The organism is Streptomyces sp. NBC_00887, assembly GCF_045207585.1.
Genome location: NZ_CP108788.1, coordinates 5,372,303 through 5,486,436 on the forward strand (window position 1 = coordinate 5,372,303; position 114,134 = coordinate 5,486,436).

Genomic DNA, 114,134 nt, shown 5'->3' on the forward strand with positions numbered 1-114,134 from the left:
CGGCCCCCGCCCACAGGGCCCGCCCGTCGAACCTGCCGCCGCCGTGGATGCGCAGCGGGAAGGGCTCGGTCCGGTGCGCGGCACGCTCCAGCCGGATGTACAGCTCCGGCAGCAGCTCCTCGTCCACATGGCCGAGGAAGGCGAGGGTGTAGTGCCATCCCTCCACAGCCGTCCAGCGCAGGTTCACGGCGCCGGGCAGGGCGTGCAGCGGGACCACTGCCCTGTGGAGTTCCTCGACGGCCGGGGCGGGCGGCAGGACGGCAGCGAACAGTCTCATGCGCGGAGTCTGGCAGCTACCGGCGTGTCCTGGTCGCCGTGCGTATCGTTGTACGCGGCTGCCCGCACGCCCGTGCGACGGGGTGGATCATCAAGCAGCTGCGCGTCAGGCCATGGCGGAGGGCGCCCAGCCGGACGCCAAGGGCCGCTGCCGCTACCAGGACATCGAGTTCGTGGCCGAGGTGATCTCGAAGGACACGGCAGCCAACGACTACGGCCCCAAGAAGGCCACGTACGCAATCGCCGGCGTGCCCGTCTACGTCATCGCCGACCCGTACAAGGGCAAGTGGCATCTCCACACGCTCCCGAAGGACGACGCGTACCGCAGTGTGCTGAGCCTCGGATTCGGCGATCCGCTCGACCTCACCGGAACCGTCGTCGGCCTCACGCTGGAGACCGGCGACTTCCCCCGCGACTGAACGAAGAACGCTGCCCTCCCCCGTCGGGGAAGGGCAGCGTGCGCGGGACGGCTCAGGCCGCCGTGGCCAACTGCTCGCGGGGGACGAACCGCACGTGCGGGTGTCCCGGGCGCAGGTCGACCTTCAGGCGCAGACCGCCGACGCGGGCCAGCATGATGCCGACGCCGATCGCGGCCGTCATCGAGAGTGCTCCGCCGGCCATCATGCCGGTCCTGACGCCGTGCGCGTCGCTGATCCAGCCGACGATCGGGGCGCCCACCGGCGTACCACCGACGAAGACCATCATGTAGAGGCTCATCACCCGGCCCCGCATCTCCGGGTCGGCGGCCATCTGCACGCTGGTGTTGGCGATGATGTTGGTCGTCAGACCGATCATGCCGATCGGGACCAGCAGCAGGGCGAACAGCCAGACGGACGGCGAGAGCGCTGCCGCGATCTCCAGGAGGCCGAACGCCGTGCCCGCGGCGACCAGCATCCGCAGCCGCGACGAGCGGCGGCGGGCGGCGAGCAGCGCTCCGGCCAGGGAGCCGGCCGCCATCAGGATGTTGAAGAACGAGTACATCCCGGCACCGCCGTGGAAGATGTCGTCCGCGAAGGCGGTCAGGAAGATCGGGAAGTTGAAACCGAACGTTCCGACGAACCCGACCAGGACGATGGGCCAGATCAGGTCGGGGCGGCCCGAGACGTAGCGCAGGCCCTCGCGCAGCTGGCCCTTGGCACGCTTCACGGTCACCGACGCGTGCATCTCGCTCGTCCGCATCATCAGCAGGCCGATGAGCGGGGCGAGGAACGACAGTCCGTTGAACATGAAGGCCCAGCCGCTGCCGACCGTGGTGATCAGGACACCGGCGACGGCGGGGCCGATCAGCCGGGCGGACTGGAAGTTCGCCGAGTTCAGGCTGACCGCGTTGCGCAGCTGCGCGGGGCCGACCATCTCGGAGACGAACGACTGGCGCGCCGGGTTGTCGACGACGGTCACCATGCCGAGCAGGAACGCGATCAGGTAGACGTGCCAGACGTGGACGACGCCGGAGAGGGTCAGCACGGCGAGTGCGACACCGCACAGCCCGAGCGCGGCCTGGCTGATGAGGAGCAGACGCCGCTTCGGGAGCCGGTCGGCGATGACGCCGCCGTACAGGCCGAAGAGCAGCATCGGGAGGAACTGGAGGGCCGTGGTGATACCGACGGCGGCGGCGGACCCGGTGAGGCTCAGGACGAGCCAGTCCTGCGTGATGCGGGACATCCAGGTACCGGTGTTGGAGATCACGGCGCCCGTGGCGAACAGACGGTAGTTACGGATCTTCAGCGACGAGAAGGTCCCGCCGGTCTTGCTCTCGTGGGTGGAAGTCGGTGCGGGGGCGGAGTCTGCTCCGGATCCCGTACTCAAAAGGGTTCGCCTCCTCGGGCGTATACGACGTACGGACTGACGGGGACGTGACAGCGGGCGCGCGGGACTGCCGGGCCTGCGCGCCCGATCGGGGTCAGAGGTGGGCGAGCTTCTCCAGCACGGGCGCGGCGGCCCGCAGCTTCTCCCACTCGTCCTCGTCCAGGCCTTCGGCGAGGTCGGCCAGCCAGGCGTTCCGCTTGGAGCGGCTCTCCGCGAGCATGGCTTCCGCCTGCTCGGTCCGGCTGACCATCTTCTGCCGACGGTCATCGGGGTGCGGTTCCAGTCTGACCAGTCCCTTCGCTTCCAGCAGCGCGACGATGCGGGTCATCGACGGCGGCTGCACGTGCTCCTTGCGGGCCAGCTCACCGGGGGTGGCCGAACCGCAACGGGCGAGAGTGCCGAGCACCGACATCTCGGTGGGGCTCAGCGACTCGTCGACACGCTGGTGCTTGAGCCGCCGGCCCAGCAGCATCACGGCGGAGCGAATGGAGCTCACGGCGGCGGCACTGTCGCCGTCGTGGATCAGGTCAGGCATGTTTATTAGCCTAACTCATTAGCTACACTAAAGACCACTCGGTGGTACGCGCGCGAGGAATTGATCACCCAAACGAGTGAGTATGGGGTGGAAAGCACCTCGAAAAGGCCACACGTGCCGCGACCCTGCTTGGCATGGGATCGACAGTGCTCAGCCTGCGCATAGACGGTGAGCTGCACGACCGGCTCCGCCAGCACGCCGCCAGACGCGGAATGAGCGTCCAGGACTACGTGGTCCAGACGCTCATCCGCAACGATTTCGACGAGCGCTTCAACGCGGCCGTCGACGAGACGCAAAAATTCTACGGGGCGGACCCCCGTCACGCGGACCCGGCCGACCGGGTCACATGACGGAGATCCGCCCCGTAGGGGGTGGACGCGCCCGCAGGGGGCTACGTGAGGCCGAGCGCCGGCATGGCGTAGTAGAAGACGAAGACCGCCGAGACCACGTACATGGCCACCGGGACCTCGCGGCCGCGGCCGGCCACCAGGCGCAGCACGCAGAACGTGATGAAGCCGATGCCGATGCCGTTGGTGATCGAGTAGGTGAGCGGCATCATCAGCATCGCGAGGAAGGCCGGGATCGCGAGCGTGTAGTCGTTCCAGTCGATGTCCCGGACCGAGCCCGCGAGGATCAGGAACCCGACCGCGACCAGTGCCGGGGTGGCGGCCTGCGAGGGGACCATCGTCGCCAGGGGCGTGAGGAACAGCGCCACCGTGAAGAGCAGACCGCTCACCACGCTCGCGAGTCCGGTGCGGGCTCCCTCACCGACGCCCGCCGTGGACTCCACGAAGCAGGTCGATGCGGAGGAGGAGCTCACACCGCCCGCGGCGACGGCGACGCCGTCGATGAACAGCACCTTGTTGATGCCCGGGAAGTGGCCGTCCTTGTCCATCAGCTTCGCCTCGTCGCCGACGCCGAGGATGGTGCCCATCGCGTCGAAGAAGCAGGACAGCAGCACGGTGAAGACGAAGAGGATGCCGGTCAGGTAGCCGACCTTCTCGAAGCCGCCGAACAGGCTGACCTCACCGATCAGCCCGAAGTCCGGGGAGGCCACCGGATTGCCCGGCCACTCCGGGACGGTCAGACCCCACGCTCCGGCCGGGAGATCGGCCACGGCGTCGATGAACAGCGCGACGAGGGTCATGGCGACGATGGAGATCAGGATCGCGCCCGGCACCTTGCGGACGATCAGCGCGAGGGTCAGCAGCGTGCCGAGGATGAAGACCAGGACCGGCCAGCCGTTGAGGTGGCCGTCGTTGCCGAGCTGGAGCGGCACGGTGGTGTGCGCGGCGTCCGGGATGCGGGAGACGAAGCCCGAGTCGACCAGACCGATCAGCAGGATGAACAGGCCGATGCCGATCGCGATGCCCTTGCGGAGCGACTTCGGCACGGCGTTCATCACGCGTTCGCGCAGACCGGTCGCGACGAGCAGCATCACGACGATGCCCGCGAGGACGACCATGCCCATCGCGTCCGCCCAGCTCATCCGGGGGGCGAGCTGGAGGGCGACGACGGTGTTGACACCGAGACCGGCCGCGAGCGCGATCGGCACGTTGCCGATGACGCCCATCAGGAGCGTGGAGAACGCGGCGGTGAGCACGGTGGCGGTGACGAGCTGACCGCCGTCGAGCTGGTGCCCGTACATGTCCTTCGCGCTGCCGAGGATGATCGGGTTGAGCACGATGATGTACGCCATCGCGAAGAACGTGGCGAATCCGCCACGGATCTCGCGCGCGACCGACGACCCCCGCTCGGAGATCTTGAAATAGCGGTCCAGGCCGCCGTGCGGCTGCTGCGGAGCCGGAGGCTGCTCGGGGTCGACCTGAGCGGTGGCCGAGGGGGACATGTATGACCTTCAGTCGTGCATCGGGGGTGGGAACCAGGGGGGTGAAATCAGTCAGTCTTGGATGTTCACACGAATAATTCGAGACATCCGTAAGCAGATTCAGTATGAATACATCAACGGAATATCGCTATCTCCGCGCGTAGACCCCTGGGCCGGCTGCCCGGCCGACCGCTCCGACCGGGTACGGACGGAAGGGCCCTAGACTGTGGCCATGGCGAAGTGGACACCGAAGCACGAGGCACCCGAACCCCTTGAGGGGCCCGTCGTCGCCACCGTCACCGGGGGCACGATCCTCTGGTTCGTCCTCTTCGTCGTGCAGCTCCCCTTCTACGGGTGGTTCGACGACCGCGGAAGTGCCTGGTGGGTGTGGACCTGCCTCGCCGGGGCCGGTCTCGGGCTCATCGGCATCTGGTACGTCCGGGGACGGGACGCCGCGATCAAGCGGGCCGCGGCGGAGGCGTCCTCGCCGGCCGCCCGGGACACCCCGGACAGCGGCGTTCAGGGCTGACGCACTCCGGCGTTCGGCGCCGGCGTACTACCGGGGGACCATCCGTCTGGTACCCCGGTCGGATCTTCCCGCCTCCGGGGGGTGAATCACTCCTTCCGCCCGTACGGTCGGAACCATGACTCAGCGGGCACTCGAACCCTCCGGGGAGCAGCCGGAAACCGGCCTCGTACAGCCTCTGCGCGCCGGCGGACTGAGCACCGCCGAGGTCGCCGAACGCGTCGCGCGCGGCGAGGTCAACGACGTGCCGGTGCGCTCGTCCCGCTCCGTCACCGAAATCGTCCGGGCCAACGTCCTCACCCGGTTCAACCTGATCATCGGCGTGCTCTGGGTGATCATGCTGCTCGTCGCGCCGATCCAGGACAGCCTCTTCGGCTTCGTGATCATCGCCAACACCGGTATCGGCATCGTCCAGGAATGGCGCGCCAAGAAGACCCTGGACAGCCTCGCCGTCATCGGCGAGGCGAAACCCACGGTGCGGCGGGACGGAGTCGCCGCCGAGGTCTCCGTCTCCGAGATCGTCCTCGGCGACCTGGTCGAGCTGGGGCCGGGGGACAAGGCCGTCGTGGACGGCGTGGTCGCCGAGGCCGACAGCATGGAGATCGACGAGTCGCTCCTGACCGGCGAGGCCGACCCCGTCGTGAAGCGCCCCGGCGACCCCGTGATGTCCGGCAGCTTCGTCGTCGCGGGCGGCGGGGCCTTCACCGCCACCAAGGTCGGCCGCGAGGCGTACGCCTCGCAGCTCGCCGAGGAGGCGTCCCGCTTCACCCTCGTCCAGTCCGAGCTCCGCAGCGGCATCAGCACCATCCTCAAGTACGTGACCTGGATGATGGTGCCGACCGCGATCGGGCTGATCATCAGCCAGCTCGTCGTCAAGGACAACAACTTCAAGGACTCCGTCGCCCGGACCGTCGGCGGAATCGTCCCGATGATCCCCGAGGGCCTCGTCCTGCTCACGTCGGTGGCCTTCGCCATCGGCGTCATCCGGCTCGGCCGCAAGCAGTGCCTCGTGCAGGAGCTCCCCGCCATCGAAGGGCTGGCCCGCGTCGACATCGTCTGCCTCGACAAGACCGGAACCCTCACCGAGGGCGGCATGGACGTCACCGGGGTGCGGCCGCTGAACGGCTCCGACGAGGCGTACGTCCACCGCGTCCTCGGCGCCCTCGGCGCCTCGGATCCACGGCCCAACGCCAGCCTCCAGGCGATCATCGACGCGTACCCGGACGGCGAGGGCTGGAAGGTCACCCAGGCGATGCCGTTCTCCTCGGCCCGCAAGTACAGCGGCGCCTCGTTCGCCGAAGGCAACGGGGACGCCTCCGCCTGGCTCCTCGGCGCCCCCGACGTGCTGCTCCCCGCCGACGACCCCGCGCTCACCGAGACGGGGCACCTCAACGAACAGGGCCTGCGCGTCCTGCTCCTGGCCCGGGTGCCCGGCGAGCTGGACGCACCCGACGCGGCCGCCGGGGCCGTACCCACCGCGCTGGTCGTCCTCGAACAGCGGCTGCGGCCCGACGCCGGGGAGACCCTCGCCTACTTCGCCGACCAGAACGTCGCGGCGAAGGTCATCTCCGGTGACAACGCCGTGTCCGTCGGCGCGGTCGCGAAGAAGCTGGGCCTCCCGGGCGCCGAGCACACCCTGGACGCCCGCCGGCTGCCCGCCGACCGGGACGACATGGCCACCGCCATCGAGCAGAACGCGGTCTTCGGCCGGGTCACCCCGCAGCAGAAGCGGGACATGGTCGCGGCCCTCCAGTCGCGCGGCCACACGGTCGCGATGACCGGTGACGGCGTGAACGACGTCCTCGCGCTGAAGGACGCCGACATCGGGGTCGCCATGGGCTCGGGCTCGGAAGCGACCCGCGCCGTGGCCCAGATCGTGCTGCTCGACAACAGCTTCGCGACCCTGCCGTCCGTGGTGGCCGAGGGCCGCAGGGTCATCGGCAACATCACCCGGGTCGCCACGCTGTTCCTGACGAAGACCGTCTACTCGGTGCTGCTGGCGGTCCTGGTGGTCTGCTTCCAGGTGGAGTACCCGTTCCTGCCGCGCCACCTCACGCTGCTCTCCACGCTGACGATCGGCGTCCCGGCGTTCTTCCTGGCGCTCGCGCCCAACAAGGAGCGGGCCCGGCCCCACTTCGTACGCCGTGTCATGCGGTACGCGATTCCGTCCGGGACCATCGCCGCGGCGGCCACCTTCACCACGTACCTGGTGGCCCGGCACGCGTACACCGGCGAGGACGCGCTGGACGCCGAGACGAGCGCGGCGACGCTCACGCTGTTCCTGGTCTCGATGTGGGTCCTGGTGATCATCGCCCGCCCCTACACCTGGTGGCGGGTCGCCCTGGTCGCGACGATGGGGCTCTGCTTCCTGATCGTGCTGGTGGTCCCGTGGCTCCAGCACTTCTTCGCGCTGAAGCTGGTGGGGGCGTCGATGCCGTGGACGGCGGTCGCGATCGCGGCGGTGGCGGCGGCCGCCCTGGAACTGGCCTGGAGGCTGGTCGGCCGCCGCTTCCCCGCGTAGATCCGCGAGGGTGTCGCCCCTCGACTACTTCACGTCGACGAAGTCACCCGCGGCCGTGACGGTCGGGGTGGTGGACGTACCGGCGAAGCTGTAACGCCAGTAGCCGTCCACGGACGCCTTGACGGTGGTCTTCAGCTCACCGGTGCTGCTCGAGTTGATGGTCTTGACCGTGGTGTAGGTGGTGCTGGTCTTCTTGCGGAACTGCAGCTTGACGGCCTGGCCGGCGTAGCCCTTGTACGTACCGGTCTCCCAGTTGGCACGCGACAGCTTGCCGGTGACCGTGATGGTGTAGCCCTTCCTGACGGGCTCCGGGGCGGCGTTGACGGTCACCTTCGAGAAACGCTGGAGATTCGTCTTGCCGAAGGCGTCGTCCTGGACGACCTGGCCGTCGTTGCTGAGCACCGCGGCGCCGACCTTCCAGCTGGTCGCGTCGGAGTTGATCAGCCATGCCGGGTCGACCGTGACCGTGAGCGTGCAGGTGGACGTCGTGGCGCTGGCCGCCGTGCACTTGGCGGCCTCCTCGTTCTGCGAGAAGCCGAAGCTGTCCTCGGACTCCAGGTCGTCGCCGATCCACAGGATCGTGCCGGCGTCCGCGATGCCCGAGTCGTCCGTGGCCGTGATGGCGACGGTGACCTTCTTCGGTGTGGTGGTGCCCACGATGATGGGCTTGCCGCCGTTGACGACCGCCTTGGTGATCCTGAGGTCGTCGTCGGCGGTGACCGCACGGGCGGCCATGCGCTCGGAGGGCCGCTCCGGGGCGGAGAGTCCGAAGTCGGGCGTCCAGGAGCGGCCGTCGTCGGCCGTCGCGGCCGGGAGGCCGAGAGCGGACAGAGCCAGGGCGCCGGAGGCAACGGCAACAGTGGCACGAATACGCATGTGTTCCCCAGTGGAGAAGGGGGGCCGTGGCACGTCGTGAGGCCGACGGTCCCCATGTGGTCTGCGAGTCTGGTGACTCAGCAGACCAGACGGGGTCCGCATGTGAATGGTTGTACGACAAAACGACTTTCTGGTGAAGATCACATGGTTCAGTCGAACCAGCGGTCCCGGGCCAGCTCCTCCGTGCGGGACGGGTCCTCGATCAGCGCGGCCACCTCGAAACGGCGCGGCCACTGTCCGGCCGCCCAGGCGAGACCGGCCGCCACGCCCTCCAGAGTGGAAGCGTGGACCACCCCGTCCGGAGTGCGGCGCCAGTCCAGCTCGACGCCGCCCGCACGCAGTTCGCCGTGCTCGACGTACGTGTCCGGGGTCCCCGCACCGAGCAGGATCCGCACCGACTCGGGCACCTGGTGCTCCTCGCCCTCCGTCGTCACCTCCGCATCGATGCTCTCGCCGAGCCGCCGTACCTGCAGCAGCTCCGCCAGCTCGGCCGCACGGGCCGGAGCGACCGGCAGCAGCGGGAGCCCCTCGGTCAGCGGCAGCACATCGGGCGCGTCGGCGATCACGGCGTCCGCCGCGTCGACCACCCGCACCGCGTCGTCGACGACGGCCCTCAACTCGTCGGGCAGCGTCACCTGTTCGGGGTCCAGCTCGGCCAGGGCCGTGTAGAGCGAGTGCAGCTGTACGGGACCGACGGGACGCTCCTCCTCCGCGAGCCGGCCCAGCAGCTCGGCCGCACCGCCCGGCTCGTCCAGGAGCGCGGCCACCGAGGTCCGTACGCCCAGCGCGCGCAGCACCTGCGCGTCGTCGAAGCCCGTCGCGTCGACGGCGTCGTACAGGCCCGCGAGGCGCGGGTCGCCGCCCGCCGCGCGCAGACCCGCCGGGCGGCGGCCGTCGAGCACGGGGTGGTCGCGCAGCCACCAGGCGGTGTAGGGACGCACGGACTGCGTCGTACCGTCCGGGAGCAGGATGCGCACCGGCTGGGTCAACGCGTCCCGCAACGGCGGGCGGGCGAGCATCGCGAGCGCCTGCGGCCAGGCGTCGTCGTCCACGAGGTCCAGATCGCGTACGGCGACGAGTTCGGTGGCGACGGGCGGCACCGGGGTGTCGGGCAGCTGGTCCAGGACGTCCTCGCACCACACGTCGACGGCGTCGAGGAGTCCGGCGTCGTCCGGCTCCGCGAAGTCGCTGTCGCGGGGCTCGAGTTCGTCGGGGTCCAGGACGACGTCGGCGGCCCGTACGAGGGCGAACGTGGCCAGCACCCCGCAGGCGGTGAGGGGCTGTTCGCCCCAGCGTTCGGCCAGTTCCCCGTCGCACAGGGCCAGCTCACCCTCGCGCATGACCTGGGCGAACGGGCTGCCGGGCAGCACGAGCTCGCCGGCGGGCGCGGTCTCGCCGTCCTCGTCGGGCAGGGCGAGAGCCCCCAGCCACGGCTCGTCGCCGGGTTCGAGGTCCGCGTCGCGCACGAGCGTGAGGACGGTCTCGGCGAGCTCGTCGCCGTCCAGGGCGTCCTCGTCCCAGATCTCGCCCGCGTCCAGCGAGCCGGCCACGGCGGCCCGCACCTGCGGGGTCGTCAGGACGGCTCGGGGGGTGGCGGGCAGGGCGCCCAGCTTCTCCAGCAGCGGATGGGCGGCGTCCGGGTGGGCGACCTTCAGCCCGAGCCTGGCCAGCCGGGCGAGGACGGGAGCGGTCAGCGCGTCGGGGAGCGGAAGGAGGACCTGGCGGGGGCCGATGGTCGTGCGGGGCACGTCGTCGGTCGAGCCCTCCCCGGCGAGCGGTACGGGAAGGCCGGAGAGCCGGTCGGGGTCGACCCCGGCCAGACTGTCGTACAGCCGCCGCCACCAGTCCGGGGCGCGTTCCAGACCGGCCAGGCGGTCGATGGCCTCGGTCAACGGGACGCGGGCGACGCCGAGCGTACGGAGCTCGACGCGGCGCTCGAGCCCGGCGGGCAGCAGACAGGGCAGCACCTCGGCGAGCACCTTCACGGTCTCGGCACCGACCCCTTCGACCACCTCGGCCTCGATGGGCCGCAGCGCGGTCGTCGCCCTGCCGGGCGCATCCGTGCCGACGGCCTCCCAGTCCGCCCACCGGTCGGGCTCGGCGGCCGGGTCCCGGGGCGCGGCGGGCTCCAGGAACGCGATCCGGGGCAGCCGCTCCAGAATCGCGGCCCGCAGCGCACCGTCCAGCTGCCCCTTGCCGAGCGGGCCGGGCACGAGGGCGATCGTGGTGACCGAAACGGGCTCCCAGGCGGCGAGCAGTTCCGCGTACGCGTCGGCCGCGCGCTGCACCAGGAAGTCCGTCAGCGGACCCGGCGCGGGGTGCCTGCGGGTGGTGTCGAGCGGCAACGAGGCGATGAGCAGCGCGGGCACGCCGAGGGGCTCGTCCGTGGGCGTGGGCGCGTGCACGACGGGGACGGTACGGGGGTTCTCGGGCGCCCCGTCCGCACCGACCGGCACCGCCCAGGTGACCGACCAGTGCGGGCGCAGCCGCTCCTCGACGGGGCGGTCGGCGAGCAGGGCGGGCTCGACCGGGCCGTGGTGGGCGACGGTGCGCCAGCGGTGGGTGCCGTGCGTGGAGTCCTCGACGTGGGTGTACGGGCCGTGCTGCGAGCGGCGCAACGTCCGTACGCCGTCCGGGACTTCGATGACGATCTCCTCGAGTCCGGGGAGGGTCAGCAGGAGCGCGTCGTCGACGCCGGTGAGCAGCCGTGCGACGAGGTCCTCGGCGACGCCGTCGCGCAGCGGCAGGACGACGACGGTGTCGTACCCGTCGGGCGCCGCACCCTCGGCCGGCAGCGGCAGCCGGAGCAGCGGTACGTGGCCGTCGCGGCGGCGCAGCTCGTCCCCGAGGCCGGGGCTGCCCACGGCGGCCTGCCGTGCGAGGTCGCGGGCCTCGGCGAGGGACCAGCGGACGCCGCCGTGCCGGCCGATGACCGCGGGCTCGTCACTGACGGCGAGCACGGCCGCGAACCCCACACCGAACCGCCCGACGGACGATTCGTGGCCCTCGCGCTTGGCGGAGGCCCGCAGCGTGCTCAGGGACTCGACGCCGGTCGCGTCCAGTGGCGCGCCGGTGTTGGCGGCGGCCAGGACGGCCGGGGTGTCACCCACCTCGTGCAGGGTGAGACGGAGCCGGCCGGGCACGCCCGCGCGGGCGGCGGCGTCGGCGGCGTTCTGGGCCAGCTCGATGACGAGGCGGTCGCGGTAGCCGCCGAGGACGAGGTCCTCCTCGGCGTTGGCGTCCTCCCGGAAGCGTGCGGGGCCCGCCCCCCAGGCGTCGAGCACGCCGCGCCGCAGCCGTGCCGTCCCGAACGGATCGGCCCCCTCGGTCGCATTCATGCCCACGCTCGTAACTCCGCTCTTCCGGTGACCCGTGACGCCCAGTGTGCGCCCGAAGGTACCGCGAGCGGAGCCGCCTCCACGGGCAGGGCTTCCGTCCTCAGCGCCGGACCGACCGGGTTTGCCCATGTGAGCGCACCAGCCGCTCGGCCCCGTCCCGGAGCAGGGGTTCCGTCCTCAATCGCCGGACGGGCTGAAACACGCAGCCCAGGACGTCGTTTTCAAGCCGAAAATCCGCGTGCCCCGGATCCGCCCGACCACCGCAGACCCGGACCGGCCGACCACATCCAGCCCGTCCGGCGCTTGAGGACAAAGCCCTCACCCGCACACCCCGAACCGCGCGACGCCCGACCACCGCAAACCCGGACCCCCGAGCGGCCAGGAGCGTCAGGAGTGGCCCAGATCCTCCGTGGGGCCGTCCGCCTGGGCCGGGACCGAGCCGGTGTCGTCGGCGGGGCGCAACGGATAGTCGTCCACCTGCAACGTGTCCAGCGCGTGCGGCGCCGGCTTCGGCGGCTTCGGCATCACCGCGGCCTCGGAGTGGCCTCCGCAGCCGTACGACAGCGAGACGACCCGGCCGTCGGCCGGAGCGAACTCGTTGGCGCACACGCCGAAGGCCTGCCGCAGCGAGCCGGTCATCGGAACGAGGAACGCACACGTGACACAGGACGCCGGCGCGGCCTGCGCCATCGGTGTCTTCGCGCCGAACTCCTCGTCCCACCGGTCGGCCGCCATCCGCAGCCCGTACCGGGAGAGCACCCGCGCCCGCCGCGTGCCGAGCTCCTCCGCGACCGAGGCGATCGAGCCGCGGCTCGTCCCCCCGGGACGCGTCATCAGCTCCGCGTCCTCCGCGTCGACGAGGGCCGCCAGCTCCTGGGACACGTCGGAGACCGGGGAGTTCGGCAGCGGCTCGTCCTCGCCGGTGTAACCCGGCTCCAGGCGCGGGTCCTCCGCCTCGGTCGGCAGCAGGTCGCCGGGGCCCATGTCGCCGGGCCGCAGCCGCTCGCTCCACGGCACCCACTCGGGGGCCAGCAGCGCGTCGGAGCCCGGCAGCAGCACCGTTTCGTCAAGGGTGACGTTCTTCGCCCGGGAGGCCCTGGCGACCGTCACCGCCCAACGCCAGCCCCGGTAGCCGGGTTCCTTGCACTCGAAATAGTGGGTGACGACCCGGTCCCCTTCGGAGACCAGGGCAAGGTGTTCACCGACCACTCCGGGCGCGGCGGCCTCCTCGGCCGCGGTGCGGGCGAGGTCTACCGCCTCGGCGCACAAACGGTCAGGGGCGGGGGTACGGGCCGTACGGCTTCGCGTCGTCGCAGCACTCACAGGTCTCGCTTCTCTCCATACGCCGTCTCGAGCGCGCCAGCAGCTCCATCGATGTCCGATTTCGGCCATGACAGTTGTGGGCGGAGCGGACCTGGGGGCCGCGTCGACGTCCACACCCGTTGTGCCTGCCTCGGGCGCGCCTTCTGCCACCCATTCTGCGGGATCGCGGACAGGCGCGCGGCCAAGAACAACCGCCGGTGGCGCGTTACGCACGCTACCCTCTCCGCCGCCCCGAGCCCACCTGCCCACCCCAAACAGCACCGGATCCACAGCTGAGCAGGGGCGGAGAGGGACAGAACCCGTGCGAATCCGGCACGGATCGACCGCGACTCCCGGCCAGAATTTCCCTCGGGGGCACCCCACGGACCACTCACCCGACAGGGCGTCCCGCGCCGCGCCCCGCCCGATCATGGTGAGCAACGCCGGGGCGTGGGGCACTATGGCCAGGTGGCTGCCGCCAGGTCGTCCGACGGGTCCGGTCCGCTCCGCAAGGCGGGCCGGGCGATGGGTCATGCCCTGCACGCCCCGTTCACCGGCACCGCCAAGGGGATCCGGAAGGCGACGCACGCGCACGGAGCCGGGGAGTCCGGTCTCGGCAAGCTGATCGAGCTGCACGCGGTCAACGGCGCGGGCGACGTGATGATCACCATCGCGCTCGCCTCCACGGTGTTCTTCTCCGTTCCCACGGACGAGGCACGCGGCCGTGTCGCTCTCTACCTCGCCGTCACGATGCTTCCGTTCACCCTGCTCGCCCCGGTGATCGGTCCGCTCCTGGACCGGCTGCCGCACGGCCGCCGCGCGGCGATGGCCGGCGCGATGTTCGCGAGGGCGGTGCTCGCGCTGACGATGTCCGGCGCCGTCGCGACGGGCGGCCTGGAGCTCTATCCCGCCGCGCTGGGCGTCCTGGTCTGCTCGAAGGCGTACGGAGTCGTGCGCAGCGCCGTCGTGCCCCGGCTGCTGCCACCCCGCTTCTCGCTGGTGAAGGCCAATTCCCGGGTCACCCTCGCCGGCCTGCTGGCCACGGGCGTGGCGGCCCCGATCGGAGCGGGACTCCAGAGCATCGGGTCGGCGTGGCCGCTCTACGGCGCCTGCACGATCTTCATCGGCGGGACCGTCCTCGCCTTCACCCTCCCGCACAAGGTCGACTCGGCGAAGGGCGAGCGCAAGGCCCGCCTCGTCGTCCCGCACGGCGAGGAGCTCCCGGCCGACCCGCGCCCGGGGGGAAGCACCAGGAAGAACGGCAGCACGAAGAGCGGCGCCAAGAAGGACAAGAAGGAGAAGCCCCCGGGGCTGCGGTCCGTCGGCCCGTCCGTCCTGCACGGCCTCCAGGCGAACGCCTCGCACCGCGCGCTCTCCGGCTTCCTGATCTTCTTCCTGGCGTTCCTGCTGCGCGAGCACCCGCTCGCCGGGCAGAGCGCCGCCGTGTCGCTCGGCATCGTCGGCGTGGCGGCCGGGACCGGCAACGCCTGCGGCACGGCGGTGGGCTCCTGGCTCAAGGCACGCGGCCCCGAGGTGATCGTCGCGACCGTGCTGGGGCTGGCCCTCGGAGTCGCCGTGCTCGCCGCAGTGTTCTTCAGCACCCTGATGGTCGCCGCGCTCGGAGCGGTCGCCGGATTCACCCAGGCGCTGTCGAAGCTGTCGCTGGACGCCATGATCCAGCGTGACGTTCCGGAGGAGGTGCGCACGTCGGCCTTCGCCCGGTCCGAGACCCTGCTCCAGATGGCCTGGGTGGTCGGTGGCGCCATCGGCATCGCGCTGCCCCTCAACGGAGTACTCGGCATGTCCGTCGCGGCCGGCATCCTCGCCCTCGGCGCCGGCGCCTCCGTACGGGGTCTCCTGGGTGCCGCGCGGCGCGGCTCGCCGCACCCCCGCGTGGCGTGAGCCGGGGCGACCGATAGCCTTCGGCCCATGACCGTTGCGTTCTTCTCAGGTAAGGGCCGTCGAATCGGCGTCGCTCTTGGTGCCGTGTCCGCGGGACTCCTTGTCCTGTCCGCCTGCGACAAGCCGACGCCGCTCGCCACCGTGACGGTCGGCGACAACTCGGTGAGCACCGAGGCGGCCTGCTACAACGACGGCAAGCCCCTCAAGGAGTCCGAGATCCAGGGCTGCCTCAACAAGAAGGCGGAGAAGTCCGTCAAGGTCGCGATGGACGACAAGGTCCGCTTCGGCGTCGACCCCGAGATCGCGGACGTCGGCTGGACCCTGTTCATCAACGGCCAGCAGGCCGAGCAGGAGCCGTACGAGAAGACCTACCGGTCCATCCCGGGCAGCGCGTTCTTCGCCAGCCAGACGGGCGAGACGCCGTCGGACAAGACGCAGATCAGCATCGTGGAGGCGGAGGGTCAGAAGCTCACGGGCGTCTGGCACTTCCAGCTCGAGAAGACGTCCTGACCCCCTGAACCCCCCTGGATCTCCGAGGACCACCGCTGTGCGGGTGCTTGTCGTGACCGCTGTCCCTGCCGAACGGGACGCGGTCACGCGCGCGTTCGGGGGGCAGGCACAGGTACGTGACGTGTCGGGCGCCGAGGTGCACCGCGCCGGTCCTTTCGACGTCCTGGCGGGCGGTGTCGGTCCGGCCGCCGCGGCAGCCGCCGCGGCCTTCGCCCTGGCCGCCGCGCCCGAGCCGTACTCCCTCGTCGTCTCGGCGGGCATCGGCGGCGGCTTCGCTCCCGCCGCCCCCGTGGGCTCCCTCGTCGTGGCGACCGGCATCGTCGCCGCTGATCTGGGCGCCGAGACCCCGGACGGCTTCGTGCCCGTCACCGGTCTCGGCTTCGGCAGGGACGTCCTCCTGCCGCCCGACACCCTCGTACGGGAGGTGGCGGCCGCCACCGGTGCCGTCCCCGGTCCCGTGCTCACCGTCTCGACCGTGACCGGCAGCGCGGCCCGTACCGCCGCGCTGCTGGCCGCACATCCCGGAGCCGTCGCCGAGGCCATGGAGGGCTTCGGTGTCGCGGAAGCGGCCGACAGGATCGGCGTACCGGTGCTCGAACTCCGGGCCGTCTCGAACACCGTGGGACCGCGTGACCGGGACACCTGGCGCATCGGTGAGGCCCTGGCCGCGCTCACCGGGGCGTTCGGGAAGCTCGCACCCGTAGTGGAAGGTTGGACCCACCATGACCGACGTGACCGAAACCGTGACTGACCCCGCCGGTGAGGCACAGCCCTCGAAGCTGCGCATCGCCTTCTCGCCGTGCCCGAACGACACCTTCGTCTTCGACGCCTGGGCGCACGGAAGGGTCCCCGACGCGCCCGCCCTCGAGGTCACCTTCGCCGACATCGACCTCACCAACGGCATGGCCGAGCGCGGCGAACTGGACGTCCTGAAGGTCTCGTACGCCGTCCTGCCATGGGTGCTCGACGAGTACGCGCTGCTGCCGTGCGGCGGTGCGCTGGGGCGCGGCTGCGGGCCGCTCGTCCTCACGAAGGAGCCGGGTACCGACCTGACCGGGAGGACCGTCGCCGTCCCGAGCGAGCGCTCCACCGCGTACCTGCTGTTCAGGCTCTGGGCGGCGGAGGTGGTGCCGGGCGGCGTGGGCGAGATCGTCGTGCTGCCGTTCGACGAGATCATGCCCGCGGTGCGCGACGGCCGGGTGGACGCCGGGCTCGTGATCCACGAGGCGCGTTTCACGTACCGGAACTACGGCCTCCACAGCCTGGCCGACATGGGCGAGCACTGGGAGTCGACCACCGGTCTGCCGATCCCGCTCGGCGCGATCATCGCCAAGCGGTCCCTGGGGGAGCGTGCGCTCCAGGAGCTGGCGGACGCGATCCGCACGTCGGTGCGGATGGCCTGGGACGACCCGGAGCAGTCGCGTCCCTACGTCCTGGAGCACGCCCAGGAGATGGACCCGGCCGTGGCCGACCAGCACATCGGGCTCTACGTCAACGAGTTCACCGCCGACCTCGGCGAGAACGGCTACGCAGCGATCCGCGGCCTGCTGACCCGGGCGGCGGCGGAGGGTCTCGTACCGCCGCTGGCCCCGGACGCACTGGCGTTCGCCGCCCGTTGACGACAACGGGCGGCGCGACTCGTCCGTCCGTGCCCGCTCAGACGTCGAGCTGGTCGGCAACCGCCCGCAGGAGGCCCGCGATCTGCGCGCCCGCGGCCTTGTCCGGGTAGCGGCCCCGCTCGAGACTCGGCGTGATGTTCTCCAGCAGGGTCGTCAGATCCTGCACGATCGACGCCAGCTCGTCCGGCTTGCGCCGCTGTGCGGCCGCGACGGACGGGGTGGGGTCAAGGATCACGACGGAGAGCGCCTGGTCACCGCGCTGGCCGGCGACCACGCCGAACTCGACGCGCTGTCCCGGCTTGAGGGCATCGACGCCGTCCGGGAGTACTGACGAGTGGACGAAGACGTCGTCGCCGTCGTCGCGCGAAAGAAAGCCGAAGCCCTTTTCCGAATTGAACCATTTGACCTTACCCGTGGGCACGTCTGTCCTCGTCCTCGTACTCGTCGGTGCGCGGGAGAGCCGTGAAACGGCTCCGGATAGCAGTACAGCGGGTCTCCATGACCCGCCGGGTCCAAGGCTAATGGCCCAGGAGCCGGAGACAAGACGTCGCCGAATGGTTCCGCCGAGCTGGGAACTACCCTGGCCGGGTGAGTACTACTCCTTCCGGCGCAGGCGACCGGCTCGTACAGGTCGGCGCGATCGTCTTCTTCATCGGCGCACTGGCCACGCTGGTCACCGTGGCCCCACTGTTCCTGGGTACCGATCCGTTCCCCTCTGTCGCTTATGCCGTGTGCATGCTGATGGGGCTGGGCTTCCTGATCGCCGCGGCGGGGGTGGTCCGGTCGGCGTGGAAGAACTCGCCGAAGCGCGCCGCCGCCCGCTAACGGGGCCTGTCAGGCGCCTTCCGCGTAGGTCCGCAGCCAGGCCGGGAACGCGGTGAGATTTGGCAGGATCACGTCGGCGCCCGCCCTGCGCAGCTCCTCCGCGTCGCACGGACCGGTGGTGACGCCGACCGCCAGGGCGTTCGCGGCGCGCGCCCCGCGCACGTCTCCGGTGTGGTCGCCGACGTAGATGTGCGCCCCGTGTTCCACCAGCGCCTCCGCCTTGGCCTCGGCCCAGAGCCTGCCGATCACCGCGTCCGGCTCGATCCCCAGGTGCGCGAGGTGCAGCTTGGCGCTCGGCTCGTACTTGGCGGTGACGACGACCGCCCGTCCGCCGAGAGCCCGCACCGCCTCGATGGCCTCCCGCGCGCCGGGCATGGCGAACGTCGGCGTGATCGCGTGCTGCGGATAGATCTCGCGGTACCGGTCGGCCGTCGCCGCGACCGCGTCGGCCGGGAACCAGTTCGCCAGTTCGTCCTCGACGGGCGGTCCGAGCCGGCTCACCACCAGATCGGCGTCTATGGGGACGCCGGTCTCGGCCGAGAGGGCCAGATAGTTGGCCTTGATGCCGGGGCGGGAGTCGATGAGCGTCATGTCGAGGTCGAAGCCGACCGTCGGGGCGTGTGAGGGCATGAGGCCATTGTGCCGACGGGTGCGGGGGACCCGCGCCGCACCTCAGCCCGACAGCCTCCGGGACCGCCACACCAGGTACAGCGCGGAGGCCACCGCCGCCGTACGGACGACCACCGGCCACACGTCCGACATCGCGTCCTTCATCGCACCCTCCGCGATGGGCTGCCCCCAGCGCCCTTCCATGCGCCCCCACAGCCAGACGAGGGCCCCGGCCGCCACCGCACCCGGCAGCCCCATCGCGACCCACTTCGCCTCCGTGCGCGAGAGCTTGCGCGAGCTGTACGCGAGCAGCCAGCCGCCCGCGAGGGCCACCCAGGACCCCAGTACGGCACCGGCGACCAGCAGCGCGGCGGACAACAGCAGGAACGGATGCGCGAAGCGGGGCGTCCTCGCCGCGACGACGGGCTCCGGGGCGGCGGGAGCGGGCGCGGCCACCGTGCGGCGGCGGAGCCGAAGGCGCCTCGTACGGGGTACGACGGTGGCCTCCTCGGCCACCTTCCCGGGTGCTTCGGCCGCCTCGTCGGCCCCGGGCCTCTCCTCCTCCGGCCGCGGGGGCCGCAGCAGTTCCGGGCGCTCCAGTCCACCCACGAACCCCGGCACCGACGTGCCCTCGCCGAACGGTCCCGGTTCGATCCGCCACCAGTCGGGTTCACCGCCCAGGGGACCCGCCTCGGCCAGCCCCGTCATGTGCGGCGCGGACGCCGAGGGCCAGCCGGGCACCGGCCCCGTGTCCCCGGTCTCCTCCTGCGCCTCGCGCCCGTCCGACGCGCCCTTGCGCAACGCGTCTTTCCGGAGCGGCCCCCGCCGTGGCCTGGGAACCCCGCGCGGCTCCGCCGCGGCCGGCTCCGACCCCGCCCGCGGTGAGGGCAGGGACACCGCCCCGTCGCCCGACTCGGCTGCCGCGGCGACCAGTTCGGCCGGTGTGCCGAGTCTGCCGATGATGCGCCGCACCACCGCCGGAGAGTCCGATCCGTCCGTGCCGCGCTGCCGGTCGATCTCGCCCCGCAGTGTCGAGACGAGCCTCATCCGGGCGCCCGATGACAGCTGTTGCTGCTGAGCCAGGTCACCGACCCGGCTCAGATAGTCGTAGACAAGCTGGTCGCTCTCGATCCCCACGCGATCGTTCTCCCTCTACCGCCCTGCCCCGACGGTAGCGTTCCAGGGGCTACCGTGGGACGGATGGGGACGACCACACCACCGCGCACGCTCGCCGAAGCTCTGCGCGCCCGGGGCGACGAATCGCTGGCGGGGCTGCTGCGTGCCCGCCCCGACCTGCTCAGCCCCGTGCCGAACGACATCACCCAGCTGGCGACACGGGCCGGCACGCGCGCCTCCGTCGTGCGCGCGCTGGAACACCTCGACCGGTTCGCCCTGCAGACCGCGGAAGCCCTGGCCGTGGCGCCGGACCCGGCGCCGTACGGCACCCTGCTCGCACTCCTCACGGGTGACGGCGAGGGGGACGGCGCAGGGCGCGACGACTCCGGGGCCGCGATCACCGCGGCGCTGCCGGGCGCCCTCGCGAACCTGCGCGAACAGGCCCTCGTCTGGGGCGAGGAGGAGCGGCTGCACCTCGTGCGCACCGCACGCGAGCTGCTCGCCCCGTCACCGCAGCACGCCTCGCCCACCGGTCTCGGCCCGACCGTCTCCGAGGCGACGGCCGGCATGTCGCCGGGCAGGCTGCAGGAGATCCTGACCGCCGCCGGGCTGCCCGCCACCCACGACCCGGTCTCCGCCGTCGCCTCGCTGACGGGCCTCTTCACGGACCGGACCAGGATGGCCGACCTCCTGGACACCGCCCCCGTCGAGGCGCTGTCCGTGCTGGACCGGCTGGTGTGGGGCCCGCCCTACGGTGAAGTGACGCCGAACCCCACCCCGCCCGTGCAGTGGCTGCGCGACCGGGGGCTGTTGCTGCCCGTGTCGACGCGCACCGTCGTACTGCCGCGCGAGGCCGCGCTGCACCTGCGGGCCGGGCGCGCCCACCGGGTACCGGAACCCGTGCCCCCGGCCCTCGCCCCCGCCGCCGAGCGCGATCCCCAGGCTGTGGACAGAGCCGCGGCCGGCCAGGCACACACGGCCCTGTCCACGATCGAGGAGCTGCTGAAGCTCTGGAACAACGGCGGTCCGGCGATCCTCCGGGCGGGCGGCCTGAGCGTGCGCGAGCTGAAGCGGGTCGCGAGCGCACTCGACGTCTCCGAGGCGATCGCCGCCTTCTGGGTCGAACTCGCGTACGCCGCGGGGCTGCTGGCCCCGGACGGGGAGACCGACGAGCGGTACGCGGCGACACCCGCGTACGACGACTGGATCGAACTCCCCGCGCAGGACCGCTGGACCCACCTCGCCGCCGCCTGGCTCGCCGCCACCCGCACCGCGGGACTGGTCGGCGGCCAGGACGCCAAGGGCCGGGCACTCTCCGCACTAGGCCCCGAGCTGGACCGCTCGGCGGCGCCCCAGGTACGCCACCGGGTGCTGGCCCTGTTCTCCTCGCTCCCCCCGGGCACCGCCCCCGACCCGCAGACCCTGCTCGCCCGGCTCCGCTGGGAACGGCCGCTCCGTTCGGGCGCGTCCGGCGCGGCACCGGCCCCCGGGGACACCTCCGACCTGCGCTCCCGGATCGCCCTGTGGACGGTCAACGAGGCGGAGCTGCTCGGCATCACCGGCCGCGGGGCGCTCTCCTCCCAGGCACGGGCGCTGCTCGAACAGGGCCCGGACGAGGCCGCCGCCCGTCTCGCGCCGCTCATCCCCGAGCCCCTCGACCACGTACTGCTCCAGGCCGACCTGACGGCCGTGGCCCCCGGCCCTCTGGAGCGCCCGCTCGCCGAGATGCTCTCGGTGCTCGCGGACATCGAGTCGAAGGGCGGTGCGACGGTCTACCGCTTCACGCCCGGTTCCGTACGCCGCGCCCTGGACGCCGGCCAGGCCGCGTCCGACCTGCACGCCTTCCTCGCCACGCACAGCCGCACCCCGGTGCCGCAGCCGCTGAGCTACCTCATCGACGACGTGGCCCGCCGCCACGGCCATCTGCGGATCGGCGCCGCCTCCGCGTACGTGCGCTGCGACGACGAGGCCGTGCTGAACGAGATCCTGGCCGACAAGCGCTCGGCCACCCTGCGGCTGCGCCGCCTCGCGCCGACGGTCCTGGCCGCGCAGACCGATCCGGGCTCGCTGCTGGAGGGACTGCGCGAGATGGGGTACGCCCCGGCCGCCGAATCCGCCGAGGGCGACGTCCTGATCACCCGTGCGGGCGCCCGCCGCACCCCGCCCCGCACGGCACCCGCCCCCGTCCCCGAGGGGCCGCCGGTGCCGGACGCGACCCTGCTGACCGCGGCGGTACGGGCCATCAGGGCCGGTGACTCCGCGGCGAGGGCCGTCCACAAGGACTCCGAGGACACGGCCGCGGCCGGTTCCCTCCCCCGCACCACCTCCGCCGAGACCCTCGCCACGGTGCAGGCCGCGGCGATGACCGGGTCCGCGGTCTGGGTCGGTTACGTCAACGCGGACGGCGCGGCCAGCCAGCGCGTGATCGCGCCGGTCAAGGTCGAGGGCGGCTTCGTCACGGCGTACGACCACACGGCCGACGAGGTCCGCACGTACCCGCTGCACCGCATCACGGGCGTCGCGGAACTGGCCGACGACGCGACACCGTAGCCACCGGGCCCTCCGCGCCGGGCCCGGCGCGGAGGTCTCCCGACTGATCGGTCACACGACTCACCCGCTCACGCCCCCGATGCGGCACACTGGACGTTTGGCCGTTCGCGGCCGCCCCGCGGCAGATTCCAGCAGCAGGGCAGAAGCAGAACAGAAAGGGCCGACGCGCGTGACCGGACCCCTCATCGTCCAGAGCGACAAGACGCTGCTCCTCGAAGTCGACCACGACCAGTCCGACGCCTGCCGTCGTGCGATCGCCCCGTTCGCGGAGCTGGAGCGTGCACCCGAGCACATCCACACCTACCGGCTCACCCCGCTCGGCCTGTGGAACGCCCGCGCCGCCGGGCACGACGCCGAGCAGGTCGTCGACGCCCTCGTGGAGTACTCGCGCTACCCCGTGCCGCACGCACTCCTCGTCGACATCGCCGAGACGATGGCGCGGTACGGCCGCCTCACCCTCTCCAAGCACCCGGTCCACGGGCTGGTGCTGACCTCCAACGACCGGCCGGTCCTGGAGGAGATCCTCCGCTCGAAGAAGGTCCAGCCGCTGGTCGGGGCGCGCCTCGACCCGGACACCGTGGCCGTGCACCCCTCCGAGCGCGGGCAGATCAAGCAGACGCTGCTGAAGCTGGGCTGGCCGGCCGAGGACCTCGCCGGGTACGTCGACGGCGAGGCGCACCCGATCGAACTCGACCAGAACGGCTGGGCGCTCCGTCCGTACCAGAGGCAGGCCGTCGAAGGGTTCTGGCACGGCGGCTCCGGTGTCGTCGTCCTGCCCTGCGGCGCCGGGAAGACGCTGGTCGGAGCCGGTGCGATGGCGGAGGCCAAGGCGACCACGCTGATCCTCGTCACGAACACCGTCTCGGCCAGGCAGTGGAAGCACGAGCTGGTGAAGCGGACCTCGCTGACCGAGGACGAGATCGGCGAGTACAGCGGTACGCGCAAGGAGATCCGGCCGGTCACCATCGCCACGTACCAGGTGCTGACGACCCGCCGTAAGGGCGTCTACCCGCATCTGGAGCTGTTCGACTCCCGCGACTGGGGTCTGGTCATCTACGACGAGGTGCACCTCCTGCCCGCCCCCGTCTTCAAGTTCACGGCCGACCTCCAGGCCCGGCGGCGCCTCGGGCTGACCGCGACGCTGGTGCGCGAGGACGGCCGCGAGTCGGACGTCTTCTCGCTCATCGGGCCCAAGCGGTTCGACGCGCCGTGGAAGGAGATCGAGGCGCAGGGCTACATCGCGCCCGCCGACTGTGTCGAGGTCCGCGTCAATCTGACGGACACGGAGCGTCTCGCGTACGCGACGGCCGAGACCGAGGAGAAGTACCGGTTCTGCGCGACGACCGCGACGAAGCGCAAGGTCACCGAGGCTCTCGTGCGGAAGCACCAGGGCGAGCAGACCCTCGTCATCGGGCAGTACATCGACCAGCTCGACGAGCTCGGTGAGCACCTGAACGCCCCGGTGATCAAGGGCGAGACCAGTAACGCGCAGCGCGAGAAGCTGTTCGGCGCGTTCCGCGAGGGCGAGATCAGCGTGCTGGTCGTGTCGAAGGTCGCGAACTTCTCGATCGACCTGCCGGAGGCGACGGTCGCCATCCAGGTGTCGGGAACGTTCGGCTCGCGCCAGGAGGAGGCGCAGCGGCTCGGCCGGGTGCTGCGGCCGAAGGCGGACGGGCACGAGGCCCGGTTCTACTCGGTCGTCGCCCGCGACACGATCGACCAGGACTTCGCGGCGCACCGCCAGCGGTTCCTGGCCGAGCAGGGGTACGCGTACCGGATCGTCGACGCCGACGAGCTGCTGGCGGGCAACTGACTCAGCGGTGGCGGCGGACGATGCCCGCCTCCTCGGCGTACTCGCCGAGGACGACCACCCCGAACGCGGTGCGCGCGAAGACGGAGACGGCACGCACCGCGTCGCCGAAGCGGTGCCGGGTGTGACCGGTGGCCGCGGTCGCGCCGTGCGCGGGCCCGGTCCTGCGCGGGTTCAGATATACGGTGCTCATGTCTTCCATGGTGCTCCGCCCCCGCCCGCGGCGGCATCGGCCTGCGGACGGAAGCGCGCGGGGGCACGGGTCGCCCGCAGGTCGCATGCCGTCCCCCACGGGACGTACGGACGCCGCTCTTAATCGTTCGACGGTGCGGACGGCGGTCGCTACAATCGCCGGTCTGCCCGCCTCCCGCACCGTGGTACCGGTCCGCCTCCCCGAGCGGCCGGCAGCCGGGGGAGCGCCGCCGACCGGACGGAAACCGGCCGACAACAGCCGCACGCATCCTCTGCGTGCGCACCTGTGAACGTCCTTGAGCGGACCCGGCCTCCGAGCCCGGTCCGCCGTCCTGCGTCGAAAAGCCGGAGGCAACACCGTGCCCGCGCACGAAGAGACAAGCGAAGACACCAGCGAAGCCACCAGCAGCCCACTGGACGGGGAACGCGCCCACCTGGCCGGTTCCCGCGCCGCACTGCGCGCCATGCGCGAGGACGTACAGGCCCTCGACATCCGCGACGTCACGGCGAACTGGGTCAACGCCGCCGTCCTGCAGGCCCAGATCGACGACCGCATCAAGGCGCTCGCCGACCTCTCCCACACCCCGCTCTTCTTCGGCCGCCTCGACTACCGCCACCCGGTCGGCGCCCAGGAGGCGGAGGGCGCCGAGGGCGAGCAGTTCTACATCGGGCGCCGCCACGTCCACGACGCCCAGGGCGACCCGATGGTCATCGACTGGCGTGCCCCGGTCTCCCAGCCGTTCTACCAGGCGTCCAGGAACAACCCGCTGGACGTCGACCGCCGGCGCCGCTTCGGCTACACCGGCGGCGAGCTGACCGCGTACGAGGACGAGCACCTCACCGACCCGGCGGAGACCGAGCAGACCAGCAAGCTCCTCCAGGCGGAGATCGAGCGGCCCCGTGTCGGCCCGATGCGCGACATCGTGGCGACGATCCAGCCGGAGCAGGACGAGATCGTCCGCAGCGGGCTCGGCGGGACGGTCTGCGTGCAGGGAGGCCCCGGTACCGGAAAGACGGCCGTCGGTCTGCACCGAGTCGCCTACCTCCTGTACGCGCACCGCGAGCGGCTCGCCCGCACGGGCACCCTCGTGATCGGCCCGAACCGGTCGTTCCTGCACTACATCGAGCAGGTGCTGCCCGCTCTGGGCGAGCTGGAGGTGAAGCAGGCGACGGTCGAGGACCTCGTGACGGCGCAGGTGGAGGTGCGCGGCACGGACGAGGCCGCCGCCGCCGTGATCAAGGGCGACGCCCGGATGGCGGAGGTCCTGCGGCGCGCGCTCCGCTCGCACGTCACCCTGCCGACGGAGGGCGTCGTGGTGGTGCGCGGCTCACGTCGCTGGCGGGTGCCCGCGTACGAGATCGAGGAGATGGTGGGCGAGCTGCTGGCCCGCGACATGCGCTACGGCGCCGCCCACGAGGCGCTCCCGCAGCGCATCGCGCACGCCGTCCTCGTACGGATGGAGGAGGCGGGCGAGGCGCCGGACGACCGGGTGCAGAACGCGGTGGCGCGGACGCCCGCGGTGAAGGCTGCCGTGAAGGCGATCTGGCCGGCGGTGGAGCCGTCGAAGCTGGTGCTGCGGCTCCTGACGGACCCCGAGTTCCTGGCCGCGCACGCGGAGGGGATCCTCACCGGGGACGAGCAGAAGCAGATCCTCATGGCCAGGCCCGCGCGCAGCGTGAAGTCGGCGAAGTGGTCGGCGGCGGACGCGGTCCTCATCGACGAGGCGGGCGACCTGGTGGCCCGTACGCACTCGCTGGGCCATGTCGTCATCGACGAGGCCCAGGACCTGTCCCCGATGCAGTACCGGGCGGTGGGACGCCGCTGCTCGACCGGTTCGGCGACGGTGCTCGGCGACCTGGCGCAGGGGACGACTCCGTGGTCGACGGAGAGCTGGGCGCAGGCGCTGTTCCACCTCGGCAAGGCGGACGCGGTGGTGGAGGAGCTGACCGCCGGCTTCCGTGTGCCGCGCGAGGTGATCGCGTACGCCTCCCGGCTGCTCCCCGCGATCTCGCCCGGCCTGGCCGCCGTGGAGTCGGTGCGTGAGTCGCCCGGCTCGCTGGCCGTACGGGAGGTGGCCGCGGACGTCCTGGCCGCGGCGGTGGTCGCGGCCTGCGAGGAGTCGCTGGTCCACGAGGGCTCGATCGGCCTGATCGCCGCCGACGCCCGCATCCCCGCCCTGGCCGACGCCCTCACGGCGGCCGGCCACGCGTACCTCTCCCCCGGCGAGGAGACGACGGCCGCCTCCCGCCTGACCCTGGTACCGGCATCGCTGGCCAAGGGCCTGGAGTACGACTACGTGGTGCTGGACGAACCGGCCGCGGTGGTCGACGGCGAACCCGACGAACGCACGGGCCTGCGGCGGCTGTACGTGGCGCTGACCCGTGCGGTGTCGGGTCTGATCGTGCTGCACGCCGCGAAGCTGCCGGAGCAGCTGCTGTAGAGCCGCGCTCCGGATCAGCCGATGACGGTCACCGTCGTCGCCACGGTGACCGCCACCATCGCCGCCTGCATGGTGCGGATCGCGGTCCGGACGCTCTCGCCCGCCCACTGGCCTTCCGCGACCTCTTCCATCCGCGGCGACACCTTGCCCTTCGGCAGGTCGGGGAAGGCCAGACGGTGCAGCTTCGCGGCGTGGATCAGCGCGATCAGCCCGGCGGAGCGGTCGTCGGGCTCCTCCCCGTACAGCACCACTCGGGAGAGCCGGTCGCGCAGCTCGCGCTCGACCGCGCCGTCCGCCTCGGGGAAGCGGCGCACGGGGAAGACACCGAGCACCTTGTGCTGCTCCTCGCCCACCAGCCCGCGTTCGCGCAGGCTCTCGATCGTGGCGCGGACGGCCTTGCTCTGATCCCTCGTCAGCCAATCGGTGACCTTGGGAGGCTTGCTCCGCTTGGCTGCCCAGACCGCGATCAGCCTCAGCTGTTCGTCGAGCAGCGCGGTGCCGGTGGAGTCCGTACCGGTCACGGCGATCCGCCCGCCGTCCACCGAGACGCGCCCGGCCATGACGAGCTCGAGCAGGGTCCCGCCCGCGACGGCCCAGCCGGCGGACTGCCGCTCCTTCGCCACTCCGGACTCGTCGTCCAGCGACAGCAGCATGACTTCTTCGCCCAACGTGACCGACATCAGCCGGTTCCCCCTTCGGTCGCCTACCCGTAGGGACGCCCGGAGCGGATGGTGCGTTCCCGGTCGGGGCCTTTCACCCGGTCACCCGGTGCCGGTTCCTTCCGCCTCCACCTTCGGAAGGATCCGGTCCAGCCAGCGCGGCGACCACCAGGCGGCACGGCCCAGCAGGGTCATCACGGCGGGCACCAGGAGCAGCCGGACGACGGTGGCGTCGATGAGCACGCTCGCCGCGAGTCCGAGGCCCAGCATCTTCACGACGATGTTGTCGCTGATCAGGAACGCCGCGAAGACGCTGACCATGATCAGGGCCGCGCAGGTGATGACCCGGGCGGTGATCTCCAGGGCGTGCGCCACGCTGGCCTTGGGGTCCTGGGTGCGCAGCCAGGACTCGTGGATCCGGGACAGCAGGAAGATCTCGTAGTCCATGCTCAGCCCGAACACGATGGCGAACATCATCATCGGCACGTAGCTCTCGATCGGGACATCGCCCGACACCCCCAGTGCGGGCCCGCCCCAGCCCCACTGGAAGACGGCCACCACGACGCCGTACGAGGCCGCGATCGACAGCACGTTGAGGACGGCCGCCTTGACCGCGACGAGCAGCCCCCGGAACACGGCCAGGATCACGAGGAAGGCGAGGCCGACCACCACCACGATGATCAGGGGCAGTCTGCTGGAGACGATGTCCAGGAAGTCGACCTGGGCGGCGGTCGTGCCGGTGACGTACGTGTTCGCAGCGGTGCCGGAGACCGCGTCGGGCAGGACGTCGTCCGTCAGCCTGTTGGTCAGTTCCGTGGTTCTCTCGTCCTGCGGCGCGGCCACGGAGTACGCGGTGGCCGTGAGGACGTCCCCGTCCGACGTGGGGGTGAGCGGGGTGATGAGGGCGGCGTCCGGCACCTTCGTCAGGGCCTGCTGGGCCTGGGACTCCAGCGCGGACCTGTCGTCCTGTGCGACCGCGCTCTGGTCGATCACGAGCGTCAGCGGACCGTTCGAACCCGGCCCGAACGCCGAGGTCATCAGGTCGTAGGCGCGCCGGTCGGTGAAGGACTTGGGGTCGGCGCCGTCCCCGATGTGGCCGAGCTGGATGAAGAAGAGCGGAAGGGCGAGGACGGCCAGCACCACGACACCGCCGGTCAGGAACCACCACGGCCTGCGCTCGACGCGTTGTGCGTAGCGGTGCCAGGTACCGCCGCTGCCGTGAGCCTCCTTCCCGGCGTCCACCCCCGTCCCGGCAGCCGTCTCCGGGTCCGCCTCCGTCTCCGCCACCGGTTTGCGTACGTGGATCCGGTCGATGTGCCGCCCGATCAGTCCGAGCATGGCCGGCACCAGGGTGAGGGCGCCGAGGACGGCCGTGACCACGGTGACGGCCGCGGCCAGGCCGAGCTTGCCGATGAACGAGATCCCGGAGACCCACAGTCCGCAGAGGGCGATGATCACCGTGCACCCGGAGAGGAGTACGGCCCGCCCGCTGGTGGCGGTGGCCATCCCGGCGGCGGTCACCGGATACCTGCCGTCCATGAGGTTCTGGCGGTGCCGGGTGACGAGGAACAGCGCGTAGTCGATCCCGACCCCGAGCCCGATCATCGTGGCCAGCGTCGGTGAGACGGTGGCGAAGGTCATCGCGGCGGCCAGGAGCCCCAGCAGGGCCAGCCCGAAGACGACGCAGACGAGGGCGGTCACCAGGGGCAGCAGTGCGGCCAGGAGGCTGCCGAAGCCGATCAGCAGCACCAGGACGGCCACCGCGAACCCGATGGCCTCGCTCGTCCGGTCGTTCGCCGCGGGCCGGTCCAGCTCGCCCAGCGGACCGCCGTACTCCACTTCGACGCCCTCGGCACGCAGCGGCTGGACGGCCGCGTCCACCCCGTCGAGATAGCCGTCGCCCAGGGTCGAGGGCTGCACGCTGAAGCGGACGGTGATGTACGCCGTCTTCCCGTCGGTGGAGAGCGGCCCGACGTTCGGCGTGGTCGTGGGGGTGTCCGACGAGAGGGGGTTCTGGACCGACAGCACGTCCGGCAGCTTCTGGAGACCGGCCACGACGGTCGAGACCTCGCTGCTGACGGCGCTGAGCGGCCCGCCCGGATCGTGCACCACCACCTGGCTGCTGTAGCCGCCCGCCGAGGGAGCGTGCGCCTCCAGGACGTCCAGTCCGTCCTGCGACTGGGTTCCGGGGATCGAGAAGTCGTCGGAGTAGTCGCCCCCGTACACGTGCTGCAGAGCCTGGGCCCCGGCGAGCGCGGCCAGCCACAGGACGATGACGATCACGAAGTGGCGCGCGCACCATTCCCCGGTCCGGCGCAGCACGCCCGCGCGGCTCGACCGCGCACCACGGCCGTCGACGGACTGGGACAGTGGCATGGGGACTCCGGGGGGTGGAGCGGCGCACCAGGGACACTCAGCATTCAAGTTCCGATACGGCGCCCCGGCACTCCCGGAGTGACGGAACGGGTGACGACGGGTGACGCGCCCGGCGCCTGCCGGAGTCGCCGGACAGGACGCCCGGCGCCTGCCGGAGGTGCACGTACAGGACGCCGGGCGCCCGCACCTCACCCGTCGAGCACGGCGCGCCACTCCCGTACGGCCGCCACGTCGACGGGCTCCGACCAGCCGCCCGGCCGTGCCGCCCCGCCGATGTGGAAGGCGTCGATGCCCGCGGCGAGCAGCCGCGGCAGGTGTTCCAGGCGCAGTCCGCCGCCCACCAGGATCCGCGGTTCGTAACCGGGCAGGCCCGAGGCCGTGCGAGCCGCTTCGGCCAGCAGTGTCGGAATGCCCTCGTCGACTCCGTCCGCCGAGCCCGCCGTCAGGTACGTGTCCAGGCCGGGCAGTTCCGCGAGGTGCTTGCGCAGGGCGTCCCGGTCCACGGCCCTGTCGATCGCACGGTGGAAGGTCCAGCGGCAGCCGTTCAGCTCGGCGACGAGGCGCTCGACGGCGACGAGGTCGACGTGGCCGTCCCGGTCGAGGAAGCCGAGCACGAACTCCTCGGCGCCTTCGGCCCGCATCTCGCGTGCCTTCTCCACGAGGACGTCGATGTCGCCCACCGCGAACCCGTCGGCGACCCGGAGCATCACACGCAGCGGGATGTCCACGGCGGACCGGATCTCCGCGACGGTCTTCGGGGACGGTGTCAGGCCGTCCGCGGCCATGTCGGTGACCACTTCGAGGCGGTCCGCACCACCGGCCTGAGCTGCGACCGCGTCCTCCGCGTCGAGAGCGATCACCTCCAGGACTGCACGGTTGCTCATGGGGTTCCATTCCTTCGGAGCGGCTGCAGGTCTAGTCCAATGACCAGCCTACGGGGCGGTCGCCCGAGGGCGCAGCTCCCCATGAGAACGCATGGCTCCTGAACATAACGCGCGACGGTGACGGTTCCCCGGCGCTACGCCCGCACGAACCTCACGCGCGTCCCCGGAACCGCCTGCGCGGCCCCCGCCAGGGCCGACTCGGCGACCACACCGACGACCGGGTAGCCGCCCGTCGTCGGATGGTCGTTGAGGAACACCACGGGCCGCCCGTCCGGCGGCACCTGGACGGCGCCGAGCACCATGCCCTCGCTCGGCAGTTCCCCGTCGCGTGCGCGTTCCAGGGCGGGCCCTTCCGTACGCAACCCGATGCGGTTGCTCTGCGCCGAGACCCGGTACGCGGCGGTCGTCAGCGTGCGGAGCGCGGCCCCGGTGAACCACGCCTGGCGGGGGCCGGGGTACAGCGGGAGGATCAGCTCGCCGGGCGCGCCCGGCCACGGCACGGCGTCGACGGGCGGGCAGCCGGGCCCCTGCCCAAGGGGCAGTACGTCACCGTCGCGCAGGACCGGAGGGCCGAGCCCCGAGAGCAGGTCGGCCGACCGGCTGCCGAGCACCGGTTCGGGCACCAGGCCGCCGCCGAACGCCAGATAGCTGCGCAGGCCGTGCACCGCGGGCCCGGCCTCCAGTACGGCACCTTCCGGTACGCGCACGGGCGCACCCCACGCCACCGGCCGCCCGTCCACCGTCACCCGGCAGCCCGCGCCGCCGACGACGGCGGTCACGGACCGGGCACCGGACAGGCGGACCGCGCAGCCCGTGAGCGTGGTCTCCAGGACGGCCGCGTCCGGTGTGTTGCCGACGAGCCGGTTGGCCAGCCGCCGGGCGGGCCCGTCCAGCGCCCCCGCCCGGGGCACCCCGAGGTGTGCCCAGCCGGTCCGTCCCTCGTCCTGCACCGTCGTCAGTGACCCGGCCCGGACCACATGGAGCGCGGGGCTCATCCGGGTACCCCTGCCGCCACGAAGCGCACGCGTGCCCCCGGGCCGAGCAGCGCAGCCGGTTCGCGGGCGGGGTCCCACAGGGCGCCCGGTTCCGGCATCCGGCCGACGATCTGCCAGCCGCCGGGCGAGGGGCGCGGGTACACCCCGGTGTACGGCCCCGCGAGGGCCAGCGCACCGGCGGGCACCCGGGTCCGCGGAGTGGCGCGGCGCGGTACGTGCAGATGCTCGGGCAGCCCCGTGAGGTACCCGAACCCGGGTGCGAATCCGCAGAACGCCACCCGGAACTCCGTACCGGCGTGGATGAGCGGTACGTCGGCGACGGCGACGCCCCAGGCCTCGGCCACGTCGCCGAGATCCGGGCCGTCGTAGACGACGGGGATCTCGACGGCCTCCCCGGCGCCCCGGTGCAGCGGCGGTATCTCCCAGGCCGGCAGCCGATCGGCCAGCGAGCGGTCCTCCACCCCGTCCAGCAGTACCGTCCGGGCCCCGGGGACGATCTCGCGCACCGCCGGCAGGGAGCCGTCCGCCCGACGGCGCAGCAGCTCCGCGTGGAAGGCCTCCGCGTCCTCCGGGGAGGCGAGCTCCACCAGGAGGGCACCGGGGCCGGCGGAAAGCACCCGTATCGCGCTCATGCGAACGCCCGCACGGACACGCCCGCGTCCTCCAGCGCCGCACGGACCCGTCCGGCGATCGCCGCCGCCCCGGGGGTGTCCCCGTGGACGCACAGGGAGCGCGCGCCGACCCGTATGCGGCTGCCGTCCGCGGCCGTCACGGCCCGCTCGACGGCCATGCCGACACTGCGGCGTACGACCTCGTCCGCGTCGTGCAGCACCGCGCCCTCCTCGCCGCGCGGCACGAGCGTGCCCTGCGGGGTGTACGCACGGTCGGCGAAGGCCTCCTCGACGGCCGTCAGGCCGGCCGCCCCCGCACGGTCGAGCAACCGCGATCCGGGCAGCCCCAGGACTGCCGGACGGCCGCCCGCGAGCAGCACGCCCTCGATGACGGCCGCCGCCTGCTCGTCGTCCCGGACGGTGCGGTTGTACAGGGCTCCGTGCGGTTTGACGTACGAGACCGTGGAGCCCGCCGCCTCGGCGAAGACCCGGAGCGCGCCTATCTGGTACGCGATCTCGGCGGTGAGTTCGGCGGACGGCACGTCCATGGCCCGGCGTCCGAACCCGGCGAGGTCGCGGTAGGAGACCTGCGCCCCGATCCGCACCCCCCGGGCAGCCGCCGTGTCGCAGACCCGCCGCATCACGGAGGCGTCGCCCGCGTGGAAGCCGCAGGCCACGTTCGCGCTGGTGACACAGGTCAGGAGCGCCTCGTCCTCGGTGAGGGTCCATCGCCCGAACCCCTCGCCGAGGTCCGCGTTGAGATCCATCAGGATGTGCGTGGGGTCCACCGGTTCCTTCACGGCCGCACGCTAACGACAGTTCGGCGAACCGACAAGATCCGGCAGTTCTAAGGTCGTCCCATGACCGACACCGCCGACACCCTCCGCAGCCGCTGGCAGGACGCCCTCGTCGCCGCGCGGGGCGGAGCCCCCGGCCCCGACCCGCTGCCGTACGCCGACAACCTCCTGGCCCGCTGGGCCGAACCGCAGCGGCGCTACCACACCACCGCCCACCTGACCCAGGTCCTGGACCGCGTCGACACCCTCGCCTGCCATGCCGCCGACCCGGACCTGGTGCGCCTCGCCGTCTGGTTCCACGACGCCGTCTACCGCCCCGACCGCACCGAGAACGAGGAACGCAGCGCGGCCCTCGCCGAGCGCGCCCTCGCCGAGGCGGGCGTCCCCGGAGCGGCCACGGCCGAGGTCGCCCGGCTGGTCCGGCTGACCGTCACCCACGACCCGGCGGACGGCGACACCAACGGCGAGGTGCTGTGCGACGCGGACCTGGCGATCCTGGCGGCGGCCCCGAAGGAGTACGCGACGTACGCGGCACAGGTGCGCGAGGAGTACGGCTTCGTGCCGGACGACGCGTTCCGTGACGGCCGGGCCGCCGTCCTGCGGCAGCTGCTGGGCCTGCCCCGGCTGTTCCGTACGCCCCACGGGGTCGCCGCCTGGGAACCGCGGGCCCGGCAGAACCTCACGACGGAGCTGGACCTGCTCACCCACTGATACGCGGGAATTCCGAGGTCGGGGGCACTGTTGGTGACTGTCATGCCCGACTCCGCTTCCAGCCGTCCCCGTATGCCACTGGCCGTGTACATCCTGGGCCTCTCGGTCTTCGCTCTCGGTACCAGCGAGTTCATGCTGTCGGGGCTGCTGCCCCCCATCGCCGACGACATGGACGTGTCGATTCCGCAGGCCGGACTCCTCATATCCGCGTTCGCCATCGGCATGGTGGTCGGCGCCCCGCTGTTGGCCGTGGCCACGCTCCGGCTGCCACGCCGCACGACACTCATCGCCCTCATCTCGGTCTTCGGCCTGGGCCAGATCGCGGGCGCGCTGGCTCCGACGTACGAGGTGCTCTTCGTCTCCCGGGTGGTGAGCGCCTTCGCCTGCGCGGGCTTCTGGGCGGTCGGGGCTGCGGTCGCCATCGCGATGGTGCCGATGAACGCGCGGGCCAGGGCGATGGCCGTCATGATCGGCGGGCTGTCGATCGCGAATGTGCTGGGTGTGCCGCTGGGGGCGTTCCTCGGGGAGCACCTCGGCTGGCGTTCGGCGTTCTGGGCGGTGGGCGCCGCGTCCGCCGTGGCCCTGGTCGGGGTCGCCACCCGGATTCCGCGTATACCGCTGCCGGACGAGAAGCCGCAGCTCAAGCGCGAGGTCGCCATCTACCGGGACCGCCAGGTGTGGCTGTCGATCGTGATCACCGCGCTCGCGGCGGGCGGTGTCTTCTGCGCGTTCAGCTACCTCGCGCCGCTGCTGACGGACGTCGCCGGGCTGAGCTCGGGCTGGGTGCCGTGGGTACTGGCGCTGTTCGGGGTCGGTGCGGTGGTCGGTACGACGATCGGCGGCCGGGTCGCGGACGCGCACCTCTTCGGGGTGCTGCTGAGCGGCATCACGGCGTCGACGGTCTTCCTGGTGGCGCTGGCCCTCTTCGCGTCGAATCCGGTCGCGGTGGTCGTCCTCGCGTTCCTGCTCGGCCTGTCCGCGTTCTACACGGCCCCGGCGCTCAACGCCCGGATGTTCAACGTCGCGGGCGTCGCCCCGACGCTGGCCGGTGCGACGACGACGGCCGCGTTCAACCTCGGCAACACGAGCGGCCCGTGGCTGGGCGGCACGGTCATCGACGCGGACTTCGGTTTCCCGGCCACGGCCTGGGCGGGCGCCGGGATGATGGTGCTCGGCCTGGCGGCCGTGGTGGTCTCGATGCGGCTCGGCGGCAGCGGCAGGCCGTCGCGGCGGGTCGCGGGCGGGAAGGACACGGGCGCGCGTGCGGGTGCGGCGGTGCCCGCGCAGGTCACTGCGGAGCGGACGGCACAGGGCGCCCCTTCGGCCGCCGCAGTCCCGCGGCGGTGATGCGGCGCACGATCTCCTTCGAGCCGACCTCCTTCGCCCCGGCGCGCACCGCGTCCTCGTAATGCGCCTCGGGCACGTCGTAGTGGTCGCGCTCGAACGCACGCGGCGGGCAGCCGATCGCGGCGGCGAAGGCGTGCAGCTCCTCGAAGGACACGTCACTGACCAGGTGCGACCACATACGTCCGTGCCCCGGCCAGGTCGGCGGGTCGATATAGACGGTCACCGGCCCAGCACTCCGGCGAGCGCCCCCACGGGCGCCACGGACACGGTCGCCTTCGTGCAGACCCAGTGCGGATCGGGTCCGAGCTCCGGCTCCACGTCGAGCGCGTGCGGCCCGTCCTCCGTGCACACCGGGCACAGCGGCCAGCGGCCGTAGCGCTTCAGCAGCGCGTCCTGGACGTCCTGCGCTATCAGGCCGGTGACGAAGGACACGCCCTCGGGCCACTGCTCGACCCACCACCGCCGGTGGACCACCGCGTCCTCGACCAGCGAGACGATCTCGGCCTGGGCGACGTCGCCCGCGACGAGGTCGGCCATGACCAGCGCACGCGCCGTGTGCAGCTCCTGCTCCAGGGTGTTCAACTCCATGACCCCATTGTCACCCGGGCGCCGCGGGCGTCGGCCTTGATCCTTCACAGGTAGGGACCAAAGGGGGTTGACGGCCTTCCGTCGTGAAAATATCTTTCACATGTGACCAATGACGTGAAGGAAAGTTTCAGCGCCGATTCCCCGCCCGCGCCGGCGGCCCTCGCGGCCAAGGTGCGGACCCTCGCCCCGTCCATGACCCGCTCCATGCAGCGGGTCGCCGAAGCCGTCGCGGGTGACCCCGCCGGGTGCGCCGCCCTCACCGTCACCGGTCTCGCCGAACTCACCGGCACCAGCGAGGCCACCGTGGTCCGCACCGCCCGACTCCTCGGCTACCCCGGCTACCGGGACCTGCGCCTGGCCCTCGCGGGCCTCGCCGCCCACCAGCTGTCCGGCCGCGCACCGGCCGTCACCGCCGACATCGCGGTCGACGACCCGATCGCCGACGTCGTGACCAAGCTCGCCTACGACGAGCAGCAGACGCTCGCCGACACCGCCGCCGGTCTGGACACCGTGCAGCTCGGCGCCGCCGTCGCCGCAGCCGCGACCGCCCGCCGCATCGACATCTACGGCGTCGGCGCCTCCTCGCTCGTCGGCCAGGACCTGGCGCAGAAGCTGCTCCGCATCGGGCTGATCGCCCATGCCCACATGGACCCGCACCTCGCCGTGACCAACGCCGTGCAGCTCCGCTCCGGCGATGTGGCCATCGCGATCACGCACTCGGGTTCGACCGGTGACGTCATCGAGCCGCTCCGGGTCGCCTTCGACCGCGGCGCGACGACCATCGCGATCACCGGCCGCCCGGACGGACCGGTCTCGCAGTACGCCGACCACGTCCTGACCACGTCCACCGCCCGCGAGAGCGAGCTGCGGCCGGCCGCCATGTCGAGCCGTACGAGCCAGCTCCTCGTCGTCGACTGCCTGTTCATAGGCGTCGCCCAGCGCACGTACGAGACGGCCGCCCCGGCACTGGCCGCGTCGTACGAGGCGCTCGCCCACCGCCGTACCCCTCGCACCCGCTGATCCACGCCCGCACCCGCTGAACCGCACATGAACGAGAAAGCAGAGCCGCTGTCCATGACCTCCACCGCCGACACCGACGCCACGACCGCCGACTCCGCCGACGGCTACGGCGAGCTGCGCGCCCAGCTCGCCACGCTCACCACGGAGGCGTTCCGCCCCGAGCTCGCCGATATCGACCAGCTCCCCACGCAGGACATAGCGCGGATCATGAACGGCGAGGACGGCACGGTCCCCGCAGCCGTCGCCGACAAGCTGCCGCAGATCTCCGCCGCGATCGACGCCACCGCCGAGCGCATGGCGCGCGGCGGTCGGCTGATCTACGCGGGTGCCGGCACCGCGGGCCGCCTCGGCGTCCTCGATGCCAGCGAGTGCCCGCCCACCTTCAACACCGACCCGTCCGAGGTCGTCGGGCTGATCGCGGGCGGCCCCTCCGCCATGGTCAAGGCCGTCGAAGGCGCGGAGGACAGCAAGGAGCTGGCCGCCGCGGACCTGGACGAGCTGGGCCTCACCGCCGACGACACGGTGGTCGGCATCTCCGCCTCCGGCCGTACGCCGTACGCCATCGGGGCCGTCGAGCACGCCCGTGCCAAGGGCGCACTCACCATCGGCCTCTCCTGCAACGCGGACTCCGGGCTCGCCGCGGCCGCCGAACACGGCCTGGAGATCGTCGTCGGCCCGGAGCTGCTCACGGGCTCGACCCGCCTCAAGGCGGGCACCGCCCAGAAGCTCGTCCTCAACATGCTCTCGACGATCACGATGATCCGGCTCGGCAAGACGTACGGGAATCTGATGGTCGACGTGCGCGCTTCCAACGAGAAGCTGCGCGCCCGCTCCCGCCGGATCGTCTCCCTGGCGACCGGCGCCTCCGACCAGGAGATCGAGGCGGCGCTCGCCGCCACCGACGGCGAGGTCAAGAACGCCATCCTCACCATCCTGGGCGAGGTCGACGGCCCCACCGCCGCCACGCTCCTGGCCGACTCCCACGGCCACCTCCGTGCCGCCCTCGCGGCCGTCCGCACCACCTGACCCCCCGCTGCACCACTCCCGCACCCCCGCACAGCAAGGCACCACGCACCATGGCTACTGAAGACAAGAACCGCGCCACCGCCGCCGCGATCCTTCCGCTCGTCGGTGGCGCAGCGAACGTCAGCACGATCGCCCACTGCATGACCCGGCTCCGGCTGGGCCTGCACGACCGCTCGCTCGTCGACGACGACGCCCTCAAGGCCCTCCCGGCCGTCATGGGCGTGGTCGACGACGACACGTACCAGATCGTCCTCGGTCCGGGCACCGTCGCCCGGGTGACCCCGGAATTCGAGCAACTGGTCGAGGAGGAGCGCGCCTCGGCCGCCCCCGTCGTCCACACCTCCGAGGAGCTGGCGGCGCAGGGTGCGGCCATCAAGGCGCAGCAGAAGGCGAAGAACGCCACCCCGTTCAAGCTGTTCCTGCGCAAGATCGCGAACATCTTCGTCCCGCTGATCCCGGCCCTCATCGGCTGCGGCATCATCGCCGGCCTCAACGGACTGCTGGTGAACCTCGGCCGGCTGACCTCGGTCACGCCCGCCCTGGCGGCGATGGCCTCCGGTTTCATGGCCCTGATCGCGGTCTTCGTCGGCTACAACACGGCGAAGGAGTTCGGCGGTACGCCGATCCTGGGCGGTGCGGTCGCGGCGATCATCGTCTTCCCCGGCGTCGCGAACATCGACGCCTTCGGCCAGACCCTCTCCCCCGGCCAGGGCGGCGTCCTCGGCGCGCTCGGTGCCGCGGTCCTCGCGGTGTACGTGGAGAAGTGGTGCCGCCGCTGGGTGCCCGAGGCCCTGGACGTCCTGGTCACCCCGACCCTGACGGTCCTGATCTCCGGCCTGGTCACGATCTTCGGCCTGATGTACGTGGCCGGCGAGGTCTCCTCCGCCATCGGTACGTTCGCCGACTGGCTTCTCTCCACGGGCGGCGCGGGCGCGGGCTTCCTGCTCGGCGGCTTCTTCCTCCCGCTGGTGATGCTGGGCCTGCACCAGGCCCTGATCCCGATCCACACCACGCTCATCGAGCAGCAGGGCTTCACCGTCCTGCTCCCGATCCTCGCCATGGCCGGCGCCGGCCAGGTCGGCGCGGCGGCTGCGGTCTACCGGCGCCTGCCGCGTAACGAGTCGATCCGCAGGACCATCAAGTCCGCCCTCCCCGCAGGCATCCTGGGTGTCGGCGAGCCCCTGATCTACGGCGTCTCGCTCCCCCTCGGCCGCCCGTTCATCACGGCCTGTGTCGGCGGTGCCTTCGGCGGCGGCTTCGTGGGCCTGTTCAACCAGCTCGGCGACTCGGTCGGCTCCACGGCCATCGGCCCGTCCGGCTGGGCCCTGTTCCCGCTCCTGGACGGCAACCACGGTCTCGGCTCGACGATCGCGATCTACGCGGGCGGTCTGGCGGTCGGCTACGTCGCCGGGTTCGTCGCCACGTACTTCTTCGGCTTCAGCCAGGCCCTGCTGACGGAGTTCAACGTCTCCCAGGAACCGGTCCCGTCGACGGTCGCCGCCACGGGCGGCCACCCCGTCACGGACCCGGGCACCGCCCCCGGCGCCCCGGCGAAGGAATCCGCCGGGGTCTGATCGACCCACGCACACCCGCCTGAGCCGTCGGCGGTACCCGGTCCACGACGACCGGGTACCGCCGACGCGCGTTCTCAGGACGGCCGTACGTCGTCCGGGCGCGGCTCGGCAGTGGCACCCGGGGTCGCTTCGGATGTCGCGGAGAGGACATCGCGGGCCTGTTCCGCGGCGCGGGTGATGCTCTCGTTGACGAAGTCGAGGAAGCGGGCGATGTTCTCGAGGCGGACGCCGGCCGGGGTGTCGTGGCCGAGGACGCCCACACCCTCCCGTGCGGTCTCGACGAGCTGGGCGGTGGACCGGGCGCTGGCCATCATCGACTGGTACCAGACGTCGTTGTCGACGATGTAGCGCTCGCGGCGGCGATCGTCGCGTTCCCGGCGGACGAGGCCCTGGCCCTCGAGGAACGCGACCGACTTGGAGATGGACGCCGGGCTGACCTGGAGGCGCTCCACGAGCTCCGACGCGGTGAGGCTGCCCGCGTCGGTCGTGTAGAGACAGCCCAGCACCCGGGCCATCATCTTGTTGGACAGGCCCGTCTGCATGATGACGTCGGTGAACGTCTCCTCGTACTCGCGCACCGCTTCGGCATCGCGTCCGTAGGGCTGCGGGGACGCCTTCTGGTCCCGGGGCGCGGCCGGCCTGCGCTGGTGGGTGCGGCGTTCGGTGGCGCGGTGCGCCAGGTCGGCGCGGTAGGCGGCGGGGCCGCCGTTGCGCATCACCTCACGCGTGATCGTCGAGGTCGGACGGTCGAGCCCTCTGGCGATCTCCGCGTAGGCGAGTCCGTCGGCCAGCCCCAGCGCGATCTGCTGGCGTTCCTGCTGAGTGAGCCTGCCTCCCGGCATCGCGATCTCCTTCGTTCTCCCTTGGTGCCGTCAGCATAGCGTTCACGCTCATCCTATTGCAACGAACGAGCTGACCCTTGTTGCATTAGAAGGCAGACCATTGCAACGATTTCTCGACTCTGACCAGCATTGATGGCGAATTCGCGCAACGAGTGCGTTGCCAGATCTTCGAACGCAACGTAGCGTTTCACTCATCAGAAACACGGAGCCGAAGGAGAGAACGATGCAGAAGTTCGACACCCCCGACCAGGTCTCGACCGTCCTCGACATCCCCGCGGGGCGCATCCGGTTCATCGCCGCCGACCGGGCCGACACCACGGTCGAGGTCCTGCCCGCCGACGCCTCGAACAGCCGCGACATCAAGGCGGCGGAGCGCATCACCGTCGAATACGCCGACGGCGTCCTGCGGATCGGGGCCGCGCCGGCGAAGAACCGGATCCTCGGCAGCTCCGGATCCGTCGAGATCACCATCCAGCTGCCCGCCGGTTCCCACATCGAGGCGAAGGCCGCCGACTCCGAGCTCCGGGGCGTCGGACGGCTCGGCGACGTCGCCTTCGAGGGCGCGCAGGGCTCGGTCAAGCTCGACGAGGCCGCGAGCGCCCGCCTCACCCTCCTCGCCGGCGACGTCTCGGTCGGCCGCCTGGGCGGCCCCGCGGAGATCAGCACCCAGAAGGGCGACCTCCGCATCGCCGAGGCCATGGGCGGCACGGTCACACTGCGCACCGAGTCCGGCGGCATCTCGGTCGGCGCCGCCCGCGGAGTCTCCGCCTCGCTGGACGCCGGTACCGCCTACGGCCGGATCGACAACGCGCTCAAGAACACCGACGGCGCCGCCGCTCTGAACATCCACGCAACCACGTCCTACGGCGACATCACCGCCCGCAGCCTCTGAGGAGCACGCATCATGACCAACCTGGCCATCGCGGCGAACGAGCTGCGCAAGTCCTACGGCGACAAGCTCGTAATCGACGGCGTCGACCTGACCGTCCCCGAAGGAACGGTCTTCGCCCTGCTCGGCCCGAACGGCGCCGGCAAGACCACCGCCGTCAAGATCCTCTCCACCCTCATCAGCCCCGACCCCGCCTCCGGCGAGATCCGCGTCGGCGGCCACGACCTCGCCGCCGATCCGCAGGCGGTGCGTGCCGCGATCGGTGTCACGGGGCAGTTCTCCGCCGTGGACGGGCTGATCACCGGCGAGGAGAACATGCTCCTCATGGCGGATCTGCACCACCTGTCCAAGCAGGAGGGGCGGCGGGTCGCCGCCGAACTTCTGGAGCGCTTCGACCTCGTCGAGGCGGCGAAGAAGCCCGCCTCCACCTACTCCGGCGGCATGAAGCGCCGCCTCGACATCGCGATGACCCTGGTCGGGAACCCGCGGATCATCTTCCTCGACGAACCGACCACCGGCCTCGACCCGCGCTCCCGCCACAACATGTGGAAGATCATCCGCGAGCTCGTCGCCGACGGCGTCACCGTCTTCCTCACCACCCAGTACCTGGAGGAGGCCGACGAACTCGCCGACCGCATCGCGGTCCTGAACGACGGAAAGATCGCCGCCGAAGGCAGCGCCGACGAGCTGAAGCGGATCGTCCCCGGCGGGCACGTCCGCCTCCGCTTCACCGACCCGGCCGCCTACCGGTCCGCCGCCTCCGCCCTGCGTGAGGTGACCCGCGACGACGAGGCACTGTCCCTGCACATCCCCAGCGACGGCAGCCAGCGCGAACTGCGCACCATCCTCGACCGGCTGGACTCGGCCGGCATCGAGGCCGACGAACTCACCGTCCACACCCCCGACCTCGACGACGTCTTCTTCGCCCTGACCGACGCAAGCGTGCCCACCCAGTCCAGCCGGCCCAAGGAGGCTGTCCGATGAGCTCCTTCTCCCTTGCCGTCCGCGACTCATCCACGATGCTCCGCCGCAACCTCCTGCACGCCCGCCGCTATCCGTCCCTCACCCTGAACCTGCTGCTCACCCCGATCATGCTGCTGCTGCTCTTCGTCTACATCTTCGGCGACACCATGAGCGCCGGCATCGGCGGCGGGGACCGCTCCGCGTACATCGCCTACATCGTCCCCGGCATCCTGCTGATGACGATCGGCTCCACCGTGGTCGGCACCGCGGTGTCCGTCTCGGGCGACATGACCGAGGGCATCATCGCCCGCTTCCGCACCATGGCCATCCACCGCGGGTCGGTGCTCTTCGGACACGTCGCCGGCAGTGTGCTGCAGGCGATCATCAGTGTCGTCCTCGTCGGGGCCGTCGGCGTGGCCATGGGCTTCCGCTCCACGGATGCCACCTTCCTGGAGTGGATCGCGGCATTCGGGCTGCTGGCACTGGTCTCCCTGGCGTTCACCTGGATCGCGGTCGGGATGGGCATGGGCAGCCCCAACGCGGAGGCGGCCAGCAACAACGCCATGCCGCTGATCCTCCTGCCGCTCATCTCCAGCGCCTTCACCCCCGTCGACTCGATGCCCGGCTGGTTCCAGCCGATCGCCGAGTACCAGCCCTTCACCCCCGCCATCGAAACCCTGCGCGGACTCCTCCTCGGCACCGAGATCGGCAACAACGGATGGATCACCATCGCCTGGTGCCTGGGCCTCACCGTCCTCGGCCACCGCTGGTCGAAGGCGCAGTTCGACCGCGACCCCAAGTAGGCGCCATGTCACGCGGGCCGCGACCCGCCCACCCCGACAAGGCCCGTGGCCGCCATCCCCCGATGGCGGCCACGGGCCTTTCGCCCGCACCACCGTGGGCCGTCCCGTGACGGCTCCGAGAAGAATTCATGGATGATCCGGGTGTAAGCAATTACTTCAAGGGCACCAGAAGCCTTGGAGGTTGATAACAATGGTTCCCCTTATCCTCGTTCTTCTGCTCGCCCTGATTCTCTTCGGTGCCGGATTCGCTCTCAAGGCGCTGTGGTGGATTGCCATTATCGTCCTGGCTGTGTGGCTGATCGGCTTTGTCGTCCGCCCGACGGCGAGCGGCGGCCGACGCGGCCGGTGGTACCGCTGGTAGAAGGCCTTCACCAGCACATGACGATGCGGGTGGGCCCGGACTCCGATTCCGGGCCCACCCGCATTCTTCATTCCCGTCGAACGGCATGCGTGCGTTCCCGAAATGGGGGCACACGAGTCAGCGAACACGAAAGACCGTCGCGAAAGGAGCCAATGATGAACAGCAATCTGTGGGGTTACCAGCCGACAAGCGGTCACACCTCCGGCGCCGACCTGACCGGTTACTCGGTCGAGGCGACGGACGGAAGCGTAGGAAAGGTCGACAAGCATTCCGACGAGGCGGGCTCGGCCTACCTCGTCGTCGACACCGGAGTCTGGATCTTCGGTAAGGACGTCCTGCTGCCCGCCGGCACGGTCAAGGGCATCGACACCGAACACCAGAAGATCTTCGTCGACCTGACCAAGGACCAGATCAAGGACTCCCCGGAGTTCGACCGGCACAAGCACACGACCGACCCGGGCTACCACGCCCAGCTCGACAGCTATTACACGAGCTACCGCCTCATGTAGGACCACACGACGCCGCTTGAGAGGCGGGGGTCGGCCCGGACACACGGGCGGACCCCCGCCGTTCAGCTGTCCGGGCAGTGCCTGCCAACTCCCCAACGCCGACGGCACATCGACAGGTGGCTCCGTCGAGCGTTCACTGAGCACGACGGCGCAAGGCTGTGGTGCTCCGGAACCTCCGGACAAAGCCTTCATTTTCGCTTCGCCCTGACCCCGCGGAACGCAGGACATGTCCCTGCGACCGTCTGGAGGCAGCAATGCTGCTCTGGGTTCTGCGGCCGAGGCCTCCCCGTCACGGCAGCCGCCCCTCCCGGTTGATCTCCGTCACCCGGGCCCGCAGCACCAGCCCCGGCGGGGCCGGCCGAACGGCTTCGGGCGGACAGTCCCACTCCGCACCGCCACCCGGCGGACGCAGCTGTACGTACGGTCCGACGCGTCCCATCACCCGGCCCACCCGCCCGTCGCGGCCGTCCACCGCGAACGATCCGGGCTCCGGCAGGCACGGTTCAAGTCCTTCAACTGTCATGAGCCGCCGCCGTTTCCCGCTTCTTCTCCGCCAGCGCGGCACTCAGCCGCAGCGCCGTGTCGATCGTGCAGCGACCGAGGTCGACCAGTGGCACCGGCTCGTTGCCCGCACACGACACCGGGTCGATCCGCAGGGACGGGAGCTTCACACCGACCCCCGCCAGCCCGGCCCGCAGGCGCGCCACCGCGTCCTCGGCCGCCCGCACTCTGCCCGCTGCCTCTTTGCGCCGTTCTGTAGCCGTCATCATGATCTTCCCCATTTCCACGCTGAGTAGTTGCCATGCCTACTCAGCGTGTCCAATTCCTCGCTACCGTGAAAGAGGTGCAGTTCCAACACCCGCACGTGTGTCACAGGGAGTCGCCATGCCCGGGCCGAAGAAGCTCGACCCCTCGTCCTCACCCCGCGCCCTCCTGGGCGCCGAACTCCGCCACAGACGGGAGACCGCGGGCCTCTCCCAGGACGAGCTGGGCACACCCCTGTTCGTCAGCGGCTCCTTCATCGGCCAGCTGGAGGCCGGGACGCGACGAATGCAGGCGGACCAGGCGCAGAAGCTGGACGAGGTGCTGAAAGCAGGCGGGTTCTTCGCGCGGAACTGCGTCGCGCTGAAGCAGTCGAAGTACCCGGACCACTTCGCGGAGGCGGCGGAGGCGGAGCGACTTGCGAGCACCATCAAGGAGTACGCGCCCCTACTCATGCCGGGGCTGCTGCAGACGGAGAGGTACGCACGGGCAGTGTTCCGCGCCTACCGGCCGACGGCCACGGAGGCTGTGATCGATGACCTGGTTGCAGCACGGTTGGAGCGGGCTCAGCTCCTCGCCGATCCAACAACACCCATGTTGTGGGCGGTTCTGGATGAGGCTGTGTTACGCAGGAAATCGGGTGGGGCCGCGGTGATGGCGGGCGCACTGCAGCACGTGGCTGCGCTGGCCCACCAGCATCGGGTGATTGTCCAGGTGCTGCCCTTCTCGGCAGGCGCGCACATGGCCCTCGAAGGCCAGCTGAAGCTGATGTCGTTCCCCGACGCCCCTCCGCTCGCCTACCTCCAGGGCCTGGGCACCGGCCACTTGCAGGACGATCCGGCAACCGTCAGGCACTACGAACTGACCTACGATCTCGTTGCGGCCAGCGCATTGTCACCGGAAGCGTCCCTGGCCCTGATCGAGTCGGTTGCGGAGGATTACGCCCATGAAGATCAGCAGCTCTGACTACGACCTGTCCACGGCGACCTGGCACAAGTCCTCGTACAGCGGGGGAAGCGGCGGTGACTGCCTGGAGGTCGCAGACGGTCACCCCGACATCGTTCCCGTCCGGGACTCCAAGGTGGCCGACGGCCCGGCGCTCGTGTTCCGGACCGCCGCGTGGGCGGCCTTCGTCACCGGCCTCAAGCACCCTTAGGCGGATCGGCGAGCACCGGTCAGCGGACGACGTCGAAGACGTTCTTCTGCAGGCCGTTGGGGTACGCCTCGTGCTCGACGAGCCGCAGCTTCTGGGTGTCCTTGTCCGTGTCGCTGAACAGGCGCTTGCCCGCGCCGAGCAGGAGCGGGAAGACGAGCAGGTGGTAGCGGTCGATCAGGCCGGCGTCCGAGAGGCTCCGGTTGAGGGCGGCGCTGCCGTGGACGATGATCGGGCCGCCCTCGGTCTCCTTCAGCGCGGCGACCTCGTCGAGCGAGCGCAGGATCGTGGTCGAGCCCCAGTCCGAGACCAGCGCGTCCTCGGAGAGCGTGGTGGAGACGACGTACTTCGGCATGACCTTGTAGTCGGCGAAGTCCTCCATGCCCGGCCAGACCGGGCTGAACGCCTCGTAGCTGGCCCGGCCCAGCAGCATCGCGGCGGCTTCCTTCTGCTCCCGGCCCTTGATTTCGAACGCTTCGGGGAGGAACTCCACGTCCTTGAAGGTCCAGCCCGAGTTCCGGTAGCCGGGCTCGCCGCCCGGGGCCTCCACGACGCCGTCGAGTGAGATGAAGGCGGTGGTGATCAGGGTGCGCATCGAAGGTCTCCAGAAGTCTCGGTGTGCTCTTGTATCGATTCTCAACAGGGTTGACTGCGGATCGTGCAGAAACTCATCGATCATCACCGGACCGGGGCTCAAGCGGCGAGTTCCGAGCGCTCTTTCAGCGGAATGGGTGGAGGGATTGTTTCCCACCCGCCCTCCCTGCCTGGCGGGTTGACTTTTCGTGACCGACTTGCAACGGACGGTGGCGACGCTCTAGCGTTCCGAATGACAAGCGACCCCCGCCCGGTGCGGGAACACCTGACAGGGGTCTGACCACCTCGATCGAAAGCGCGATCCGATGGCTGCGAGCCAGTTTAGTGCTGCCCCCTCCACCCCGTACGAGCCCCCGCACCCGATGGCCAATCCCGGCTACGGCAAGCGCTCGGCTCCGGACCAACGACCCTGCAGTGAGCGCGATTTCGCGCAGCTGCCGCCCCGTGAGGCGGCCGTCGCCGCGTACATCGACCGGCTGCCCGACGGCGCCGACATCTCCGTGAAGACGCTGGCCAAGTGGCTCCCGTACGGGCAGTGCGCCCTGCGTACCGCCCTCAACCGGATCCAGGCGGCCGGGCATCTGCGCCGGGGCAGTGAGTGCGTCGCGACCGACGAGGTGCTGCTCTGGGTCACCCGGACGTTCTTCTCCCGGACCGCTCGCGACGACGACTGGTGGGCGGCCTTCACCCGGGGCGACGTACCGCAGGAAACCCAACGCCCCACGCGCTCGCGGGCGTTCGTCCTGCTGGCCGCCCTGGGCCGTACCGCACCCTCGCTGAGCCTGTCGGCGGCGGACTGCGTGAGCCTGGAGCCGCAGGTCAGCGAGTGGTTCGAGCGGGGCGCCACCGAGGCGGAAACAATGCGTGCCCTGACCGAAGGGCTCCCGGCCGTCGTCCACCACCCCGCGTCCCTCGTCCGGCGCCGCCTCATCGACAAGCTGCCGCCCGAGCGGACCCACCCGGGCCCCCGGACCGTCCTGCGCACCCTGGAGTGCAGCGTGTGCCGTGCACCCGGCAGCCCCGAGGCGCTGCGCGGCGGCCGGTGCGGTCCGTGCCGGGAAGAGCCGCTGGACACCCCCGCCGGTCCCCCGGGAGCCGTGCCCACCAGCGGGGTGCGCGAGCGGATGACGGCGGTCCGGGCGGGCCTCGTGCCACGGCAGGACAGGACCGTCAGGGCCAAGGAGTCCATGGCCCGCACCCGGCGCTGAACACTCGCCTCAACCGCCTTCCCCCCGGTCCGTCATCGGCAGAGCGCGTTGTCGACGAGGGTGCGCAGTGCGTCCTCCTGCCGGGCCGCCACCACCGGGTCCGCGGAGCGGCTGTGCGCCGAGACGGTGACCGTGCGGCGGCCGTCGGCGGTGGCTGCGGCCCGGACGACGTAGCCGAAGCCGCTCCCGCCGTGTCCGAGGTACTCGCCGCCGCAGGACAGCGGGGTCAGGAACAGTCCCAGGCCGTCCCGGGTGCCCTCCGGGTGGCCCGCCCCCGGCGGCACCGGAACGGTCGTGCGCATCTCGGCGCGTTCCGCGGGCCTCAGCAGCCGTCCGGAGGCCAGGGCTCCGTAGAACCGGTTGAGGTCGCGGGCCGTACCGGTCATCGATCCGTCGGCGCCGCTGTCGAAGGGGCGGTAGGGGATCGTGGTGTCGGTCATCGGGCCGTCCTGGGCGAACTGCTGGTAGTTGGCTGTGTGCGGGTACGGGAGATGGGGCGAGGTGCCGGGCGTGTCCGTGTGGCGCATGCCGAGGGGGCGCAGGATGCGGTCGTGGACCTGCTGCTCCCAGGACCGACCGGTGACCGCCTCGACGATCATTCCGGCGAGGACGTAATTGGTGTTGGAGTAGGCCCAGCGGGTGCCCGCCGGGAAGTCCGGCTCGTGCCGCATCGCCAGGGCGACCAGTTGCTCGGGCCGGTAGGCACGCCACCGTTCGGCGTAATAGGTCCGCACGCCGGGGTCGGGGAGGACGTCGCCGATGTAGTCGTGCAGGCCGCTGGTGTGCCGCAGCAGGTCGCGGACCGTGATCGTCCGGCCGTCGTTGCCCGCCCCGGACACGGTGCCGGGCAGGAGCTCCTCCACCGTCCGGTCGAGGGACAACCGCTTCTCACCCACCAGTTGCAGGACGACGGTGGCGACGAAGGTCTTGGTGGTGCTGCCCAGCCGCAGATGACCGCCGTCGACGACCGGGCCACGGCCGACCAGGTCCTGGACGCCCGATACGGCCGTGACCGCTCCGCCCGGAGCGTCCAGGCGGACGGACACCCCTGTCACGCCGGTATCGCGCAGCGCGTCGGCGTCGCGCTGCAGGGTCGGACCCGCAGGTCCGGTACGCGGGGCTGCGGAAGCGGCGGTGGGTGGGAGGGCGCACAGCGCCAGTGTCAGAGCGGCAGTTGACAGCCATAAGCGACGGAAGACCATGATCCGAGGCTAGGAACGGCCGGTGCTGCCCGGCCATCCGGCGCACACCCCTACGGAACGGGTGACAGCCGGATGGACAGCCGCGTGGCACCCGGGCGCGGTGTCCGCCGGGAGGCGGGCCGCACCCGGGCACGATCGCGGGCGGGGATCAGCCCGAGCTGCAGGAACGGCCGTTCAGCTTGAACGTGCTGGGGGCGGCCGCCGCACCGGAAGCCCTGGTGTTGAACCCGAAGTCGACCGTGGCACCCGGCGCGATCACCCGGTTCCAGGACAGCGGCCGGGCGCTGAGCGTCCTGCCGTGCTGGTCGAACTCGGCGCTCCAGGTGTGGCTGACCGCCTGCTCACCGGGCAGGAGCCAGGTCAGCTGCCACGGCGAAACGGGCTCCGAGCCGGTGTTCTTGAGCTTCACCGTGACCGTCGAGCCGCTGTTCCAGGGGTGCGAGGTGTAGGAGACCGCGCACGTGCGCGACGCGTTCGCCCGTCCGTCGCCCGCGTCGTCCAGATACGAGGCGATGAAGGCGAGCGGCGCGTTCCAGTTGATGGTCACCTCGTTGGTCGCCCAGGAGCCGATGTCGTCGAGGTAGCACATCGCGGGTGCGCAGCCGCCCAGCTTCTCCGCGGCAACCGGGTCACCGGCGGCGACGGCCGTGAGGTTCGGTCCGCCCGCGATCGAGCCGGCCGGCGGATGGGGAAGGTCCGGGTCGTTCTGGTGCGCCCAGAAGCGGTGGTGCTGGTTACGGGAGTCCCGCTCGCCATAACCGGTGACGTACGACCGGTTGAGGGGATTGCGGCCGAGGAGGTAGTCCGCACCGCTCAGCACCGCGTCCTGGTACACGGCTTCGCCGGTCAGGTCGTGGGCCGTGGCCAGCACGACCATGTTGTTGAGGACCTGGCTGTTGGAACCCCAGACGTAGTCCTGGTCCTTGGGGGCGTACGGGAGCCCGTACACCTGCGCACGGGACTGCGCGGCGTAGCGGTCGGCGGCCGTGGTGACGACGGAGCGGACCTCACCGAGCTGTGCCGTGCTCAGGCCGTTCGGCACGGTGGCCAGCGTGAGCACGCCCAGTCCGCCGGTGGAGGCCCACGAGATTCCGCCGCCTGCCGGGAAGACCGCGTCGGTGTCACCGTGCAGGGCGGAGGAGAGCACGGCCTGACGGAACGCGTCCTCACCCGTCGTGGTGAACAGCTCCGCGGCGGCCCAGTAGAACTCGTCCGAGACATCGCCGTCGCTGTAGGTGCCACCACCCGTGCCGTCGTTCGGGTCGGCGAGGACGTCCGGGTGCGCCTCGGCCGCGGCCCAGGCGGAACGGGCGGCCTTCAGGCAGCGGCCCGCGAAGGCCGCGTCGAACGGGGCGTAGAGCCGGGCACACTGGGCGGCCGCGGCGGCCAGGTTGAGCGTGGCGGCCGTCGAGGGCGGGTGCAGCTCACGCTGCTGGGGGTCGAGGTGCGGGGCCAGCGGCAGACCGGTCCATGCGGCATCGTGCATCTTGTGGTGGGCCATGCCGGCCAGCGGCTCACCGGCCGGGACCTGCATCCGCATCAGGAACTCCAGCTCCCAGCGCGCCTCGTCGAGGATGTCCGGTACGGCGTTACCCCGCTCCGGCACCCGCAGCGCGCCGTCCCCGAACTCCGCGGACTCGGCATCGGCGGCGGTCAGGGTGCGCTCGTACGTGGCCATGAGCTGGGCCACCGAGATCCCTCCGTTGACCACGTACTTCCCGTGGTCGCCCGCGTCGTACCAGCCGCCCGACACGTCCAGCCGGTAGTCACAGACTCCGGGCTGGCACGGGACGTCCGTGTCCCCCTTGTTGGGCGCCACACCGATGTGTCCGGCCGGTCGCGCGTAGGCGTCGCCGACGAGGTCCGCGTCGATGGGGATGCCGCTGCGGTTGTGGTAGAAGTACGCCAGCGCGTCGGAGCGCAGGCTGTCGTACAGGTCGGCGCGCAGCGAGAACGGCTCACTGACCTGGCCGTCGATCTCGACGGTGTACCCGTCGCCCGCGGTGGTCAGGCTGCTGAAGTCGAAGGTGTGGACCCGCAGCCGTGAGCTCGGGTCCTCTCCCTGCGGGACGGTCGTGCCGGTGGCGGCCGTCGTTCCGTCGGCGCCCTTCACGGACCAGGGAAGCGGTGCGTCGGCGTCGGTGACCACTGTGCCCTTCTTGGGGCCGTGGGGCAGATATCCGACCTGGTTGACGCGGACCGGCGACCCCGTGTCCGGCTCGTACACGGGCGGCTCGGCTCCGCCGCGCAGCGACACGTCGTCGAGGCAGAAGGTGGTGGCGCTGTCGCCGCCCCCGATCTGAAGGGCGACCTGGGCGCCCGCACGGTCGGCCGAGGCGGTGAAGACGTGGGTGACCGTCACGACGTCCGGTCCGACGGGGTCGGCGGTGGCGAGCTCCGTGGCGTACGGCGCGGTGGCCTCCTGGACGCGGGTCTGGACGGTGAGGGGTTCGGTCGACGTGGCCGTGTAGCTGAGCGCGTAGCTCTCGCCCGCCACGATCGGGATGTCGTTCTGGCCGATGATGACGTCCCACGGGTTGACCGTGCCGGCCGGGACCGCGGCGCAGAGCCGGCCATCGGTCACCGCGCCGGACGTGTTGGCCGTCCACCACCAGGGGGCGGTACCGGCGGCGAAGTCGCCGTTGGCTATCTGTTCGGGGCCGGGATCGGCCTCCTGGGCACCGGCCGTACCGGGCACCGCCAGCGCCGCTGCGAACAGTAAGGCGGCGGCTGACATTCCGAACACGCGCCGCCCCCGCCGGGGGCGGGCGGGTGCGGGCCGCGCGGAGAGTGGTGAGGCATTCACCGGGAGGACCTTTCGTCGACGGGGTGGGGCCGGGAACACAGAAATGGGAGCGCTCCCACAGCATTGTGGGGGCGGATCGGCTGTTCCGCCAGGGTCATGACAGAGAATGCGGCGACGGTCCGGGCAGGCCTTGCCGTGCGGCAGGAATTCACCGCTTCGATACACATACAGAGCCTTCGTCGCCATTGGGTGCTTATATCGCTCAGGGAGCGGTCGCCGTGCCCACATCGACAGGTCAGCGAGGTATCCAGGTGCAATCCGCCGATCGCGGAGGGGAAGCCGGGCAGCAGACGGAGGAGCCCGATCTGGACCAGCTGATGCTCTGGACCGCCGAAGGGGACCGGGAGGCCTTCACCGGTGTCTACGACAGGGCCGCCGGGCCCGTGATGGGCCTCGTTCACCGGGTGCTGCGGGATCCGGCGCAGTCGGAGGAGGTGGTCCAGGACGTGCTGCTCGAAGTGTGGCGTACGTCCGGCCGGTTCAAGCCCGACCGCGGCAGTGCGATGACCTGGATCATGACCCTGGCGCACCGCCGGGCGGTGGACCGCGTACGGGCGGCACAGGCCGGCGCGGACCGCGAGCGCAAGGCAGCGTTGATGAACTCCGGGACGCCTTTCGACGAGGTGACCGAGCGGGTGGAGACCCATCTGGAGTGGCAGCAGGTGCGCCGCTGCGTACGCGCCCTCACCGACATCCAGCGCGAGTCCGTGACGCTCGCCTACTACGGCGGCCTCACCTGCAAGGAAGTGGCGCAGTCGCTGTCCGTACCGCTGGGGACGGTCAAGACCCGCTTGCGGGACGGGCTGATCCGGCTGCGCGACTGCCTGGGAGCGAAACCGTGAGCCACGTGGACCCGCACGAGTCCTCCGGCGCCTATGCCCTGCACGCACTCACCGAGGACGAACGCCTGGACTTCGAGCGGCATCTGGAGTGGTGCGAGTCCTGCAGCCGGGAGGTCGCCGAGCTGCAGGCCACGGTCGCACTGCTGGGGCGAGCGACGGCGGTGACGCCGCCCGCCGCCCTGCGGGAGGAGGTCCTCCGCAAGGTGGCCGACACGCCGCAGGAGACGCGGGAGACACCCGGCCCGCACGAGGTACCCGGGCCGCAGGAGGTGCCCTTGCCGCAGGCCGACGGTACGGCCCGCAGCCAGGCGCGGCAGTTGCCGCGCCTGGCGCTCGCGGCCTCCGTGGTGGCCGTCCTGGCAGCCGTCGGCGTCGCCACGTGGCAGTACCGGGAAGCGGAGGACGCCAGGGCGGCGACCCAGCGGGCACAGGAGCGGCAGGACAGCGTGGCGCGGGTGCTCACGGCTCCCGACGTACAGGTCGAGACGCAGGAGCTGCGCGGCGGCGGCACAGCCACGGTCGCCGTGTCACGCAGTGAGGACGCGGCCACGCTCGCCGTGTCCGGCCTGCCGCAGCTTCCTGCGGACAAGGTCTACGAGGCCTGGTTCGTCGAGGACGGAACGCCCGTGCCTGCCGGGCTGCTCAGCCGGAATCCGGGGCGTCAACTGTCCCTGCTGGAAGGGTCGGTGGACGATGCCACCGCGGTGGCCCTGTCCGTCGAACCGGCCGGAGGGTCCCCGCAGCCCACCACCGTCCCGTTCGGCTCGGTCGACCTCCCTGCCTGAGGCGGGCGACTGAATATTTTTCGCGATCCACCCCAAACCTTCTCCACGGTGCCTCCGAATCCCTTGTGTAGAGCCACCCACGGCCTCGGTGCCGTATCCGACAAGACCGGGACCCGAGTTCCCGGACCGAATGCGGGAGTACACCGCTGACGCGGGTGGCCGACCAGTGAGAGGAAGGTGAGTCCGATGACTGTTTCCGTCCGAGTCCGCCGCCTGGTGGCCGGAGCCGCGACAGCCGGCCTGCTGGCCGGTGGTGCCGCCCTGGGCGCCGCCGGGACAGCGACCGCTGCCCCCGCCCCCACGGCCGCGACCTCGTCCGTCACCGGCGACCACGACCACAACGACCGCTGCACCTGGAAGAAGGGGCACTGGGAGAAGAAGTGGGTCAAGGGCCACTGGGAGAAGAAGTGGCACAAGGAGTACCGCTCGGACCACAAGAGCTGGCACCCCGCCTACAAGGACCACCACGGCAAGTCCCACGCGGGCTACTGGCAGCACGACGGCAAGCTGCACAAGGGCCACTGGAAGAACGTCTACGTCCCCGGCCACTGGGACACGCACTGGGTCAAGGGCCACTGGAACTGCCACCACAGGTGAGCGATCCGTATCCCCTCCGCTCAGAACGGGGTTCCCGGGCCGAGGCCCGGGAGCCCCCTCGTTCACTCCGGCACCACTCCGTCCGGCGTCCCGCAAGGACGCCGCGTCCTCATCGGGACACCGTCATGACCACAACGACCGCACCCCCACCCGTCACACCCGGCCGACCGGGCACGCAGACCGTCCCCCTGCCGACCGGCCCGGAAGCCCCCTCGCATGCACGCCGGGCAGCCGTCGCCTTCCTCCACCGGATCTGGCCCTCGCTCGACCCGGGCCGCCGTGACGACGTCCTGCTGATCGTGTCCGAGCTGGTCACCAACGCGGTCCGGTACGCCCCCGGGCCCAGCACCCTGACCCTGACCACCGCCGCAGGCACCCTGGACATCGCGGTGACCGACTGCTCCTGCGTCCCACCGGCCCCCCGGGCCCCGGATCTGACCGACGGAACCGGTGGCATGGGCCTGCACATCGCGGAGGACCTGGGAGCCCGGGTGTTCACCGAGCCGCTCACGGACGGCAAGTGCGTGCACGCGGCCTTCGACGACGCCTGACGGCCCCCGGCGACCCGCGGCGACGCCGGATCACGCCGGATCACGCCGGAGAGCCGAGCGAACCGGATGCCCGGACGCATCAGGCTGCGCTCGGCTCAGGCGATGACGACGCGGGCACCGTTGAGATGGAAGCGCTCTCAGTGCGCTGACCGGCCCCGGCGCTAGGCTGTAGACCATTCGGCGGTGCCATGTTCTGCCCGTGCCGCCGCCCAGCAACGAGGAGCGCCCGCCTTGGCCGAGCAGCATCCCGGGTCCCGGCCCACTCTGGAAGCCGTCGCGGCGCTCGCGGGTGTCTCCCGGGCCACCGCGTCCCGGGTCGTCAACGGGGGCGAGGGGGTCCGCAAACCGCTGGTCGACAAGGTGCTCCAGGCCGTCGACGAGCTCGGGTACATCCCCAACCACGCCGCCCGCACGCTCGTCACCCGGCGGACCGGGGCGGTGGCCGTGGTCATCGCGGAGCCGGAGATCCGGATCTTCTCGGACCCGTTCTTCTCCCAGCAGCTCCGCGGCATCAGCAAGGAGCTGGCCGCCCACGACACCCAGCTGGTGCTGCTGATCGTGGAAGGTCCCGCGGACTTCGAACGGATCGCCCGCTACCTGTCCGGCGGCCATGTCGACGGGGCCCTCGCGTTCTCGTTGCACACCGACGACCCGCTGCCCGCGATCACCCGGCAGGCCGGGATTCCGACGGTGTACGGCGGCCGGCCGAGCTGGACCGCGGCCCCGGGCGACCAGGCCGTGCCGTACGTGGACGCCGACAACCGGGGCGGGGCGCGGGTGGCCGTGCAGTACCTGCGGGGTCTGGGGCGGGAGCGGATCGCGTACATCGGGGGTCCGCCCGACCAGACCTCGGCGATGGACCGCCTCGACGGCTACCGGGACATCCTGCTGGAGACGGACCCGACGCTCGTCGCCGAGGGGGCGTTCACGGTGGAGAGCGGGGCGCGGGCGATGGCGGAACTGCTGGAGCGGCGGCCCGATCTGGACGCGGTGTTCGCGGCCAACGACCTGATGGCCACGGGCGCGCTGCGGGTACTGCGCGAGCACGGGATCACGGTGCCCGAGCAGGTCGCACTCGTCGGATTCGACGACATGGACTCGGTGGCCGAGGTCTCCGACCCGCCGCTGACCACCGTTCGGCAGGACATCGAGGGCATGGGCCGGCTGATGGCCCGGCTGCTGCTGCGCGGTCTGCACAAGGACCGTGCGGGCATGGGGGCCCCCGACTCGGTGATCACACCGACCACACTCGTACGGCGGGCCTCGGCCTGAGGGGCCGGGACCCGCCGCACGGGGTCACTCTCAGACGTACGGGATCTTCACGACCGCCGCGTCCGTACCGGTCTGCACCTGGGACGTGCCGTTGCCCAGCGCGTTCCAGATCTCCAGGCGGACCGTTCCGCCACTGAGGTTGCCCAGGCTTCCGGTCACCGCCGCGGTGCCCACCGCCTGGGTGTACTCCTCCCACCCCGTGACCGGGTCGGTCGCGAAGTAGCGGAAGGTCTCGACCCGGTCGAACGTGCCGTCACCGGTGAGGTCGTAACTGATCCTGACCTGCGGGGCGAGCCCGACCTTCGTACCCGCGTCGACCCGGAGGCGGAACGCGGTGGACGCACCCGCCGCGAGGGTCCCGTCGACCTTCTTGATCTCGTAGACCGTCGGCTTGTACGGCGTACCGTCCCGGTTGACGCCGTCCGCCGAGGCCAGCGTGTCGGCTCCCGCCGCGCCGTCCGTGGCGGTGGTGAGGATGCCGCCGGACTTCAGCCGGAAGGTGTTGCCGGTGGACGGGCCCGGCTCCTCGGGATCCGGGTCGCCGCCGCCGGCGCCCGTGCCGGTGGCCGTGGAGCGGGCCGGGACGGAGAGCGTCTTGCCGTCGGAGAAGGTGACGGTGCGGGCGGTGGAGTCGTAGTTGTGAGCGGCGTAGGTGCGGACGCCGTTCTTGGAGAAGACGGCGGACGTCGGGATGTTCCCGCTGACCGTCATGTCGGGTGCGCCCACGGTGTCGAGCGTGGTGATCCAGTGGTACGTGTGCGCCTTGGACTCACCCTGCTCCGGGCCGTAGCCCCCGTTGCCCGCGTCCCACTTGGCCTTCGCCAGGGCCGGATCGGCCAGCGACTCGAACTGCCACAGCAGGTCGCGCCACTCGACGGCCGGTCCGCCGTTCTCGCGCTCCATCTCGGCGATGTTGCGCTTGATGGCGGCCTTCTCGCGGGCCAGGTGCAGCGAACCGCCGGTGACGGGGAGGACGTTGATGCCGTGGATCTCCTCCGGGTTCGCGGTCCACCAGGTGGAGTACGCGCCGCCGCTGCCCCAGACCATGCCGACCGTGTCGTGGCCGAAGGAGCCGGGGAAGACCTGCTGGTCGGCGTCGAACCAGTACTGCGTGATCGCTTCCGACTCGGTGGTCAGCAGGTAGCTGCCGAGGTCCCGCAGCCCGGTGTCACCCGTCGCCGCACCCCACAGGACGAGGCCCGCGCTGAGGTTGATGGACTCCGACGAGGACTCCTGGTTGTTGCCCGCCGCGAAGCCCTGGTGGCCGGAGGCCCAGCTGTGGCCCGCGTAGACGTCGAAGCCGCGCAGGAACGGGTACGCGGTGTCCGTGCGGCTGGGGTTGGCGGTGTCGCGGACCAGGGTCTTGACCATGGTGCCCCAAGCGGAGTCGGCGGCCCATGCCTGGTCGTACTGGGCGACGATCGCCGCCGCGTACACGTAGTAGCTGTAGTGGAAGTGGTGGTCGTTGAGCTCGGTGTCGCTGCCGTACGAGGCCGGGTAGCCGGTGAGCGTCTTCCAGTCCTTGTCGTAGCTGAACTCGCTCGCCCCGCCTGCCGTGAACCACTCCTGGAGTCGGCCCTTCATCAGGCCGAGGAGCTTGTCCCGGATGCCCGTCTGGCCGATCTGGTCGGCGACCGGCACCAGCTGGGCGAGGCGGCCGAGCGCCTTGCCGGTCCAGTACGTGTCACTGGCCCCGGAGAACGGGTCGGAGGCGTTCGCCACCTCGTTCAGGTATCCGGTCAACCGGGCCTTGTCGACCCCGCTCGATGCCGGCAGGGCGGGCAGCACGCCCTGGTTCTTCTGGCTGGTGGTGAAGGAGGCGGACTCGCGCACCTTCATGGTGCCGCGCGGGGAGACGTACGTGTACGGCGTGAGCGCGTCGGAGGTGTGCAGCCACTGGTGACGGTACAGCGCCTGGATCGTGCCGCGTTCGGTGCCCTCCTTGGCCTCCGTGGTCAGGCTGTAGGTGGCCTTGACCGTGCCGCCGGTGGACTCCCAGGCCACCTTGGATCCGGTGACGAAGCTGAAGGCGTACTTCCGGTAGGTCGCGAGCGCGTCCGTGGACGGCAGCACGGCGAGCGAGAAGTAGTCCTTGCCGCCGAGCCCGGCGGTGATCGCCGTGCCGGAGACGTTCCAGTCGCTGCCGGTCGGGGCGAACAGCGCGTAGTGGTGGCCGGCGACCGTGATGCCGAGGACGTTGCCGTTGTCCGCGAAGACCGTGGGGGTGCCGGCCGTGGTGATCCGGGCGTCGCCGCCGGAGCCCTTGGCGTACACGAAGGGCATGCCGTGCCCGATGGTCGTGCGCAGGGTGCGGGTGCCGTCCGACCAGTAGGGGGTGACGGTCCAGTCGGACCAGTCGTCGGCCTTGGTGTCCGGGGAGTTGAGGCCGTTGAGTCCGACGGTGAGGTCGGCCTTGTGGGCGTACTCGTACTGGCGGCCGTCGCCGACGACCGCGGGCGCGGTCGGGTAGCCGACCTCCAGGCCGCCCGAAGTGGCCTGGTAGGTGAGCGGGTGGCCGTACATCGGGGTGGAGTACGGGTTGTCGCCGTAGCGCTGGTAGGCGAGGGAGGACCACCAGTCGTTGGTGGGGACCGGCTTGCTCCTCGCCGCCGCGGTGAGCTTGGGCGTGACGGGGGCGCCGGTGTTGGTGGTGGGTCCGGAGGTACCGGCAGGGCGGCTGTCGGTGTAACTGCCGGAGCCGGCGGGGATGGTGGCGGCTGCCGCCGGGGAAGCGGCGGGACCCAGAGCCACGGCGGCCAGGGCGAGGGTCAGAACCGTCGCCGCAGCAGATCTGGAGAGGTTGGCTTGCATGGGCAGCACCTCGGAGTCATGGGGGGGCGGGAGCGTTCTCGAGAGCGCTCTCAAGTGCCAAGGAACGTAAAACTTCTGAAACGTAAGTGTCAAGAGAACTCACACAGGCGGTAGTTGGGCGTAACGCGTAGCCGTTATGCGTTCGAGTCTTGACGGCGGGAGAACCCTGAGAGACGCTCCAGGCGCAGGTTTTGAGAGCGCTCTCAAGCGCTCGGTTCATCCCGAAGCCAAGGGAGGCTTCCCATGCCCATCGCCCGAGCCGCCAAGAGAGCCACCGTCCGCCTCGGCGCGGTCGTCCTCGCCGGAACGCTCCTCGCCGCCTGTGGATCCGGTACCTCGGACTCCTCCGACAGCGCGAACGGCAAGGTCACGCTGACCGTCGACCTCTTCGGATCGTTCGGCTACAAGGAAGCCGGGCTGTACGCGGAGTACGAGAAGCTCAACCCCGGCGTGACCATCAAGCAGAGCGACACCCAGGACGAGGCCGACTACTGGAAGTCGCTGCAGACCCGGCTGGCCGGCGGCGGCGGGCTCGCCGACGTGCAGGGCGTCGAGGTGGGCCGGATCGCGTCGGTCACCCAGCAGCAGTCCGACAAGTTCGTGGACCTCAAGGAGTTCGGCGCCGACAAGCTCAAGGACCAGTTCGCCGAAGCCAAGTGGTCGGCTGCGACCACCAAGGACGGCAAGATCCTCGGCCTCGGCACCGACGTCGGGCCGGAGGCGATGTGCTACCGCACCGACCTGTTCAAGCAGGCCGGGCTGCCCACCGACCGTGCGGAACTCGCCCAGAAGTGGTCCACCTGGGACGGCTACCTGGAGCTCGGCAAGCAGTACAAGAAGAAGGCCCCCGCCAAGAGCGCCTGGCTGGACAGCATCGGCAGCCTCTACGGGATCATGATCGGCCAGGAGAAGGAGCGGTACTACGACGCCTCCGGTGAGCTGATCTACGAGAAGAACCCGGCCGTCAAGCAGGCCTGGGACACCTCGGTCAAGGCCTCCGACGCCGGGCTGAGCGCCAAGCTCGACCAGTGGTCGCCGCAGTGGAACCAGGCGTTCGCCGCCGGATCCTTCGCCACCATCCCGTGCCCCGCCTGGATGCTCGGCTACATCAAGGGCCAGGCCGGAGACTCGGGCAAGGGCAAGTGGGACATCGCCAAGCTGCCCGGCGGCGCGGGCAACTGGGGCGGCTCCTACCTCTCGGTCCCGCGTGCGGCCGAGCACAAGAAGGAGGCGTACGAGCTGATCAAGTGGCTCACCGCCCCCGAGCAGCAGGCCAAGCTCTTCCAGAAGCAGGGCAACTTCCCGTCCTCGACGGGCGCGATCGAGAAGGTCGCCGACGCCAAGGACCCGTACTTCACCGACGCGCCGATCGGCCAGATCTTCGGTGACGCGGCGAAGGCGTCCCCGGTCCAGGTCCTGGGTGTGCACGACCAGAACGTGGCCCAGCAGCTGACCAACGCGCTGAGCGAGGTGGAGCGCAAGGGCACCTCGTCGGCCAAGGCGTGGGAGACCGCGAAGAAGGGCGTGGCGAACGTGATCGGCTGACACCCCTTCACCGCGTCACGAGGGCTGCGACACCCCGTCACCGCCCCGCCGGGGCCGGTCCGCCTCCGCACGACGGCGGACCGGCCCCCGCCCCCGTGGCGCCCCGGCTCCCGCACCGCCCCCGACTCCCCGCCCGCAACTCCCCGAAGGGCCGCACCGTGACCCTCACCGCCACCGCGAAGGCCGCGCCCCGGGCGCCCGGACCCGGACCCGGCGACGGCCGGACCGCCTCCTTCCGGCGCACCTGGCAGAAGCTCTCGCCGTACGCCTTCATCGCCCCCTTCCTCACCCTGTTCGCCGCCTTCGGCCTCTTCCCGCTGCTCTACACGGCGTTCGTCTCGCTCTACCGAGTCGAACTCCAGACGAGCGGCGACATGGAGTGGCGCGGCATCGCCAACTACACGGCGCTGTTCACCGACGAGTACTTCTGGACCTCACTGCGCAACACGTTCACCATCGGCGTGCTGTCCACCGTCCCGCAGCTCGCGATGGCCCTGGGACTCGCGCACCTGCTCAACTACAAGCTGCGCGGGCGCACCTTCATCCGGACCGCGATCCTGCTGCCGTACGCCACCTCGGTTGCCGCCGCGACGCTGGTGTTCGCCCAGCTCTTCGGCCGTGACTTCGGGCTGATCAACTACGCGCTGGGGCTGGTGGGGATCAGCCCCGTGGACTGGCAGACCGGCACGGTCGCCTCGCAGATCGCCGTCTCCACCATCGTCGTCTGGCGCTGGACCGGATACAACGCGCTGATCTACCTGGCGGGCATGCAGTCCATCCCGGGCGAGCTGTACGAGGCCGCGGAGATGGACGGGGCATCGCGCTGGCGGCAGTTCATCCATGTCACGCTGCCCGGTCTGCGGCCCACGATCGTCTTCACGGTGATCGTGTCGACGATCGGCGCCACCCAGCTGTTCGGGGAGCCGCTGCTCTTCGAAGGGTCCATCTCCGGCGGCATCGCGCACCAGTACCAGACCCTCGGCCTGTACATGTACGAGCAGGGCTGGGGCTTCTTCCACCTGGGCCGGGCCGCCGCCATCGCCTGGGTGATGTTCGTCCTGATCGTGGTGCTCGTCGGGGCCAACGCCCTCGTCGTGCACCGCCGTGCCCGTAAGGAGGCCGGCCGATGACCACCCTCGCCGCACAGCCGACCGCGCCCGAGACCGTACCGCCCACGACTCCGCCCGGTCGGCGGAAGCCGCGGGGACCACGGGGCATGCAGGGCGGCTGGCTCTCCTACCTGATCCTCGGCTTCGCGCTGCTGATCTCGGCGTTCCCCTTCTACTGGACGATCGTCGCGGCCAGCCGCTCCAACGCGGACCTCGCGAAGGTCCCGCCGAGCCTGCTGCCCGGCCCGAACCTCATCAAGAACTTCGACGCGGTGCTCGAGGAGGCCGCGATCGGCAAGGCGCTGCTGAACTCGTTCATCGTGTCCGGCTCCATCACGGTCGGCACCGTGCTCTGCTGCACCCTGGCCGGATTCGCCTTCGCCAAGCTGCGCTTCAAGGGCCGCGGCGCACTGCTCACCCTGACCATCGGCACGATGATGATCCCGCCGCAGCTCGGCGTCATCCCGCTGTTCATGCTGATCGCGGAACTCCAGTGGGTGAACCAGCTCCAGGCCGTGATCCTGCCCGGACTGGTGTCGGCCTTCGGGGTGTTCTTCATGCGCCAGTACCTGGTGCAGTCGCTGCCCGACGAACTGATCGAGGCGGCCCGCGTCGACGGCGCGTCGACCGCGCGCGTCTTCTGGTCGATCGTCATCCCGGTCGCCCGGCCCGGCATGGCGGTACTCGGCATGCTCACCTTCATGACCGCGTGGAACGACTTCTTCTGGCCGATCATCGCCCTGTCCTCGCAGGAGCCGACCGTGCAGGTCGCCCTGCGGCAGCTCGGCGGCGGCTACGTCCACGACCAGTCGGTGATCATGGCCGGCACCCTGCTCGGCACTCTCCCCGTGCTGCTGGTCTTCGGCCTGCTCGGGCGGCAGATCGTCGGCGGGATCATGCAGGGAGCCGTCAAGGGCTGAGCCCTCCCCCCACCACCCCACCTCACCTCTGGAGTGCCTGTCTCATGACCGCTGTCGATGCCCGCCCCACCACCGCGGCGGGGCTGCGGTTCCCCACCGGATTCCGCTGGGGGACGGCCACCGCCGCCTATCAGATCGAGGGAGCGGCCACCGAGGACGGCCGCACCGAGTCCATCTGGGACACCTTCAGCAGAACCCCCGGCAAGGTCCGCAACGGCGACACCGGTGACATCGCCGCCGACCACCTCCACCGGATGCCGGACGACGTGGCGCTGATGAAGGAACTCGGCGTCACCGACTACCGCTTCTCGGTGTCCTGGCCCCGGGTCCAGCCGACCGGCCGCGGCCCCGCCGTCGAGCGCGGACTCGACTTCTACCGGCGGCTCGTCGACGAACTGCTTGGCGCCGGCATCCGGCCCGTCGCGACGCTCTACCACTGGGACCTGCCGCAGGAACTGGAGGACGCGGGCGGCTGGCCGGAGCGCGACACGGCACACCGGTTCACCGAGTACGCCGCGCTCATGGCGCGCGCGCTCGGCGACCGGGTGGCCACCTGGACGACGCTCAACGAGCCCTGGTGCGCCGCGTTCCTCGGGTACGGGAACGGGGTCCACGCCCCCGGTCGTACGAGCGACCTCGCAGCCCTGCGCGCGGCCCACCACCTCAACCTGGCCCACGGCAGCGCGACCGGCGTCCTGCGGAACCTGCTGCCGTCCTCCGCCGAGGTGTCGCTGACCCTGAACCTGCACGCCCTGCGGCCGCTGACGGACACCCCGGCGGACCACGAGGCCGTGCGCCGGATCGACGCCGTCGCCAACCGGATCTTCCTGGACCCGGTCTTCCACGGGCGGCTGCCGCAGGACCTGGTGCAGGACACGGCGGCGGTCACCGACTGGTCCTTCGTCCACGACGGGGACCTGGAGGTCATCTCCGCACCCCTGGACTCCCTCGGCATCAACTACTACTCCCCCAGCGTCGTTTCCGCCGGTGCGTCGGAGTCCCCGTCCCCGTGGGCGGGCGCCGAGAAGCATGTGGCGTTCACCCCCGCGGACGGGCCCCGCACCGCGATGGACTGGCCGGTGGACGCGAACGGACTGCACGAACTCCTCACCCGGCTCGGCGGGGAACTGCCCGGCCTGCCGCTCATGATCACCGAGAACGGGGCCGCGTACGACGACTACGCCGACCCCTCGGGTCAGGTCCACGACCCGGAGCGGGTGGCGTACCTGGACGCGCATCTGTCGGCCGTGCACCGGGCGATCGAGGACGGCATCGACGTGCGCGGGTACTTCCTGTGGTCGCTCCTGGACAACTTCGAGTGGGCGTACGGCTACAGCAAGCGGTTCGGCATCGTCCACGTCGACTTCGCGAGCCAGCGCCGCACGGTGAAGGACAGCGCCCGCTGGTACGCGGACGTCATCGCACGCGGCGGTCTCGACCGCCCCTGACCACCGGCCCCACGCCTTGCGCCGCCGTCGGATCCGACGGCGGCGCGACGTCAGTGGCGCGAAGCGGTCACCAGGTGCCCGGCGCGGGCGGTGCCACGACCGGCGGGCGGTCGTCGCAGGTGATCGTGTTCGGCAGGAGCCACGGCGCGAGCCAGTCGCCCGTGGTGCCGCCGCCGTCGTTGCCACCGAGGTCGGTCAGGGTGAACTCGGAGCCGGCCGGGGTGAAGTTGAAGGACCCGCAGTTGTTGACGCCGACCGCGCCCACGTTGCGCGCGTCCACGTTCTCGAAGGTCGCCGAGCCCGCCGCGCGGGCGCTGACCACCGACGTACCCGTGCCGTCGACCCTGATGTCCTTGAAGTGGACGCCGCGGATCCTGTACGTGTCCTTCACCGGCCAGTCCGTGACCAGCATGATCGCGTTGTAGGTGCTGTCGAGGTAGTTGTTCCCCGTGACCCGGATGTCGGCGTCGATGTCCCGGTCCAGGGCGTAGAACCAGATGGCCCCGAGCCCGATGTTCCAGTTCAGTTCGTACGTACCGGCGCGGACCGTCGTGTTGTCGGTGAGATCCAGCCGGCCCTCGAACGCCTCCGCCCCGAAGCGTGCGCCGACGTGCAGGGCGCTGCCCTCGCGCACGGGGTCGGCGACGAGGTTGCCGGACACCGTGTTGTCCGTACCGCCGTAGATCGCGATGCCGTTGGCGAGGACCGGGCTCTGGACGGTGTTGCGGGTGAAGGTGTTGCCGGTGTTGGCGTTCTTCTCCGACCACATCGCGAGGCCGTCGTCGCCGGAGTTGCGTACGAAGGTGTGGGCGACCGTCGAACCCGTCACCCCGCCGTGGAAGTTGATGGCGTCGGCGATCTGGTCGACGATGACGTTGTCCGTGATCCTCAGGTTCGACATCGGGCCGTCGAACCACATGCCGACCTTGGTGTGGCGGATGTGCAGCCCGTCGATGGTGGAGTCGCTCATCGCACCGCCGATGCCGTTCACCTGGTCGGTGTCGATGCGCTCGCGCACGTCGCCCTCGATGGCGAAGCCGGACAGATGGACGTTGCGGCTGCCGCCCTCGGCCGCGTCCTTGCCGTAGAAGCCGACGCCCGTGTGGACGGAGCCGTCCGCGGCCGGGGTGTCGAGGGCGATCTCGCGTCCCTTGATCTTCGTGTACCAGTTGCCGGCCCCCTTGATCGTGACGTCGTCGACGATGATGTGGCGGTTGACCTGGTACGTGCCCGGCGGGATGTACACGGGGAGGTTCTTGCGCTTGGCGTGGGCGATGGCCCGGTCGATGGCTCCCGCGGAGTCCCGCCGCCCGGACGGATCGGCCCCGAAGGCCAGCACGTTCGCGGCCCGGAGCTCGATGTGCGGGAGGCCCACGAGCTCGGAGTCGAGTACGTCGATGACGGTCCACGCGGCACGGCTGCCGGCCGGGACCGTGAGCCGTACGGTGTCCCCCGCGCCGTACTTCCTGCCCAGCAGCAGGCGCTGCTCGTCGTAGAAGTGGTTCGGGCGGAACGGCTTGGTGATCGTCGGAGCGGGTGTCGTCCCGCTGGGGACACAGGCGCATTCGGTGATCCACCAGTCCGGATGGAGCAGCCCGGCATCGGGGTCGTTGGTGAACGGGTACTGGTTGTAGAGCCAGGCGTACTGCGAGGACAGCGTCATCGTGGAGCGCTTCTTGCCGTTCACGGCGACATCGAGCGGTGCGGTGATGCCGCCGCCGCCCGGCGCGTCCGGAATGCTGTAGCGCACGGTGATCGCGTCGGCGGCGCCCGGCAGCGTGAACTCAACGTGCTCGCCCGGGGTCAGCCTGACCGCCTTACGGCCGGAGGCCTCGGCGGGCAGCGTGTACGCGGTGCGGTCGGGGCCGATGACCGTTCCGTTCGTGGCGGCGTTCTCCGCCTCCTGCTCGGCGAAGGGGACCTCGGCGCCGCGGCCGGCGACCAGCGCCGGATCGAGGGCGGCACGCGTCACCGCGGGCGCGGGGGCCCGTTCTCCCTCCGCGCCCATGGCCGCGGGGGCGCCGCTCAGGGCGCCCAGTCCGACAACGGCGGCGGTCAACGCGGCGACCGTGATGTTCCGTGACATCGCAAGCCCGTTTCTCTCGGAAGGTGGGGCGACAGTAGGGCGCGCCACGGCACCACCACAAGAGCTCTGCCAGAACCTTTCTGACTGATGATGAGTACGTGCAAAGTCGCATCATGTTTTTGCGTTGACTGTTCGTGCGCAGAGCAGCCGGTCCGCGCTCGGCCCCCCGGTGGAGCTCAGGCCCCCACGGTGCCGTCGACGCCCTCCCTCAGGAGGTCCGCGTGCCCGTTGTGGCGGCCGTATTCCAGGAGCACGTGCACCATGACCATCCGCAGGGACACCTCCTTCTCCCAGCGCGGCTGGAGGCCCAGCACGTCCAGGGACCCGGCCTCCCTCTCGATCCGGCGCGAGTTCTCCACCTCGGCCTCCCAGGCGCCGAGGGCCTCCTTCCTGGTCGAGGCGCTCGCGTCGTACGCCGCCTGGAAGTCGATCCGGTCGGACCAGACCATGGGCGCCCTGTTGTCCTCGAACACACGGCGGAACCAGGCCCGTTCCACCTCGGCCATGTGCCGCACCAGTCCGAGCAGCGAGAGGGTGGACGGGGGCATCGACTGCCGCCGCAGCTCCTCGTCGCCCAGCCCCTCGCACTTCATGGCCAGGGTGGCTCGGTGGTAGTCGAGAAAGGCGCGCAGGGTCTCGCGCTCGTCGCCGGAACTCGGCGGCCCGGTACGGGGGTCGGTGGTCATCCTTGTGCGCTCCTCGTGGACGGCTGCAGGGGCCGTCAGTATCCGGTACCGGCCCGGGGACACGACGACGCCGGCCCCCGGGAGAAATCCCGGGGGCCGGCGTCGTACAGGTACTGCGTGGAGCTGCTGATCCCAGGGGATCAGAAGTCCATGTCACCGCCCGGCATGCCGCCCGGAGCAGCCGCAGAGGCCTTCTCCGGCTTGTCGGCGATGACGGCCTCGGTGGTGAGGAAGAGCGCGGCGATGGACGCGGCGTTCTGCAGGGCGGAGCGCGTGACCTTCGCCGGGTCGATGATGCCCTCGGCGATCATGTCGACGTACTCGCCGGTCGCGGCGTTGAGGCCGTGACCGATCGGCAGGTTGCGCACCTTCTCGACGATGACGCCACCCTCGAGACCACCGTTGACGGCGATCTGCTTGAGCGGGGCCTCCAGCGCGAGCTTGACGGCGTTGGCACCGGTGGCCTCGTCACCCGTCAGGTCGAGCTTCTCGAAGACGGCCGTGGCCTGCAGCAGCGCGACGCCACCACCGGCGACGATGCCCTCCTCGACGGCGGCCTTGGCGTTGCGCACCGCGTCCTCGATGCGGTGCTTGCGCTCCTTGAGCTCCACCTCGGTCGCGGCGCCGGCCTTGATGACGGCCACGCCGCCGGCCAGCTTCGCGAGGCGCTCCTGGAGCTTCTCGCGGTCGTAGTCCGAGTCGGAGTTCTCGATCTCGGCACGGATCTGCTTGACGCGGCCCTGGACCTGGTCGCTGTCACCCGCTCCGTCGACGATCGTGGTCTCGTCCTTGGTGATGACGACCTTGCGGGCCTTGCCGAGCAGGTCGACGCCGGCGCTCTCGAGCTTGAGACCGACCTCCTCGGAGATGACGGTGCCACCGGTGAGGATGGCGATGTCGCCGAGCATGGCCTTGCGGCGGTCACCGAAGCCCGGAGCCTTGACGGCGACGGACTTGAAGGTGCCACGGATCTTGTTGACGACCAGGGTCGACAGGGCCTCGCCCTCGACGTCCTCCGCGATGATCAGCAGCGGCTTACCCGACTGCATGACCTTCTCGAGCAGCGGAAGGAGGTCCTTCACGTTGCTGATCTTGGAGTTGACGATCAGGATGTACGGGTCGTCGAACGACGTCTCCATACGCTCCATGTCGGTCGCGAAGTACGCCGAGATGTAGCCCTTGTCGAAGCGCATACCCTCCGTGAGCTCGAGCTCCAGACCGAAGGTCTGGGACTCCTCGACGGTGATGACGCCTTCCTTGCCGACCTTGTCCATCGCCTCGGCGATCTTGGCGCCGATCTCGGTGTCGGCAGCGGAGATGGAGGCCGTCGAAGCGATCTGCTCCTTGGTCTCCACGTCCTTCGCCTGCTCCAGCAGAGCGGCGGAGACGGCCTCGACGGCCTTCTCGATGCCACGCTTGAGAGCCATCGGGTTGGCACCCGCGGCGACGTTGCGCAGGCCCTCGCGGACGAGCGCCTGGGCGAGAACGGTTGCGGTGGTCGTACCGTCGCCGGCGACGTCGTCCGTCTTCTTGGCGACCTCCTTGACCAGCTCCGCACCGATCTTCTCGTACGGGTCCTCGAGCTCGATCTCCTTGGCGATGGAAACACCATCGTTGGTGATCGTGGGCGCGCCCCACTTCTTCTCGAGGACGACGTTTCGGCCCTTGGGGCCGAGGGTGACCTTGACGGCGTCGGCGAGCTGGTTCATCCCGCGCTCGAGACCGCGCCGTGCCTCCTCGTCGAACGCGATGATCTTGGCCATGTGAAGTGGTCCTCCCGGACAGGGGTGGATTTCTCCGGACCGAGAGGCGCCCGCGACGGACGGCCAGCGTGCTCAGCGGTTCCTTGCCCCGTGAGCCTGCGGGCCTCACCGGCCCGGTCCAAGTTTCTGTCACTCTCACCTGGAGAGTGCTAACGCCAATGATTAGCACTCGACCCCTGCGAGTGCAAGCGTCCCCCTCCAGATGTGGACAACCGCCGGGGGGCGCGCGGTACGCACGCAGGGCCCGTACCCTCTTCCGGGTACGGGCCCTGCGTGTGTGAGTAGTGTCGTTGGCCGACCGCGCCGAGCTCAGCCGACGGCGAGCTTGACCATGTCCGCCTGCGGCCCCTTCTGGCCCTGCGAGATTTCGAATTCAACTCGCTGACCCTCTTCGAGGGTGCGGTACCCGTCCATCTGGATCGCGCTGTAGTGGACGAAAACATCCGCACCACCGTCGACCGCGATGAAGCCGTACCCCTTCTCCGCGTTGAACCACTTGACGGTGCCCTGAGCCATGCCTAACTCCCCTATTACTGGCCCTTGCACAGGACCGCACTTCGCGGGCCCTGGGTCAGAACTCACCCTCCGACAGGAGAGGGTGGCGTGCGCCGGAACGCGTCGACCGCGGCCGAATGTATCTGCCCAACTGCCCTCTGCAACAGGGCAATCGGACGAGAATTCTGGGCACAGGTGAACGCCCGGATAGGTCGAACTCATGAGATTCCAGGGCAAGTCGGGCCTGACAAAGGCCACTTATGGCGCAAGGGGTTCACGTACTTTGGCTGCTTCTCATCGCGACCGGGCGCATTCTCATATGCGGGCGGCACAGGCAGCGGAGGGGGCTTCCCCAACTGTACCGCGCTCAACCATGCAGAATTGCCCCCTCCGCTTCTCTTGCGGAGGGGGCAACGGTGTTCACGCTGTGAAGTCGTACAGGAGGCTCGGCCTCCGGCAACCGTGCTCGGCGGGTCGGCCCCCGGCACGGTGCTCGACGGGTCAGCCTCCGGCGACGGCCGGGATGATCGAGATACCGGCGCCGTCCGGGGTCGCCGTCTGCAGGCCGCCCTCGAAGCGCACGTCGTCGTCGTTGACGTACACGTTCACGAAGCGGCGCAGCTTGCCCTGGTCGTCCAGGACGCGGGCGGCGATGCCCGGGTGGTTCTTCTCCAGGGACTCGATGACCTCGGAGAGGATCGTGCCCTCGGCCGGGACCTCGGCCTGACCGCCCGTGTAGGTGCGGAGGATGGTGGGGATGCGGACCTTGACGCTCATGGGGTGCCTTCCTTCGGTCTCGGGTGGTCAGCTGGCGGCGAGGCCCGCGTCGCGGAACGCGTCCAGGCTCGGCCGGATCGTGGCCGACAGGCCGGTCGTCGGGGCGACGGCGTCCAGCGTCTTCAGGCCGTCACCGGTGTTCAGGATGACGGTGGTCAGCGTCGGGTCCAGCAGACCGGCGTCGATCAGCTTCTTCGTCACACCGACCGTCACACCGCCCGCGGTCTCCGCGAAGATGCCCTCGGTGCGGGCCAGCAGCTTGATCGCGTCGACGACCTGCTCGTCGTCGACGTCCTCGACGGCACCGCCGGTGCGCCGGGCGATGTCCAGGACGTACGGGCCGTCCGCCGGGTTGCCGATCGCGAGGGACTTGGCGATCGTGTTCGGCTTCTGCGGCCGTACGACGTCGTGTCCGGCCTTGAAGGCGGTGGAGACCGGGGAGCAGCCCTCGGCCTGGGCGCCGAAGATCTTGTACGGCCTGTCCTCGACCAGGCCGAGCTTGATCAGCTCCTGCAGGCCCTTGTCGATCTTCGTGAGCTGCGACCCGGACGCGATCGGGATGACGATCTGGTCGGGCAGCTGCCAGCCGAGCTGCTCGCAGATCTCGTACGCCAGGGTCTTGGAGCCCTCGCCGTAGTACGGGCGGAGGTTGACGTTGACGAAGCCCCAGCCCTCACCGAGCGGGTCGCCGATGAGCTCCGAGCAGAAGCGGTTGACGTCGTCGTAGTTGCCCTCGATGCCGACCAGTTCGCCGCCGTACACCGCGGCCATGACGACCTTGCCCTGCTCCAGGTCGTGCGGGATGAACACGCACGAGCGGAAGCCGGCACGGGCCGCCGCGGCGCCCACCGCACCGGCGAGGTTGCCGGTGGAGGAGCAGGACAGAGTGGTGAATCCGAAGGCGCGGGCGGCCTCGACGGCGATCGCGACGACACGGTCCTTGAAGGAGTGCGTCGGGTTGCCGGAGTCGTCCTTGACGTACAGACCGCCGGTGACGCCCAGCTCACGGGCGAGGTTGTCGGCCTTGACCAGCTTCGTGAAGCCGGGGTTGATGTTGGGCTTGCTCGCGACATCGGCCGGAACGGGCAGCAGCGGCGCATAGCGCCAGATGTTGTCGGGGCCTTCGGCAATGCGCTTCTTGAGCTCTTCCGGGGAGCCGCTCGGCAGGTCGTACGCCACTTCGAGCGGCCCGAAACAGGACGCACAGGCGAAAATGGGACCGAGCTCGAAACGCTCGCCGCATTCGCGGCAGGAAAGTGCTGCGGCGGAACCAAGGTCCACGGCAGAAGAATCGGTGTTCGCTGCAACTGTCTGAACAGACATGATGGCGGAGCCCTTTCTCCTCATCTTCCTTGCGGCGTATTTCGCCACAAGACGGAATTGGCACCTTCCCCACCGTGACCTCGCGGTCGGCAGGGGGGTTGCCGGGACTTCAACGGGCCGTTCCCTCAGTCCCTCTGGATGAGCGCTATGGCACCGGACCATCGATCCGGGCATTTATTCGCGGACCGACCCCGACATGCGAGGGCCATCCGCGTTGTTCAAGACTGTAACCGAAGCCCTGGACGATTGAGATAGTCGTCCGAACCGCGAGATGGATCACATACAGGGAGTATCGACCGTGCTGGAAGAGGTGGAACGCTGGCTGACCAGGCGTTCCTGGTCGGCCGACGACCGCCCGCTCGACCGCCTCACGGCCGCGCGCGCGAGGGATCCGCGCCGCGCCCGGGTGAGCGTCGTCCTGCCCGCCCTGAACGAGGAGGCGACGGTCGGAGCGATCGTCGAGGAGATCCGGCGCGAGCTGATGGAGAAGGTCCGGCTCGTCGACGAACTGGTGGTGATCGACTCCGGTTCCACCGACGCCACCGCCGAAGTGGCCCGCCGGGCGGGTGCCAGGGTGGTGCACCGGGACGCGATACTCCCCCGGATACCGGCCGTACCCGGCAAGGGCGAGGTGCTGTGGCGGTCACTGCTGGTGACCAGCGGTGAGATCGTCTGCTTCATCGACGCCGACCTCAAGGACTTCTCCGCGGACTTCGTCTCCGGGATCGTCGGTCCCCTGCTGACGGACCCCGAGGTCCAGTTCGTCAAGGCCATGTACGACCGCCCACTGGGAGAAGCCGCAGGCCAGGGCGGCCGGGTCACCGAACTGGTGGCACGCCCGCTGCTCAACCTGCACTGGCCGCAACTGGCCGGCTTCGTCCAGCCGCTGGGCGGCGAGTACGCCGTACGCCGCTCCCTGCTCGAACGGCTCCCCTTCCCCGTCGGTTACGGAGTGGAGCTGGGCCTGCTCGTCGACGCCCTGCACACGGTGGGCCTGGACGCGCTGGCGCAGGTGGACGTCGGCGTGCGCAAGCACCGCCACCAGGACGGCCAGGCGCTCGGCCGCATGGCGGCGGCGATCTACCGCACCGCCCAGCTGCGGCTCTCCCGGGGTCATCTGGTGCGCCCCGTACTCACCCAGTTCGAGCGGGGCGAGAGCGGCTTCGTACCGCGCACCCATGCGGTGGACACCGAGGAGCGGCCGCCGATGCGGGAGATCACGGAGTACGCGTCCCGCCACGCGGCGTGACGTTTCGCGGTGGGCTTCGCGTTTGGCGGCTTCCCGAACGGGCTAGGTTCGGGTACATGGTCTCCGAGCACTCTGCCCAGGTCCTCGTCGCGTCCAACCGCGGCCCCGTGTCCTACGCGCTGCGCGAGGACGGCACGCTCGACTCGAAGCGCGGCGGGGGCGGCGTCGTCTCCGGTCTGAGCGCCGTCGAGGACAAGCTGTGGGTGTGCGCGGCCCTGGGCGACGGCGACCGCGAGGCGGTCCGGCGAGGCCTGTCGGAGCCCGGCGTCCGCATGCTCGACATCGACGCCGGAGTCCACGACGACGCGTACAACGGCATCGCCAACTCGGTGCTCTGGTTCGTCCACCACATGATCTACCAGACACCGCTGGAGCCGGTGTTCGACGCGGAGTTCCGGCGGCAGTGGGCGTCGTTCGAGGCGTACAACCGCGCCTTCGCCGAGGCCCTCGCCGAGGAGGCGGGCGTGGGCGCGGCGGTCCTGGTCCAGGACTACCACCTGTCGCTGGTGCCCGGCATGCTCCGCGAGCTGCGCCCCGATCTGCGGATCGGCCACTTCTCGCACACCCCGTGGGCCCCCGTCGACTACTTCCGGCTGCTGCCCGACGACATCGGCGAGCAGCTGCTGCGCGGCATCCTGGGTGCCGACCGGGCCGCGTTCCTGACCCGCCGCTGGGCGGACGCGTTCATCAGCTGCTGCACGGAGGTCCTGGGCGGCACCGGCCGCACCCGGATCGGGGTGCACGGGCTGGGCGCCGACGCGGACTTCCTGCGCCGCCGCTCCCACGAGGCGGACGTGGACGAGCGGATGGAGACGCTTCGGGAGCAGGTGGGCCCGGGCAGGCGGACGATCGTGCGGGTGGACCGCACCGAGCTCTCCAAGAACATCGTCCGCGGGCTGCACGCCTACCGCGCCCTGCTGGAGGAGCGCCCCGAATGGCGCGAGCGGGTGGTGCACGTGGCGTTCGCCTACCCCTCCCGGCAGGACCTCGCGGTGTACCGCGACTACACCGCCGAGGTGCAGCGCGTCGCCGACAGGATCAACGCGGAGTACGCCACGGAGGGCTGGACCCCGGTCATCCTCCACGTCGACGACGACTTCGCCCGCTCGCTCGCGGCGTACCGGCTGGCGGACGTGGCCCTGGTGAACCCGATCCGCGACGGCATGAACCTCGTCGCGAAGGAGGTCCCGGTCGTCTCCGACAACGGCTGCGCGCTGGTGCTGTCGCGGGAGGCGGGGGCGTACGAGGAGCTCGGCGAGGACGCCGTCGTGGTCAACCCGTACGACGTGTCGGCCACGGCTGCGGCGCTGCACGAGGCGCTGACGATGGAGGCCGACGAGCGGAGCGCGCGCACGAAGCGGCTGGCCGCCGCGGCGACCGCACTGCCGCCGCAGCAGTGGTTCCTGGACCAGCTGGACGCGCTCCGGGGTTAGGTCCTGGGGGGTCCCCAGGACCTACCCCTGGACGCCTTTCGGCTTTCCCAGGTGCCGCGCCAGGGTCTCCAACAGGCCCACCACGGCCGCCGGGCCCGGCAGCAGCAGGTCGGCACGCTCGGCGAGTTCGGGAACCTCGGTGCCGCTGCAGACCAGGAGGCCCGGGGTGCCGTCCGGCCCCTCGGCGCGGAGCTTCTCGACGGCTGCGTACGCGGCGAGGTCGCCCAGGTCGTCCCCGGCGTACAGGACGGACTCGGCGTCGGCCTCCCGTACGTACTCCGCGAGTGCCACTCCCTTGTCCATGCCCGGCGGACGCAGCTCCAGGACGAGGCGGCCCGGTTCGACGATCAGCCCGTGCCGGGCGGCCAGGTGCCCGAGGGGTTCGCGCAGGGATTCGAACGCCGCCTGCGGGTCGTCGGCCCGCCTCGTGTGTACGGCGACGGCCTGCCCCTTCTCCTCGATCCAGGTGCCGTGCCAGGCACCGACCTCGTGCAGGACGCCGGGGAGTTCGGCGCGGACGGCGGCGACGCCGGGGTGCGGAGCGGGGGCGTGCACGGTGCCGGTGACGGCGTCCCAGCGTTCCGCGCCGTAGTGCCCGAGGACGACGAGGTGATCGAGGCCGGGTACCCCGGCGAAGCCGCCGTACCGGACCGCGACGCCCGCGGGGCGGCCGGTGATCACGGCGACGGAGGCGACCTGCGGCGCGAGCGCGGCGAGGGCGGGTACGGCCCCGGGATGGGCCCGCGACTGCTCCGGGTCGGGCACGATGTCGGCGAGGGTGCCGTCGAAATCGAGCGCGATCACGGCGCGGTCGGGGCGCGCGAGGAGCGCGGCGAGGCCTTCACGGCCGGCCTGGGTGGACGGGGTCGGCACAGGTTGGTCCGGGTTGCTGCCCATGCTCCGAGCGTATCGGTGACGGGGCGCCCGTGGTGGGGCCACGATCAACCCGGTCGAGCGGCGAGAACACCGTCCGGCGGGGCCGGGGGCTCAGCGCCGTCCGCGTCTCGCGTCCCGCACCCTCCGCAGCCGGTTCACCGTCACCGGGTCCTCGGCGAGCGCCCGGCGGTCGTCGATCAGGGCGTTGAGGAGCTGGTAGTAGCGGACCGGCGAGATGCCGAGCTGCTCCCGGATCGCCCGTTCCTTCGCACCGGGTCCGGCCCAGGAGCGCCGCTCCAGGGCCAGCACCGCACGCCCCTCGTCGGGGAGCGGGTCGTCGGCTGCGGTCATGTCAACCAACCTACTCCGCGGCCTCCGCCCGACGCGCCTCCTCCGAGATCTGCCCGAGGATGCCCTCCGGGTTGCCGTTCGGCTCCACGGCCGAGCCGATCTTCTCCTTGATCGCCTCGCTGGCCGTCGCCCAGGACGTCTTGCCGAACGGGTACAGCTGGGAGTTCGGCAGCGCCTCGAGGAAGTCGTACAGCGCCTTGTACTTCTCGTCCGCCTCCATCACCTCGGAGGCACTGCCGGTCACGGGCAGCAGGTCGTACTGGTCGGCGAAGGCCAGCACGTTCTCGTCCGTGTACGCGAAGTCGAGGAACTTGCCTATCTCTTCGCGGTGGCCGTTCTCCTTGAAGCCCATCATCCAGTCGGCGACGCCCATCGAGCCCTTGGAGGGTCCCTGGATCCCGGGCAGCGGGACCATGCCGACGTCGACGCCCTTCTTCTCGGCCTCCTGCATCAGCGTCGGGTGGCCGTTGAGCATCCCGACCTGGCCCTCCGTGAAGGCGTCGAAGGCCGTCGCCCGGTCGAGCTTGCCGGGGGCGACGGGGCCGGTGAGGCCCTTGCCGACGAGGTTGTTCTTCAGCCACTTGAAGGTGGCGATGTTCTGAGGGGAGTCGATGCTGTACGACCCGACGTCGTCCGTGTAGCCGCCGCCGCCGCTGAGCATCCACATCATGGTCTCGGCCTGGGACTCCTCGGGGCCGAGCGGCAGGGCGAAGGGGTAGGTCACGTCACGCTGCTTGAGCGCGGCGGCATCGGCCTGGATGTCGTCCCAGGTCTGCGGGGCATCGATGCCCGCCTTCGCGAACAGTTCCTTGTTGTAGAAGAGCAGCCGGGTGCTGGCCACGAACGGCAGGCCGTACAGCTCCCCGTCGACCTTGCCCGCGTCGCTGAGCGAGGGGAGGAAGTTGGCCGAGGTGCTGATGGCGAGCATCTCGTCGGCGTCGTACAGCTTGCCCGCACTGGCGTAGTCGGCGTACGCGCCGATCTGCGCGATGTCGGGGGCGTCGCCGGCCTTCACCATGGCGGCGACCTCGCGGTCGACGTCCTTCCAGGAGAGGACGTTGACGTCGACCTTGATGCCGGGGTTGGCCCTCTCGAACTTCCGGGCGACGTCGTCCCAGTACTTCTCGGAGCTGTTCTCCGCACCTGTGCCGTAGTCGGCCGCGACGAACTTCAGGGTGACCTCCCCCGAACCGCTCTCCGTGCCACAGCCGGACAACGTTGCCGTCATGCCGAATGCGGCCACCGCCGCGGTCAGACCCACCAAGCGCCGCTGCACAGACCTGTCCATCCCTCTGGGTTCGCACCGATGACCGATCCGGCGATGAGCCGCGATCCTGCCTCACGTCCACTGCGGAGGTCTACACCATCGGAGTATCGATTCGGCAATCTATCCGACCCCTCGCGCCCGGTCGGAGGGGGGACGGGCGGGCGCACACAGGGGTCATTTTGTATGGATGGTCAACAAACCGCGATAGTGGACTAGACCTTTTAGGGGTCGCCGGGCGAAACTGTCTTCCGTGAGACACGTCATCGCCCTCGATGTGGGCGGCACAGGAATGAAGGCCGCACTGGTCGGGGCCGACGGCACCCTGCTCCACGAGGCGCGCCGGGCCACCGGCCGCGAGCGCGGGACCGAGGCAGTGGTCGAGACCATTCTCGGGTTCGCGGCGGAACTGCGCGCGCACGGCGAGGAGCGGTTCGGCACGCCGGCTGTCGCCGTCGGGGTCGCCGTGCCCGGGATCGTCGACGCCGAGCGCGGGATCGCGGTCTACTCCGCCAACCTGGGCTGGCGGGACATGCCCCTGCGGAAACTGCTCGGCGAACGGCTCGGCGGCCTGCCCGTCGCGCTCGGCCACGACGTCAGGACCGGCGGCCTCGCCGAAGGCCGGATCGGCGCGGGCAAGGGTGCGGACCGCTTCCTGTTCGTGCCGCTGGGCACCGGCATCGCCGGGGCCATCGGCATCGCGGGCAGCATCGAGGCGGGCGCCCATGGCTACGCGGGCGAGATCGGCCACATCGTGGTCCGGCCGGACGGCCCGGACTGCAACTGCGGCCAGCGCGGCTGTCTGGAGACCCTGGCCTCCGCCTCCGCGGTGACCCGGGCCTGGGCCGCCGCGTCCGGGGACCCGGACGCCGACGCCGCGGACTGCGCGAAAGCGGTGGAGTCGGGCGACCCCGCCGCACAGCGCGTATGGCAGAACGCCGTCGACGCACTCGCCGCCGGACTGGTCACCGCGCTGACCCTGCTGGACCCCCGCACGCTCATCATCGGTGGCGGTCTGGCCGAGGCGGGGGAAACCTTGTTCACACCACTGCGTGCGGCTGTCGAGGAACGCGTCACGTTCCAGAAGCTGCCTCACATCGTCCCGGCGGCCCTCGGGGACACCGCCGGATGCCTGGGCGCAGGGCTGCTCGCCTGGGATCTTCTCTCCACGGAGGTATCCGCCTGATGGCCGGACGCGCAGACAGCACAGTTCTCGCAGGTGCCCGGGTGGTGCTTCCCACCGGGACGGTCGAGGACGGCCGGGTGATCGTCGAGGGCACCCGGATCGCCGGCAGCATGCCGGAGGGCGCCCGCACCGTCGACCTTTCGGGCCACTGGGTGGTCCCCGGTTTCGTGGACATGCACAACCACGGCGGCGGCGGCGCGTCCTTCGCCACCGGCACCGCCGAGGACGCCCTCACCGGAGCACGCACCCACCGCGAACACGGCACCACGACCGTCGTCGCCTCCACGGTCACCGGTGACATGGACTTCCTGGCCCGGCAGGCCGGCATGCTCTCGGAGCTGGTGGAGCAGGGCGAGCTCGCCGGCATCCACTTCGAGGGGCCCTTCATCGCGCCCTGCCGCAAGGGCGCACACAGCGAGGAACTGCTCCGCGACCCCGACCCGGCCGAGGTCCGCAAGCTGCTCGACGCGGCACGGGGCACGGCCAAGATGGTCACCCTCGCCACCGAGCTGCCGGGCGGCATCGAATCCGTGCGGCTGCTCGCCGAGCACGGGGTCATCGCCGCCATCGGGCACACGGACGCGACGTACGAGCAGACCGTCGAGGCGATCGACGCGGGCGCCACCGTCGCCACGCACCTCTTCAACGCGATGCCGGCGCTCGGCCACCGCGCACCGGGTCCGATCGCCGCCCTCCTGGAGGACGAGCGGATCACCGTCGAGCTGATCAACGACGGTACGCACCTGCACCCCGCAGCCCTGGAGCTCGCCTACCACCGCGCGGGCGCCGACCGGGTCGCCCTGATCACGGACGCCATGGACGCGGCCGGGGTCGGCGACGGCCGCTACGTACTCGGCCCGCTCGCCGTCGAGGTCAAGGACGGCGTGGCACGCCTGGTGGAGGGCGGATCGATCGCGGGCTCCACGCTGACCCTGGACACGGCGTTCCGACGGGCCGTCACCATCGACAGGATCCCCGTCGAGGACGTCGTGCGGTCCATCTCCGCCAACCCGGCACGGCTGCTCGGCCTGTACGACAGGGTCGGCTCGCTCGACCCGGGCAAGGACGCCGACCTCGTGGTCCTGGACGCGGACTTCGCGCTCAAGGGCGTCATGCGCAGGGGCGAGTGGATCGTCGAACCGCCTCTCGGATGAAGGCAGCCGTGGGGGTTTCCCTCAGGGTGTCCCCCTGCTGACGCCCTGTTGAACACGTAACGAAGAGACGGCGGTTGGCCCGTAGGTCTGGGACGGCCGCCGTCTCTTTGACATGATCGCCGGGACGGCGTCGCGGAGGAGACGGCGCGCAGGGACGAACGACCAAGGAACCGGGGGCCGGTACAGGTGATACTGACCGTCACGCTGAACACGGCACTCGACCTCACGTCCACCGTCCCCGCCCTCGTCCCGCACACCAGCCACCGCATCGGCGAGATGTCCGAACGCCCGGGCGGCAAGGGCCTCAACGTGGCCCGGGTGCTCTCCGCCCTGGGGCACGACACGGTGGTCACGGGCTTCGCCGGAGGCGCCACCGGAGCCGTCCTGCGCGACCTGCTCGCGGCACTCCCCCACCGCCCCAAGGACGCGCTCGTCACGACCTCCGGGAACACCCGCCGCACCCTCGCCCTGGTCGACCTCTCCACCGGGGACACCACCCAGCTCAACGAGCCCGGCCCACAGATAGGCGCCCACGAGTGGGCCGCCTTCCTGCGGACGTACCGGGAACTGCTGCCCGGAGCGCAGTCGGTCGCCCTCTGCGGCAGCCTGCCGCCCGGCATACACGTCGGCGCGTACGCCGAACTGGTCCGCCTCGCCCGCGCCGCCGGCGTCCCCGTCCTCCTGGACACCGGCGGCGAACCGCTGCGCCGCGGCATCGCGGCACGGCCCGACCTCATCAAGCCGAACGCCGACGAGCTCGCCCGGCTCACCGGCGCACGCGAACCCCTGCGCGCGACGCGTGACGCCCGCCGCCGCGGCGCGGCCGCCGTCGTCGCGTCACTGGGCGCGGACGGCCTGCTCGCCGTCACCCCCGAGGGCATCTGGCGGGCCGCACCGCCGTCCGCCGTCCGCGGCAATCCGACGGGCGCCGGCGACTCCGCCGTGGCCGGACTGCTGTCCGGCCTCGCGGAGGGCCTGAGCTGGCCGGACCGGCTGGCGCGGGCGGTCGCCCTGTCGACGGCGACCGTACTGGCTCCGGCGGCCGGCGAGTTCGACCGCGCGGTGTACGAGGACCTGCTGCCCCGTGTCTCGGTCGAGCAGCACGCACCCGCCACCTGAACCCGGACAACCCGGAAAACACCGCGTCCCGGCTCGCGAGGCGATGACCGGGACGGTGGTGGTTCTGCTGTACGGGGGGCCTACTTGATGTGACCCGACTTCAGCGACAGCTGGTCGAGATTGGCATCGCACTGGTCGCCCTCGCGGCACGACAGCGTGAGCGTGTTCGACCCCTTGTTGAGCTGCACCCACGCGTACGTGGTGGTCCAGCCCTTCTCCAGGTCGCCCTCCGCCGCCTTCGCGAAGTTCTTCATGTTGATGGAACGGGGCTCCTCGGCGTTGACCGTGAGCGAGGTCTTGGCGTCCTTGCCCGGCACCCCGTACGTCACGTAGAGCGTGTACGGGCCGCTCTCGGGCACATCGACCGTCCAGGTGGCCGACCGGCCGACCTCGTTGAGGCTGATGTACTGGCCGTTCGCACCCTTGGCGCCCTTGACCGTGTTGTCCAGGGCGGCCGTGCCGCCGAGGGACAGCGTCGCCGCGTCCTGCTCGGGCAGCTCGACGGGCTCCTTCGAGGGCTTCGCGGAGTCCTCGGTCTTCGGGGACTCCTTGACCTCACCGGCCGGACCTGCCGACGTGCCGGCCTGGTCCTTCTTGTCGTCGTCGCCCGTCATCAGGGCGGCGCCGATGCCGATGAGCACGACCGCGACCACGGCGACCGCCGCGATCAGCAGCGCCTTGGTGTTGGGGCCGCCCCGGCCCGGACCCGCGCCCCGGCCACCGCCGCGCGGCGGGACCTGCGAGGAGCCCGCACCACCCGGATACGTCTCGGGGGCCGCGTACTGCGCGTTCGGCTGCCCGTACTGCTGCGGAGGCTGCTGCCCGTACTGCGGCGGGGCCTGCTGGCCGTACGCCTGCTGCGGCGGAACCTGCCCGTACTGGCGCTCGCCGACGGTCCGCACCTGGTTGTACGAGGTTCTGGGCACGCCGGGCTGTGCGGCCGGTCCGGGGTAGCCGTAACCACCCTGACCACCCTGTCCGGGCGGCTGGGCTCCTGCCGCACGCCCGTCCTCGTACAGATAGCCGAACGGATCGTCGTCCTCGGGCTTGCTCGCGCCGTTGTTCCCGGCCGTCATCCCTGGGTCACTCCTCACCATGTCGCCAGCCGTCGCCGACCGGCCGAGCCTACCCCGAACGGAGCACGCGCCGAATTGCCCTCGATCGACCGGGAAACCGGGGCGGGGTAAGGGGACTGCCGGGGTGTGAACGTCAGCCGGCTCGGCGGTGAACCTTCGATCGGGACCGCTTTTCCACATACATCCGCTGGTCGGCGGAGCGCAGGACCTCTTCCGCGGTCATGCCGCACTCTGCCCAGCCGATACCGAAACTCGCCCCGACCCTGACTGCCCGGCCGTCCACCCGGATGGGCGGAATGATGGCGTTACGCAAGCGTACGGCCAGATCTGCGGCATCTGCGGCCCCCAGGCCGTCTGCGAGGACGACGAATTCGTCACCCCCGAGCCGGGCGACCGTGTCACCGTCCCGTACGCAGGTGGTGAGCCGCCGTGCCACCTCGATGAGAACCGCGTCACCCGTGTGATGTCCGAAACGGTCGTTGATCGACTTGAAGCCGTCGAGGTCGCAGAAGAGCACCGCGAGGCCCTTCGCCCCGTCGTCGCGCTCCATGTCGGGCGCCACCGTGTGCACGTGGTGGTCGTACGGGCCGCCTCCGACCGCCGCGTCCCCGTCGTAGCCGTCGGGGCGGTAGCCGTGCGTACGGGATGCCTCGACGTCCCCGTACGCCGCGTCCAGTGCCTCGATCGCGGTCGACGCGATCGAGTGGGGCCTCTCACAGAGCCGGGCACTCAGCCGGGAGCGCAGCTCGGCACTGTTGGGCAGGCCGGTGAGGGCGTCGTGCGAGGCGCGGTGCGCGAGATTCAGCTCGTTGCGCTTGCGCTCCTCGATGTCCTCGACGTGCGTCAGCAGGAAGCGCGGGCCGTCGGCGGTGTCGGCGACGACCGAGTTGCGCAGCGAGACCCAGAGGTAGGTGCCGTCCCTGCGGCTGAGCCGCAGCTCGGCGCGCCCGCCCTCGGCGGAGGTACGCAGCAGGGTGCCGATGTCCTCGGGGTGGACGAGGTCGGCGAAGGAGTAGCGGCGCAGTACGGAGGCGGGGCGGCCCAGGAGACGGCAGAGCGCGTCGTTGGTGCGCAGCAGCCTGCCGTGCTGGTCACCGCCCATCTCGGCGATGGCCATGCCGCTCGGGGCGTACTCGAACGCCTGGCGGAAGGATTCCTCGCTGGCCCGCAGCGCCTGCTGTTCCCGTTCGAGCCTGACCAGGGCACGCTGCATGTTTGCTCGGAGCCGGGCGTTGCTTATCGCAATGGCGGCCTGGGACGCGTACATCTGGAGGGCCTCACGGCCCCAGGCTCCGGGCCGGCGGCCGTTGCGGGGCCGGTCGACGGAGATGACGCCCAGGAGGTCCAGTCCACCGCCGGAGGCGTACATGGGGGCGTAGAGGCGGTCCAGGGGGTGCCACTCGTCCTCGAAGCGGGGCTCGGGGCCCTCGGTGTGCCACTGCGGTACGTCGTCGTCGAGGAGAACCCAGCCCTCGGTGTGCGGTATGAACCGGAGTCCGTCCCAGGCCTCGCCCATGGACAGCCTGCGCTCCCAGGACTCCCGGGAGCCGACACGGCCGGTGATCAGGGCTTCCGCGGCGGTGTTGCCGGCGAAGGCGGCCACGACGAGGTCACCGTCGGGCCGGACGAGGTTCACACAGCCCAGTTCGTAGCCGAGGCCGGCGACGATGCCGTCGGCCACGGTCTGAAGCGTGTCCGCCAGACTCCGCGCCGTATTGAGATCAGCGACGGCCTGGTGCAGCTGCCGCATGGTCGCAAGGCGGACGTACGGCTCCGACTCGGCCTCCATTGCTCGCACTCCCCGAGACCTCGACAGCAACTCCAGGTTTCATATCGACGTACTTGTTGCAGTGTCACGGCCACTGAATCACAGTGAGCTGTGCACCCGGTACACAGGGTCAACAAATATTGCTCTCTGTGACTCAAGTCACAACAGAATGATAAACGGACCACGATCTCACTCCCGGGGGGCTCCTGTCCCTTCCTGAACGCAAATCCGCCGCGCCGCCGGCGGTGCGCCGGCCGGAACCGGTCGGTGGTCCGGGAGTCCTAGGACCCGGCTGGTCCCCTGGACCGATGCGATCGCGCACCGTACGGCACTAGCGTGCCGGATGTGCTGCAGAAGACTCCCCCCGCCCCGCGCTCCGAAGCCGTCCCCCATGCTGAGGGGGTGAGCAATGACGAATTCCGCGCCGCCCTGGCCCGCCTGGCCGCCGGTGTGGTGCTGATCACCGCCCAGGAACCGCCGCTCGACGAACACGGCCGCGGCGAGGACGTGGGGATGACGGCGACCGCCTTCGTCTCGGTCTCGCTGGATCCGCCGCTGGTGATGGTGAGCCTGCGCAACGACTCGCGGATGGACGACCTGTTGGCCGAGCAGCCGCTGTGGGCGGTGTCGGTGCTCGCGGAGAGCCAGCGGCAGATCGCCGGCCGGTTCGCCATGAAGGGCCGGATCAGCGACCGGCTGCTGTTCGCGGACATCCCGTACGTACGGGGAGAGGTGACGGGTGCGCCGTTGGTCGAAGGAGCGCTCGCGACGCTGGAGTGCCGTACGGAACAGCGGGTCCTGGCAGGTGACCACACGCTCGTGATCGGCCGGGTGCTGACGGCCGGACTACCGAACACGGACGGCGAACCGCTCGCGTACTTCAAGGGCCGCTACCGCCGACTGGGCTGACCCTCGCGGAGCGATGCGGCCTTCGCTTCGTCGCGGACGCGGCCGTCCTCACACCGTCGCGATGCCTGGCGCTGCCCGGGAGCGGACTCCGCGGCCGTCACCAGTCGCGGCCGGAGCGGCCCCGCTTCGTGTCGCCCCGCTGCTTCTTCTCGCGCAGCCGGCGCTCGTTGATGCCCCGCGGGATCTTCTTCTTGAGACGCGGCCTCGGCGGCGGCGCGGTGGCCTCGGCGAGGAGCGCGGCGAGCCGCACGGCGGCCGTTTCGCGGTTGCGCCACTGGGAGCGGTGCTCCGAGGCGCGTACCGCCACGACCCCGCCCACCAGCTTGCCGGCCAGCCGTTCCAGCGCCCGCGCCTTCCACACCTCGGGGAGCGCCTCGGTCGCCGCGAGGTCGAAGCGGAGCTCCACCTGCGTGTCGCTGGTGTTGACGTGCTGCCCGCCGGGCCCCGAGGACCGCGAGAAACGCCACATGAGCTCGGCCTCCGGCAGGGAGACCGAACCGCGGATGACATAGGGCCCGGACATGACACCCATGTTCCCTGGCCCACAGCCTGTTCGTCACCTTCTTTTGCGGGCGTTCGGCCAGAAGTTCGGCAAAGAAAGTAAAGCGAGCAGGAACCTCGTGGTCTATCGCCTGCGTTATGACGTGTGACGGGTAGCTTTCGTGATGGCACGAAGCCCGCACACGACGAAGGAAAGGGACTTCCCATGGCAGTAAGCCTGTCCAAGGGCGGCAACGTCTCCCTCACCAAGGAGGCACCGGGCCTGACCGCCGTCACGGTCGGCCTCGGCTGGGACGTCCGCACCACCACCGGCACCGACTTCGACCTCGACGCCTCGGCGATCGCGGTCAACACCGCCGGCAAGGTCTTCTCCGACGGCCACTTCGTCTTCTTCAACAACAAGGCGACGCCGGACCAGACCATCGTCCACACCGGTGACAACGTCACGGGCCAGGGCGAGGGTGACGACGAGCAGATCAACGTCAACCTGGCCGGCCTCCCGGCGGACATCGACAAGATCGTCTTCCCGGTCTCCATCTACGACGCCGAGACCCGCAGCCAGAACTTCGGCCAGGTGCGCAACGCGTTCATCCGCATCATCAACCAGGCCGGCGGCACCGAGCTCGCCCGCTACGACCTGAGCGAGGACGCCGCCACCGAGACCGCCATGGTCTTCGGCGAGCTCTACCGCAACGGCGCGGAGTGGAAGTTCCGCGCGGTGGGCCAGGGCTACGCATCGGGCCTGCGCGGCATCGCCCAGGACTTCGGCGTCAACCTCTGACGTAGAACGCCTGTCCACCGGGAGCCCCCGGCCGAATCTGTCGGCCGGGGGCTCCCGTGCGTCACGACGTCATGGCGTCCTGAGCCTCCGCCACCCGCCGCATAGCGGACACGAGCCCGCTCCAGTCGGACAAGAACTGGTCAAAAACTTGTGAGGCAATTGTCGGCACACGGTCAAAGTCGTTCTTTCGATGGCACGCTCTCCGCTCGTAACCCCCACAGGAACGAGCAACGGAGAAGGCATGACCCCCCCACATGAACACCCGTCGCGCCGCTGCCCTGGCCGCAGTTGCCGCGATGGTCGTCGTCGGAGTGCAGACCGGTTCGGCCACGGCCGGCCCCAACACCCCCGATGACACCGCCTCTTCCCCCCGCACGGCACCCGCCACCGCACTCGGTGTGAACACCGCCGCGCAGCGCGGCTCGGCCATCCGCGCCGCACAGACCGGAGCCACCGCGGCCGCCGAGTCCCTCGGCCTCGGCAGCCAGGAGAAACTGATCGTCCGTGACGTGATCAAGGACGCCCGCGGCACCGTGCACACCCGCTACGAGCGCACCTACGCCGGGATCCCGGTCCTCGGCGGCGATCTCGTCACCCACACCGCGTCCGACGGCAGCTCCAAGGGCGTGGACAAGGCCACCGAGGCCCGCATAGCCGTGCCGTCGACCCAGCCGGAGGTGAAGTCGGCGGCAAGCGCGCGCAAGGTCGTCTGGGCGGGCAGCGGCAAGCCCGTCCTCGCCTTCGAGGCGGTCAGGTCCGGTGTGCGGAAGGACGGCACACCCAGCAGGGTCCACACCATCACGGACGCCTCCACCGGCAAGAAGCTGCACAGCTACGAGGCCGTCGAGACCGGCACCGGCAACAGCCAGTACAGCGGCCAGGTCACCCTGACGACCACACCGGGAGGCTCGGGCTTCGAGCTCGCCGACGGCGATCGCGGCGGCCCACAGGACGTACGACCTCGACCAGGGCAGCAGCGGCAGCGGGGACCTCGTCACCGACGCCGACGACACCTGGGGGGACGGCACCGGCAACGACCGCCAGACCGCAGCGGTCGACGCCCACTACGGCGCCGCGGCGACCTGGGACTTCTACACGTCCGAGCTGGGCCGCTCCGGCATAGCCGGCGACGGCAAGGCCGCGTACTCCCGGGTCCACTACGGCAACGCGTACGTCAACGCGTTCTGGGACGACAGCTGCTTCTGCATGACGTACGGCGACGGTGCCGACAACAAGAGCGCCCTCACCGCGATCGACGTCGCCGGCCACGAGATGACCCACGGCCTCACCGCCGCCACCGCCGACCTCGACTACTCCGGCGAGTCCGGCGGACTCAACGAGGCGACCAGCGACATCCTCGGCACCTCCGTCGAGTTCTTCGCGGACAACAGCACCGACGCCGGGGACTACCTCATCGGCGAGAAGATCGACATCAACGGCGACGGCACCCCCCTGCGCTACATGGACAAGCCCAGCAAGGACGGCGGCTCGGCCGACTACTGGGACTCCGGCGTCGGCGATCTGGACGTCCACTACTCCTCCGGCGTCGCCAACCACTTCTTCTACCTGCTGGCCGAGGGCAGCGGCACGAAGACCATCAACGGCGTCGACTACGACTCGCCGACCTCCGACGGCTCCACGGTCACCGGCATCGGCCGCCAGAAGGCCTACCAGATCTGGTACAAGGCCCTCTCCGTCTACATGACCTCGACCACCGACTACGCGGGCGCCCGCGTCGCGACACAGAAGGCCGCGACCGACCTGTTCGGGGCGGACAGCGCCGAACTCGCGGCCGTCGACGCCGCCTGGACCGGAGTCGACGTGAAGTAACCCGGCCCGACGGCACGGGAGCCGGTCAGCCCCGGGCGGGCCGGCTCCTGCCGTCGAGCCAGGTGTCCCACAACGTGGTCAGATCCATGCCGGACTCCTTCTCCACGTACGCGGTGAAGTCCTCCGTCGCCGCGTTGCCGTGCCGGTGGGCCTTCAGCCAGCCCCTGACGAGGGCGAAGAAGGCGTCGTCGTCACCCATCCGCTGCCGGATCCGGTGGACGACCATCGCGCCGCGCCCGTACACAGGAGGCCCGGACAGGTCCGCGGCGGACGGTGGATCGCTCGGTGGGAAGGCCCAGTTCGCGTCGTTCTCGTACGCCGCGTCGAAGCTGTCCCGGACGGGGACGCCCTCGTGCTCCTCGTTCCAGAGCCACTCCGCGTACGTCGCGAAGCCCTCGTTGAGCCACATGTCCTGCCAGTTCTCCGGGGTGACGGAGTTGCCGAACCACTGGTGGGCCAGCTCGTGGACGAGCAGCCCGATGTCGGGCGGGCCGGGGAAGAACGGCCGGTTCTGGGTCTCCAGCGCGTAGTCGGAGTCCTCGCTCAGCCCGACGATCGCCCCGGCCGAGGTGAACGGATACGGGCCGAACGTCTGCTCCGCCCACCGGAGGACCTCCGGGATCCGGGCGAGCACGGCGGCGCTCTCACCGGCCGCCGCCGGATCGACGGCGGTGACCACCGGCATGCCGTCCCCGGTGGCCGACTCCTTCACCGTGTAGCGGCCGACCGCGACGGTCGCGAGATAGCTCGCCATGGGTTCACGGGTGCGCCAGTGGAACGTGGTGCGCCCCCCTGCCGTACGCCGGGACGCCGGTTCGCCGTTGGAGACAGCGCTCCGCCCCTCGGGCACGGTGACCCTGATGTCGTACGAGGCCTTGTCGCTCGGGTGGTGGTTCCCGGGGAACCAGGCCATGGAGCCGGTCGGCTCACCGAGCGCGACCGACCCGCGCCCGGTCCGCACCCAGCCCTCCTTCGCCCCGTCGGCATCGGTGAACGTCCGCGGGGCGCCGGAGTAGCGGACGACCGTACGGAACGTCCTGCCCTTGCGCAGCCGGTCCTCGACGTCGTTGTCCGGACGCAGCGTCAGTTCGCTGCCCGCCCGGTTCACGGCCGCGGGCCTGCCCTCGACGGTCGCCGACCCGACGTCGAGCCCCGCCAGATCCAGGTTGAACGCGCTGAGGTCCTGGGTCGCACGGGCGGTGATCTCCGCCGTACCGCGCAGCCGACCGGAACCCGCGTCGACGGCCAGGGTCAGGGCGTAGTGCGTGACGTCGTAGCCGCCGTTGCCGAGCCTGGGGAAGTACGGATCGCGCAGCCCCGCCGCGCCCGGTGTGCCCCGCACCCCGCCGGTGTCCGGCGTGCAGGCCGTGGCGAGGGTCAGGAGGGCGAGCAGCAGGGTGGCGGGCGCCGCACTCCGTACGGGGGTTCGCTGATCCACACCGGTGATCCTATGTGTGGAATGTCGGGTTGATTTCGTGGAACGGCGGCCGGGCGGGGACAGGACGGCAACGGAGAGCGTCCCGGCGAGCGGCTCAGAGGACGGCGATGCCCAGAGGGCGTTCGCCCGCGCCGATCCTGAACGGCCTCCCGGCCCCTTGCCCGGCAAGGTCGACGACCGTGATGCCGTTCCAGTAGCCGTCACGGGTGAAGCCGCCGGTGACGTACGCCGTGCGGCCGTCCCGCGACACGGCCACATCCTCGTGCGGTCCGTCCAGGGCGACGGTGCGTTCCCCGCCGTCGGGGGTCCGGACGGTGAGGGACGCTTCCTCGTCGTCCGCGGCGATCGGGCCGGTACCGACGACGAGGAGGGTCCCGTCGGGGGTGAGAGCCGCGCCGTGCTGGTGCGTGTCGGCGGTCATCCGCTCGGTCCGGACCGTGCCGGTACGCGGATCGAGAACAGCGAGCCGCTCGCCCTCGAACGGCAGCAGCAGCTTCCCGTCCGACGGGCGCACCACGGCGTAGTGCGGCTTCAGCCACGAACCGAGCCCGCCCTCGGTGCCGTACGGGGCGACCTCCATGCGCCGCGGCTCCAGGGTGCGGGTCCCGACGGCCGTCACGTCGAACGAGTCGTGACCGGTGGCGTACACCTCGCCGCCGTCGGCCGAGACGTCCACGTCGAAGGGCCGACGGCCGACCGGGACGGAGGCGGTGACCTCGCGGGTCGCGGTGTCGATGACCTCCAGCACCCCGTTCCCGCCGGGCACGTTGACGCCGACGTAGACGTGCTCGCCGTCGGGCGCGAGGGCGATGCCCATGCCACCGCCCCGGTACTCACCCGTCGTGACCGGGCCCGACTCCGTCGCGTACGGGATGACGTCGAGACGGGTCCGCGTCGCCGTGTCGATGACCGCCACCCCCTCGGCGGTCGCCACCCAGGCCCGGCCGTCCTCGCCGACGGTCAGGCCGTACGGAGCGGTGCCGGCCTCCACCGACCCGAGAGGGCCCGCGTCCCGGCCCGGACCCGGATCGACGAACGTCACGGTGTCACCGCGGAAGTCGGCGACGAGGAGGGTCCCGCGCGGTGTGCGCTCCTGCGCCGTGCCCGTACTCGCTCCCGCTTCGAGGGTGGGCCGGGGCGCGTCCGCGGAGGTCTGGGTGCCCGTCGCACAACCCGCGAGCAACAGGACGGCAGCCACCGTGGGCACCGCCCTGCGGACGCTCACCGGGAGCCCTCGGCGCCCGCCGCGTCCCGGAGCAGCTCCACCATCTCCGAGAAGCCGCGACGCTCCGCGTGCTCCAGCGCCGTGACCCCGTCGCCGTCCGGCAGCCCCGGTGTCGCGCCCGCCGCCAGCAGCACCTCGACGATCTCCTGGTGCGCCCGTCCGCCGTCGCCGAGGATCACGGCCTCCAGCAGGGCCGTCCAGCCCAGCCGGTTGACGTGGTCGACGTCGATGGCGGTGGCACGGAGCACCTCCCGCACATAGGCGACATGTCCGCGCTCGCTCGCCGGGATCAGCGAGATGCCGCCGAAGCGGTTGCGGAGCGTCAGGTCGGGGCCCGCCGGCAGCAGGACATGCAGCATCGCCACGCTGCCGGTGACCCCGGTGACCAGCCAGGGGCTGTCCTCGCGGCTGTCCTGCGCGTCGGGGGAGGCACCCGCCGCCACCAGCAGTCGCGCCGCGTCGGCATGGTCACCGAGAGCCGCCAGGAGCAGCGGGGTACGCAGCTCCTCGTCGCGGGCCTCGACACGGGCCCCGCCCTCGAGCGCCGCCCGCACTCCTTCGGTGTCGCCGGTACGGGCGGCGTCGAGCAGCCGGTGGTCGACGGCGTTCATCTGCTTCTCCTTGCGACGAACGGGAACGAGGGCGACGGCGACTACTTCGCCAGCGCCGCGACGCCCGCCGCGGCGAACTTCTCGTCGAGGTCGCCGCTCGGGGCCCCGGCCACTCCGATGCCCGCCACCGGGGCACCCTTGACCTGCACGGGCGCGCCGCCCGCCAAGAACAGTGTGCCGGGGATGTCCTTCAGGTTCGGGGCCTGCTCCAGGCGCTCGGTCAACTCGGAGGTGGGGGCGTTCCAGGACACGGCGGTGTACGCCTTCTTCACGGCGGACTCGGGGGACTGCGGGCCCGCGCCGTCGCCGCGCAGCGTCACGAGGGTGTTGCCGTTGCGGTCGACCACGGCGACCGAGACACGCTGGTTCTCCTTCTTCGCGGCGTCGAGGGTGGCCTGCGCGGCCTTCGTCGCGGCGGCCACGGTCAGGTGGGTGGACTGCTGGAGGTTCCGGTCGGCGGTGTCGGCCTTGACCGCGGCGGGTGCGGCGGCCGGGGCGGACGCGTTCGCGGACATCGCGCCGAAGGTTCCGGCGCTCAGGGCGGCTGCGGCGACGGCACCGGTCAGGACGCGGGTACGCAGAGACATCTTCTTCATCGTGGGCTCCTCGGTGATTCGGCTCGGCCTTGTGCCTGCTCGGATATCGATCCTCCGGCCGGATCCGGGCCCGTACGGTCGGCGTACCGGCTCGAGGCCGCACGCAGGTCGGCCGACGGCCCCATCAGCCGATCGGTTGATGCGGGTGTGGCCCGCCGGGGTCACCATGGGGATATCCGCGCAGGCCGGCACGGGTCGGCACCGGGTCGGCACCGGGTGCACGGCAGTCGTCGCGGGCGACCGCCGCGGGTCGACGGGCCGGCGACCGGTCGGCAGCCGGTCGGCGTCCGGGTCATCGGCAGGTCGTCCGGATCACCGGTCGTCCAGGTCATCGGCAGGAGCGCGAGGTACGAGGTGCAGGACCGAAGCGAGCCGGTACCCGCCGCGGACCGGACCCCCGAGCCCGGCCAGGGCACCCGCCCCGACACCGGCCCGGACCCCCGCCCGGCCGCCGACCGGGCCGCCGACCCGGATGCCCGGTGGCCAACCCTCCTCACGCACGCCGCGTTCTTCCTGCTGCTCGGCGCCTCGCTCGCCCGTTTCCTGATGCGCCACCCCGGCGAGACCCGCACCCCGTGGATCATCGCGCTGTCGGTGGCCCTCGCCGTGCTCTACCTCCTGGGCCCGGTGCTCGGCTCCCGGCCCACGTCGCGACGGCTGATCCGGCTCGGCGTCCTCGTCGTCGTCTGGATGGTGCTGGTCCTGCTCGCGCCGAGCTTCGCGTGGTGCGCGGTGCCGCTCTTCTACACCGGGCTGCGGATCCTGCCGCCCCGCGCCGCACTGGCCTTGGTCGCCCTCCTCACCGTGTTCGTCGTCGGCGCGCAGCTGCGGCTGGCGGACGGCTTCGACCCGAATCTGGTGCTGGCCCCACCCGCCGTCGCGGCCGTCGCCACCGCCGTCTTCGTCCATATGCAGCGCCAGGCCGTACGCCAGCAGGAACTGGCCTCCCGCCAGCGCGAGCTGATCGACGACCTGCTGCGTACCCGGCGCGAACTGGCCGCCACCGAACGCCGCGAGGGAACCCTCGCCGAACGCCAGCGGCTCTCCATGGAGATCCACGACACCCTCGCCCAGGGACTGTCGAGCCAGCAGATGCTGCTCCAGGCTGCGGACCGCTCCTGGGACGCCGATCCGACGGCCGCCCGCCGCCATGTCCGGACGGCGACCGGTATCGCGGAACGCAACCTGGCCGAGGCCCGCCGCTTCGTGCACGACCTCGCCCCCGCCGATCTGGCGGAGGGCGGCGGACTCGAAGCGGCACTGCACGCCCTCGCCGCACGCGAGACGGCACAGTCGCACGGCCGGATCGCCGTCCGCTGCCATGTGGAGGGCACCCCGCTCGCCACGCTGCCCGACCGGGTGCAGTCGGCGCTGCTGCGGATCGCACAGGGGGCACTGGCCAACGTGACCGAACACGCCGACGCGACCGCCGCGGGGCTCACCCTGACCCACCTGGACGACCGTGTCGTCCTCGACATCGCCGACAACGGCCGCGGTTTCGGCCCGGCCGAACCGGCACCACGCCCACCAGGCGGTGTACGCGGCCACGGGCTACCGGCCATGCGCGCCCGGCTCCAGCAGCTCGGCGGCACACTCACGATCGAGTCGGCGCCGGGCGAGGGAACGGTCCTGTCCGCCGTCGTCCCCCTGCCCACCGCACCCGCACCCCCTCCGGAGGAACCCCGATGACGCCGCCCGACACCGGAGCCGTACGGATCCTCCTCTGCGACGACCACGCCGTCGTGCGCGCCGGACTGCTCGCTCTCCTCGGCAGCGAACCGGACATCGAGGTCGTCGGCGAGGCGGGAAGCGGCGAGGAAGCCGTCGCCCTGGCTGCCCGGCTCACCCCGGATGTCGTCCTGATGGACCTCCAGCTCGGCCCGGGCATCGACGGCGTCGAGGCCACCCGCCGGATCGCCGGCACGGGGGACACCCACGTCCTCGTCCTCACCACGTACGACACGGACGCCGACATCACCCGCGCCATCGAGGCGGGCGCCACCGGCTACCTGCTCAAGGCCGAACGCCCGGAGGAACTGTTCGCCGCGATCCGCTCGGCGGCGCAGGGACGCACCACCCTGTCCCCGCCCGTCGCCAGCCGCGTCATGGCCCACATGCGCAAACCCCGCCCCACCCTGACCGAACGCGAACTCGACATCCTGGGCCAGCTCTCCCAGGGCCTCGGCAACCGGGACATCGCACGTGCCCTGTTCATCAGCGAGGCCACCGTCAAGACCCACCTGGGCCGGATCTACGACAAGCTCGGCGTCGACACCCGGGCGGGCGCGGTCTCCGTCGCCAAGGAGCAGCGGCTCCTGCCGTGAGGACTGTCCCTCGTGTGGATCACGCCGGGCCTGCCATGTCCTCGCATGACCCCGCGGACGGGCGGACCGGACACGTCACCGGGCATGACACCATCGAACCGTGCTCGACATCGGCTACTCCCTCTCCCGGCGCTTCCCGGACCCCCCGCAGACCGACTACCGCCGCGCGGACGTCCGCGCCCTGCGGCACGACCTCTTCTCCGGCGACGTCTACCTCGCGGACACCAAGGCGGACCGCGAAGTATCCACAGCCTGGGGATGGGTGCCCGTACTCGACTTCGCCTGGGCCCTCTGCGACATCGTCGAACAGATCGACCGGGACCCCCGCGGCAACCGCTCCCACCGGCAGCAGTACGCCGAGCTCGACTTCACCGAATCGTCCGACCGCATGCTCTTCGAGCGCCGCTTCGGCTGGGTCGACGTCGAAGCCGACTGGATGCCCGGCGACGAGCCCCCGCTCACCTTCAGCCACTCCCTCCTGCGCCGCGAAGCCCGCGACTTCCTGCACGACCTGATCGCCGACCTGGCCGACATGCACGAAGGCCTCGCCGACAACCCCGTCGTCTGGGACCTGCAGGCCCGCTTCCCCCGCCTCTGAGGCGGGCCTCACGCCTCCACCCGCACCCCGATCTGCGCCGCGAACGCCGGAGCGAGCTCCATCAGCTGGGACGGGCTGATCACCGCCCCGGCCAGCCGCTCCACCCCCCGTGCGATATCGAGCTCGGCAACCGTCCGCAGGTCCACCGACTCCATCCGCACAGCACTGAAGTCGGCCCGCTTGAGCACACAGTCGCGGAACTCCACCCGCACCAGCTGCGCCTCCCCGAAGTCCGGCTCCGACAGCACACAGCCCTCGAACACCACGTCCTTCAGCCGTGCCTTGCGCAGATTCAGGTAATCGATCTTCCCGCCGCGCACCAGCACGCGCTCCAGCACCGCACCGTGCAGCTGCACCCCGCCCAGGCGCGCGTCCACGACCTCCACATCCCGCAGCGACGCCCCCGCGAGATCGGTGCCCACACCCCGTACACCCGTCAGCACCGAGTCGATGAACCGGGCCCGGACCAGCTCCGTACGGTCCAGGGCGCATTCCCGCAGCTCACAGTCCATGAAGCGCGCACCGGGACCCGAGGCGTCGGCCAGATCGACACGATCGAACCGCACGCCGTCGTAGTCCCCGTCCGGCTCCAGCCCTTCCCCCTCGTACGACATGAGCGGCGGCAGCCTGACCTCCGGCCGTCGCGCCGCCGCCACGGTGTCCTTCGCGCCCGCACCCCTGCCGCTCCTGTTGCCTCTGCCTGCCATGCACCCCATCGTGACGCACACCACTGACAACGCTTCGGACCGATGTCACAGACCCGCCCCGCCGAACCGTCCTGTGCACAGCAGCGCCCACCGCAAGGAGACCCAGCATGCAGCGCATCCACATCGTCGGCGGCGGCCTCGCAGGACTCACCGCGGCCATCACCGCCGCCGAATCGCGCGTGCCGGTCACCCTCCACGAGGCCCACCACACCCTCGGCGGACGGGCCAGGACCGCCGAGGGCCCCTACCTCACCAACGAGGGCCCGCACGCCCTCTACCGCCGCGGACCGCACTGGACCTGGCTCGAGAAGCGCAAGCTCCTCGGCCCGCTCGCCTCCGTACCGCCCCTCGAAGGCACCCGCTTCCTCTTCCGCCGCAACGGCGCCCTGCGCAGAACCCCGCCCCTCGCCCTGCTCCGCCTCGCCCGCCGACGCAGCGCCCCCGTCGACACCGACTTCCTCAGCTGGGCAACCCGGCAGACCGGCGAGGAGGGTGCCCGCGCGGCCGCGCACTACATGGGCGTGGCGCTCTTCCACCACGACCCCGGATCGCTCTCGGCCGCCTTCGTGCAGGAGCGGCTCCGGCGCGCCACCGCACTGCCGCCCGAAGCCCACTACCCCATCGGCGGTTGGGCGCAGCTCGTCGAACGGATGGCCGCGCGCGCCTGGGATCTCGGCGTACGGATCGAAACGGGACAGCGCATCGACTCCGGCGCCCTCGCCGACCTCGCACGCAACGGTCCGGTCATCGTCGCCACCCACCTGGACGCCGCCCGCACCCTGCTCGACGACCCCACCCTGACCTGGGACAGCGGCAGGACCGCCCTGATCGACCTGGCCCTGCGGACCCGGCGCGGCGACCCGTTCGTCATCTCCGACCTCGACGCCCCCGGCTGGATCGAACGGTTCACCGCCCAGGACCCCACCCTCGCCCCCGCCGGCGAACAGCTCATCCAGAGCCAGATCCCCCTCGCCCCCGGCACCCCGCGCGCCGACGCCGTCCACCGCGCCGAGGAACTCCTCGACCTCGGCTTCCCCGGCTGGCGCGACCGCACCACCTGGCGGCGTGAGGCCCTCGCGGCCGGCCGCACCGGCGCCGTCGACCGACCCGGCACCACCTGGCGCGACCGCCCCGCCGTCGACCGCGGCAACGGAATCCTCCTCGCGGGCGACCAGGTCGCGGCCCCCGGACTCCTCAGCGAAGTCGCGTTCAACAGCGGCATCGCAGCGGCGGTACTGGCCCTGGGCCTCCTCGGAAAACGGGCACGGGACACCCCGCGGCTTGACCTCAAGGGCGCTTGAGGTCGGAAGGTGGACCGGTCGAGAACCGTCCACCACCCCGGGGAACCCACATGCGCGCCATCCGCCTCCACGCCTTCGGCCCCGCAGAGAACCTCCGCCACGAACTGACGGACGACCCCGTACCCGCTCCCGGCCAGGTCCGGATCGCCGTCGCCGCAGCCGGCGTGCACCTCATCGACACCGCCCTGCGCGAAGGCGTGACCGGCCCCTACCCGGCCCCCGCCGAACTGCCCACGATCCCCGGCCGCGAAGTAGCGGGCACCGTCAAGTCACTCGGCGAGGGCACCGACCCCGCCTGGCTCGGCCGCCACGTCGTCGCCCACATCGGCATGTCCCCCGGGGGCTACGCCGAACTCACCGTCGTGGACGCCGACAAGCTCCACCCGATCCCCGAGGGACTCGGCGCGGCCGAAGCCGTCGCCATGATCGGCACCGGCCGCACCGCCCTGGGCATCCTGCAGTTCACCGAACTCGGCCCCGCCTCCGTCGCCGTCGTCACGGCGGCGGCCGGCGGCATCGGCACCCTCCTCGTCCAGCACGCCAGGAACACCGGCGCCACCGTCATCGGCCTGGCCGGCGGACCCGCCAAAGTCGCGCGCGTCAAGGAGAACGGCGCCGACCTCGCCGTCGACTACACCCTCCCCGACTGGCCACGCCAGGTCCGCACGCACCTCGACGCCCTGGGCCGCCGCGCCACCGTCGTGTACGACTCCGTCGGCGGAATCACCGCCCGCGCCGCCGTCGACCTGCTCGGCAGCGGCGGACAGCACATCGTCTACGGCTGGTCCGGCGAAGGACCCCACGACGGCCGGCCCCTCACCTTCACCGACGAGGACCTCGCCGCACGCGGCATCACGTCCCAGAACGTGCTCGGCCCCACCATGATCCAGAAGGCCGGCGGACTGCGCGCCCTGGAAACCCTGTCCCTCGCCGAGGCCGCGGCCGGCCGCCTCCGCCCCACCGTCCAGCGCTACCCGCTCGCCGAAGCGGCCGCCGCCCACCGCGCCCTCGAAACCCGCGGCACGATGGGCAAGGTCGTCCTCATCCCCTGACCGGGGCCCGGCAGCGGATCCGCTCAGGACGCGCCCAGCTCGGCCAACGCCCCGTCCGTCAGCCGGTACACCGTCCACTCGTCCTGAGGACGGGCACCCAGCGACTCGTAGAACGCGATGGACGGGGCGTTCCAGTCCAGCACCGACCACTCCAGGCGCCCGTACCCACGCTCCGCACAGATCCGCGCCAGTTGGGCGAGCAACGCCTTCCCGTGCCCGCCCCCGCGCCGCTCCGGACGCACGTACAGGTCCTCCAGGTACACGCCGTGAACTCCGCGCCACGTCGAGAAGTTGAGGAACCACAGCGCGAACCCGACGACCTCGCCGTCCTCGTCCGACACCGCGACGTGCGCGTACGCGGCGGGCCGCTCCCCGAACAGCGCCTCACGCAACTGCTCCTCGGTGGCCTGTGCCTCGTCCAGCGCCTTCTCGTACTCGGCGAGCTCACGGACCATCGAGTGAATGACAGGGACATCGGCGGCGGTAGCGATACGAATCATGGACGCAGCCTATGGACCAGTCCTCCCGGCCCGCCCCGCAGGCCACCTCCAACTCCCCACCGAACCCCCGCAACGCCCCGGCCCGAGGACCCCGCACGACGAAACCCCCGGCCGCGCAGTAACGTCCCTTCAGCGACTCGGCTGCACACGGACAAGCAGGGGAAACATGAGCACCGTCAGTACCGTCAACGGCGGCATTTCATTCTGGTACGCGCACGAGGGCACCCCCGCCCCGCGCGAACCCCTGCCCGGCGACACCACCGCCGACATCTGCATCGTCGGCGGCGGTTACACCGGCCTCTGGACGGCCTACTACCTCAAGAAGGCCGTCCCCTTCCTCAACATCACCGTCCTGGAAGCCAAGTTCTGCGGCTACGGCGCCTCCGGCCGCAACGGCGGCTGGCTCTACAACGGCATCGCAGGCCGCGACCGCTACGCCCGGCTCCACGGCCACGACGCCGCCGTGCGCCTCCAGAAGGCCATGAACGAGACCGTCGACGAAGTCATCCGCACCGCCGCCGACGAGAACATCGACGCCGACATCCACCACGGCGGCGTCCTCGAGATCGCCCACACCCCGGCCCAGCTCGCCCGCCTCAAGGACTCCCACTCCGTCGAGATCGCCTTCGGCGAGACCGACCGCGTCCTGCGCGGCGCCCGCGAGACCGCCGAACGCATCCGCGTGACCGGAGCCGTCGGCTCCAGCTGGACCCCGCACGGCGCACGCCTGCACCCCGCCAAACTCGTCAAGGGCCTCGCCGACACCGTGGAAGCCCTCGGCGTCACGCTCCACGAATCCACACCCGTCACCGAGATCAGGCCCAAGCACGCCGTCACCCCCTACGGCACGGTCCGCGCCCCGTACATCCTGCGCTGCACCGAAGGCTTCACCTCCGCGCTCAAGGGCCAGAAGCGCACCTGGCTCCCCATGAACTCCTCCATGATCGTCACCGAGCCCCTCCCCAAGTCCGTCTGGGACACCATCGGCTGGGAAGGCCGCGAGAACCTCGGCGACACGGCCCACGCCTACATGTACGCCCAGCGCACCGCGGACGACCGCATCGCGCTCGGCGGCCGTGGCGTCCCCTACCGCTACGGCTCCGCCACGGACAACGACGGCCGGACCCAGCCCGCCACGATCGAAGCCCTGCGCGACCTGCTCGTCCGCTTCTTCCCCACCACGGCAGGCACCCGCATCGACCACGCCTGGTCCGGCGTGCTCGGCGTCCCCCGCGACTGGTGCGCCACCGTCACCCTGGACCGCTCCACGGGCCTCGGCTGGGCCGGCGGCTACGTGGGTTCCGGCGTGGCCACCGCCAACCTCGCCGCCCGCACCCTGCGCGACCTCATCCAGCAGGACTCCGGCCAGGTCGGCCCCACCGACCTGACGACCCTCCCCTGGGTCAACCACAAGGTCCGCCGCTGGGAGCCCGAACCCTTCCGCTGGCTCGGCGTCCACGCCCTGTACGCCGCCTACCGCGCCGCCGACCGCCGCGAGACGACGTCCCCGCACCCGGGCACGGACCGCATCGCGAAACTGGCGGACCGCATCTCGGGACGCCACTGACCTGAGCGGATGCCCGCAGCACCGCTACCGCACCGATACGCCGCCCGCACCCGGAAGAACCCACGCACAGGACGTTCCCTAGGCCGATCAGGAGAAAGCACGACTCCGAACGGGTGACGGCGCGTATCCCCGTCCTCGCCCGCCACCGCAAGGGCAATTGACTGAGGGGCACCACACCACGGGCGCCCTCCTCACGGGGCGCCTTCGCGCGACCTCGACGCCCGCGTGCCCTCCATGGCCGACGCGGGCCATGGGAAGGGAAACAACTCTATGCGGGTGCTGCGGAACATCGTCTGGAGTGCGATCGCCTCGCTGCTCCTCCTCGTCGGGCTGACGCCGGCGGCCGCCCACGCCGATACCGGCGACAAGGCCCGCCCCAGCGCCAACTGCCCGACGGACGACCGGTCACGATCGGTCAACGGAGCACCCGGCACGCCGCTGGAGCAGTACTACCTGGACGACTGGCGGCTCGGCCCCGAGGTCCTGCCGAGGACCGGTGCCATCGGCGCGATGCTGCGCGGCTACCACCGCACGGGCCCGACCTCGGCGTACTGGTTCCTCGGGTGCTACTGGCAGACCAACCCGACGACCGGCGAGTCCGGTTGGTGGTACCCGAACAACGACGGCTTCGTCCTGGACCGCGCCGGCAACCCGGTGAAGAAGACCCTCACCCTCCGCGTGGGGCAGCTGGTCGACCTCTTCGGCAGCGGACGCGGCAACTTCCTCGCCCCCGCCGGCACCCCGTACGCCAAGCGCGCCATCCCGCCGAGCAACCTCGTCAGGTACACGAACGACTATCCGTACAGCTACCACCTGTACCGGGTCACGGAAGCGCTCACGGTGGAGGCCGGCCGCATCCGGCCGTGGTTCGGACAGCCCGGCCTGGGGATCCAGTACAAGACGGACAAGCGGGTCTCGGAGCTGGTCACCGACCAGAAGCTCGAAGCCCTGAACTGATCACGACCGCACTCTCCCGGGCGGGTTCCGGCACGGCCGGGGCCCGCCCCGGGCTTGTGCAGGAAGAGGAAGCGACGCGATGGACAGGACGGAACTCACCGAGCGGCTGCGCCGCGAGGGCGTCCCGGACGCGCTCTACGAGATCCCGGGCGTCCACAGCGTCCCCGTGCAGCTGGACGCCTACTACGTCCTGCGCCCGAAGGACGACGCGTGGCCGGTCCTCCTCCGCCAGCGCGGACAGGACAGCGTCATCGCGCGCTTCGGGACCGAGGCGGAGGCGTGCCGCTACCTGTACGACACCCTCGTCGACGTCCCCCCACCCGTCCCCGGCGGCGCGGAACGGGTCGACCGGCTCCTGGCGGACGTGGACGAGATCCAGCGCCGCGCCGAGGAGGACTTCGAACGGGCCCCCGGCCACGACGCGGACGAACCACCCGGCACCTGAGCCTCCCGGCAACGGGCCCACCGGTCGCCACCGGATCCACCGAAACGAAGAAAGCCCAGCTCAGAGCGCATCTGAGCTGGACTTTTCGTTGAGCCCTCGGTCGGATTCGAACCGACGACCTACGCATGACACGTTGTCGGATCCTGTTCCGGGGGCGTCCACAGGCACCTGAGGAGTCGCCTTCGCAACGCGACGTCGGGAGCAGGAGGTCCCGTCGGGGATGCTGCTCGCCCTTCACACCGCCCTGAACGCCAAGGTCTGTCCGAGCAGCTTCATGAAACTCACTGAGCTCGCGAAAGGCGCTCGTTCCGCGCGCGCCACTCGTCCGACGTGCCGACGGTCCTCCCCTCGGCCTGCCGGTCGATCGCAATCGCCGCGGCGTTCAACTGGTGGCCTGCCTCTACGACGGGGTCACCACCGAGAAGCATGACTCGCTCAGAAGCCCGCCCCCGGAAGCGGGCAGCGTGAACGCGTTCACCAAGCGGGGACCATCCCGCGGGTGCGGGGAGCAGCGGCGGCGCGGTGTCGTGTCGGGCGGTCGGCGGTGGGTGGGGCAGGGGGCCCTCCGCGAAATGCCTCGACACGGGTCGTGGTGATCGGGGATGCTGCGCGCGATGACCAGAATCAATGACACACCGCCCGCGTGGGACGAGCGCACCCAGCTCACTACGTTTCTCGACTACGCACGTGGCACCGCACGCGCCAAATGCGAAGGCGTCTCCGAGGAGAATGCGCGCAAGTCGCTCCTGCCGGGCTCACCGCTGATGACCATGAGCGGTCTGATCAACCACCTCCGCTGGGTGGAGTACTACTGGTTCCACGTCATCTTCCTCGGCGAGGAAGACCGGGCCCCCATGACGGATGAGGACCCCGACCGCGAGATGCGTATCGCCGTCGACTTCCCGCTCACGCAGTTGCTCGACGAATACGCCGAACAGAGCGCCTTCTACCGAGAACTGGTCGCCGGGAGCGACCTGAACAAGCAGGCTCAGCGCACCATCCGCAATGGCGTCCGTGTCGACTTGCGCTGGATCGTGCACCACCTCACCGAGGAGACTGCCCGCCACAACGGCCACCTGGACATCCTGCGCGAGATGCTCGACGGCGCAACCGGCTACTAGATCCGGTGGAGATCATGGGCGGAGCCAGAGTCGGATCGAGGCAATGGTGACGGTTCCGTGGAAGATGTAGCCGCGCTCGTCGAACCTTGTGGCCACGGCTCCGGAGTTCTTCAACGCGTTGATCGTCCGCTCGACTTCGTCACATGCTCGTCGCCCCGCAGGTCTCGACCAGGAGAAACCGGATCACCTGGTGACGCCGGAGCCCCCGGTTCGCGTCCGGGGGCACCCGGTAAGTCGCCATGGCTCGTGGCCGAGTCCGTCCGTGGATCCTGGTGACGTCGTCGTCCCCACGTAGGCTCCCGGCTGTCGCCGCTCCTCACGTTGCCGTCTTGGCTGAAGCCTCCTCCTCCACGCCACCCAGATCGGAGTGGTCCAGAAGGTCGGTCTGTGCGATGAGGTAGGCGAGCTGTGCGCGGCTGCGGCTGCCGAGGACTTCCGAGGTCTTCTGGACGTGGGTGCCCACCGTTCGCCTGCTGATGCCCAGACGCCCCGCGATCGCCTCGTCGGTGTAGCCCTCCACCATGAGCCGCAGCACTGCCCTTCGGGTCTCGTTGGTGAGGGGCGGCGGGCGCAGCCGGGAAGGGGCCTCCCCCACGGCTGCCGCACGGCTCCACGCCTGCTCGAAGCCTTTCACCAGGTACTCGATGATGCTGGGGTGCCGAATGACCAGCGCCGACTGGCGGCGGTCGTGCGGACCGGGCATGAAGGCCGTCCTGCTGTCACACACGATGAGCCGCGCGAACACCTCATCGATCGTCCTGACCTCCGCGCCCGCGGACACCACTCGCTCGATGTAGGAGAGCGTGGGGCCGTGTGCCCGCACCGTGTGCTGGTACAACGTGCGCTGTTTGACGCCGCGAGCAGCCAGGGCGAGATCGCGCGGCAGGGCCTCGGCGAGGAGCTCGGGCGAACGGCCGCCGTTGGGCTGGGCGGTCAGCAGCTCCTCGCGGCAGGACAGCACCGCCTCTTCCAGGGCGGCTGCGATCACGCTTTCGCCGGAGAGCACCTGGATCGAGGTGCCGCCGTCCTGCTGAGCCTCCGCGTAGACAACCTCCGCCCGGGCCATCGTGGTGCGGATCGCCATCAGGGTGTCCTGGTGCTCCGTGATGGCTCGCTTGATCGGCCGGGAAAGTGAGGCAGCAGCAAGGTCTGGGGGGACGGGAATGAGAGAGCCCGGGTTGCCCGGCAGGAACCGGAGCAACCCCAGGTCGACCAGGCAGTCAGGGATCCGGTCCGCCGTGACGCCACCTGCTGCCAGCACGTCGCGATAGCGCTGCAGGCCGGCCTCGCACAGCTCAGGGAGCTTCGTCACCCCCACCTGATCATGCTCTGTACACATTTGTCCACCCTTCACGTTCTTGCACTGCCCACTCATGATGCCATTCGAACCTTCACTCGCGGCGAACGGCGGTGGATGATTCTGAACACCGCAACGGTGAACTCAGTTTTTCGAATCGGGGGGGAATCATGATGAACCGCATTCGCACCATCTCTGTCGCACTCGGAACGGCCGCTCTGCTGGCCTTTGGCGCCGTCAATTTCCATGTGGGCAGCGCGACGCCGGCGAATACTGAATACGCGGCATCTGATGCGCAGGGTTCGGGAACCGCTGCGCCGTCCGACTCTGCGTGGGGGTAATTCCCGCCATGCTCCCGCAGCCGTCCGGACGGGATGCGGTCCTCGTGGATGAGGAACCGGACGTCAGGGCGGCCACGGTGACGTCGCCCAGGTGACCTGGTCCGGACGTGGCAGTGCCTGAATGGAATGCCTGGTGTGAAGGAGGAGGAGTCAGGATGACCGATCGGCCCGTGGTGGCCCTGGTCGATGCTTACTCCAGCGCGCGACTGCTCGTTTCCCCGATCCTGGATCGAGGTTATGAAATTGTCCATGTACAGAGCACTGCAGCGATACCCGAATGGTTTGCGTCGTCCTTTCGCCGCGATCACTTTCGTGACCTCGTGGTGCACCGCGATCAATCCACGGACACGCTGGACCGCGTATCCTCCTATCGGCCGGTAGCCGTGCTGCCCGGACTCGGCACGGGGGTCGGACTCGCTGCGGCTCTGAGCGCGCGTCTGGGTCTGCGAAACAGTGGTGTGCGACGGAGCGTGGCACAGCGGAATTCTGCGGAAATAGCCGGACTGACGGGATTCAAGGTGCATTCCGTGAGTCTGGACGGGGTCCACTACATCTGCGATATCTGGGAGACGCGGCAGACCGGTTCGCTGCAAGCGGACGGACAGCCGCGCGGTGCGAGGCTACTCGCCCGCCGGGGCGTGCGGCAGGACCGCTTGGTGGACCTGACTCTGACAGGACTCGACGCGGCAGGGCTGCGTAACGGTCCGGCCTGCACGGAGTTCGAGCTCACCGCGCACGGTCCGGTCCAGGTCGCCCCGAGCGCGGGCATCTGCGCGACCGACGAGCCGCTGCTCACGCGCGCGGCGATCGGCGAAGGACAGGCCGACTGGACCGTCTTCGCCTATCTCGCCCCGGAATGGTTCCGGCTGCGTGCCGCCAGGCCCTACCGGCAGCTACGGCACGCGGCCTGGGTCGCCCTGCCCACTCCGGCGTCCGGTTCCGCGAGATTCCGCGGCCTCATGCGGGAACTGAAGGCACTGGAGAGCTACCACGGCGCAGTGGTGGGCGGAGCTCCGCCGGTGACCCGGATTCAGTTCCTGCACGCCGACGAACAGACCGTGGAGCGTGACTACGTCGCGGCCTTGTCCTCGGTGGAACGGTACGGGGAAGAGCCATGGACGTCAGCCGACTGAACGCCCTTCTGACCCTGGCTCCTTCTGGACGGCGCCGGGAGTAGGGCATCACGGATGCCGGTGCCCGGGTCGACATCGCTTTCGGGGGGATGCGGCGACGGTGTGCGACCAGAATCAATTTGCTGTCCGCAGCACGAGACACAGTGGCGAGGATGCTTTGAATTCGACTCAGAACTGCGACGAGCGCACAGTAACGCTGGACCATCAGGCGTCTCCGAGCCTCGGGGCCGTACTCAAGGCGGCGCGCAGACGCATCGGCGTCACCCAGACTCAGCTCGCCGACCTGTCGTCTGTCAGCGTCCGGACGATTCGCGATCTCGAACTCGATCTCACCCAGAACCCCCGGCAGGAAACTCTCCGACTACTGCTGGACGGTCTGCGGCTGACCGGAGTCCAGCGGGCGAGAGTCGAGGAAGCAGCCGCTGGGCCGTCTACTCGCGGCATACAGGCCGACTCCCTCGCCCCGCCGCCCGCCGTCCTCGAACCGACCATCGGCCGCGAGCGCGACATCGAAGCTCTCATGGGTCTGATCACGTTCGGCGGCCACCGCCTGATCCGAGCGGTCGGCATGGCCGGAGTCGGCAAGTCCCGGCTGATCCAGGAGGTCGCCGGGGCGATGGACGCCTCTGCCCAGATGCCGGTCGTATGGGCGGAGCCGGAGGGCCGGCCCACCGGCAAGCCCGCGGACCGCTTGCAGGCCCATGTCGCCGCCCTGCTCCGCGGCGATTCCGAGCTCGACTATCTGGCCACCGCCTTCGGCACCAACGACATCCTGCTGGTGGTTCCCGACGTCACCATGGGCCCCGGCTCGGAGGCGGCGCTCCGCCGCCTGCTGGTGCAGTGCCGGGGACTGCACGTCCTGTACGAGGCCCGTGAGGGCTCGAAGTGGGGCGCGGGCACTGACTACCCCGTCTTTCCGCTGTCCGTGGCAGACCGTTCGGTCGGTCCCACAGGCCGTGAATCGGCCGTCAGCCCTGCTCTGCAACTGATGCTGTCGCGCTGCGGCCCCCTCGAACGCGAGGCGCTGGCCGACAGCCGGATCATGGCCGCGCTCGCCGGCATCTGCCAGAGCCTTGACGGCATCCCCCAAGCGATCGAAGCTGCCGCCGCTTGGCTCCTCCTCTACAGTCCGGAGCAGCTCCTGAGCCTGGCCAGGCGCAATCCATTCAAGCTCGCCACCCCACCCGGCAACGACACCGACGATCTACGGGCGGTGCTCGAGGCGTCCATCACGTCGCTGCATCCGCGCGACGCCGACGTCCTGCGCCGGCTCGCCGCCCATGCGCTCCCCTGGACCATGGCCCAGGCCTTCGCCTCGCCGGAGCAAGTCGGCGACTCGGCGCTGAGCGCCGTCCACTTGCTGTGCACCCGGGGCCTGGTGCGCCCGGCCAACTGGGACGCCGGCGGCACCCCCAGGTTCACCGTGCTGAACCTGGTCCGCCATCTGCTGGCGGAGAGCGCCGCACCGGCGGCCCCCGCACTCGAATCCAGGGGGCCTCTGCGTTGGCAATCCCCTGCGAGCGTGGAGTCCGCGTCCTATGCGGCTTGAGTGCGTGAACGGGCCTGATCGTTGAGTGTGCCCCACGGAACAGAGGAGAATCGAGAGCACGTGCTCGAGCACATACTTCCCCCCACGGTCCAGACCGCTCACTCGCTGAGTGATCGCGCCGACGCCGAGGCCGTGTTGTTCCCCGAGGAGTGGCCCGCCGTCGCCACAGCCGTCACCTCCCGCCAGCGGGAGTACGCGACAGTACGTGCCTGCGCACGTGACGCGCTCACGAAGCTCGGGCAGCCGCCCGTGGCCCTGGTTCCCGGTGAAGACAGGGAACCTCGCTGGCCGGCCGGAATCGTGGGGAGCATGACCCACTGCACGGGCTACCGGGGTGCGGCGGTCGCGCACGCTCGCGATATCGCCGCACTGGGCATCGACGCGGAACCGAATGCTCCATTGCCCGACGGCGACAGCCTGCTGAATGTACTCGCGCGCCGCGAGGAAGCCGACCTCCTGGCGATCCTGCCTGCCTGCGGAACCGCGTGGGACCGGTTGCTGTTCAGCGCGAAGGAATGCGTCTACAAAACCTGGTTCCCACTGACCAGGCGCTGGCTCGGATTCGAAGAAGCAATCGTGCGGATCAGCCCCGCAGGAACCTTCCAAGCACACCTACTCGTCGAGGGGCCCACGCTGGACGGGGAAGTCCTGGACAGCTTCAGCGGCACCTGGCTGCACATGGACGGCCTTCTCCTGACCGCAATCGCCGTGCCGTTTCGGCGTACAAGTGAAGGTGGTGCCGGCAACGAGTCGCGTGCCGCACCCGGGAGTTGACCCGATCTCCCCCCGCTCCGGAGCCAGGAAGCAGGGGCCGAAGGGGCCGACCGTCAGTACCAGTCGTCGTCAGACTTCGTGACGTCGTGAGGACCGTAGGGATCACCATCCTCGGGCAACGGCGGGAGCACCAGGGCACTTGGCAGCGGTCCTTGGTCCTGCTGACGTGCGTAGCGATGCATACGGACCCGCAGATGCATCTTCCGCTCCCGCACCCTCAGCCGACGCCGCTCCCGCCGTCCGGCTTCATCGTCGTCCAGTTCCTGGGTGAGTCGCCGATTCTCCCAGTAATCACGCTCCTGGTCGGCCACCTCCTCCCCAGGAGAGGGGGCACCCTCACGGTCACCGTCATCGTCCAAGCGGGCTGTCATGCGGCTCAGATTACTTGCCGCCCGGAGTCCTCGAGTAGGGCGTGCACCACCCTTGAAGAGGCGACTCGACGTCCTGGTCCTCGCCGCGGGGGCCGGGCGGATCCGACCGGCGGTACTGGGCGGAAGTCGCCTCCCGGTCGCCTCTGTTGCTGCCGATCCCGGGGCGTCGGCACTCCTAAGGTCTTGATCCATCGCGCATGGCGATCAGATCGCCGTACAAGCAGGTTGGGGGATCAGCGAGCGTTCTTCTCCGAAGGCGCACCAGGCCTGTGACTGCTGCTTTCCACCATGCGCACAACATCGCGCGAGTCTTCGGCACGGCAGGCACCAGTACAGGCCGGCTCCTGGGGTGAGCGCGCCCCTCAGTCAGTACACGGACATTCCTTTTCGATTTGGGCAGAGGACCAATGATGTCAAGCACACTCGTGGAACGGCCCGCCTCCGTGGCCGCCACCTCCCTGACCGGTACCTCCCTGACCGGTAGCGTTCAGCAGCCGAGCGGTATGCCGGTGCACCGCTACAAGCCCTTCGACGGCCCGGATCTGCCGGACCGCCGGTGGCCGGCGCGCAAGCTCCGCAAGGCTCCTCTGTGGTGCTCGGTGGACCTCCGCGACGGCAACCAGGCGCTGCCCGAGCCCATGGATCTGGCGCGCAAGCACCGGCTGTTCCGGCAACTCGTCGCCATGGGCTTCAAGGAGATCGAGGTCGGTTTCCCGTCGGCGAGCCAGGTCGACTTCGACTTCGTGCGCGAGCTGATCGAGCAGGACCTGATCCCGCACGACGTGACGATCCAAGTCATCATGCAGGCACGTACCGAACTGATCGAGCGCACCTTCGAGGCGCTGCGAGGCGCCCCGCGCGCTGTGGTCCACCTGTACAACTCCGTCTCACCGCTCCAGCGCCGGGTGGTGTTCGGCGCGGACCGTCAGGACATCCTCCACATGACGGTGCAGGCGGTCCGGCTGATCACCAAGCTCGCGGCGCAACATGTCGGCGGAGAGATCCTGTTCGAGTACTCGCCGGAGTCGTTCACCGCGACCGAGCCCGACTACGCGCTGGAAATCTGCGAGGCCGTCATGGACGTCTGGCAGCCGGCTCCGGGGCGTCCGATCATCATCAACCTGCCCGCGACCGTCGAGTGCACCCTGCCCAACGAGTTCGCCGACCAGGTCGAGTGGATGGACCGCAACCTGAGCCGTCGCGAGCACATCAGCCTGTCCGTGCACCCGCACAACGACCGGGGCACGGGAGTGGCCGCGGCCGAACTCGCGGTCCTGGCCGGGGCCGACCGGGTGGAGGGCTGCCTGTTCGGCAACGGCGAGCGCACCGGCAACGTGGACCTGCTGACGCTCGGCATGAACCTCTTCTCCCACGGTGTCGACCCGATGATCGACTTCTCGGACATCGCCACGATCCGGCAGGTCGCCGAGGAGTGCACGCAGTTGCCGACCCATCCGCGTCACCCGTACGCGGGCGACCTGGTGTACACGGCGTTCTCCGGTTCCCATCAGGATGCGATCAAGAAGGGGTTCGACTCGATGGAACGAGCGGCGCAGAGCGCCGGGACTCTCGTCGGTGAGACCCCCTGGGGCGTTCCCTACCTGCCGATCGACCCGAAGGACGTCGGCCGTTCGTACGAGGCGATCATTCGCGTCAACAGCCAGTCGGGCAAGGGCGGGGTCGCCTACCTGCTCAAGACGGGGCACGGCTTCGACCTTCCGCGCCGCCTCCAGGTGGAGTTCTCCCCCCTGGTCCAGCGGCACAGCGAGGAATGCGCCACCGAGGTCGGGTCCGCGCAGGTGTGGGAGCTCTTCACCCGGGAGTTCCTGGCCGAGGGCCTGCGGCTGCGGGTGACCGGCACGGCGGACGGCGTGGTCGAGGCGGAACTCGACGGAGCCACCCGCTACTTCCGAGCCGACGGCGGTGAGGCATTCGCCGAGGCGCTGCGGGGCGCCGGGACGGACGTGGTCGCGCAGTCCCTCACCATCCAGCCGCCTGGCGCCGAGAACTCCTCGGTGGTCGTCTACGCCGAGTGCACGGTCGGCGGGGAGAGCGTCTGGGGTGTCGGCCTCCACTCCGACGAGGCCGGCGCGGCCGTGCGCGCCATAGCCTCCGCGGTCAACCGGGCCGCCCGGTAACACCGCAGCACGCCGCTTCGGACCGGGGCGCCCCGCCACGGCACCGTCAGCTCGGTGACCGGGCCCATGAGATAGGCAAAACAACGATGTTCAGAGATCTCCGGAAGCGTCCCGGGACGTCCTCCAACGGGCCGGCCGAGGAGCTGACCTGCTATTTCCTTCACCATGCGGGCGGTTCCGCCGCCGGCTACATGCCGCTGGCCCAGGCTTTCCCGCCTGACTGGCGACTGCGCGCCATCGACCTCCCGGGCCGCGGCGCGGCCTCCCATCAGCCGCACTGCCGTGACGCGGCGGAGGCCGTGGAACTGCTCAAGCCCGCCTTCCTGGCCGAAGCGAGCGGCCCGTACGCCGTGTTCGGGCACAGCATGGGCGCCCTGATCGGATACGAGCTCGTCCGGGAGCTGGAGCGGGCCGGTCTCCCGCCGGTCTGGCTCGGGGTGTCCGCGATGCCCGCACCCAAGCTGGCGTGCGCCCGCTTCTCGGAGCGCCGCGACCTGTGGTCGCCGGAGCAGTTGATCAGCTTCATGCGGAGGCTGGGCGGCACTCCGGAGGAGATGCTGACCGACCCCGACATAGCGGACTGGATGGTCGGCATCCTGCGGGGTGACCTGCACCTGGTGGACACCTACGCGTACGCGGAGGGACCGCCCGTCACGGTGCCGATGTCGGTCTTCATGGGCGTCGAGGACGAGCTGTCCACGCCTGAGCTGATCGACGACTGGCAGTCGTACTGCACCCGGCCCGTGCGGTTCCACTACCTGTCCGGGGGCCACTTCTACCTGTTCGAGCAGGCCGAAGGCCTGGCTCGGTACATGGCCGAGGACATAGCGAAGGCCAAGGAGACGGCACCGCTGTGATCACAGTCCACCCGACGTACGAGATCGACCCCGACCGAGAAGGAAAGACAGGCAATGGAATCGTCACCGAAGGCCGCCCATCAGCAAGGCGAACAGGGCGAGATATCGGAACAGCCACACACATGCCCTGACCCAACCACTCCCCTTGTGCAGGAAATCGCGGAGCTGTGGGCATCATTTCTCGACGACCGCGAGGTCGGGGCAGACGACAACTTCTTCGAGATCGGCGGAAATTCGCTGATCGGCATCCGGATCCTTGAACGGCTGTCGCAGACGTACGGAGTCCCGGTGTCCGTACGTGACTTCTACCTGGCGCAGACCCCGGCTCGGGTTGCCGAGCTGATCGAACCGGGCAGGGCCCGGACGTGAGGTTGACACCGGGCGCCGGCCGCGACATCGACCTCGATGATGTCGATCTGCTCGACTTGGACCTCTACACATCGGGCGATCCACACCGTATCTGGGACGTGATGCGGGCGAAGGCGCCCTTGCACCACCACACGCTCGCGGACGGCCGGGAGTTCTGGTCGGTGACCCGCTACGACGACGTCTGCCGCGTACTCGGCGACCACCGGGAATTCACCTCGGAACGCGGCACGGTGATCACTCATCTCGGGGAGGACGACGTCGCGGCCGGCGTGCTGCTGACGTCCACCGACCCGCCCCGGCACACGGAGGTCCGCAGGCCGATCGCTCCCAAGCTCACCGCACGGGCGGTGAAGTCCTGGGAGGACGGCATCCGGCGGGCGATCGTACGGTTCTTCGAACCGGCCCTCGACGGCTCCACCTTCGACCTGGGCGAGCAGGTGCAACGCCTGCCTGCGATCGTCACGGGTCCGCTCCTGGGAATCCCGGAGAAGGACTGGGACGAACTCGTACAGCTGACCTCGATGGTGATGGCCCCTTCGGACCCGCACTTCAAGCTCGGCAGCGAAGCGGCGACACTGGCCATCGCCCACCACGAGCTCGTCGACTACGTGACCCAATGGGTCAAACGGCGGCGGTCGGACGGCGGCGAGGACGGGAGTCTGCTCGACCACCTGATGAGCGTCCGCGCGGGGGACGCGCCGCTGACCGACGAGGAGATCGCCCTCGACGGCTACAGCATCCTTCTGGGCGCCAACATCACGACTCCGTACACCATCTCGGGCACGGTGCAGGCGCTCATCGAACACCCCGAGCAGTACGCGCAGGCCGCCGCCGACCTGTCCCTGGTGCCCAACCTCGTCGAGGAAGGGCTGCGCTGGACATCGTCCGCGTGCAACTTCATGCGGTACGCGGTGCACGACGTCGAGATCGGCGGGGGCACGATCCCCGCCGGTGGAGCGGTTGTCGCATGGATCGGGTCGGCCAACCGGGACGAGTCCCAGTTCCCCGACCCGCACAGATTCGACATCATGCGCAGCAATGCGAAGCGCCAAGTCGCCTTTGGCTTCGGACCGCACTTCTGCATCGGGGCGCCGCTGGCCCGGATGACCCTGCGCATCTTCTTCGAGGAACTTCTTCAGCGGTGCGGGTCGATCGAACTCGATGGAGAGCCGCAGCACCTGCGGTCGATCTTCATTGCGGGGATGACCCATCTGCCCATCACCGTTCAGAAGAGGCGACACGACGGTCGCCACTGCGAGGGGCAGCGGGGCGCCGATTCGGCAACAGCCGGAGCCGGCGCCGCCGCACGGCCTGCCGAAACACCGGAAGTCGAGTGCCCGGCAGTTGCCGCTGTTCTGCCTCAGCAGGTGCCGGTGACGGTCAATTCCGGGTTCTAGCCTGGCGTTCTGAGCTTCATCTGGCAGGGCCACCATCTTTGAGATCACCCACCCACATCCCGACCGGAGCAATGATGAGCAATACCTCATTGGAAGCAGCGGAGAGTGCCGCATGGCTGGCCGTGCGCAACGAGGAAGGGCGGCACAGTATGTGGCCTGTCAGCCTTTCCATACCCCCCGGATGGAGCGAGGCCGGGTACCGCGGCGATAAATCCAGTTGTCTGGAGTGGATTTCGGAGAATTGGGTGGACTCGCGCCCGGCCGGTGTGGGGCGGGTGCAGACTTGAGCATTCGAGAAGGCGGTCGGCAATGGCTCGTCCGCGATACCGATCCCGATGCGCGAGCCCGGGTGTTCTGCTTTCCGGTGGCCGGAATAGGTGCTTCCGCCTATCGCGGCTGGCCCACGCGGATAGATGACATCGAGATCTGTCCCGTCCAGCTCCCGGGCCGTGAGAACCGGTTCAGGTCCCCCGCCCATACGTCCATGGATGTGTTCGCCAAGGACGCGGCCGACGCACTCCAGCCCTACTTGGACAAGCCCTTCGGCTTCTTCGGCCACTGCTTCGGGGCGCGCCTGGGCTACGGCCTCTCGGTCGAGCTCGCCGCCCGTGGCGGTCCGATGCCCCAGCAGATCTTCGCCTCCTCCTGCCTGGCTCCCCACCGCGGCGGCTACTTCGGCGGCGGTCGCTCCGGCCCCTTCACGCCGGAGACCACGGACGAGGAGTACATGGAGGAGCTGCGATACGGCTGCGAGCAGCGCGGCGAGCCCACACCCCCGGACGAGCTGCTCGCCCTGTCCATCCAGGTGCTGCGCGCCGACATCGCACTGACCTGCGGCTACCAGCCCTCGGGCGCGGGCAGCACCCCCTTGAACGTGACCACCGTCTCCTGGACCGGGGACACGCACATGCGTCCCGAGGAGATGGACGAGTGGTCGGCCTACGGAAATGTGCACCACATCCTCCTGACCGGCGACGACTTCACCCACCGATCGGCACCGGCGGACCTGCTTCAGGTCATCGCAGACGGTCTCCCCGAATGAATAGGAGTGCTCGCACCGTGAACACGGACGACCGCACTGCCCTGGGCGCGCCCCTCACCCTCACCGAGCTCTTCGCCCGGTCAGCCGCCGCGCACGGCGACTCTCCGTCGGTGTCGGACGACTCCGGCCGCCGGCTCACCTACGCCGAGCTCGACCGCGCGTCGGCGGAGCTGGCCCAGCGCCTCATCGACGAGGGCGTACGCCGCGAGGACCGGGTGGGCATCCACCGCGAGCGCGATGTCGACCTCGTCATCAGCATTCTCGGCGTACTGCGAGCCGGCGCGGCCTACGTAGCCGTGGACCTGCGTTACCCGAAGGCCCGGCGCGAGCTCATGCTCCGCGCGGCCGACGGCCGCCTGACCCTGGTCGGCCCGGGCGAGCGGGAACAGCTCGGTGACCAGGTGCGCACCATGGTCTGGGAGTACGACGCCGAACGCGCCCACGCCGACGCGCCGAAGGCCGGCCTGCCCGAGCCCGCCCCGCAGGACGCCGCGTGCGTGCTGTTCACCTCCGGCTCCACCGGTACCCCCAAGGGCGTCGTGGTCGAGCACCACAACCTCGTGCACTTCGCGGTGAATCCGCTGCTGCCGGAGCTCAGCCCCGCCGACCGCGTGGCCCAGATCGCGAACATCTCCTTCGACACCTTCCACTGGGAGCTGTGGAGTTCGTTCTGGGCCGGCGCCGAGATCGTCATGATGCCCTCGGTGCCCGACCTGGTGAAGGGCGACCCCGGCCGCGAGCTGCGCCGCCGCCGGATCACCGCGCTGCTTTCGCCGACCATGGCCTTCAACCACATCGCGGCTGAGGACGCCGACGTGTTCTCCTCGCTCCGCGTGCTGCAGACCGGTGGCGACGTGGTCCGTCCCGCCGCCTGCCGCGACGTGCTCGCGAGCAAGTTCTCGGGTCAACTGGTCAATCTGTACGGGCCCACCGAGGGAACCACCGCGGCCACCGCGTTCACCATCACCGACGTCGCGCCGGACGCGACGAGCGTGCCCATCGGCGCCGGTCTCGCGGGCGTGCAACTGCACGTACTCGACGCTCAGTTGCGCCCGGTCCCGAAGGGCACACCGGGCGAGCTCCACATCGGCGGAGCCGGCGTGACCCGCGGCTATCTGCGTGATCCCGCGCGAACGGCGGAGCGGTTCCTGCCCGACCCGTTCGGTACCCCCGGATCCGTGATGTACGCGACCGGCGACCTCGTCAGCGAGCGCCCCGACGGCGTACTGGATTACCTCGGCCGGAACGACGACCAGGTGAAGATCCGCGGCTACCGGGTCGAGCCGCGCGAGGTGGAGCGTTCGCTGCTGGCCTGCTCCGGCGTTCTCGACGTCGCCGTGCTGCCGCAGGGCGAGGGCCAGGACAAGCGGCTCGTAGCGTTCGTCGTGCCCCAGGGCCGGACCACCATGCCCGAGGTGCGTGCGTACGCCGAGGCGACCATCCCGGATTACCAGGTGCCCTCCGAGTTCGTTCAGGTGCCGGAGATCCAGTCCACCCCGCACGGCAAGCGCGACACGGCGGCGCTCGTGCAGCTCCTGGGCGACCGGGACCGGCGCCGCAGCGACTACGTGGCTCCGCGCACGGACAGCGAGCACTACCTCACCAAGGTCTGGGAGGAGCTGCTCGGCACCGAGCGGATCAGCGTCGACGACGACTTCTTCGAGCTCGGCGGCAACTCGATGCTGGCCTTCCGCATGAGCCGCAGGATCAGCCGGGACCAGGCGGCGGGCATCGGTCTGGAAGACGTGCTCGGCAACACCGTGCTGTCCGACATGGCGCTCGCCCTCGACGCGTCGCGGAACAAGGGAGAGGACGAATGACACAGCTTCTGATGTCGGCCGCCGACATCGACCTCAATGACACCGAGGCCTTCGTCACCGGCGACCCCCACGAGTTGTGGACCCGGCTGCGTGCGGAGGACCCGGTCCACTGGAACCCCACGCCCGAGGGCGGGTTCTGGGCCCTGACCAAGTTCGACGACGTGCTGATGGCCTTCCGGGACACCGAGACGTTCAGCTCGGAGCACGGAACCGTCATCGGCGGGTCGTTCCGCAACGAGGTCGACACCGCCTCCGGGCGCATGCTCGTCACCTCCGACGCACAGCGCCACCGGCAGCTGCGCCGCCGGATGCACCGGGTGTTCTCCGCGAAGATGATCGAGCGGGTGACGGAGACCGTCCGCGAGCGGGTCGCCGTCGTGCTGGACAAGATGTGGGCCGACGGCGGCGGCGACTTCGCCACCGACGTGGCCCGCGAGCTGCCGGCCGGTGGTCTGATGGCCCAGCTGAACATCGGACACGCCGACGCGCTGCACCTGCTGCGCCTCACCCAGACCATGATCGGGTACCGGGACGAGGACCACACCCTCGGCATCGCGCACGAAGGGCTGCGGCTCGCGACCGCCCAGGCGGACGTCTTCGACTTCTTCCTGGACCTGATCGCCGAGCGCCGGGCCGAACCGGGCGACGACGCGGTGAGCATCCTGCTCCGGCCCGAGCCGGGCGAGCGTGAACTCGACGAGGACACGCTTCTGTTCAACCTCATGAACCTGGCCATCGGCGGCAACGAGACGACCCAGCACAGCGCCAGTGGCGGTCTGCTCGCGCTGATGGACGACCCGGCGCAGTGGGAAGGGCTGCGGGCGGACCATAAGCT

At 70.7% G+C, this 114,134-nt stretch carries 106 protein-coding genes, 3 pseudogenes and 1 riboswitch (2 of these 110 running past the window's edge); of the genes and pseudogenes, 62 read left to right on the forward strand and 47 right to left on the reverse strand.

What is annotated here, in order from left to right; translation table 11 throughout:
- Positions 1–277, reverse strand: partial view of an RNA 2',3'-cyclic phosphodiesterase gene (gene thpR, locus OG844_RS24510; RefSeq protein ID WP_406393089.1) — the start only. The gene continues 287 nt to the left of window position 1, outside the view; 277 of the gene's 564 nt are visible here — the first part of the coding sequence; its start codon is at positions 275–277; the stop codon falls past the left edge of the window.
- A gap of 109 nt (positions 278–386) precedes the next feature.
- Here thpR and OG844_RS24515 point away from each other — a divergent pair.
- A pseudogene (locus tag OG844_RS24515) lies at positions 387–695 on the forward strand (Uma2 family endonuclease); the annotation flags it as partial.
- 52 nt (positions 696–747) lie between these two features.
- Here OG844_RS24515 and OG844_RS24520 read toward each other — a convergent pair.
- On the reverse strand, positions 748–2,082 hold the full coding sequence (locus OG844_RS24520; RefSeq protein ID WP_406393091.1) for an MFS transporter: 1,335 nt from the start codon (positions 2,080–2,082) through the stop codon (positions 748–750).
- Between the two features lie 94 nt (positions 2,083–2,176).
- The gene (locus tag OG844_RS24525) at positions 2,177–2,617 is read right to left on the reverse strand and encodes a MarR family transcriptional regulator (RefSeq protein ID WP_329208567.1); all 441 of its coding nucleotides are present in this window, start codon (positions 2,615–2,617) and stop codon (positions 2,177–2,179) included.
- Between the two features lie 134 nt (positions 2,618–2,751).
- Between OG844_RS24525 and OG844_RS24530 the strand changes: the two genes are divergently transcribed.
- A complete protein-coding gene (locus OG844_RS24530) occupies positions 2,752–2,967 on the forward strand; it encodes a toxin-antitoxin system HicB family antitoxin (protein WP_406393093.1) in 216 nt (71 codons plus the stop codon).
- Positions 2,968–3,008: 41 nt separating this feature from the next.
- On the opposite strand, the gene OG844_RS24535 is transcribed toward OG844_RS24530, so the two are convergent.
- Complete coding sequence (locus tag OG844_RS24535; protein WP_406393095.1) at positions 3,009–4,466, reverse strand: NCS2 family permease; 1,458 nt, start codon at positions 4,464–4,466, stop codon at positions 3,009–3,011.
- A 211-nt stretch (positions 4,467–4,677) separates the two neighbouring features.
- Between OG844_RS24535 and OG844_RS24540 the strand changes: the two genes are divergently transcribed.
- Positions 4,678–4,974 carry a DUF2530 domain-containing protein gene (locus tag OG844_RS24540; RefSeq protein ID WP_406393096.1) on the forward strand — a complete coding sequence of 99 codons (297 nt, stop codon included), beginning with the start codon at positions 4,678–4,680 and terminating at the stop codon, positions 4,972–4,974.
- Between the two features lie 115 nt (positions 4,975–5,089).
- Positions 5,090–7,492, forward strand: coding sequence for an HAD-IC family P-type ATPase (locus OG844_RS24545; protein WP_406393098.1), 2,403 nt, complete (start codon positions 5,090–5,092; stop codon positions 7,490–7,492).
- A gap of 24 nt (positions 7,493–7,516) precedes the next feature.
- On the opposite strand, the gene OG844_RS24550 is transcribed toward OG844_RS24545, so the two are convergent.
- The 3 genes from OG844_RS24550 to OG844_RS24560 form a co-directional block, all read right to left on the reverse strand.
- On the reverse strand, positions 7,517–8,368 hold the full coding sequence (locus OG844_RS24550; RefSeq protein WP_406393099.1) for a DUF5707 domain-containing protein: 852 nt from the start codon (positions 8,366–8,368) through the stop codon (positions 7,517–7,519).
- Positions 8,369–8,517: 149 nt separating this feature from the next.
- Positions 8,518–11,706, reverse strand: a complete 3,189-nt coding sequence (locus OG844_RS24555) for a sacsin N-terminal ATP-binding-like domain-containing protein (protein WP_406393101.1) — start codon at positions 11,704–11,706, stop codon at positions 8,518–8,520.
- 387 nt (positions 11,707–12,093) lie between these two features.
- Complete coding sequence (locus OG844_RS24560) at positions 12,094–13,029, reverse strand: DUF3027 domain-containing protein (protein WP_406393103.1); 936 nt, start codon at positions 13,027–13,029, stop codon at positions 12,094–12,096.
- Positions 13,030–13,476: 447 nt separating this feature from the next.
- On the opposite strand from OG844_RS24560, the gene OG844_RS24565 reads away from it, so the two are divergent.
- From OG844_RS24565 to OG844_RS24580, 4 genes are read left to right on the forward strand one after another with little or no spacing between them, the layout of a single operon-like run.
- Positions 13,477–14,910: an MFS transporter gene (locus OG844_RS24565; protein ID WP_406393105.1), complete on the forward strand. Its 1,434-nt coding sequence runs from the start codon at positions 13,477–13,479 to the stop codon at positions 14,908–14,910.
- 27 nt (positions 14,911–14,937) lie between these two features.
- Positions 14,938–15,420: a DUF2771 domain-containing protein gene (locus OG844_RS24570; protein ID WP_406393107.1), complete on the forward strand. Its 483-nt coding sequence runs from the start codon at positions 14,938–14,940 to the stop codon at positions 15,418–15,420.
- Positions 15,421–15,457: 37 nt separating this feature from the next.
- Complete coding sequence (locus OG844_RS24575; RefSeq protein WP_406393109.1) at positions 15,458–16,171, forward strand: futalosine hydrolase; 714 nt, start codon at positions 15,458–15,460, stop codon at positions 16,169–16,171.
- On the forward strand, positions 16,143–17,039 hold the full coding sequence (locus tag OG844_RS24580; protein WP_406393110.1) for a 1,4-dihydroxy-6-naphthoate synthase: 897 nt from the start codon (positions 16,143–16,145) through the stop codon (positions 17,037–17,039). Before OG844_RS24575 ends, OG844_RS24580 begins: the two co-directional genes overlap by 29 nt.
- Before the next feature lie 37 nt (positions 17,040–17,076).
- Here OG844_RS24580 and OG844_RS24585 read toward each other — a convergent pair whose 3' ends face one another.
- Positions 17,077–17,460, reverse strand: a complete 384-nt coding sequence (locus tag OG844_RS24585) for a cold-shock protein (RefSeq protein WP_329208578.1) — start codon at positions 17,458–17,460, stop codon at positions 17,077–17,079.
- 167 nt (positions 17,461–17,627) lie between these two features.
- Here OG844_RS24585 and OG844_RS24590 point away from each other — a divergent pair, with 167 nt between their 5' ends.
- On the forward strand, positions 17,628–17,864 hold the full coding sequence (locus OG844_RS24590) for a hypothetical protein (RefSeq protein WP_406393112.1): 237 nt from the start codon (positions 17,628–17,630) through the stop codon (positions 17,862–17,864).
- Between the two features lie 9 nt (positions 17,865–17,873).
- Here the strand turns inward: OG844_RS24590 and OG844_RS24595 are convergent, their stop codons facing one another.
- The gene (locus OG844_RS24595; protein ID WP_406393113.1) at positions 17,874–18,494 is read right to left on the reverse strand and encodes an HAD family hydrolase; all 621 of its coding nucleotides are present in this window, start codon (positions 18,492–18,494) and stop codon (positions 17,874–17,876) included.
- Positions 18,495–18,536: 42 nt separating this feature from the next.
- Positions 18,537–19,610, reverse strand: a complete 1,074-nt coding sequence (locus tag OG844_RS24600) for a hypothetical protein (RefSeq protein WP_406393114.1) — start codon at positions 19,608–19,610, stop codon at positions 18,537–18,539.
- A 63-nt stretch (positions 19,611–19,673) separates the two neighbouring features.
- Here OG844_RS24600 and OG844_RS24605 point away from each other — a divergent pair, with 63 nt between their 5' ends.
- Entirely contained in the window at positions 19,674–22,139 is a 2,466-nt protein-coding gene (locus OG844_RS24605; RefSeq protein WP_406393115.1) for a helicase-associated domain-containing protein, read from the forward strand.
- Between the two features lie 169 nt (positions 22,140–22,308).
- Positions 22,309–23,952, forward strand: coding sequence for a DNA repair helicase XPB (locus tag OG844_RS24610; protein WP_406393117.1), 1,644 nt, complete (start codon positions 22,309–22,311; stop codon positions 23,950–23,952).
- 1 nt (position 23,953) lies between these two features.
- On the opposite strand, the gene OG844_RS24615 is transcribed toward OG844_RS24610, so the two are convergent.
- Entirely contained in the window at positions 23,954–24,142 is a 189-nt protein-coding gene (locus tag OG844_RS24615) for a hypothetical protein (RefSeq protein WP_406393119.1), read from the reverse strand.
- A 358-nt stretch (positions 24,143–24,500) separates the two neighbouring features.
- Between OG844_RS24615 and OG844_RS24620 the strand changes: the two genes are divergently transcribed.
- Positions 24,501–26,582, forward strand: coding sequence for a HelD family protein (locus tag OG844_RS24620; protein ID WP_406393121.1), 2,082 nt, complete (start codon positions 24,501–24,503; stop codon positions 26,580–26,582).
- Between the two features lie 14 nt (positions 26,583–26,596).
- On the opposite strand, the gene OG844_RS24625 is transcribed toward OG844_RS24620, so the two are convergent.
- The 6 genes from OG844_RS24625 to OG844_RS24650 form a co-directional block, all read right to left on the reverse strand.
- Positions 26,597–27,262 carry a GPP34 family phosphoprotein gene (locus tag OG844_RS24625; RefSeq protein WP_406393123.1) on the reverse strand — a complete coding sequence of 222 codons (666 nt, stop codon included), beginning with the start codon at positions 27,260–27,262 and terminating at the stop codon, positions 26,597–26,599.
- Positions 27,263–27,343: 81 nt separating this feature from the next.
- Positions 27,344–29,617 (reverse strand): MMPL family transporter, encoded by a 2,274-nt coding sequence (locus OG844_RS24630; RefSeq protein WP_406393124.1) that lies wholly within the window; start codon positions 29,615–29,617, stop codon positions 27,344–27,346.
- A gap of 188 nt (positions 29,618–29,805) precedes the next feature.
- A complete protein-coding gene (locus tag OG844_RS24635; protein ID WP_406393125.1) occupies positions 29,806–30,501 on the reverse strand; it encodes a copper homeostasis protein CutC in 696 nt (231 codons plus the stop codon).
- Between the two features lie 134 nt (positions 30,502–30,635).
- Positions 30,636–31,496 (reverse strand): biotin-dependent carboxyltransferase family protein, encoded by an 861-nt coding sequence (locus tag OG844_RS24640; protein ID WP_406393127.1) that lies wholly within the window; start codon positions 31,494–31,496, stop codon positions 30,636–30,638.
- Positions 31,493–32,128, reverse strand: a complete 636-nt coding sequence (locus OG844_RS24645; protein ID WP_406393129.1) for an allophanate hydrolase subunit 1 — start codon at positions 32,126–32,128, stop codon at positions 31,493–31,495. The genes OG844_RS24640 and OG844_RS24645 overlap by 4 nt, the downstream gene beginning before the upstream one ends.
- A complete protein-coding gene (locus tag OG844_RS24650) occupies positions 32,125–32,874 on the reverse strand; it encodes a LamB/YcsF family protein (protein WP_406396236.1) in 750 nt (249 codons plus the stop codon). Before OG844_RS24650 ends, OG844_RS24645 begins: the two co-directional genes overlap by 4 nt.
- Before the next feature lie 93 nt (positions 32,875–32,967).
- Here OG844_RS24650 and OG844_RS24655 point away from each other — a divergent pair, with 93 nt between their 5' ends.
- Positions 32,968–33,615: a hypothetical protein gene (locus OG844_RS24655; protein WP_406393131.1), complete on the forward strand. Its 648-nt coding sequence runs from the start codon at positions 32,968–32,970 to the stop codon at positions 33,613–33,615.
- A 72-nt stretch (positions 33,616–33,687) separates the two neighbouring features.
- Positions 33,688–34,962, forward strand: coding sequence for a Cmx/CmrA family chloramphenicol efflux MFS transporter (locus tag OG844_RS24660; protein WP_406396238.1), 1,275 nt, complete (start codon positions 33,688–33,690; stop codon positions 34,960–34,962).
- Here OG844_RS24660 and OG844_RS24665 read toward each other — a convergent pair.
- Together OG844_RS24665 and OG844_RS24670 are read right to left on the reverse strand one after the other, a co-directional pair.
- Positions 34,904–35,185, reverse strand: a complete 282-nt coding sequence (locus OG844_RS24665; protein ID WP_406393132.1) for a DUF4031 domain-containing protein — start codon at positions 35,183–35,185, stop codon at positions 34,904–34,906. The genes OG844_RS24660 and OG844_RS24665 overlap by 59 nt on opposite strands.
- Complete coding sequence (locus OG844_RS24670; protein ID WP_406393134.1) at positions 35,182–35,550, reverse strand: hypothetical protein; 369 nt, start codon at positions 35,548–35,550, stop codon at positions 35,182–35,184. Before OG844_RS24670 ends, OG844_RS24665 begins: the two co-directional genes overlap by 4 nt.
- 102 nt (positions 35,551–35,652) lie before the next feature.
- Between OG844_RS24670 and OG844_RS24675 the strand changes: the two genes are divergently transcribed.
- The 3 genes from OG844_RS24675 to OG844_RS24685 are packed head-to-tail and all read left to right on the forward strand — an operon-like array spanning position 35,653 to position 39,170.
- Positions 35,653–36,570 (forward strand): MurR/RpiR family transcriptional regulator, encoded by a 918-nt coding sequence (locus OG844_RS24675; RefSeq protein ID WP_329208596.1) that lies wholly within the window; start codon positions 35,653–35,655, stop codon positions 36,568–36,570.
- Between the two features lie 54 nt (positions 36,571–36,624).
- Positions 36,625–37,596: an N-acetylmuramic acid 6-phosphate etherase gene (murQ, locus tag OG844_RS24680; RefSeq protein ID WP_406396239.1), complete on the forward strand. Its 972-nt coding sequence runs from the start codon at positions 36,625–36,627 to the stop codon at positions 37,594–37,596.
- 50 nt (positions 37,597–37,646) lie between these two features.
- Positions 37,647–39,170, forward strand: a complete 1,524-nt coding sequence (locus tag OG844_RS24685; protein ID WP_406393136.1) for a PTS transporter subunit EIIC — start codon at positions 37,647–37,649, stop codon at positions 39,168–39,170.
- A 74-nt stretch (positions 39,171–39,244) separates the two neighbouring features.
- On the opposite strand, the gene OG844_RS24690 is transcribed toward OG844_RS24685, so the two are convergent.
- On the reverse strand, positions 39,245–40,012 hold the full coding sequence (locus tag OG844_RS24690; protein ID WP_406393138.1) for a helix-turn-helix domain-containing protein: 768 nt from the start codon (positions 40,010–40,012) through the stop codon (positions 39,245–39,247).
- Positions 40,013–40,235: 223 nt separating this feature from the next.
- Here OG844_RS24690 and OG844_RS24695 point away from each other — a divergent pair, with 223 nt between their 5' ends.
- From OG844_RS24695 to OG844_RS24715, 5 genes are all read left to right on the forward strand, one after another.
- The gene (locus OG844_RS24695) at positions 40,236–40,904 is read left to right on the forward strand and encodes a DUF4097 family beta strand repeat-containing protein (protein WP_406393139.1); all 669 of its coding nucleotides are present in this window, start codon (positions 40,236–40,238) and stop codon (positions 40,902–40,904) included.
- A 12-nt stretch (positions 40,905–40,916) separates the two neighbouring features.
- Entirely contained in the window at positions 40,917–41,885 is a 969-nt protein-coding gene (locus OG844_RS24700; protein ID WP_406393141.1) for an ATP-binding cassette domain-containing protein, read from the forward strand.
- Positions 41,882–42,667, forward strand: a complete 786-nt coding sequence (locus tag OG844_RS24705; protein ID WP_406393143.1) for an ABC transporter permease — start codon at positions 41,882–41,884, stop codon at positions 42,665–42,667. The genes OG844_RS24700 and OG844_RS24705 overlap by 4 nt, the downstream gene beginning before the upstream one ends.
- A gap of 190 nt (positions 42,668–42,857) precedes the next feature.
- Entirely contained in the window at positions 42,858–43,028 is a 171-nt protein-coding gene (locus tag OG844_RS24710) for a hydrophobic protein (RefSeq protein WP_329208602.1), read from the forward strand.
- 155 nt (positions 43,029–43,183) lie between these two features.
- The gene (locus OG844_RS24715; RefSeq protein ID WP_406393145.1) at positions 43,184–43,537 is read left to right on the forward strand and encodes a PRC-barrel domain-containing protein; all 354 of its coding nucleotides are present in this window, start codon (positions 43,184–43,186) and stop codon (positions 43,535–43,537) included.
- A gap of 289 nt (positions 43,538–43,826) precedes the next feature.
- Here OG844_RS24715 and OG844_RS24720 read toward each other — a convergent pair whose 3' ends face one another.
- Together OG844_RS24720 and OG844_RS24725 are read right to left on the reverse strand one after the other, a co-directional pair.
- Positions 43,827–44,060, reverse strand: coding sequence for a hypothetical protein (locus OG844_RS24720; protein ID WP_351174530.1), 234 nt, complete (start codon positions 44,058–44,060; stop codon positions 43,827–43,829).
- Positions 44,050–44,304 (reverse strand): hypothetical protein, encoded by a 255-nt coding sequence (locus OG844_RS24725; RefSeq protein WP_406393147.1) that lies wholly within the window; start codon positions 44,302–44,304, stop codon positions 44,050–44,052. The genes OG844_RS24720 and OG844_RS24725 overlap by 11 nt, the downstream gene beginning before the upstream one ends.
- Positions 44,305–44,422: 118 nt before the next feature.
- Here OG844_RS24725 and OG844_RS24730 point away from each other — a divergent pair, with 118 nt between their 5' ends.
- Positions 44,423–45,265 carry a helix-turn-helix domain-containing protein gene (locus OG844_RS24730; protein ID WP_406393149.1) on the forward strand — a complete coding sequence of 281 codons (843 nt, stop codon included), beginning with the start codon at positions 44,423–44,425 and terminating at the stop codon, positions 45,263–45,265.
- A complete protein-coding gene (locus OG844_RS24735) occupies positions 45,246–45,455 on the forward strand; it encodes a DUF397 domain-containing protein (protein WP_406393151.1) in 210 nt (69 codons plus the stop codon). Before OG844_RS24730 ends, OG844_RS24735 begins: the two co-directional genes overlap by 20 nt.
- 19 nt (positions 45,456–45,474) lie before the next feature.
- On the opposite strand, the gene OG844_RS24740 is transcribed toward OG844_RS24735, so the two are convergent.
- On the reverse strand, positions 45,475–46,047 hold the full coding sequence (locus OG844_RS24740) for a dihydrofolate reductase family protein (protein WP_406393152.1): 573 nt from the start codon (positions 46,045–46,047) through the stop codon (positions 45,475–45,477).
- Between the two features lie 361 nt (positions 46,048–46,408).
- Here OG844_RS24740 and OG844_RS24745 point away from each other — a divergent pair, with 361 nt between their 5' ends.
- Positions 46,409–47,254 (forward strand): hypothetical protein, encoded by an 846-nt coding sequence (locus OG844_RS24745; protein ID WP_406393154.1) that lies wholly within the window; start codon positions 46,409–46,411, stop codon positions 47,252–47,254.
- A gap of 32 nt (positions 47,255–47,286) precedes the next feature.
- Here OG844_RS24745 and OG844_RS24750 read toward each other — a convergent pair whose 3' ends face one another.
- Together OG844_RS24750 and OG844_RS24755 are read right to left on the reverse strand one after the other, a co-directional pair.
- Positions 47,287–48,456 (reverse strand): serine hydrolase domain-containing protein, encoded by a 1,170-nt coding sequence (locus OG844_RS24750; RefSeq protein WP_406393156.1) that lies wholly within the window; start codon positions 48,454–48,456, stop codon positions 47,287–47,289.
- A gap of 148 nt (positions 48,457–48,604) precedes the next feature.
- The gene (locus OG844_RS24755; RefSeq protein ID WP_406396241.1) at positions 48,605–51,193 is read right to left on the reverse strand and encodes a glycoside hydrolase family 9 protein; all 2,589 of its coding nucleotides are present in this window, start codon (positions 51,191–51,193) and stop codon (positions 48,605–48,607) included.
- Positions 51,194–51,513: 320 nt separating this feature from the next.
- Between OG844_RS24755 and OG844_RS24760 the strand changes: the two genes are divergently transcribed.
- From OG844_RS24760 to OG844_RS24780, 5 genes are all read left to right on the forward strand, one after another.
- On the forward strand, positions 51,514–52,104 hold the full coding sequence (locus OG844_RS24760) for a sigma-70 family RNA polymerase sigma factor (RefSeq protein WP_406393158.1): 591 nt from the start codon (positions 51,514–51,516) through the stop codon (positions 52,102–52,104).
- Entirely contained in the window at positions 52,101–52,889 is a 789-nt protein-coding gene (locus OG844_RS24765) for an anti-sigma factor domain-containing protein (protein WP_406393160.1), read from the forward strand. Before OG844_RS24760 ends, OG844_RS24765 begins: the two co-directional genes overlap by 4 nt.
- Before the next feature lie 186 nt (positions 52,890–53,075).
- On the forward strand, positions 53,076–53,486 hold the full coding sequence (locus tag OG844_RS24770; RefSeq protein WP_383179858.1) for a hypothetical protein: 411 nt from the start codon (positions 53,076–53,078) through the stop codon (positions 53,484–53,486).
- 125 nt (positions 53,487–53,611) lie between these two features.
- A complete protein-coding gene (locus tag OG844_RS24775; RefSeq protein WP_406393162.1) occupies positions 53,612–54,037 on the forward strand; it encodes an ATP-binding protein in 426 nt (141 codons plus the stop codon).
- 231 nt (positions 54,038–54,268) lie between these two features.
- Positions 54,269–55,309 carry a LacI family DNA-binding transcriptional regulator gene (locus OG844_RS24780; RefSeq protein ID WP_406393164.1) on the forward strand — a complete coding sequence of 347 codons (1,041 nt, stop codon included), beginning with the start codon at positions 54,269–54,271 and terminating at the stop codon, positions 55,307–55,309.
- 30 nt (positions 55,310–55,339) lie between these two features.
- Here the strand turns inward: OG844_RS24780 and OG844_RS24785 are convergent, their stop codons facing one another.
- Entirely contained in the window at positions 55,340–58,120 is a 2,781-nt protein-coding gene (locus OG844_RS24785; protein WP_406393165.1) for a glycosyl hydrolase, read from the reverse strand.
- 243 nt (positions 58,121–58,363) lie between these two features.
- Between OG844_RS24785 and OG844_RS24790 the strand changes: the two genes are divergently transcribed.
- The 4 genes from OG844_RS24790 (at position 58,364) to OG844_RS24805 (ending at position 63,142) form a co-directional block, all read left to right on the forward strand.
- On the forward strand, positions 58,364–59,665 hold the full coding sequence (locus tag OG844_RS24790) for an ABC transporter substrate-binding protein (RefSeq protein WP_406393167.1): 1,302 nt from the start codon (positions 58,364–58,366) through the stop codon (positions 59,663–59,665).
- A 158-nt stretch (positions 59,666–59,823) separates the two neighbouring features.
- Positions 59,824–60,795: a carbohydrate ABC transporter permease gene (locus tag OG844_RS24795; RefSeq protein ID WP_406393169.1), complete on the forward strand. Its 972-nt coding sequence runs from the start codon at positions 59,824–59,826 to the stop codon at positions 60,793–60,795.
- Positions 60,792–61,694 carry a carbohydrate ABC transporter permease gene (locus OG844_RS24800; protein WP_406393171.1) on the forward strand — a complete coding sequence of 301 codons (903 nt, stop codon included), beginning with the start codon at positions 60,792–60,794 and terminating at the stop codon, positions 61,692–61,694. Before OG844_RS24795 ends, OG844_RS24800 begins: the two co-directional genes overlap by 4 nt.
- 44 nt (positions 61,695–61,738) lie before the next feature.
- Positions 61,739–63,142 carry a GH1 family beta-glucosidase gene (locus OG844_RS24805; RefSeq protein WP_406393173.1) on the forward strand — a complete coding sequence of 468 codons (1,404 nt, stop codon included), beginning with the start codon at positions 61,739–61,741 and terminating at the stop codon, positions 63,140–63,142.
- A gap of 67 nt (positions 63,143–63,209) precedes the next feature.
- On the opposite strand, the gene OG844_RS24810 is transcribed toward OG844_RS24805, so the two are convergent.
- The 6 genes from OG844_RS24810 to thrC form a co-directional block, all read right to left on the reverse strand.
- Positions 63,210–65,228 (reverse strand): glycosyl hydrolase family 28-related protein, encoded by a 2,019-nt coding sequence (locus OG844_RS24810; RefSeq protein WP_406393175.1) that lies wholly within the window; start codon positions 65,226–65,228, stop codon positions 63,210–63,212.
- 176 nt (positions 65,229–65,404) lie between these two features.
- Complete coding sequence (locus OG844_RS24815) at positions 65,405–65,914, reverse strand: DinB family protein (protein WP_406393177.1); 510 nt, start codon at positions 65,912–65,914, stop codon at positions 65,405–65,407.
- Positions 65,915–66,054: 140 nt separating this feature from the next.
- Positions 66,055–67,677 (reverse strand): chaperonin GroEL, encoded by a 1,623-nt coding sequence (gene groL, locus OG844_RS24820; protein ID WP_329208626.1) that lies wholly within the window; start codon positions 67,675–67,677, stop codon positions 66,055–66,057.
- A 309-nt stretch (positions 67,678–67,986) separates the two neighbouring features.
- A complete protein-coding gene (locus tag OG844_RS24825) occupies positions 67,987–68,193 on the reverse strand; it encodes a cold-shock protein (protein ID WP_003967346.1) in 207 nt (68 codons plus the stop codon).
- A gap of 480 nt (positions 68,194–68,673) precedes the next feature.
- Positions 68,674–68,949 carry a MoaD/ThiS family protein gene (locus OG844_RS24830; protein ID WP_351172857.1) on the reverse strand — a complete coding sequence of 92 codons (276 nt, stop codon included), beginning with the start codon at positions 68,947–68,949 and terminating at the stop codon, positions 68,674–68,676.
- A 27-nt stretch (positions 68,950–68,976) separates the two neighbouring features.
- Entirely contained in the window at positions 68,977–70,272 is a 1,296-nt protein-coding gene (gene thrC, locus OG844_RS24835; protein ID WP_406393180.1) for a threonine synthase, read from the reverse strand.
- 17 nt (positions 70,273–70,289) lie between these two features.
- A riboswitch (SAM riboswitch) is annotated at positions 70,290–70,417 on the reverse strand.
- Positions 70,418–70,570: 153 nt separating this feature from the next.
- On the opposite strand from thrC, the gene OG844_RS24840 reads away from it, so the two are divergent.
- Positions 70,571–71,521, forward strand: coding sequence for a glucosyl-3-phosphoglycerate synthase (locus OG844_RS24840; RefSeq protein ID WP_406396243.1), 951 nt, complete (start codon positions 70,571–70,573; stop codon positions 71,519–71,521).
- 56 nt (positions 71,522–71,577) lie between these two features.
- Positions 71,578–72,954, forward strand: coding sequence for a trehalose-6-phosphate synthase (locus OG844_RS24845; RefSeq protein WP_406393182.1), 1,377 nt, complete (start codon positions 71,578–71,580; stop codon positions 72,952–72,954).
- A 21-nt stretch (positions 72,955–72,975) separates the two neighbouring features.
- On the opposite strand, the gene otsB is transcribed toward OG844_RS24845, so the two are convergent.
- The 3 genes from otsB to OG844_RS24860 all read right to left on the reverse strand — a co-directional run bounded on the left by otsB (position 72,976) and on the right by OG844_RS24860 (position 75,469).
- Complete coding sequence (gene otsB, locus OG844_RS24850; protein ID WP_406393184.1) at positions 72,976–73,851, reverse strand: trehalose-phosphatase; 876 nt, start codon at positions 73,849–73,851, stop codon at positions 72,976–72,978.
- Between the two features lie 90 nt (positions 73,852–73,941).
- Positions 73,942–74,181 carry a DUF3263 domain-containing protein gene (locus OG844_RS24855; protein ID WP_351172869.1) on the reverse strand — a complete coding sequence of 80 codons (240 nt, stop codon included), beginning with the start codon at positions 74,179–74,181 and terminating at the stop codon, positions 73,942–73,944.
- 10 nt (positions 74,182–74,191) lie between these two features.
- Positions 74,192–75,469, reverse strand: a complete 1,278-nt coding sequence (locus OG844_RS24860) for an ABC transporter substrate-binding protein (RefSeq protein ID WP_406393186.1) — start codon at positions 75,467–75,469, stop codon at positions 74,192–74,194.
- A gap of 229 nt (positions 75,470–75,698) precedes the next feature.
- Here OG844_RS24860 and OG844_RS24865 point away from each other — a divergent pair, with 229 nt between their 5' ends.
- The 3 genes from OG844_RS24865 (at position 75,699) to OG844_RS24875 (ending at position 78,904) form a co-directional block, all read left to right on the forward strand.
- A complete protein-coding gene (locus tag OG844_RS24865) occupies positions 75,699–76,631 on the forward strand; it encodes an ROK family protein (RefSeq protein ID WP_406393188.1) in 933 nt (310 codons plus the stop codon).
- Positions 76,631–77,785, forward strand: a complete 1,155-nt coding sequence (gene nagA, locus OG844_RS24870; protein WP_406393189.1) for an N-acetylglucosamine-6-phosphate deacetylase — start codon at positions 76,631–76,633, stop codon at positions 77,783–77,785. Before OG844_RS24865 ends, nagA begins: the two co-directional genes overlap by 1 nt.
- Positions 77,786–77,971: 186 nt before the next feature.
- Positions 77,972–78,904, forward strand: coding sequence for a 1-phosphofructokinase family hexose kinase (locus tag OG844_RS24875; protein WP_406393191.1), 933 nt, complete (start codon positions 77,972–77,974; stop codon positions 78,902–78,904).
- An 80-nt stretch (positions 78,905–78,984) separates the two neighbouring features.
- Here OG844_RS24875 and OG844_RS24880 read toward each other — a convergent pair whose 3' ends face one another.
- Together OG844_RS24880 and cdgB are read right to left on the reverse strand one after the other, a co-directional pair.
- Entirely contained in the window at positions 78,985–79,980 is a 996-nt protein-coding gene (locus OG844_RS24880) for a carbohydrate-binding protein (protein ID WP_406393193.1), read from the reverse strand.
- A 133-nt stretch (positions 79,981–80,113) separates the two neighbouring features.
- Entirely contained in the window at positions 80,114–81,769 is a 1,656-nt protein-coding gene (cdgB, locus tag OG844_RS24885) for a diguanylate cyclase CdgB (RefSeq protein WP_406393195.1), read from the reverse strand.
- A gap of 381 nt (positions 81,770–82,150) precedes the next feature.
- Here cdgB and OG844_RS24890 point away from each other — a divergent pair, with 381 nt between their 5' ends.
- Positions 82,151–82,657, forward strand: a complete 507-nt coding sequence (locus tag OG844_RS24890; protein ID WP_406393197.1) for a flavin reductase family protein — start codon at positions 82,151–82,153, stop codon at positions 82,655–82,657.
- Between the two features lie 97 nt (positions 82,658–82,754).
- Here OG844_RS24890 and arfB read toward each other — a convergent pair whose 3' ends face one another.
- On the reverse strand, positions 82,755–83,189 hold the full coding sequence (arfB, locus tag OG844_RS24895) for an alternative ribosome rescue aminoacyl-tRNA hydrolase ArfB (RefSeq protein ID WP_329208640.1): 435 nt from the start codon (positions 83,187–83,189) through the stop codon (positions 82,755–82,757).
- Positions 83,190–83,363: 174 nt separating this feature from the next.
- Here arfB and OG844_RS24900 point away from each other — a divergent pair, with 174 nt between their 5' ends.
- On the forward strand, positions 83,364–83,939 hold the full coding sequence (locus OG844_RS24900) for a TerD family protein (RefSeq protein ID WP_328905060.1): 576 nt from the start codon (positions 83,364–83,366) through the stop codon (positions 83,937–83,939).
- A 254-nt stretch (positions 83,940–84,193) separates the two neighbouring features.
- A pseudogene (locus OG844_RS24905) lies at positions 84,194–85,769 on the forward strand (M4 family metallopeptidase).
- A 25-nt stretch (positions 85,770–85,794) separates the two neighbouring features.
- Here the strand turns inward: OG844_RS24905 and OG844_RS24910 are convergent.
- The 4 genes from OG844_RS24910 to OG844_RS24925 form a co-directional block, all read right to left on the reverse strand.
- Entirely contained in the window at positions 85,795–87,207 is a 1,413-nt protein-coding gene (locus OG844_RS24910) for a M1 family metallopeptidase (RefSeq protein WP_406393200.1), read from the reverse strand.
- A gap of 94 nt (positions 87,208–87,301) precedes the next feature.
- Complete coding sequence (locus OG844_RS24915; protein WP_406393202.1) at positions 87,302–88,432, reverse strand: YncE family protein; 1,131 nt, start codon at positions 88,430–88,432, stop codon at positions 87,302–87,304.
- Positions 88,429–89,043 carry an ankyrin repeat domain-containing protein gene (locus tag OG844_RS24920; RefSeq protein WP_406393204.1) on the reverse strand — a complete coding sequence of 205 codons (615 nt, stop codon included), beginning with the start codon at positions 89,041–89,043 and terminating at the stop codon, positions 88,429–88,431. The genes OG844_RS24915 and OG844_RS24920 overlap by 4 nt, the downstream gene beginning before the upstream one ends.
- Before the next feature lie 41 nt (positions 89,044–89,084).
- The gene (locus OG844_RS24925) at positions 89,085–89,639 is read right to left on the reverse strand and encodes a heme-binding protein (protein WP_406393206.1); all 555 of its coding nucleotides are present in this window, start codon (positions 89,637–89,639) and stop codon (positions 89,085–89,087) included.
- Between the two features lie 354 nt (positions 89,640–89,993).
- Here OG844_RS24925 and OG844_RS24930 point away from each other — a divergent pair, with 354 nt between their 5' ends.
- From OG844_RS24930 to OG844_RS24940, 3 genes are all read left to right on the forward strand, one after another.
- On the forward strand, positions 89,994–91,328 hold the full coding sequence (locus OG844_RS24930; protein ID WP_406393208.1) for a sensor histidine kinase: 1,335 nt from the start codon (positions 89,994–89,996) through the stop codon (positions 91,326–91,328).
- The gene (locus OG844_RS24935) at positions 91,325–91,963 is read left to right on the forward strand and encodes a response regulator transcription factor (protein WP_351172911.1); all 639 of its coding nucleotides are present in this window, start codon (positions 91,325–91,327) and stop codon (positions 91,961–91,963) included. The genes OG844_RS24930 and OG844_RS24935 overlap by 4 nt, the downstream gene beginning before the upstream one ends.
- Positions 91,964–92,063: 100 nt before the next feature.
- The gene (locus tag OG844_RS24940; RefSeq protein ID WP_031093423.1) at positions 92,064–92,561 is read left to right on the forward strand and encodes a hypothetical protein; all 498 of its coding nucleotides are present in this window, start codon (positions 92,064–92,066) and stop codon (positions 92,559–92,561) included.
- Between the two features lie 8 nt (positions 92,562–92,569).
- On the opposite strand, the gene OG844_RS24945 is transcribed toward OG844_RS24940, so the two are convergent.
- Complete coding sequence (locus OG844_RS24945; protein ID WP_406393211.1) at positions 92,570–93,277, reverse strand: pentapeptide repeat-containing protein; 708 nt, start codon at positions 93,275–93,277, stop codon at positions 92,570–92,572.
- 98 nt (positions 93,278–93,375) lie between these two features.
- Here OG844_RS24945 and OG844_RS24950 point away from each other — a divergent pair, with 98 nt between their 5' ends.
- Together OG844_RS24950 and OG844_RS24955 are read left to right on the forward strand one after the other, a co-directional pair.
- Positions 93,376–94,569, forward strand: coding sequence for an NAD(P)-binding protein (locus tag OG844_RS24950; protein ID WP_406393212.1), 1,194 nt, complete (start codon positions 93,376–93,378; stop codon positions 94,567–94,569).
- A 50-nt stretch (positions 94,570–94,619) separates the two neighbouring features.
- Positions 94,620–95,621 (forward strand): zinc-binding dehydrogenase, encoded by a 1,002-nt coding sequence (locus OG844_RS24955; RefSeq protein ID WP_406393213.1) that lies wholly within the window; start codon positions 94,620–94,622, stop codon positions 95,619–95,621.
- 23 nt (positions 95,622–95,644) lie between these two features.
- On the opposite strand, the gene OG844_RS24960 is transcribed toward OG844_RS24955, so the two are convergent.
- Entirely contained in the window at positions 95,645–96,121 is a 477-nt protein-coding gene (locus tag OG844_RS24960; protein ID WP_406393215.1) for a GNAT family N-acetyltransferase, read from the reverse strand.
- A 166-nt stretch (positions 96,122–96,287) separates the two neighbouring features.
- Here OG844_RS24960 and OG844_RS24965 point away from each other — a divergent pair, with 166 nt between their 5' ends.
- The 4 genes from OG844_RS24965 to OG844_RS24980 all read left to right on the forward strand — a co-directional run bounded on the left by OG844_RS24965 (position 96,288) and on the right by OG844_RS24980 (position 100,211).
- Complete coding sequence (locus OG844_RS24965; protein ID WP_406393216.1) at positions 96,288–97,688, forward strand: NAD(P)/FAD-dependent oxidoreductase; 1,401 nt, start codon at positions 96,288–96,290, stop codon at positions 97,686–97,688.
- A 270-nt stretch (positions 97,689–97,958) separates the two neighbouring features.
- On the forward strand, positions 97,959–98,645 hold the full coding sequence (locus tag OG844_RS24970) for a TNT domain-containing protein (RefSeq protein WP_406393217.1): 687 nt from the start codon (positions 97,959–97,961) through the stop codon (positions 98,643–98,645).
- Positions 98,646–98,724: 79 nt separating this feature from the next.
- On the forward strand, positions 98,725–99,090 hold the full coding sequence (locus tag OG844_RS24975) for a hypothetical protein (RefSeq protein ID WP_406393218.1): 366 nt from the start codon (positions 98,725–98,727) through the stop codon (positions 99,088–99,090).
- Positions 99,091–99,704: 614 nt separating this feature from the next.
- Positions 99,705–100,211, forward strand: a complete 507-nt coding sequence (locus OG844_RS24980) for a DinB family protein (protein WP_406393220.1) — start codon at positions 99,705–99,707, stop codon at positions 100,209–100,211.
- A 12-nt stretch (positions 100,212–100,223) separates the two neighbouring features.
- On the opposite strand, the pseudogene OG844_RS24985 reads toward OG844_RS24980, so the two are convergent.
- Both OG844_RS24985 and OG844_RS24990 read right to left on the reverse strand, forming a co-directional pair.
- Positions 100,224–100,355: pseudogene (locus tag OG844_RS24985) on the reverse strand (IS5/IS1182 family transposase); the annotation flags it as partial.
- 172 nt (positions 100,356–100,527) lie between these two features.
- Positions 100,528–101,523, reverse strand: a complete 996-nt coding sequence (locus tag OG844_RS24990) for a LuxR C-terminal-related transcriptional regulator (RefSeq protein WP_406393221.1) — start codon at positions 101,521–101,523, stop codon at positions 100,528–100,530.
- A gap of 853 nt (positions 101,524–102,376) precedes the next feature.
- On the opposite strand from OG844_RS24990, the gene OG844_RS24995 reads away from it, so the two are divergent.
- The 3 genes from OG844_RS24995 (at position 102,377) to OG844_RS25005 (ending at position 105,305) form a co-directional block, all read left to right on the forward strand.
- Positions 102,377–102,982 (forward strand): hypothetical protein, encoded by a 606-nt coding sequence (locus tag OG844_RS24995; protein ID WP_406393223.1) that lies wholly within the window; start codon positions 102,377–102,379, stop codon positions 102,980–102,982.
- A 157-nt stretch (positions 102,983–103,139) separates the two neighbouring features.
- Positions 103,140–104,531, forward strand: coding sequence for a helix-turn-helix domain-containing protein (locus tag OG844_RS25000; RefSeq protein ID WP_406393225.1), 1,392 nt, complete (start codon positions 103,140–103,142; stop codon positions 104,529–104,531).
- A 132-nt stretch (positions 104,532–104,663) separates the two neighbouring features.
- The gene (locus OG844_RS25005) at positions 104,664–105,305 is read left to right on the forward strand and encodes a 4'-phosphopantetheinyl transferase (RefSeq protein ID WP_406396245.1); all 642 of its coding nucleotides are present in this window, start codon (positions 104,664–104,666) and stop codon (positions 105,303–105,305) included.
- Positions 105,306–105,358: 53 nt separating this feature from the next.
- On the opposite strand, the gene OG844_RS25010 is transcribed toward OG844_RS25005, so the two are convergent.
- A complete protein-coding gene (locus OG844_RS25010; protein WP_406393226.1) occupies positions 105,359–105,676 on the reverse strand; it encodes a hypothetical protein in 318 nt (105 codons plus the stop codon).
- Between the two features lie 407 nt (positions 105,677–106,083).
- On the opposite strand from OG844_RS25010, the gene leuA reads away from it, so the two are divergent.
- The 8 genes from leuA to OG844_RS25050 form a co-directional block, all read left to right on the forward strand.
- Positions 106,084–107,814 (forward strand): 2-isopropylmalate synthase, encoded by a 1,731-nt coding sequence (gene leuA, locus OG844_RS25015; protein WP_406393228.1) that lies wholly within the window; start codon positions 106,084–106,086, stop codon positions 107,812–107,814.
- A gap of 86 nt (positions 107,815–107,900) precedes the next feature.
- Positions 107,901–108,671, forward strand: a complete 771-nt coding sequence (locus tag OG844_RS25020) for a thioesterase II family protein (RefSeq protein WP_406393230.1) — start codon at positions 107,901–107,903, stop codon at positions 108,669–108,671.
- A 147-nt stretch (positions 108,672–108,818) separates the two neighbouring features.
- Entirely contained in the window at positions 108,819–109,040 is a 222-nt protein-coding gene (locus OG844_RS25025) for an acyl carrier protein (protein ID WP_406393232.1), read from the forward strand.
- On the forward strand, positions 109,037–110,437 hold the full coding sequence (locus OG844_RS25030) for a cytochrome P450 (RefSeq protein ID WP_406393234.1): 1,401 nt from the start codon (positions 109,037–109,039) through the stop codon (positions 110,435–110,437). The genes OG844_RS25025 and OG844_RS25030 overlap by 4 nt, the downstream gene beginning before the upstream one ends.
- Before the next feature lie 74 nt (positions 110,438–110,511).
- Positions 110,512–110,724, forward strand: a complete 213-nt coding sequence (locus OG844_RS25035) for an MbtH family NRPS accessory protein (protein WP_406393236.1) — start codon at positions 110,512–110,514, stop codon at positions 110,722–110,724.
- 62 nt (positions 110,725–110,786) lie between these two features.
- Positions 110,787–111,479: a thioesterase II family protein gene (locus tag OG844_RS25040; protein ID WP_406396246.1), complete on the forward strand. Its 693-nt coding sequence runs from the start codon at positions 110,787–110,789 to the stop codon at positions 111,477–111,479.
- Between the two features lie 17 nt (positions 111,480–111,496).
- Complete coding sequence (locus OG844_RS25045; protein WP_406393238.1) at positions 111,497–113,299, forward strand: non-ribosomal peptide synthetase; 1,803 nt, start codon at positions 111,497–111,499, stop codon at positions 113,297–113,299.
- On the forward strand, positions 113,296–114,134 hold the 5' portion of the coding sequence (locus OG844_RS25050; protein ID WP_406393240.1) for a cytochrome P450. It continues 391 nt past the right edge of the window; only the first 839 of its 1,230 coding nucleotides appear in the window; it begins with the start codon at positions 113,296–113,298; the stop codon falls past the right edge of the window. Before OG844_RS25045 ends, OG844_RS25050 begins: the two co-directional genes overlap by 4 nt.

Bases quoted from the DNA above. Each gene is read 5' to 3' on its own strand.
- OG844_RS24685 (WP_406393136.1), top strand. From the start codon at position 37,647: ATGGCTACTGAAGACAAGAACCGCGCCACCGCCGCCGCGATCCTTCCG.
- OG844_RS24570 (WP_406393107.1), top strand. From the start codon at position 14,938: ATGACCGTTGCGTTCTTCTCAGGTAAGGGCCGTCGAATCGGCGTCGCT.
- OG844_RS24720 (WP_351174530.1), bottom strand. From the start codon at position 44,060: ATGACAGTTGAAGGACTTGAACCGTGCCTGCCGGAGCCCGGATCGTTC.
- OG844_RS24925 (WP_406393206.1), bottom strand. From the start codon at position 89,639: ATGAAGAAGATGTCTCTGCGTACCCGCGTCCTGACCGGTGCCGTCGCC.
- OG844_RS25020 (WP_406393230.1), top strand. From the start codon at position 107,901: ATGTTCAGAGATCTCCGGAAGCGTCCCGGGACGTCCTCCAACGGGCCG.
- OG844_RS24640 (WP_406393127.1), bottom strand. From the start codon at position 31,496: ATGAGCCCCGCGCTCCATGTGGTCCGGGCCGGGTCACTGACGACGGTG.
- OG844_RS24715 (WP_406393145.1), top strand. From the start codon at position 43,184: ATGAACAGCAATCTGTGGGGTTACCAGCCGACAAGCGGTCACACCTCC.
- OG844_RS24775 (WP_406393162.1), top strand. From the start codon at position 53,612: ATGACCACAACGACCGCACCCCCACCCGTCACACCCGGCCGACCGGGC.
- OG844_RS24615 (WP_406393119.1), bottom strand. From the start codon at position 24,142: ATGAGCACCGTATATCTGAACCCGCGCAGGACCGGGCCCGCGCACGGC.
- OG844_RS24810 (WP_406393175.1), bottom strand. From the start codon at position 65,228: ATGTCACGGAACATCACGGTCGCCGCGTTGACCGCCGCCGTTGTCGGA.
- leuA (WP_406393228.1), top strand. From the start codon at position 106,084: ATGATGTCAAGCACACTCGTGGAACGGCCCGCCTCCGTGGCCGCCACC.
- arfB (WP_329208640.1), bottom strand. From the start codon at position 83,189: ATGGGTGTCATGTCCGGGCCCTATGTCATCCGCGGTTCGGTCTCCCTG.
- OG844_RS24955 (WP_406393213.1), top strand. From the start codon at position 94,620: ATGCGCGCCATCCGCCTCCACGCCTTCGGCCCCGCAGAGAACCTCCGC.
- OG844_RS24690 (WP_406393138.1), bottom strand. From the start codon at position 40,012: ATGCCGGGAGGCAGGCTCACTCAGCAGGAACGCCAGCAGATCGCGCTG.
- OG844_RS24815 (WP_406393177.1), bottom strand. From the start codon at position 65,914: ATGACCACCGACCCCCGTACCGGGCCGCCGAGTTCCGGCGACGAGCGC.
- OG844_RS24525 (WP_329208567.1), bottom strand. From the start codon at position 2,617: ATGCCTGACCTGATCCACGACGGCGACAGTGCCGCCGCCGTGAGCTCC.
- OG844_RS24830 (WP_351172857.1), bottom strand. From the start codon at position 68,949: ATGAGCGTCAAGGTCCGCATCCCCACCATCCTCCGCACCTACACGGGC.
- OG844_RS24695 (WP_406393139.1), top strand. From the start codon at position 40,236: ATGCAGAAGTTCGACACCCCCGACCAGGTCTCGACCGTCCTCGACATC.
- OG844_RS24645 (WP_406393129.1), bottom strand. From the start codon at position 32,128: ATGAGCGCGATACGGGTGCTTTCCGCCGGCCCCGGTGCCCTCCTGGTG.
- OG844_RS24965 (WP_406393216.1), top strand. From the start codon at position 96,288: ATGAGCACCGTCAGTACCGTCAACGGCGGCATTTCATTCTGGTACGCG.
- OG844_RS24770 (WP_383179858.1), top strand. From the start codon at position 53,076: ATGACTGTTTCCGTCCGAGTCCGCCGCCTGGTGGCCGGAGCCGCGACA.
- OG844_RS24785 (WP_406393165.1), bottom strand. From the start codon at position 58,120: ATGCAAGCCAACCTCTCCAGATCTGCTGCGGCGACGGTTCTGACCCTC.
- OG844_RS24535 (WP_406393095.1), bottom strand. From the start codon at position 4,466: ATGTCCCCCTCGGCCACCGCTCAGGTCGACCCCGAGCAGCCTCCGGCT.
- OG844_RS24580 (WP_406393110.1), top strand. From the start codon at position 16,143: ATGACCGACGTGACCGAAACCGTGACTGACCCCGCCGGTGAGGCACAG.
- otsB (WP_406393184.1), bottom strand. From the start codon at position 73,851: ATGGGCAGCAACCCGGACCAACCTGTGCCGACCCCGTCCACCCAGGCC.
- OG844_RS24970 (WP_406393217.1), top strand. From the start codon at position 97,959: ATGCGGGTGCTGCGGAACATCGTCTGGAGTGCGATCGCCTCGCTGCTC.
- OG844_RS24670 (WP_406393134.1), bottom strand. From the start codon at position 35,550: ATGGAGTTGAACACCCTGGAGCAGGAGCTGCACACGGCGCGTGCGCTG.
- murQ (WP_406396239.1), top strand. From the start codon at position 36,625: ATGACCTCCACCGCCGACACCGACGCCACGACCGCCGACTCCGCCGAC.
- OG844_RS24745 (WP_406393154.1), top strand. From the start codon at position 46,409: ATGGCCAATCCCGGCTACGGCAAGCGCTCGGCTCCGGACCAACGACCC.
- OG844_RS24800 (WP_406393171.1), top strand. From the start codon at position 60,792: ATGACCACCCTCGCCGCACAGCCGACCGCGCCCGAGACCGTACCGCCC.
- OG844_RS24975 (WP_406393218.1), top strand. From the start codon at position 98,725: ATGGACAGGACGGAACTCACCGAGCGGCTGCGCCGCGAGGGCGTCCCG.
- OG844_RS25010 (WP_406393226.1), bottom strand. From the start codon at position 105,676: ATGACAGCCCGCTTGGACGATGACGGTGACCGTGAGGGTGCCCCCTCT.
- OG844_RS24855 (WP_351172869.1), bottom strand. From the start codon at position 74,181: ATGACCGCAGCCGACGACCCGCTCCCCGACGAGGGGCGTGCGGTGCTG.
- OG844_RS24630 (WP_406393124.1), bottom strand. From the start codon at position 29,617: ATGCCACTGTCCCAGTCCGTCGACGGCCGTGGTGCGCGGTCGAGCCGC.
- OG844_RS24860 (WP_406393186.1), bottom strand. From the start codon at position 75,469: ATGGACAGGTCTGTGCAGCGGCGCTTGGTGGGTCTGACCGCGGCGGTG.
- OG844_RS24625 (WP_406393123.1), bottom strand. From the start codon at position 27,262: ATGTCGGTCACGTTGGGCGAAGAAGTCATGCTGCTGTCGCTGGACGAC.
- OG844_RS24700 (WP_406393141.1), top strand. From the start codon at position 40,917: ATGACCAACCTGGCCATCGCGGCGAACGAGCTGCGCAAGTCCTACGGC.
- OG844_RS24790 (WP_406393167.1), top strand. From the start codon at position 58,364: ATGCCCATCGCCCGAGCCGCCAAGAGAGCCACCGTCCGCCTCGGCGCG.
- OG844_RS24735 (WP_406393151.1), top strand. From the start codon at position 45,246: ATGAAGATCAGCAGCTCTGACTACGACCTGTCCACGGCGACCTGGCAC.
- OG844_RS24655 (WP_406393131.1), top strand. From the start codon at position 32,968: ATGACCGACACCGCCGACACCCTCCGCAGCCGCTGGCAGGACGCCCTC.
- OG844_RS24595 (WP_406393113.1), bottom strand. From the start codon at position 18,494: ATGCCCTCACACGCCCCGACGGTCGGCTTCGACCTCGACATGACGCTC.
- OG844_RS25035 (WP_406393236.1), top strand. From the start codon at position 110,512: ATGAGCAATACCTCATTGGAAGCAGCGGAGAGTGCCGCATGGCTGGCC.
- OG844_RS24555 (WP_406393101.1), bottom strand. From the start codon at position 11,706: ATGAATGCGACCGAGGGGGCCGATCCGTTCGGGACGGCACGGCTGCGG.
- OG844_RS24660 (WP_406396238.1), top strand. From the start codon at position 33,688: ATGCCACTGGCCGTGTACATCCTGGGCCTCTCGGTCTTCGCTCTCGGT.
- OG844_RS24540 (WP_406393096.1), top strand. From the start codon at position 4,678: ATGGCGAAGTGGACACCGAAGCACGAGGCACCCGAACCCCTTGAGGGG.
- OG844_RS24950 (WP_406393212.1), top strand. From the start codon at position 93,376: ATGCAGCGCATCCACATCGTCGGCGGCGGCCTCGCAGGACTCACCGCG.
- OG844_RS24530 (WP_406393093.1), top strand. From the start codon at position 2,752: ATGGGATCGACAGTGCTCAGCCTGCGCATAGACGGTGAGCTGCACGAC.
- OG844_RS24880 (WP_406393193.1), bottom strand. From the start codon at position 79,980: ATGACGGCCGGGAACAACGGCGCGAGCAAGCCCGAGGACGACGATCCG.
- groL (WP_329208626.1), bottom strand. From the start codon at position 67,677: ATGGCCAAGATCATCGCGTTCGACGAGGAGGCACGGCGCGGTCTCGAG.
- cdgB (WP_406393195.1), bottom strand. From the start codon at position 81,769: ATGGAGGCCGAGTCGGAGCCGTACGTCCGCCTTGCGACCATGCGGCAG.
- OG844_RS24920 (WP_406393204.1), bottom strand. From the start codon at position 89,043: ATGAACGCCGTCGACCACCGGCTGCTCGACGCCGCCCGTACCGGCGAC.
- OG844_RS24980 (WP_406393220.1), top strand. From the start codon at position 99,705: ATGACCAGAATCAATGACACACCGCCCGCGTGGGACGAGCGCACCCAG.
- OG844_RS24755 (WP_406396241.1), bottom strand. From the start codon at position 51,193: ATGTCAGCCGCCGCCTTACTGTTCGCAGCGGCGCTGGCGGTGCCCGGT.
- OG844_RS24960 (WP_406393215.1), bottom strand. From the start codon at position 96,121: ATGATTCGTATCGCTACCGCCGCCGATGTCCCTGTCATTCACTCGATG.
- OG844_RS24900 (WP_328905060.1), top strand. From the start codon at position 83,364: ATGGCAGTAAGCCTGTCCAAGGGCGGCAACGTCTCCCTCACCAAGGAG.
- OG844_RS24545 (WP_406393098.1), top strand. From the start codon at position 5,090: ATGACTCAGCGGGCACTCGAACCCTCCGGGGAGCAGCCGGAAACCGGC.
- OG844_RS24550 (WP_406393099.1), bottom strand. From the start codon at position 8,368: ATGCGTATTCGTGCCACTGTTGCCGTTGCCTCCGGCGCCCTGGCTCTG.
- OG844_RS24705 (WP_406393143.1), top strand. From the start codon at position 41,882: ATGAGCTCCTTCTCCCTTGCCGTCCGCGACTCATCCACGATGCTCCGC.
- thrC (WP_406393180.1), bottom strand. From the start codon at position 70,272: ATGTCTGTTCAGACAGTTGCAGCGAACACCGATTCTTCTGCCGTGGAC.
- OG844_RS24710 (WP_329208602.1), top strand. From the start codon at position 42,858: ATGGTTCCCCTTATCCTCGTTCTTCTGCTCGCCCTGATTCTCTTCGGT.
- OG844_RS24730 (WP_406393149.1), top strand. From the start codon at position 44,423: ATGCCCGGGCCGAAGAAGCTCGACCCCTCGTCCTCACCCCGCGCCCTC.
- OG844_RS24650 (WP_406396236.1), bottom strand. From the start codon at position 32,874: ATGGATCTCAACGCGGACCTCGGCGAGGGGTTCGGGCGATGGACCCTC.
- OG844_RS24605 (WP_406393115.1), top strand. From the start codon at position 19,674: ATGGGGACGACCACACCACCGCGCACGCTCGCCGAAGCTCTGCGCGCC.
- OG844_RS24845 (WP_406393182.1), top strand. From the start codon at position 71,578: ATGGTCTCCGAGCACTCTGCCCAGGTCCTCGTCGCGTCCAACCGCGGC.
- OG844_RS24825 (WP_003967346.1), bottom strand. From the start codon at position 68,193: ATGGCTCAGGGCACCGTCAAGTGGTTCAACGCGGAGAAGGGGTACGGC.
- OG844_RS24805 (WP_406393173.1), top strand. From the start codon at position 61,739: ATGACCGCTGTCGATGCCCGCCCCACCACCGCGGCGGGGCTGCGGTTC.
- OG844_RS24725 (WP_406393147.1), bottom strand. From the start codon at position 44,304: ATGACGGCTACAGAACGGCGCAAAGAGGCAGCGGGCAGAGTGCGGGCG.
- OG844_RS24945 (WP_406393211.1), bottom strand. From the start codon at position 93,277: ATGGGGTGCATGGCAGGCAGAGGCAACAGGAGCGGCAGGGGTGCGGGC.
- OG844_RS24935 (WP_351172911.1), top strand. From the start codon at position 91,325: ATGACGCCGCCCGACACCGGAGCCGTACGGATCCTCCTCTGCGACGAC.
- OG844_RS24740 (WP_406393152.1), bottom strand. From the start codon at position 46,047: ATGCGCACCCTGATCACCACCGCCTTCATCTCACTCGACGGCGTCGTG.
- nagA (WP_406393189.1), top strand. From the start codon at position 76,631: ATGGCCGGACGCGCAGACAGCACAGTTCTCGCAGGTGCCCGGGTGGTG.
- OG844_RS24635 (WP_406393125.1), bottom strand. From the start codon at position 30,501: ATGAGCAACCGTGCAGTCCTGGAGGTGATCGCTCTCGACGCGGAGGAC.
- OG844_RS24750 (WP_406393156.1), bottom strand. From the start codon at position 48,456: ATGGTCTTCCGTCGCTTATGGCTGTCAACTGCCGCTCTGACACTGGCG.